Source organism: Paenibacillus sp. EPM92 (genome assembly GCF_016586185.1).
Taxonomy (GTDB): Bacteria; Bacillota; Bacilli; order Paenibacillales; family NBRC-103111; genus Paenibacillus_G; species Paenibacillus_G validus.
This window is the reverse complement of sequence record NZ_BCPS01000096.1, coordinates 1-114,739: the sequence shown is the minus strand read 5'-3', so window position 1 is coordinate 114,739 and position 114,739 is coordinate 1. Positions and strand designations below refer to the sequence as shown.

The 114,739-nt window shown below is 50.1% G+C and carries 117 protein-coding genes, 1 tRNA gene, 2 pseudogenes and 2 riboswitches (1 of these 122 cut by a window edge); of the genes and pseudogenes, 85 read left to right on the top strand and 35 right to left on the bottom strand.

All coding sequences use genetic code 11. From position 1 onward, the window contains the following. Together JMF85_RS28705 and JMF85_RS24085 are read left to right on the top strand one after the other, a co-directional pair. Window positions 1-150, top strand: the end of a protein-coding gene (locus JMF85_RS28705; RefSeq protein WP_201319043.1) for an IS5 family transposase. It extends 189 nt beyond the left edge of the window; only the last 150 of its 339 coding nucleotides appear in the window; its start codon lies off the left edge, out of view; its stop codon occupies window positions 148-150. Between the two features lie 81 nt (window positions 151-231). Continuing rightward, window positions 232-825 carry a YdeI/OmpD-associated family protein gene (locus tag JMF85_RS24085; protein WP_201319042.1) on the top strand — a complete coding sequence of 198 codons (594 nt, stop codon included), beginning with the start codon at window positions 232-234 and terminating at the stop codon, window positions 823-825. Between the two features lie 231 nt (window positions 826-1,056). Here JMF85_RS24085 and JMF85_RS28230 read toward each other — a convergent pair. Continuing rightward, window positions 1,057-1,360 (bottom strand): annotated as a pseudogene (locus JMF85_RS28230) (transposase); the annotation flags it as partial. Window positions 1,361-1,883: 523 nt separating this feature from the next. Beyond that, on the bottom strand, window positions 1,884-2,222 hold the full coding sequence (locus JMF85_RS24075) for a hypothetical protein (protein ID WP_201319041.1): 339 nt from the start codon (window positions 2,220-2,222) through the stop codon (window positions 1,884-1,886). 616 nt (window positions 2,223-2,838) lie between these two features. On the opposite strand from JMF85_RS24075, the gene JMF85_RS28465 reads away from it, so the two are divergent. Further along, a complete protein-coding gene (locus JMF85_RS28465; protein WP_127608752.1) occupies window positions 2,839-3,105 on the top strand; it encodes a DUF2642 domain-containing protein in 267 nt (88 codons plus the stop codon). A 246-nt stretch (window positions 3,106-3,351) separates the two neighbouring features. Here JMF85_RS28465 and JMF85_RS24065 read toward each other — a convergent pair whose 3' ends face one another. Further along, the gene (locus tag JMF85_RS24065; RefSeq protein WP_054796548.1) at window positions 3,352-4,035 is read right to left on the bottom strand and encodes a cupin domain-containing protein; all 684 of its coding nucleotides are present in this window, start codon (window positions 4,033-4,035) and stop codon (window positions 3,352-3,354) included. A gap of 227 nt (window positions 4,036-4,262) precedes the next feature. Here JMF85_RS24065 and JMF85_RS24060 point away from each other — a divergent pair, with 227 nt between their 5' ends. From JMF85_RS24060 to JMF85_RS24050, 3 genes are all read left to right on the top strand, one after another. Then, window positions 4,263-5,165 carry a LysR family transcriptional regulator gene (locus JMF85_RS24060; protein ID WP_155615674.1) on the top strand — a complete coding sequence of 301 codons (903 nt, stop codon included), beginning with the start codon at window positions 4,263-4,265 and terminating at the stop codon, window positions 5,163-5,165. 121 nt (window positions 5,166-5,286) lie between these two features. Next, window positions 5,287-6,423: a 5-methyltetrahydropteroyltriglutamate--homocysteine S-methyltransferase gene (locus tag JMF85_RS24055; RefSeq protein WP_155615657.1), complete on the top strand. Its 1,137-nt coding sequence runs from the start codon at window positions 5,287-5,289 to the stop codon at window positions 6,421-6,423. A gap of 89 nt (window positions 6,424-6,512) precedes the next feature. Continuing rightward, window positions 6,513-6,588: transfer RNA gene (locus JMF85_RS24050), tRNA-Ala, on the top strand. Window positions 6,589-6,842: 254 nt separating this feature from the next. Here the strand turns inward: JMF85_RS24050 and JMF85_RS24045 are convergent. Continuing rightward, on the bottom strand, window positions 6,843-7,205 hold the full coding sequence (locus tag JMF85_RS24045; RefSeq protein WP_230876339.1) for a tyrosine-type recombinase/integrase: 363 nt from the start codon (window positions 7,203-7,205) through the stop codon (window positions 6,843-6,845). A gap of 247 nt (window positions 7,206-7,452) precedes the next feature. Then, window positions 7,453-7,815, bottom strand: coding sequence for a helix-turn-helix domain-containing protein (locus JMF85_RS24040; protein WP_201319040.1), 363 nt, complete (start codon window positions 7,813-7,815; stop codon window positions 7,453-7,455). A gap of 240 nt (window positions 7,816-8,055) precedes the next feature. On the opposite strand from JMF85_RS24040, the gene JMF85_RS24035 reads away from it, so the two are divergent. The 3 genes from JMF85_RS24035 to JMF85_RS24025 all read left to right on the top strand — a co-directional run bounded on the left by JMF85_RS24035 (window position 8,056) and on the right by JMF85_RS24025 (window position 11,771). Then, entirely contained in the window at window positions 8,056-9,798 is a 1,743-nt protein-coding gene (locus JMF85_RS24035; RefSeq protein WP_201319039.1) for an S-layer homology domain-containing protein, read from the top strand. 77 nt (window positions 9,799-9,875) lie between these two features. Then, a complete protein-coding gene (locus JMF85_RS24030) occupies window positions 9,876-10,070 on the top strand; it encodes a hypothetical protein (RefSeq protein ID WP_155615656.1) in 195 nt (64 codons plus the stop codon). Window positions 10,071-11,132: 1,062 nt separating this feature from the next. After that, window positions 11,133-11,771 (top strand): hypothetical protein, encoded by a 639-nt coding sequence (locus JMF85_RS24025; protein WP_230876338.1) that lies wholly within the window; start codon window positions 11,133-11,135, stop codon window positions 11,769-11,771. A 28-nt stretch (window positions 11,772-11,799) separates the two neighbouring features. Here JMF85_RS24025 and JMF85_RS24020 read toward each other — a convergent pair. The 3 genes and pseudogenes from JMF85_RS24020 to JMF85_RS24010 all read right to left on the bottom strand — a co-directional run bounded on the left by JMF85_RS24020 (window position 11,800) and on the right by JMF85_RS24010 (window position 16,263). Further along, window positions 11,800-13,160, bottom strand: a protein-coding gene (locus JMF85_RS24020) for an IS3 family transposase (RefSeq protein ID WP_201319038.1) whose coding sequence is annotated in 2 segments (ribosomal slippage) — window positions 11,800-12,704 and window positions 12,704-13,160 — 1,362 coding nt in all. Because the reading frame shifts where the segments join, the coding sequence is not laid out codon by codon here. A gap of 613 nt (window positions 13,161-13,773) precedes the next feature. Beyond that, a pseudogene (locus JMF85_RS24015) lies at window positions 13,774-14,597 on the bottom strand (Rpn family recombination-promoting nuclease/putative transposase). A 451-nt stretch (window positions 14,598-15,048) separates the two neighbouring features. Continuing rightward, on the bottom strand, window positions 15,049-16,263 hold the full coding sequence (locus JMF85_RS24010; protein ID WP_201319037.1) for an MFS transporter: 1,215 nt from the start codon (window positions 16,261-16,263) through the stop codon (window positions 15,049-15,051). 242 nt (window positions 16,264-16,505) lie between these two features. Here JMF85_RS24010 and JMF85_RS24005 point away from each other — a divergent pair, with 242 nt between their 5' ends. From JMF85_RS24005 to JMF85_RS23990, 4 genes are all read left to right on the top strand, one after another. Further along, window positions 16,506-16,928: a MarR family winged helix-turn-helix transcriptional regulator gene (locus JMF85_RS24005; RefSeq protein WP_127608719.1), complete on the top strand. Its 423-nt coding sequence runs from the start codon at window positions 16,506-16,508 to the stop codon at window positions 16,926-16,928. A gap of 457 nt (window positions 16,929-17,385) precedes the next feature. Further along, window positions 17,386-17,799: a VOC family protein gene (locus tag JMF85_RS24000; RefSeq protein ID WP_127608718.1), complete on the top strand. Its 414-nt coding sequence runs from the start codon at window positions 17,386-17,388 to the stop codon at window positions 17,797-17,799. A 229-nt stretch (window positions 17,800-18,028) separates the two neighbouring features. Further along, window positions 18,029-18,823, top strand: coding sequence for a helix-turn-helix domain-containing protein (locus tag JMF85_RS23995; protein ID WP_054799627.1), 795 nt, complete (start codon window positions 18,029-18,031; stop codon window positions 18,821-18,823). Window positions 18,824-19,080: 257 nt separating this feature from the next. Continuing rightward, window positions 19,081-21,204: a PAS domain S-box protein gene (locus tag JMF85_RS23990; RefSeq protein WP_201319036.1), complete on the top strand. Its 2,124-nt coding sequence runs from the start codon at window positions 19,081-19,083 to the stop codon at window positions 21,202-21,204. Between the two features lie 218 nt (window positions 21,205-21,422). Here JMF85_RS23990 and JMF85_RS23985 read toward each other — a convergent pair whose 3' ends face one another. Continuing rightward, window positions 21,423-22,736 (bottom strand): hypothetical protein, encoded by a 1,314-nt coding sequence (locus JMF85_RS23985; protein WP_127608715.1) that lies wholly within the window; start codon window positions 22,734-22,736, stop codon window positions 21,423-21,425. A gap of 356 nt (window positions 22,737-23,092) precedes the next feature. Between JMF85_RS23985 and JMF85_RS23980 the strand changes: the two genes are divergently transcribed. From JMF85_RS23980 to JMF85_RS23895, 18 genes are all read left to right on the top strand, one after another. Further along, window positions 23,093-24,085, top strand: coding sequence for a P1 family peptidase (locus tag JMF85_RS23980; protein WP_201319035.1), 993 nt, complete (start codon window positions 23,093-23,095; stop codon window positions 24,083-24,085). Then, on the top strand, window positions 24,085-25,836 hold the full coding sequence (locus JMF85_RS23975; protein ID WP_201319034.1) for a CocE/NonD family hydrolase: 1,752 nt from the start codon (window positions 24,085-24,087) through the stop codon (window positions 25,834-25,836). The genes JMF85_RS23980 and JMF85_RS23975 overlap by 1 nt, the downstream gene beginning before the upstream one ends. 31 nt (window positions 25,837-25,867) lie before the next feature. Continuing rightward, window positions 25,868-26,581: an HAD family hydrolase gene (locus JMF85_RS23970; protein WP_054799623.1), complete on the top strand. Its 714-nt coding sequence runs from the start codon at window positions 25,868-25,870 to the stop codon at window positions 26,579-26,581. 39 nt (window positions 26,582-26,620) lie between these two features. Then, window positions 26,621-28,225 carry an ABC transporter substrate-binding protein gene (locus JMF85_RS23965; protein ID WP_155614779.1) on the top strand — a complete coding sequence of 535 codons (1,605 nt, stop codon included), beginning with the start codon at window positions 26,621-26,623 and terminating at the stop codon, window positions 28,223-28,225. A 30-nt stretch (window positions 28,226-28,255) separates the two neighbouring features. Continuing rightward, on the top strand, window positions 28,256-29,197 hold the full coding sequence (locus JMF85_RS23960) for an ABC transporter permease (RefSeq protein ID WP_127606305.1): 942 nt from the start codon (window positions 28,256-28,258) through the stop codon (window positions 29,195-29,197). 10 nt (window positions 29,198-29,207) lie between these two features. Beyond that, window positions 29,208-30,020, top strand: coding sequence for an ABC transporter permease (locus tag JMF85_RS23955; RefSeq protein WP_127606303.1), 813 nt, complete (start codon window positions 29,208-29,210; stop codon window positions 30,018-30,020). 11 nt (window positions 30,021-30,031) lie between these two features. After that, window positions 30,032-31,057 carry an ABC transporter ATP-binding protein gene (locus JMF85_RS23950; protein ID WP_236595973.1) on the top strand — a complete coding sequence of 342 codons (1,026 nt, stop codon included), beginning with the start codon at window positions 30,032-30,034 and terminating at the stop codon, window positions 31,055-31,057. After that, the gene (locus tag JMF85_RS23945; RefSeq protein WP_201319033.1) at window positions 31,044-32,012 is read left to right on the top strand and encodes an ABC transporter ATP-binding protein; all 969 of its coding nucleotides are present in this window, start codon (window positions 31,044-31,046) and stop codon (window positions 32,010-32,012) included. Before JMF85_RS23950 ends, JMF85_RS23945 begins: the two co-directional genes overlap by 14 nt. 17 nt (window positions 32,013-32,029) lie before the next feature. Continuing rightward, window positions 32,030-32,851, top strand: a complete 822-nt coding sequence (locus JMF85_RS23940) for a metallophosphoesterase (protein ID WP_201319032.1) — start codon at window positions 32,030-32,032, stop codon at window positions 32,849-32,851. Window positions 32,852-33,178: 327 nt separating this feature from the next. Continuing rightward, window positions 33,179-34,513: an LLM class flavin-dependent oxidoreductase gene (locus JMF85_RS23935; protein ID WP_201319031.1), complete on the top strand. Its 1,335-nt coding sequence runs from the start codon at window positions 33,179-33,181 to the stop codon at window positions 34,511-34,513. 13 nt (window positions 34,514-34,526) lie between these two features. Next, a complete protein-coding gene (locus tag JMF85_RS23930; RefSeq protein WP_127606347.1) occupies window positions 34,527-35,312 on the top strand; it encodes an ABC transporter ATP-binding protein in 786 nt (261 codons plus the stop codon). 18 nt (window positions 35,313-35,330) lie between these two features. Further along, window positions 35,331-36,329 (top strand): aliphatic sulfonate ABC transporter substrate-binding protein, encoded by a 999-nt coding sequence (locus tag JMF85_RS23925; protein ID WP_201319030.1) that lies wholly within the window; start codon window positions 35,331-35,333, stop codon window positions 36,327-36,329. Window positions 36,330-36,364: 35 nt separating this feature from the next. Beyond that, window positions 36,365-37,198, top strand: coding sequence for an ABC transporter permease (locus JMF85_RS23920; protein ID WP_127606345.1), 834 nt, complete (start codon window positions 36,365-36,367; stop codon window positions 37,196-37,198). Between the two features lie 216 nt (window positions 37,199-37,414). Continuing rightward, entirely contained in the window at window positions 37,415-39,697 is a 2,283-nt protein-coding gene (locus JMF85_RS23915) for a xanthine dehydrogenase family protein molybdopterin-binding subunit (RefSeq protein WP_127606343.1), read from the top strand. After that, window positions 39,684-40,517, top strand: coding sequence for an FAD binding domain-containing protein (locus JMF85_RS23910; protein WP_054796572.1), 834 nt, complete (start codon window positions 39,684-39,686; stop codon window positions 40,515-40,517). Before JMF85_RS23915 ends, JMF85_RS23910 begins: the two co-directional genes overlap by 14 nt. A 1-nt stretch (window position 40,518) precedes the next feature. Next, complete coding sequence (locus JMF85_RS23905) at window positions 40,519-41,016, top strand: (2Fe-2S)-binding protein (protein WP_230876129.1); 498 nt, start codon at window positions 40,519-40,521, stop codon at window positions 41,014-41,016. A 25-nt stretch (window positions 41,017-41,041) separates the two neighbouring features. Beyond that, the gene (locus JMF85_RS23900; RefSeq protein ID WP_201319029.1) at window positions 41,042-41,872 is read left to right on the top strand and encodes an ABC transporter ATP-binding protein; all 831 of its coding nucleotides are present in this window, start codon (window positions 41,042-41,044) and stop codon (window positions 41,870-41,872) included. After that, window positions 41,824-42,003 (top strand): hypothetical protein, encoded by a 180-nt coding sequence (locus JMF85_RS23895; protein WP_155614776.1) that lies wholly within the window; start codon window positions 41,824-41,826, stop codon window positions 42,001-42,003. The genes JMF85_RS23900 and JMF85_RS23895 overlap by 49 nt, the downstream gene beginning before the upstream one ends. Before the next feature lie 88 nt (window positions 42,004-42,091). Here the strand turns inward: JMF85_RS23895 and JMF85_RS23890 are convergent, their stop codons facing one another. Both JMF85_RS23890 and JMF85_RS23885 read right to left on the bottom strand, forming a co-directional pair. Further along, a complete protein-coding gene (locus tag JMF85_RS23890; RefSeq protein ID WP_201319028.1) occupies window positions 42,092-43,390 on the bottom strand; it encodes an NCS2 family permease in 1,299 nt (432 codons plus the stop codon). 145 nt (window positions 43,391-43,535) lie between these two features. After that, window positions 43,536-43,635: riboswitch (purine riboswitch) on the bottom strand. 183 nt (window positions 43,636-43,818) lie between these two features. Next, window positions 43,819-45,285 carry an aldehyde dehydrogenase family protein gene (locus tag JMF85_RS23885; RefSeq protein WP_127606291.1) on the bottom strand — a complete coding sequence of 489 codons (1,467 nt, stop codon included), beginning with the start codon at window positions 45,283-45,285 and terminating at the stop codon, window positions 43,819-43,821. A 1,222-nt stretch (window positions 45,286-46,507) separates the two neighbouring features. Beyond that, a riboswitch (cyclic di-GMP riboswitch) is annotated at window positions 46,508-46,597 on the top strand. Window positions 46,598-46,640: 43 nt separating this feature from the next. Between JMF85_RS23885 and JMF85_RS23880 the strand changes: the two genes are divergently transcribed. Then, window positions 46,641-46,823 carry a hypothetical protein gene (locus JMF85_RS23880; RefSeq protein ID WP_127606289.1) on the top strand — a complete coding sequence of 61 codons (183 nt, stop codon included), beginning with the start codon at window positions 46,641-46,643 and terminating at the stop codon, window positions 46,821-46,823. 18 nt (window positions 46,824-46,841) lie between these two features. Here the strand turns inward: JMF85_RS23880 and JMF85_RS23875 are convergent, their stop codons facing one another. Then, a complete protein-coding gene (locus JMF85_RS23875; RefSeq protein WP_155614774.1) occupies window positions 46,842-46,988 on the bottom strand; it encodes a hypothetical protein in 147 nt (48 codons plus the stop codon). 655 nt (window positions 46,989-47,643) lie between these two features. Between JMF85_RS23875 and JMF85_RS23870 the strand changes: the two genes are divergently transcribed. The 13 genes from JMF85_RS23870 (at window position 47,644) to JMF85_RS23810 (ending at window position 60,610) form a co-directional block, all read left to right on the top strand. Beyond that, the gene (locus JMF85_RS23870) at window positions 47,644-48,960 is read left to right on the top strand and encodes a hypothetical protein (protein WP_127606287.1); all 1,317 of its coding nucleotides are present in this window, start codon (window positions 47,644-47,646) and stop codon (window positions 48,958-48,960) included. 121 nt (window positions 48,961-49,081) lie between these two features. Then, the gene (locus JMF85_RS23865; RefSeq protein WP_230876127.1) at window positions 49,082-50,137 is read left to right on the top strand and encodes a zinc-dependent dehydrogenase; all 1,056 of its coding nucleotides are present in this window, start codon (window positions 49,082-49,084) and stop codon (window positions 50,135-50,137) included. Window positions 50,138-50,202: 65 nt separating this feature from the next. Beyond that, window positions 50,203-50,619, top strand: a complete 417-nt coding sequence (locus JMF85_RS23860) for a cupin domain-containing protein (protein ID WP_141333841.1) — start codon at window positions 50,203-50,205, stop codon at window positions 50,617-50,619. Window positions 50,620-50,702: 83 nt separating this feature from the next. Continuing rightward, window positions 50,703-51,863, top strand: a complete 1,161-nt coding sequence (locus tag JMF85_RS23855) for a Gfo/Idh/MocA family protein (protein WP_127606284.1) — start codon at window positions 50,703-50,705, stop codon at window positions 51,861-51,863. Between the two features lie 75 nt (window positions 51,864-51,938). After that, a complete protein-coding gene (locus JMF85_RS23850) occupies window positions 51,939-53,339 on the top strand; it encodes an ABC transporter substrate-binding protein (protein ID WP_236595978.1) in 1,401 nt (466 codons plus the stop codon). A 70-nt stretch (window positions 53,340-53,409) separates the two neighbouring features. Then, window positions 53,410-54,294, top strand: a complete 885-nt coding sequence (locus JMF85_RS23845; protein ID WP_127606280.1) for a carbohydrate ABC transporter permease — start codon at window positions 53,410-53,412, stop codon at window positions 54,292-54,294. After that, a complete protein-coding gene (locus JMF85_RS23840; RefSeq protein ID WP_201319026.1) occupies window positions 54,291-55,121 on the top strand; it encodes a carbohydrate ABC transporter permease in 831 nt (276 codons plus the stop codon). Before JMF85_RS23845 ends, JMF85_RS23840 begins: the two co-directional genes overlap by 4 nt. A 67-nt stretch (window positions 55,122-55,188) precedes the next feature. Continuing rightward, window positions 55,189-56,223 carry a zinc-dependent alcohol dehydrogenase family protein gene (locus tag JMF85_RS23835; RefSeq protein WP_236595971.1) on the top strand — a complete coding sequence of 345 codons (1,035 nt, stop codon included), beginning with the start codon at window positions 55,189-55,191 and terminating at the stop codon, window positions 56,221-56,223. A 104-nt stretch (window positions 56,224-56,327) separates the two neighbouring features. After that, window positions 56,328-57,449, top strand: a complete 1,122-nt coding sequence (locus JMF85_RS23830; protein WP_201319024.1) for a xylulokinase — start codon at window positions 56,328-56,330, stop codon at window positions 57,447-57,449. Then, window positions 57,446-57,931 carry an FGGY-family carbohydrate kinase gene (locus JMF85_RS23825; RefSeq protein ID WP_236595970.1) on the top strand — a complete coding sequence of 162 codons (486 nt, stop codon included), beginning with the start codon at window positions 57,446-57,448 and terminating at the stop codon, window positions 57,929-57,931. The genes JMF85_RS23830 and JMF85_RS23825 overlap by 4 nt, the downstream gene beginning before the upstream one ends. Next, a complete protein-coding gene (locus JMF85_RS23820; RefSeq protein WP_201319023.1) occupies window positions 57,879-58,847 on the top strand; it encodes a phosphotriesterase family protein in 969 nt (322 codons plus the stop codon). Before JMF85_RS23825 ends, JMF85_RS23820 begins: the two co-directional genes overlap by 53 nt. A 14-nt stretch (window positions 58,848-58,861) precedes the next feature. Continuing rightward, window positions 58,862-59,785 carry a phosphoglycerate dehydrogenase gene (locus JMF85_RS23815; RefSeq protein WP_127606272.1) on the top strand — a complete coding sequence of 308 codons (924 nt, stop codon included), beginning with the start codon at window positions 58,862-58,864 and terminating at the stop codon, window positions 59,783-59,785. A gap of 24 nt (window positions 59,786-59,809) precedes the next feature. Next, a complete protein-coding gene (locus JMF85_RS23810) occupies window positions 59,810-60,610 on the top strand; it encodes a DeoR/GlpR family DNA-binding transcription regulator (protein ID WP_164751758.1) in 801 nt (266 codons plus the stop codon). A gap of 16 nt (window positions 60,611-60,626) precedes the next feature. On the opposite strand, the gene JMF85_RS23805 is transcribed toward JMF85_RS23810, so the two are convergent. Continuing rightward, window positions 60,627-61,421, bottom strand: coding sequence for a DeoR/GlpR family DNA-binding transcription regulator (locus JMF85_RS23805; RefSeq protein WP_236595969.1), 795 nt, complete (start codon window positions 61,419-61,421; stop codon window positions 60,627-60,629). 159 nt (window positions 61,422-61,580) lie between these two features. Between JMF85_RS23805 and JMF85_RS23800 the strand changes: the two genes are divergently transcribed. The 10 genes from JMF85_RS23800 (at window position 61,581) to JMF85_RS23755 (ending at window position 71,722) form a co-directional block, all read left to right on the top strand. Then, window positions 61,581-62,246 (top strand): bifunctional 2-keto-4-hydroxyglutarate aldolase/2-keto-3-deoxy-6-phosphogluconate aldolase, encoded by a 666-nt coding sequence (locus JMF85_RS23800; protein WP_141333837.1) that lies wholly within the window; start codon window positions 61,581-61,583, stop codon window positions 62,244-62,246. A gap of 69 nt (window positions 62,247-62,315) precedes the next feature. Continuing rightward, the gene (locus JMF85_RS23795; RefSeq protein ID WP_141333836.1) at window positions 62,316-63,356 is read left to right on the top strand and encodes a Gfo/Idh/MocA family oxidoreductase; all 1,041 of its coding nucleotides are present in this window, start codon (window positions 62,316-62,318) and stop codon (window positions 63,354-63,356) included. A gap of 36 nt (window positions 63,357-63,392) precedes the next feature. Beyond that, on the top strand, window positions 63,393-64,343 hold the full coding sequence (locus tag JMF85_RS23790) for a shikimate dehydrogenase family protein (protein WP_127606262.1): 951 nt from the start codon (window positions 63,393-63,395) through the stop codon (window positions 64,341-64,343). Window positions 64,344-64,364: 21 nt separating this feature from the next. Beyond that, on the top strand, window positions 64,365-64,949 hold the full coding sequence (locus JMF85_RS23785; RefSeq protein WP_127606261.1) for a glucose-6-phosphate isomerase: 585 nt from the start codon (window positions 64,365-64,367) through the stop codon (window positions 64,947-64,949). Between the two features lie 150 nt (window positions 64,950-65,099). Beyond that, entirely contained in the window at window positions 65,100-65,945 is an 846-nt protein-coding gene (locus tag JMF85_RS23780; RefSeq protein WP_127606259.1) for a sugar phosphate isomerase/epimerase family protein, read from the top strand. 102 nt (window positions 65,946-66,047) lie between these two features. Continuing rightward, window positions 66,048-67,535, top strand: coding sequence for a sugar ABC transporter ATP-binding protein (locus JMF85_RS23775; protein WP_141333832.1), 1,488 nt, complete (start codon window positions 66,048-66,050; stop codon window positions 67,533-67,535). A gap of 1 nt (window position 67,536) precedes the next feature. Continuing rightward, window positions 67,537-68,586: an ABC transporter permease gene (locus JMF85_RS23770; protein ID WP_164751757.1), complete on the top strand. Its 1,050-nt coding sequence runs from the start codon at window positions 67,537-67,539 to the stop codon at window positions 68,584-68,586. Window positions 68,587-68,666: 80 nt separating this feature from the next. After that, a complete protein-coding gene (locus JMF85_RS23765) occupies window positions 68,667-69,728 on the top strand; it encodes a sugar ABC transporter substrate-binding protein (RefSeq protein ID WP_127606253.1) in 1,062 nt (353 codons plus the stop codon). A 48-nt stretch (window positions 69,729-69,776) separates the two neighbouring features. Beyond that, complete coding sequence (locus JMF85_RS23760) at window positions 69,777-70,850, top strand: Gfo/Idh/MocA family protein (protein ID WP_127606251.1); 1,074 nt, start codon at window positions 69,777-69,779, stop codon at window positions 70,848-70,850. After that, complete coding sequence (locus tag JMF85_RS23755) at window positions 70,847-71,722, top strand: sugar phosphate isomerase/epimerase family protein (RefSeq protein ID WP_201319022.1); 876 nt, start codon at window positions 70,847-70,849, stop codon at window positions 71,720-71,722. Before JMF85_RS23760 ends, JMF85_RS23755 begins: the two co-directional genes overlap by 4 nt. A 275-nt stretch (window positions 71,723-71,997) precedes the next feature. On the opposite strand, the gene JMF85_RS23750 is transcribed toward JMF85_RS23755, so the two are convergent. Then, window positions 71,998-72,666, bottom strand: a complete 669-nt coding sequence (locus tag JMF85_RS23750; protein WP_201319021.1) for a helix-turn-helix transcriptional regulator — start codon at window positions 72,664-72,666, stop codon at window positions 71,998-72,000. A 360-nt stretch (window positions 72,667-73,026) separates the two neighbouring features. On the opposite strand from JMF85_RS23750, the gene JMF85_RS23745 reads away from it, so the two are divergent. Next, a complete protein-coding gene (locus JMF85_RS23745) occupies window positions 73,027-73,644 on the top strand; it encodes a nitroreductase family protein (RefSeq protein ID WP_127606247.1) in 618 nt (205 codons plus the stop codon). A gap of 252 nt (window positions 73,645-73,896) precedes the next feature. On the opposite strand, the gene JMF85_RS23740 is transcribed toward JMF85_RS23745, so the two are convergent. Further along, the gene (locus tag JMF85_RS23740; protein ID WP_127606337.1) at window positions 73,897-74,394 is read right to left on the bottom strand and encodes a shikimate kinase; all 498 of its coding nucleotides are present in this window, start codon (window positions 74,392-74,394) and stop codon (window positions 73,897-73,899) included. A gap of 197 nt (window positions 74,395-74,591) precedes the next feature. On the opposite strand from JMF85_RS23740, the gene JMF85_RS23735 reads away from it, so the two are divergent. The 3 genes from JMF85_RS23735 (at window position 74,592) to JMF85_RS23725 (ending at window position 77,692) form a co-directional block, all read left to right on the top strand. Continuing rightward, window positions 74,592-75,668, top strand: a complete 1,077-nt coding sequence (locus JMF85_RS23735; protein WP_054797682.1) for a bifunctional 3-deoxy-7-phosphoheptulonate synthase/chorismate mutase — start codon at window positions 74,592-74,594, stop codon at window positions 75,666-75,668. Between the two features lie 172 nt (window positions 75,669-75,840). Next, entirely contained in the window at window positions 75,841-76,374 is a 534-nt protein-coding gene (locus JMF85_RS23730; RefSeq protein ID WP_201319020.1) for a sigma-70 family RNA polymerase sigma factor, read from the top strand. Next, window positions 76,361-77,692, top strand: coding sequence for a DUF4179 domain-containing protein (locus JMF85_RS23725; protein WP_201319019.1), 1,332 nt, complete (start codon window positions 76,361-76,363; stop codon window positions 77,690-77,692). The genes JMF85_RS23730 and JMF85_RS23725 overlap by 14 nt, the downstream gene beginning before the upstream one ends. Window positions 77,693-77,775: 83 nt before the next feature. Here the strand turns inward: JMF85_RS23725 and JMF85_RS23720 are convergent, their stop codons facing one another. Continuing rightward, window positions 77,776-78,948: a MalY/PatB family protein gene (locus JMF85_RS23720; protein WP_054797685.1), complete on the bottom strand. Its 1,173-nt coding sequence runs from the start codon at window positions 78,946-78,948 to the stop codon at window positions 77,776-77,778. 277 nt (window positions 78,949-79,225) lie between these two features. Here JMF85_RS23720 and pruA point away from each other — a divergent pair, with 277 nt between their 5' ends. Next, window positions 79,226-80,791 carry an L-glutamate gamma-semialdehyde dehydrogenase gene (pruA, locus tag JMF85_RS23715; RefSeq protein ID WP_127606243.1) on the top strand — a complete coding sequence of 522 codons (1,566 nt, stop codon included), beginning with the start codon at window positions 79,226-79,228 and terminating at the stop codon, window positions 80,789-80,791. An 88-nt stretch (window positions 80,792-80,879) separates the two neighbouring features. Here pruA and JMF85_RS23710 read toward each other — a convergent pair whose 3' ends face one another. Continuing rightward, window positions 80,880-81,023, bottom strand: a complete 144-nt coding sequence (locus tag JMF85_RS23710) for a hypothetical protein (protein WP_164751756.1) — start codon at window positions 81,021-81,023, stop codon at window positions 80,880-80,882. 275 nt (window positions 81,024-81,298) lie between these two features. Between JMF85_RS23710 and JMF85_RS23705 the strand changes: the two genes are divergently transcribed. The 3 genes from JMF85_RS23705 to JMF85_RS23695 all read left to right on the top strand — a co-directional run bounded on the left by JMF85_RS23705 (window position 81,299) and on the right by JMF85_RS23695 (window position 82,978). Then, entirely contained in the window at window positions 81,299-81,580 is a 282-nt protein-coding gene (locus JMF85_RS23705; protein WP_054797686.1) for a DUF1294 domain-containing protein, read from the top strand. A 95-nt stretch (window positions 81,581-81,675) separates the two neighbouring features. Beyond that, window positions 81,676-82,338: a CPBP family intramembrane glutamic endopeptidase gene (locus JMF85_RS23700; RefSeq protein ID WP_201319018.1), complete on the top strand. Its 663-nt coding sequence runs from the start codon at window positions 81,676-81,678 to the stop codon at window positions 82,336-82,338. Window positions 82,339-82,474: 136 nt separating this feature from the next. Next, the gene (locus tag JMF85_RS23695; RefSeq protein ID WP_127606239.1) at window positions 82,475-82,978 is read left to right on the top strand and encodes a hypothetical protein; all 504 of its coding nucleotides are present in this window, start codon (window positions 82,475-82,477) and stop codon (window positions 82,976-82,978) included. Window positions 82,979-83,063: 85 nt separating this feature from the next. Here JMF85_RS23695 and JMF85_RS23690 read toward each other — a convergent pair whose 3' ends face one another. Together JMF85_RS23690 and JMF85_RS23685 are read right to left on the bottom strand one after the other, a co-directional pair. Beyond that, a complete protein-coding gene (locus JMF85_RS23690) occupies window positions 83,064-83,783 on the bottom strand; it encodes an HNH endonuclease (RefSeq protein WP_236595968.1) in 720 nt (239 codons plus the stop codon). Window positions 83,784-83,826: 43 nt separating this feature from the next. Beyond that, a complete protein-coding gene (locus JMF85_RS23685; protein ID WP_201319017.1) occupies window positions 83,827-84,771 on the bottom strand; it encodes a helix-turn-helix transcriptional regulator in 945 nt (314 codons plus the stop codon). Between the two features lie 181 nt (window positions 84,772-84,952). Here JMF85_RS23685 and modA point away from each other — a divergent pair, with 181 nt between their 5' ends. Beyond that, the gene (modA, locus tag JMF85_RS23680; RefSeq protein ID WP_372813359.1) at window positions 84,953-85,741 is read left to right on the top strand and encodes a molybdate ABC transporter substrate-binding protein; all 789 of its coding nucleotides are present in this window, start codon (window positions 84,953-84,955) and stop codon (window positions 85,739-85,741) included. A 2-nt stretch (window positions 85,742-85,743) separates the two neighbouring features. Beyond that, complete coding sequence (gene modB / locus JMF85_RS23675) at window positions 85,744-86,421, top strand: molybdate ABC transporter permease subunit (RefSeq protein ID WP_372813360.1); 678 nt, start codon at window positions 85,744-85,746, stop codon at window positions 86,419-86,421. Window positions 86,422-86,744: 323 nt separating this feature from the next. On the opposite strand, the gene JMF85_RS23670 is transcribed toward modB, so the two are convergent. Continuing rightward, the gene (locus tag JMF85_RS23670) at window positions 86,745-86,933 is read right to left on the bottom strand and encodes a hypothetical protein (protein WP_127606235.1); all 189 of its coding nucleotides are present in this window, start codon (window positions 86,931-86,933) and stop codon (window positions 86,745-86,747) included. A gap of 22 nt (window positions 86,934-86,955) precedes the next feature. On the opposite strand from JMF85_RS23670, the gene JMF85_RS23665 reads away from it, so the two are divergent. From JMF85_RS23665 to JMF85_RS23655, 3 genes are all read left to right on the top strand, one after another. Then, entirely contained in the window at window positions 86,956-87,975 is a 1,020-nt protein-coding gene (locus JMF85_RS23665; RefSeq protein WP_127606233.1) for an FUSC family protein, read from the top strand. A 152-nt stretch (window positions 87,976-88,127) separates the two neighbouring features. Next, window positions 88,128-88,880: an ABC transporter ATP-binding protein gene (locus JMF85_RS23660; RefSeq protein WP_141333822.1), complete on the top strand. Its 753-nt coding sequence runs from the start codon at window positions 88,128-88,130 to the stop codon at window positions 88,878-88,880. Beyond that, window positions 88,873-89,637, top strand: a complete 765-nt coding sequence (locus JMF85_RS23655) for an ABC transporter permease (RefSeq protein ID WP_127606229.1) — start codon at window positions 88,873-88,875, stop codon at window positions 89,635-89,637. The genes JMF85_RS23660 and JMF85_RS23655 overlap by 8 nt, the downstream gene beginning before the upstream one ends. Here the strand turns inward: JMF85_RS23655 and JMF85_RS23650 are convergent. After that, complete coding sequence (locus JMF85_RS23650) at window positions 89,634-90,581, bottom strand: SPL family radical SAM protein (protein WP_141333885.1); 948 nt, start codon at window positions 90,579-90,581, stop codon at window positions 89,634-89,636. The two genes, JMF85_RS23655 and JMF85_RS23650, sit on opposite strands and share 4 nt — an antisense overlap. 112 nt (window positions 90,582-90,693) lie before the next feature. Here JMF85_RS23650 and JMF85_RS23645 point away from each other — a divergent pair, with 112 nt between their 5' ends. Continuing rightward, a complete protein-coding gene (locus JMF85_RS23645) occupies window positions 90,694-90,972 on the top strand; it encodes a small, acid-soluble spore protein, alpha/beta type (RefSeq protein ID WP_127606225.1) in 279 nt (92 codons plus the stop codon). A 117-nt stretch (window positions 90,973-91,089) separates the two neighbouring features. Here JMF85_RS23645 and JMF85_RS28220 read toward each other — a convergent pair whose 3' ends face one another. After that, entirely contained in the window at window positions 91,090-91,218 is a 129-nt protein-coding gene (locus JMF85_RS28220) for a DUF6254 family protein (protein ID WP_219996633.1), read from the bottom strand. 173 nt (window positions 91,219-91,391) lie between these two features. Between JMF85_RS28220 and JMF85_RS23640 the strand changes: the two genes are divergently transcribed. Beyond that, window positions 91,392-92,600, top strand: coding sequence for an MFS transporter (locus JMF85_RS23640; RefSeq protein ID WP_201319016.1), 1,209 nt, complete (start codon window positions 91,392-91,394; stop codon window positions 92,598-92,600). A gap of 415 nt (window positions 92,601-93,015) precedes the next feature. On the opposite strand, the gene JMF85_RS23635 is transcribed toward JMF85_RS23640, so the two are convergent. Then, entirely contained in the window at window positions 93,016-93,192 is a 177-nt protein-coding gene (locus JMF85_RS23635) for a hypothetical protein (protein ID WP_164751755.1), read from the bottom strand. 124 nt (window positions 93,193-93,316) lie between these two features. Beyond that, complete coding sequence (locus JMF85_RS23630) at window positions 93,317-93,748, bottom strand: MarR family winged helix-turn-helix transcriptional regulator (protein ID WP_054797696.1); 432 nt, start codon at window positions 93,746-93,748, stop codon at window positions 93,317-93,319. Window positions 93,749-93,953: 205 nt separating this feature from the next. Between JMF85_RS23630 and JMF85_RS23625 the strand changes: the two genes are divergently transcribed. From JMF85_RS23625 to JMF85_RS23590, 8 genes are all read left to right on the top strand, one after another. Further along, on the top strand, window positions 93,954-94,394 hold the full coding sequence (locus JMF85_RS23625) for a MarR family winged helix-turn-helix transcriptional regulator (protein ID WP_054797697.1): 441 nt from the start codon (window positions 93,954-93,956) through the stop codon (window positions 94,392-94,394). A gap of 22 nt (window positions 94,395-94,416) precedes the next feature. Then, window positions 94,417-95,070: an efflux RND transporter periplasmic adaptor subunit gene (locus tag JMF85_RS23620; RefSeq protein ID WP_127606217.1), complete on the top strand. Its 654-nt coding sequence runs from the start codon at window positions 94,417-94,419 to the stop codon at window positions 95,068-95,070. Window positions 95,071-95,105: 35 nt separating this feature from the next. After that, on the top strand, window positions 95,106-96,695 hold the full coding sequence (locus tag JMF85_RS23615; RefSeq protein ID WP_127606216.1) for a DHA2 family efflux MFS transporter permease subunit: 1,590 nt from the start codon (window positions 95,106-95,108) through the stop codon (window positions 96,693-96,695). 51 nt (window positions 96,696-96,746) lie between these two features. Continuing rightward, window positions 96,747-97,985, top strand: coding sequence for an efflux RND transporter periplasmic adaptor subunit (locus JMF85_RS23610; protein ID WP_054797699.1), 1,239 nt, complete (start codon window positions 96,747-96,749; stop codon window positions 97,983-97,985). Between the two features lie 123 nt (window positions 97,986-98,108). Next, on the top strand, window positions 98,109-98,324 hold the full coding sequence (locus tag JMF85_RS23605; RefSeq protein WP_201319015.1) for a hypothetical protein: 216 nt from the start codon (window positions 98,109-98,111) through the stop codon (window positions 98,322-98,324). After that, complete coding sequence (locus tag JMF85_RS23600) at window positions 98,267-98,491, top strand: ROK family protein (RefSeq protein WP_201319014.1); 225 nt, start codon at window positions 98,267-98,269, stop codon at window positions 98,489-98,491. The genes JMF85_RS23605 and JMF85_RS23600 overlap by 58 nt, the downstream gene beginning before the upstream one ends. Before the next feature lie 77 nt (window positions 98,492-98,568). Then, entirely contained in the window at window positions 98,569-98,937 is a 369-nt protein-coding gene (locus JMF85_RS23595; protein WP_230876126.1) for a hypothetical protein, read from the top strand. 241 nt (window positions 98,938-99,178) lie between these two features. Then, window positions 99,179-99,538, top strand: a complete 360-nt coding sequence (locus JMF85_RS23590) for a hypothetical protein (RefSeq protein ID WP_236595977.1) — start codon at window positions 99,179-99,181, stop codon at window positions 99,536-99,538. 66 nt (window positions 99,539-99,604) lie between these two features. Here JMF85_RS23590 and JMF85_RS23585 read toward each other — a convergent pair whose 3' ends face one another. Then, window positions 99,605-99,910: a hypothetical protein gene (locus JMF85_RS23585; protein WP_236595967.1), complete on the bottom strand. Its 306-nt coding sequence runs from the start codon at window positions 99,908-99,910 to the stop codon at window positions 99,605-99,607. A gap of 138 nt (window positions 99,911-100,048) precedes the next feature. Between JMF85_RS23585 and JMF85_RS23580 the strand changes: the two genes are divergently transcribed. Beyond that, window positions 100,049-100,714: a tetratricopeptide repeat protein gene (locus tag JMF85_RS23580; protein WP_127606212.1), complete on the top strand. Its 666-nt coding sequence runs from the start codon at window positions 100,049-100,051 to the stop codon at window positions 100,712-100,714. Here JMF85_RS23580 and thiO read toward each other — a convergent pair. Both thiO and JMF85_RS23570 read right to left on the bottom strand, forming a co-directional pair. After that, window positions 100,704-101,873, bottom strand: a complete 1,170-nt coding sequence (gene thiO / locus JMF85_RS23575; protein WP_201319013.1) for a glycine oxidase ThiO — start codon at window positions 101,871-101,873, stop codon at window positions 100,704-100,706. The two genes, JMF85_RS23580 and thiO, sit on opposite strands and share 11 nt — an antisense overlap. After that, window positions 101,870-102,526: a thiamine phosphate synthase gene (locus JMF85_RS23570; protein WP_054797702.1), complete on the bottom strand. Its 657-nt coding sequence runs from the start codon at window positions 102,524-102,526 to the stop codon at window positions 101,870-101,872. The genes thiO and JMF85_RS23570 overlap by 4 nt, the downstream gene beginning before the upstream one ends. Window positions 102,527-102,722: 196 nt before the next feature. Here JMF85_RS23570 and thiD point away from each other — a divergent pair, with 196 nt between their 5' ends. From thiD to JMF85_RS23555, 3 genes are all read left to right on the top strand, one after another. After that, window positions 102,723-103,535, top strand: coding sequence for a bifunctional hydroxymethylpyrimidine kinase/phosphomethylpyrimidine kinase (gene thiD / locus JMF85_RS23565; RefSeq protein WP_127606206.1), 813 nt, complete (start codon window positions 102,723-102,725; stop codon window positions 103,533-103,535). Window positions 103,536-103,663: 128 nt separating this feature from the next. Continuing rightward, on the top strand, window positions 103,664-104,104 hold the full coding sequence (locus JMF85_RS23560) for a DUF86 domain-containing protein (RefSeq protein ID WP_054797703.1): 441 nt from the start codon (window positions 103,664-103,666) through the stop codon (window positions 104,102-104,104). A 238-nt stretch (window positions 104,105-104,342) separates the two neighbouring features. After that, window positions 104,343-104,978 carry a helix-turn-helix transcriptional regulator gene (locus JMF85_RS23555; RefSeq protein ID WP_201319012.1) on the top strand — a complete coding sequence of 212 codons (636 nt, stop codon included), beginning with the start codon at window positions 104,343-104,345 and terminating at the stop codon, window positions 104,976-104,978. A 206-nt stretch (window positions 104,979-105,184) separates the two neighbouring features. Here the strand turns inward: JMF85_RS23555 and def are convergent, their stop codons facing one another. Continuing rightward, window positions 105,185-105,703, bottom strand: coding sequence for a peptide deformylase (gene def / locus JMF85_RS23550; RefSeq protein WP_054797705.1), 519 nt, complete (start codon window positions 105,701-105,703; stop codon window positions 105,185-105,187). A gap of 83 nt (window positions 105,704-105,786) precedes the next feature. After that, window positions 105,787-106,719 carry an LCP family protein gene (locus JMF85_RS23545; RefSeq protein WP_236595966.1) on the bottom strand — a complete coding sequence of 311 codons (933 nt, stop codon included), beginning with the start codon at window positions 106,717-106,719 and terminating at the stop codon, window positions 105,787-105,789. Window positions 106,720-107,181: 462 nt separating this feature from the next. On the opposite strand from JMF85_RS23545, the gene JMF85_RS23540 reads away from it, so the two are divergent. From JMF85_RS23540 to JMF85_RS23530, 3 genes are all read left to right on the top strand, one after another. Further along, window positions 107,182-107,748, top strand: a complete 567-nt coding sequence (locus JMF85_RS23540; protein ID WP_127606327.1) for an FAD-dependent oxidoreductase — start codon at window positions 107,182-107,184, stop codon at window positions 107,746-107,748. Between the two features lie 229 nt (window positions 107,749-107,977). Further along, on the top strand, window positions 107,978-108,421 hold the full coding sequence (locus tag JMF85_RS23535) for a DUF948 domain-containing protein (protein WP_054800206.1): 444 nt from the start codon (window positions 107,978-107,980) through the stop codon (window positions 108,419-108,421). A gap of 6 nt (window positions 108,422-108,427) precedes the next feature. After that, window positions 108,428-108,859 (top strand): YtxH domain-containing protein, encoded by a 432-nt coding sequence (locus JMF85_RS23530; RefSeq protein ID WP_127606202.1) that lies wholly within the window; start codon window positions 108,428-108,430, stop codon window positions 108,857-108,859. A 401-nt stretch (window positions 108,860-109,260) separates the two neighbouring features. Here JMF85_RS23530 and JMF85_RS23525 read toward each other — a convergent pair whose 3' ends face one another. The 6 genes from JMF85_RS23525 to JMF85_RS23500 form a co-directional block, all read right to left on the bottom strand. Next, window positions 109,261-110,400, bottom strand: coding sequence for a phosphodiester glycosidase family protein (locus tag JMF85_RS23525; RefSeq protein WP_155614760.1), 1,140 nt, complete (start codon window positions 110,398-110,400; stop codon window positions 109,261-109,263). Window positions 110,401-110,511: 111 nt separating this feature from the next. Beyond that, entirely contained in the window at window positions 110,512-112,320 is a 1,809-nt protein-coding gene (locus JMF85_RS23520; protein WP_054800207.1) for an EAL domain-containing protein, read from the bottom strand. A 71-nt stretch (window positions 112,321-112,391) separates the two neighbouring features. Further along, on the bottom strand, window positions 112,392-112,514 hold the full coding sequence (locus tag JMF85_RS23515; protein WP_127606198.1) for a cyclic lactone autoinducer peptide: 123 nt from the start codon (window positions 112,512-112,514) through the stop codon (window positions 112,392-112,394). Continuing rightward, a complete protein-coding gene (locus JMF85_RS23510) occupies window positions 112,511-113,068 on the bottom strand; it encodes an accessory gene regulator B family protein (protein WP_127606196.1) in 558 nt (185 codons plus the stop codon). Before JMF85_RS23510 ends, JMF85_RS23515 begins: the two co-directional genes overlap by 4 nt. Further along, the gene (locus tag JMF85_RS23505) at window positions 113,065-113,763 is read right to left on the bottom strand and encodes a hypothetical protein (RefSeq protein WP_201319011.1); all 699 of its coding nucleotides are present in this window, start codon (window positions 113,761-113,763) and stop codon (window positions 113,065-113,067) included. Before JMF85_RS23505 ends, JMF85_RS23510 begins: the two co-directional genes overlap by 4 nt. Window positions 113,764-113,970: 207 nt before the next feature. After that, on the bottom strand, window positions 113,971-114,564 hold the full coding sequence (locus JMF85_RS23500) for a CPBP family intramembrane glutamic endopeptidase (RefSeq protein WP_127606192.1): 594 nt from the start codon (window positions 114,562-114,564) through the stop codon (window positions 113,971-113,973). Window positions 114,565-114,739: the final 175 nt, after the last annotated feature.

Below are 114,739 nucleotides of genomic sequence, written 5' to 3'. Positions count from 1 at the left end.
GCCTACAGTTTTTTCTGGCGCTTACAAAAGGCGGGGATATGGGACATCATTTTGGATCATGTTTCGATAGAACCCGATTGGAGTCAGGTCATGATCGACACGACCGTAGTCCGTGTCCACCAGCATTGGGCGCAAAAGGGGGCAAGCTAAGCAAGCAATCAAGTAGATTTTGAAAATGAACTGCTTATTTTGAAAACACAATATTATTATGATGAAGAGGAGTGTTCCTTGATGACAAAGAGTAGAATGAATCCTAAGGTTGATGAATTTTTAAGTAAGGCTAAAAAGTGGAAGGAAGAATATGAGAAGTTGAGAAATATCGTTCTTGACTGTGAGCTGACCGAAGAATTTAAGTGGATGCATCCTTGTTACACGTTTCAGAATAAAAACATAGTTTTAATACATGGATTTAAAGAATACTGTGCGCTTCTGTTTCACAAAGGTGCCTTGTTAAAGGATGCCCATGGTATCCTAATCCAACAAACGGAGAATGTACAGGCGGCGCGCCAGATTCGGTTCACCAATGTTCGAGAAATAGTTGCAATGGAAACCATCTTGAAAGCCTATATTTATGAAGCCATTGAAGTTGAAAAAGCTGGTTTGGAAGTGAATTTTAAAAAGAATACAGAATTCATAATTCCTGAAGAATTTCAAAATAAATTCGATGAAATCCCTGCCTTGAAAACTGCTTTTGAAGCATTGACGCCCGGACGGCAAAGAGCATACATTCTTTATTTTTCTGAACCCAAACAATCCAAAACTCGAGAGTCAAGGGTTGAAAAATGTATGCAGCAAATTCTCAATGGAAAGGGATTAAATGATTAGGGCGTGTATGCAAACCTAAGCAAGCCAAACCATAATCGAAGCAAGCGTTAAAAAAGCTCGGAAGCTCTGCGCCAGTTTATCGAAGCGAGTCGCCAAGCGACGGTAGTTCTTCACTTTATTGAAAAAGCATTCAATTTAATGAAACTGCTCAGGCTGAGACTAATGCTTGAGCTTTTTATTTTCAGAGGAAAGGGTCTATGAATGAATCCCCCGAGGGGGGATTTTGTATGTTTATCGTAAGTGGTCGCCTACCCGATCGGGAAAGAAGAGGGAGAGTTGGAGCAGCATCTGGTCCCAGTTTTGGATGCGGCCTGTCCATTTTCAGATCACATCCATGGTCGCCAGATAGAACGGTGGGAAAAATGCTCTTGCTCTTCGTTACTTTGCGAAGCTGTCGGTGATAGCTCTCGATCATGTTCGTGGTCTAGATGAGTTTACGGATTTCCGGCGAGTACTTGATAAAGGTCGCAAGTTCCTCCCAGTTGTTCTGCCAAGAGCGTACAATGAGTGGGTATTTCCCTCCCCAGACTTCCTGGGTTTTGGGAGTTTACACACTTTATTTTACAGACTCGATTTTTCTATTTAACCAACGGCATGAATATTAACGTAAGAGAAATACATATTAAGGCTCTCTTTTTATTTGTGCATAATTACCATCCGTAAATCTTGAACAACTCCATAATTTTCTCTTTTTGTCCGGGCCCAAAGTCAATTGAAACACCTAAGATGTATCGGTCAGGATTTAATTTACGTACCTTGGGTAGTTCTAAACGTTGCAAGACAAGGAATTTGTTTCCTGATCAATCTGTGTTGGTTGAAGAATTGAAACCTCTTTTTAAAGCAAGGATCACAAAAGAGTAAATTATAACCGCCCATGTTTCGTTGGTTTTCTTATAATAGAGAGAAACGATAAGGCCAAGCCCTTACCGTTTCGCCTTTTTCTTACAATATTTGAGATTCGTATACTTTGCTTCAACCGGTTTGAAAAAGTCTGTGGGCTTAATGTTAAGCTCTGCGCAAAGCTTGAATCCCTCCTTTTCATGGGACACATTACAAGCTTACTGTTTCAAGAGTCGAATCATCGCACTTAAATCCTGTGCTTCTTTGAACACGAGCAAATACGGATGCTGACCTGAACCATTGTGGTATGTGTAAATACCGGTGTGTAAATACTCTAAATGAAGTACATATGCATCGTTGACCACATTCCACATCAGATCGCGAATGAACACAGCATCTAGGCCGGCTTCGAGCAGAACGTCTTTGCAGAGTTGAACATAGGAGGCTACATCATAGTTGAATGGTCTGCGAAGATTTTCTGCAATTGATTCGGTCAGTCGTTGTTGGATGTACATCTTGCTGAGTTCAATGTTGTAGACAAGACTGCTCTTAGCCATTAGCATCACCTCCTCTCTGGTACATAAATGAAGGGCCCCATACAAGGCATAACCCGAAAGTTACGCCTTGTATGGGGCCCTCCAATTACACAAAAGCAATTCCATGATGAGGATTCGGTTAGGCTTAACTGGGGATGCTTGCTTGATCATTTGGAAGAAAACACGCTATTTCTTTGATCTTTCGAAAAGTATTCTGGATTCGGATAGGGGATGGATACCAGGTAGTTATGTAGAAAAAAAAGTATGGATAACATATGTATCGAATCCTACTTTTCTTACCTAAAGAACTGGAATGTTCGAAACAAGACCTGCATAATGAGGAGTGGATTGAGAAATAAATAAAGCACATGGCCAAATGGGTCATGTGCTTTATTTCTGTAGCATTGTGGAGAGAGCCCGAGGTTTGCTCGCACAGACAATGACAGCTTTGTCCCGCGGTCGAACTCCCTACCTATTCAATGACAATGAATGGGTCATGAATAGATTTTGCCTCTTCAGCATAAATATTACGGATTCAGATGCCATAAAGGGGTGATGTACATTGAATTCAAACGGGGTTAGCCACAAGGTTCATACAGCTTAAATTCCTATTGATCAGCCGGGCTATGTGAATCAGATGCCGGCCGTACATTCTCAAATATATCCTATTGCGGGAGTTCCCCAGCCAAACGAATATATCACACATTTAGACCCTGTGTTTGTGCAACACTTAAGTCGCCATCAAGGCCAAAGAATGGCGTTAATGACGACTGTGGGGAGAATCGAAGGTATAAATGCAGGTGTGGCGGTGGATCACATCCAAATAAACTTAGAAGACCGCTCTCTTCATATTCGAATTTCACAAATCGTATATTTTGAAGGACCTTTGGCTTCTTATCGGTAAGAAATCGAGTGAGGCGCTTTGGCTTAAATCAGGCGTCTTTCTCAAAGTGAAGTCAGGTTATTATGGTCGTGGAGCTGTTGGTACGAAACTTGGCAGAAGCGATCTGGCAGCGTTTATGTACAAACAGTTTCGCGATTCGATGTTCATTGGCAAAGCTCCCGTAATAAGCAGTTGATAGAGATGGATAAATCAAACCACTTCATCCGAAGTGGTTTTTGTTGTGCGTCGTGTCCAGAAACTGCAAACTCAATTTCGCCCGTCATATTTCCAGCCATTACCGATGACGGGCTGTTGCTGCCGGTCATCCAAGTTTGGACGATGAGGGTGACCCTGTGCCTGGTTGTAGTCCCGGTTCGAATAGGCTGGATGAGCCGCTTTTCCTTGGACCTGATTTGGCTTGCAATCGCTAGGCGGTCCGATGACAACTGTTTTTGTAATGGGTGCCAGCGTATCCTTCACTTTTGCTTCATTGAGGCAATACGTATGGGCAAACACACTCGCTGGCGTTAATCGCAACAGGTCGGATCCGCCAATGAATTCCGGAACTGGCGCATCGAATATGGCCAATAAATGCGTGTTGTCGACCGAAGCAATTTCATAATGCCACCATCCCTGAGGCACATTAGCCACTTGGCCCGGCTGGATTGGAAAATTAAGAAGCTCTTTCGTAAACGGATTAATCAAGGAGACAACAGCCGCGCCTGAAATACAGTATACCAATTCTGAAGCATTTTGATGGATGTGGGGCTCGATTACGTTATCCTTGCTAAGATAAATGTCCAGCAGGGACACATTTCCTAATGTGTTTAGCTGGTTGATGGAAAGAAAATTAATATAATTCCGGCTATCCTTTTTGAAAAATGGGTTGTTGTTTAAATCATACGAAAACTGTACGGATGGTGAAGAAAAGTCCATATAAGAAACCGCCACTTTATTCCCCGCCCTTCATTTAATCATTAGGCTTTTGACTTATGGGTTATCTTATGTATCTTCCCGGATGAAAGTGCACCGTTTATTATATTTGAAGGTATTCGCCATGTTTAGGCCGTGCAGCTAAATGACGCCAGCTGTCCTTTGAATTTAGTATATAATGAGGAAAATACATAGCATTCACGCTTCACATTGAATTGACCGAAGCCAAGAGAGGATTAAGTCCATTGACGCTACAACAGTTGAAATATGTGATCGAGGTTGCCAATCGCGGATCAATGAATGAGGCAGCAAAGCGGTTGTTTATATCCCAGCCGAGTCTTTCCAACGCCATAAAGGATCTGGAGGAAGAAATTCATATTACGATTTTCGAACGCACCAATAAAGGCATCTCCCTTTCCAAGGAGGGGGCCGAATTTCTCGGCTACGCCCGACAGGTGATTGAGCAGGCGGAGCTGCTGGAAAGCCGGTATTTGAACGCCAAGCCTTCGCCTCAGCATTTTTCGGTATCTACGCAGCATTATGCTTTTGCGGTGAATGCTTTTGTACATTTGGTTCGTGAATATGGTCAGGATGAATATGAACTAGCATTGCGGGAGACCAAAACGCATGAAATTATCCAGGATGTCAAAACCCAGCGCAGTGAAATGGGGATACTGTATCTCAATGAGTTCAATGGCAAGGTCATTAACAGATTGCTGAAAGACGCTAACCTGAAATTTACCAGCTTGTTTACGGCAAAGCCGCATATTTTTATCAGCGTTCATAATCCCCTGGCTAAGCAGTCTATCGTAACCGTCGATCAGCTTCAGGACTATCCTTACCTGTCCTTCGAACAGGGGGAGTATAATTCGTTTCATTTTTCCGAGGAAATTCTAAGCACGCTATCGCATAGTAAGAGCATTCGCGTCAATGACAGGGCAACGCTCTTCAATTTATTGATTGGTTTGAACGGATATACGATTTCTACAGGAGTGCTCAGTGCCGACTTGAACGGCAATGAGATTATTCCTGTCCCCCTGGCGTGTGAGGAAACGATCAATGTCGGATGGATCAGCCATAAAGATGCTGCGCTCTCCAAGCTCGCCTTGGCTTATCTTGAAGCGCTACATCAGGCCATTATCGAGTAATGGGTTGGCTATAGCTTTAAGCTATAACCAGTTATAGTTAATTGGACTTACGGTATAACTAACCATATGTGCTATCTTTCTTATAGCAAATAGAATTATACAGCTAAAGGAGATTGACCGAATGAGCATAGTGATTGAAAGTGCCAAACAAAGAACCGCAACCCCTTTTAGACATGATATGGTCGGCAGCTTCCTGCGTCCGCATGCGCTCAAGGAGGCCAGAATCCAATTTCAGAACAACGAGATTTCCGCTGACGTGTTGAAAAAGATTGAAGATCAGGAAATCATCAAGCTGGTGAAGAAGCAAAAATCGGTAGGGCTTCAAGCGGTGACGGATGGCGAATTCAGACGCTCCTGGTGGCATCTTGATTTTATGTGGGGCCTGGATGGAGTGGAAAAGGCGAACCTAGAAAAAGGCTATCCATTTCAAGGCATGGAGACGAGAGCGGAAACTGCACGTCTGTACGGGAAAATCGGATTTTCCTACCATCCGTTCGTAGAGCATTTCAAATTCTTGAAGAATGTCGCCGGCTCTGATGTCATCGCTCGCCAGACCATTCCGGCTCCCGCACAATTCCTGGCGGAGCTTCAGCGTCCGGAGAACAAGGCGAGCACGGATGCTTTTTACAGCAGCACGGAAGATTTGGCAGCTGATATTGCGAAGACCTATAAAGCTGCGATTCTGGCCTTTTATGAGGCCGGCTGCCGCAGCCTGCAATTAGATGATTGCACGTGGGGGATGCTCTGTGACAAGAACTATTGGGAATCCAGACAGCAGGAAGGAGTTAACGTTTCGGAAATTGCGCAGTTGTACGCCCGTGTCAATGAAGAAGCGATTGCCGGCCTGCCTGACGATCTGATCATTACCACCCACGTCTGCCGGGGCAATTATCACTCCACCTGGGCATCCTCGGGCGGTTATGAGCCTGTCGCGGAAACTCTGTTTGGAATCGATAACATAGACGCCTACTACCTGGAATTTGATACGGATCGCGCGGGGGACTTTGCGCCGCTGCGATATTTGAAAAACCAGCAGGTTGTGCTGGGACTCCATTCCTCCAAAGTTGGAGAGCTTGAGGATCGGGAGGTCATCATCAGTCGTATCAGGGAAGCTGCGCAATATGTAGATATCAATCACATTTGCCTTAGCCCTCAATGCGGATTTGCTTCCACAGAAGAAGGAAATCTTCTGACGGAAGAGCAGCAGTGGAACAAGCTTGCCTTGATCAAGGAGATTGCGGATGAAATTTGGAAGTAATCCACGAATTATATTCCATTTAGTAGGTGAGTTTGACTAACCGTCTTGAGGAGCGCATCGCTGGCAGCGATGAGGTCACAACAGAATAAGGGGCATTAGCTCAGTTGGGAGAGCGTTGCACTGGCAGTGCAAAGGTCAGCGGTTCGAACCCGCTATGCTCCACCAAAATGCCGATAAACCCTTGATACATAAGGGTTTTTCTTTTTGTCTGTCAGGCTTCTGAGGCTATCGACGTGTGAGGAGATGACTTTCCGATTCTTGATGGCCGCTTTAGAGTTCACTAATAAAGTGGCCGTGGTCACATCTGTGGTCACAAAACAATTTTATTGGTTGATGTGGTCACAATGGTCACAAACCCGTGAAAACGACAAAAAGTTTCGTTCCGCATGACGCTCGCCATACAGTACAAAACTTTTTGGTTAAAGCATATTTTCTTTTCCGAACAGCATGTCGCCGTACTTCTGAGCGGTTTCTTTGTGGATGCTTGGCAATACATGACTGTAAGTATCGAGGGTAATTCTGATATCGGAGTGTCCTAGAATTTCCTTTACGATCTTGGGGTTTATCCCTTCCTTTAACATCAGCGTTGCAACCGTATGCCGGAGGTCATGAAATCTGATCTTCGGAACTTCGGCTTTTTTGATGATTGAATAAAAGCTTCTCAGCAAATTTCTTGGAATGACTGGCGTTCCATTGCTCGTACATACTACAAGGTTAAAATCTTTGTACAACGGCCCGCAGGCCAGTTTTTCTTTTGCAATGATCCGCTTATGTTTTTTCAACTCATTCCCTCCCGTCATCGTGGAAGCCTCTCACCTTCCATGCTAGTGTCCTCGCTGTCATGCACAATGCCGCAAAAAAAGAAAAAGGACTGCCGTCCGCAGTATAACAGCAGAAAGCAGTCCATATGCAACCGGGTGGGGCATGAAACGGCAGACCCCCCTTATTAAAAAAGCAGGGTGGTGCCTCCGAAAACTGTATGCAATTTTTCCCCTATATGGCCGATTAAACCAACCTCTAATGTAACCGTCAACGTTTCTTGCGGTCAATTGTGTTCAGGAATTCCCGGGCCACATTAATCACAAAGTCTACTTCATCAACTTGACGCCCACTCAGTAGAGCGTTCAAATACTCGATCTTGGTGCGGATTTCATCACTGCCAAAATGCATCGGTAGCTCTTCTATATCCTCAAACAGTTGAGCGGGTTTTACACCCAATGCACTGATGATTTTGCCCAACGATTCCAGCGATATATTACTAGTGCCTCGTTCCACGTCACTTATATAGCTGAAGCTAAGACCGAATCGCTCCGCCAGCCGCTCTTGCGTCATGCCTTTGAGCTTCCGTATCTTGCGGATTTGCTCACCTACTATATGGATAAACTCTGCCATGCCATCACCTCTACATCAGATTAGTAGAGTGAAAGCAAGACTTTTATCCTATCATAGTGACACTTAATATCTTAACTTATAAGTGTAATTCGTTGTATAATAGGCCTATCTGGCTATTGCCAAGATTCTACAATTTTCATCAGAGAGAGGGAGGGCATCACCAATAGAAAAATAGAGAAAATCCTGATTTCATCAAAAGTCACTATTTTCAAAGACAATCAAAGGAGGAGAAAGAGCCCTATGTCAGTGAAGAAAATTACATCTTTACTCGTCACAGCAATATTAGTGTTCAGCTTGTTCGGAACGGCATCGGCGGCACTGCCTGGGTATGGTGAGGAATTGCAGAATGCACCGTCCAATACGCCGACCATCACCTTTACAGACGTGCCGACTACGCATTGGGCAAGCAAATACATAAGTGAAATGGCGTCCTGTAAAGTTCTCGAAGGCTACCCGGACGGTAAGTTCAGGCCGGAAAATCAGGTATCCCGAGCCGAATTCGCAACAATCATTGTCAAAGCATCGGGTCTACAGGCGAAGAAAGTAAACTATTCTTCATTTTCGGATGTCAAAACGACGGACTGGTACTCTCCATTCATTGAGGCTGTTAAAGATTACATGACGGGCTATCGCACCGCCGACGGTAGCTACATCTTTAACCCGACTGCACCTGCATTACGCGAAGATATCACGGTTGCACTTGTGAAGCTCAAAGGATATGAAGTTTCCCGCCTTGCGAACCAGAGTATCATTGAGGCCATGTTCCAAGACTACGCAGGTATCTCGGAAGCCGCAAAGGATTACGTCGCTGTCGCTGTCGAAAATGGGCTGGTATCCGGCTATCAGGACGAAACATTCCGTCCGCAGGCTTCGATTACCCGAGCTGAGGCGGCAACGCTTCTCTGGCGGGCTTATCAGTACGGTAATGATAACAAAGGCGTAGGTGGCGGAAACCAAACGACCCCAGCAACGCCTACGCCACCGGCAACAAATCCGACAACACCAAGCCAGCCGCAACAACCATCTCAAGCGGCAAAATTTAGCGTGGATACCTTGGTTGGCGGGATTGGCCAAGGGGATACGGACGGGCCTGTAAGCATAGCTAAAATCAATGCTGTTAATAGCATGGTTGTTGATAAGAACAACAATATTTACTTCTTGGACAAAGATAAGAAAAAAGTGCGTAAATTCAACAATTCTAACGGCACCGTAGAGACTTTTAAGGCCATAGACAGCACCTTTAACTGGGGAAATTCTTCCGACGGAAAGACTGTTACGAACTATCTGTTTAACTATATGACCCCAATGAAGCTCGCCTACAATGTGGCGAATGACAGTGTTTACTTGGGGATTAAATATGCATCAAGTCCAAATTACGCTTCGCTTCTTTATCAACTTACACCTAACGTTCAAGTATCGGTTTATGGCATACCAAAAAGGGTTGCAACAGGCACCTTCGACTTCATCAGCTTTAGTAATCAAGGAGTAATTTTCAGCGGCTCCAATCGGAACTATAACGACCATTATGACGCTGTTATTTATAGCGGACAATTGGGGGGGCAAGCGGACGAAATTGCATCAACAACTGACAATACGTGGGTTCGCTATATAGGCGGTCGATATAAATACTCACCCTTAGTAGATGCTATCGCCCTCGATAATCAAGTTTATGTATTCGATGGTAACGAAGGTACTCTTTCAAAAATCCAGTTGTTCCCGAGAAAACTAGATACAATTGTTACGCAAGACAGTATTTCCTTTGATGCAGTAGCGGCTTACAATGGCAAGTTTTACGCATCCAGCGGTGCAACGATCTATGAAGTCAGTCTTGATGGCAGATTGACCACCTTCATTGACGGCAAAGACCTGACTTATAAAGATGGCAATCCGATCAAGAAAATCAGTCAATTGAGTTTCGACAGTAAGGGGAACGTCATCGTCTACGACGACGACAACAAAGCAATCCGCCGAATCAATCTGTAAACTTCATAATCAATTCAGGGGAGCCGCCGTGCTCCCTCTATTTACATCGACACTCCAAGCGAAAGAAGGTGTATTCCTTGGCATTCTTGGCATTATTGTTAAAAATCATCGGTGCTGTTTCCCAAGTCTCCAGCATTGTATATATCATTACCGCGATCATCAAGAAGAAAAAAGGGCATGTTCGAATCGGATTTATCATTTTGGTTGTAGCTTGCATTTTGCTTATTATTGCGACTCGCATGGAAGATAGCCTTCGAGCAGGGTACCGCTAAGCAGAAGGTGGAACAAAGAGAGCATGGAAGCAATCGCGGCTCCGCAATTGCCCGTCTGCTTGAATACCATAGTTATCATCACAAGGTTGCCTGTCCAACAGCTTCGACTGAGCGATGAAGGTGGATATGCGTTCGGCGGAGGGGATAAGTCTCTCCGCATTTTTTATTGTAAAAACAACATGGCCGAAAGGCGGGATTTGGGTGGATAAATTCTTCGAAATATTTTTAGGTGAAGCCTTTAAGTATGGGTTGAAGAAGCTGTTTGGAGTCAAGGAGGAACGGAGTTCAGATACCGCTGGCAGTCTCGGATGTTTGATGATAATGTTGATGGCTGTGCTATATCCTATCGGCATTTACTGGCTGAAGCCGCGGCTAACAACAGGCTCGTTTTGGTACGAGCATATCTATACTTGGCCGCTGTATATCATCGGGTTATGGCTTTCATTGTACATTCTTCGGTTTATTTTTTACTGTCTAAGGGTAGCTCCGTTCTATACTTTGCTGTTAGCCGGAATCATCTGGTTTGGGTGGTACGCCCATAAAAGAGGATGGATGTAGACGCTACTACAAGCTCACCGTTAATACTGAATATAACTTCACGATCCGATTCAAAACGAATTCGGCTTTTATTATGCCATTGCTACGTTACAAATCTTCAATATTTACGATATATAGAATATTGATTTACCGACATCAACCCATCATCGGCTGAAACGTGAGCTATGGATTGATTTCATCGGGATTTATGCCCGCGTTAAGAGGTACCGGCCCGGAAATTTATCAATCTGCCGATTCTATTCCCAATTCACGTTACATAACCCGGTTCAGATAGATATATTGAAGAAAACAGGAACAAAGACCTAAATTCTGGTAAAATCAAACATATCGAATGCGAGATGCTCATCATGGTCAGAAGGTACGAATAAAGGTAATTTCCAACTTTCCTTCGTGGATTAAAGAGATTGACCAACTGTGCATCTGCCCACAAGCATTCTCCTCTTATAAAATAAAAGGCACGCAAAGCATATAAAATTGGAGAACACGAATGCTGAAGGCGTAAAGATGCTGCGATCATATATTGAATTCGCAATGAATGGGCCCGATGCAATACTTAATGAACTGACATATTCCGATACGGTTAACGTTGACTCCCCTTTTGAAGAGTCTGTGTATGATTTCTTAGTAAAAAATGGATTTATGGTCGCTACTCAAGTTGGTTGCTCCGGATATAGAATCGATCTTGCCGTCAAACACCCTACGTTAAGCGGCAGATTCGTCCTTGGGATAGAATGTGATGGAGCTACCTACCACTCAGCTAGAACTGCTAGAGAACGCGATAGGCTGCGTCAAACGATCGTAGAGGATATCGGTTGGAAAATATATCGCATATGGTCCACTGACTGGATTAAAGATCCTTTAACAGAAGGTCGGAAATTACTAGATGCTGTCAACAAAGCCATAAGCGAGTACACGGAAAGCAACGTTAATTCTGGAGCGATGCATAAGCTTCAAGATGCACTACTACAGCAAACGATTGATATCGAGGTTATAGAGTCTCCCGCGGCTCTTGATGAGTCCTCTTACGATAACCCCTATTCGTTTGATTATTACGAAGAAGCGAATATCTATGAGGTTAAACGGCCAGCAAATGATGCGACATACTTAAAAAATGTAATAAATTATGTTGTACAAATGAAGTGACCCCAAAAAGTTAGACAAGGTTATGTTATTAGGCAGCTTGTAAGGCATGCGTACGGTATTGAACTGGACTCATGCCTTTTAATTTTGCCTTCATTCGTTTGTGGTTATAGTAATCGATATATTTCGCTAATTCTTGTTTAAAGTGTTCCACACTTTCAAATTCCTTTAGATAGAGGAATTCGGATTTCAATATACCAAAGAAATTCTCAATTACCGCATTGTCGTAACAATTGCCTTTACGGGACATACTTTGCGTGATCTCCCTTTCTTGTAAGGCTTGACGGTATTGCTTCATCTGATAATGCCAGCCTTGATCGGAATGCAGGAGGAGTACATCGTTCTCTGACAGTCGTTCAAATGACTTCTCCAGCATCTTCGAGACGAGGGAATAGGTTGGTCTTGAAGCGATTGTATACGCAATAATTTCTCCGTTAAATAAGTCTAAAACAGGTGACAGGTAAAGTTTTCCGCCAAATAATTTGAACTCTGTGATGTCCGTTACCCACTTCTTATTTGGTTTTTCCGCTGTAAATTGACGGTCTAAGAGATTGGGGGCAATCTTACCTATTGTCCCTTTGTAAGAACGATATTTTTTCATATGGACAACGCACTTCAAGCTCAATTTTTTCATGATTCGCTGTACTTTTTTATGATTCACTATATAACCACGGTTCACCAATTCATCCCGAATACGACGATAACCATAACGCCCTTCATGTTCGTCAAAGATGGATTGGATCTGTTTTTTTAACTCGACATCTTGATCCGATTTCCCAAAGTTTTTCACCCAGTAATAATATGTACTACGTGGAATCCCTGCTAGCTTGAGTACTGATTTCACCGGAAATTCATGCCTTAATTCAAAGACTACTTGCGCTTTGTCTTGTTTGGTGATTTTTCCTTGCTTTGAACTAAGGCATTCAACTTTTTTAAATAAGCATTCTCCATACGTAAACGCTCTAATTCTGCTTGCAAAGCCTCTGCTGAACCTTCTGCTGGTGCAGTTTTGTTTGTTGGTTTCTGACTATCTTTTTTCATCGTTGGACGCCCCTTTTTCTTTGATTCCAGGGCCGCCCAGCCTAGTGTGTCTAAGGTATTTTGCCAATTCCAAAGAATCGATTCGGAAGACAAGTTAAATCTCGCTGCCGTTTCAATAATGGACGTCCCGTGTTCGTTCATATAGTTAATTACGTCTAGTTTATATTGGGCAGTGTATTTTGTATAGGTTTTTATAAAGGCCCCTTCTCCATGATATTGATACTTTTTCACCCAATACTGCAGTTTACTAACATGTACACCGATTTCCTGTGCGATTGTTTGATAACCTGTATGTCCTTCTAAATATCGTTTGACCGCTTTTATTTTTTCTGCTGCTGTAAATTTAGCCAAAAGAAAAGCACCTCCAATTGTTAGATGTGTGTCTAACAATTGGGGTGCAGTTCAATATTGCCTCTCCTTTGTTTTTTTCACTAGAATTCATTGTGGTTGATTGCGAAATTTCTTTACAGTGTCAACTTGGCGATAGATGATTAGGATAATATGTCTCTGTCGCGGAATCAGAAGAAAAAAATCAAGTTGTCTTTCCCGTTGATTTAAGTTCTATAATTCTTCGATAGTATTGCTTAAAAAACCTCCAATCCTTACCATTTGAAAATCGTTTTCTGTGGTCAATACTTTGGTCATAAAAATACCTAAAAACAGCCGGAAACATGGGGATACATAAGAACAGGAAGACACCCGAAAAACCTTATGGGAGTAGGCTTCCGGGCATCTTAAGAAACATACGATAGTACATCCGAAGACAAGGGGATATATTTTTAGTTTACCATATCAAGTGATACGGTGAGTCTTATCATTAGTTTACAACCGTTATTACGAATAACCTTCCGAACTCCTGGGATATGAATCACTGTTCAGTCGAACAAAGTCCCGTCCGTTAAAACAATAAATGCCGAAAACCATGTAGCGTATAGCGGCTTTCGACAATTGTGATTGCTTGTCATTACTGAAGGGTTATCAGTTTTTCAATTTCGTCCTTGGTAAGCCCGGTGGACGAAGCAATAACCGCTACATCGACGCCCGAATCAAGCAAGTTTTTGGCGATTTCTATGGCCTTCTTACGTTCCCCCTCGGCCTTGGCTCCCTCGATCATCGATGCCTCGTCATGAAGATATTTCTGCCGGGCTTCATACAATCGACGAGCCTCTGCATCTTGGCTCAGAAACTCTAAGGTCGTCATCGCTTTCTTCAACATCGGCTCATTCATCATCAGCACCTCCCAAGTCGTAGAAACAATAGCCAGTTGATCAAACCGCCTTCAACCGGAACGCTTGAAGCATCAAGCTTAGGCAATTCCAAGAAATGAATCTCGAGATCATCAGTAAGCGGGATGGAAGATCGTTGCTCGCGTAAATGAAAGACGTTATGGTATTGTTCATTCGGCAGATAAGTAAAATCGAGAATATTGATTGTAACGCACTTCTTCAATTCCCGATAAGGCTGGCCTTCTACAAGCTGATCCGAGTACATCTTGCTCCAGTAGTATAGAGTGCGTTTGTCAATGTCGTAGCGGTTAAATAGCTGGATTTCGATGTTAATGAGCTTGCCGTCAATTGTCCGGGCTTTAATATCAAGGATGGATTGTTTAGCTTGCGGAGCGTCTTTTTCCGTGTATGGGTTCATTAAAATGATGTCCGTTAACGGTGGCTCATTGCTTTCCATAAACGTCCGGTTCAGGAAAGCCAGCAAAATATCCTTGTTCTCTTCGCTACCGAAGATGCGTTTGAATACAAAGTCATTACGCGGATCAAGCAGACGGTCACCCATTTTGAAATCATCTCCAATCGTTATCATTATTATACCACGAACGCGAATGTTCAGTAATGAGTAATAGCTGTCGGCCTTGAATTCGCACTTCAAGTGTGGTCACAGCCTTGGTCACAAAACCCTCGAAAACAGTCGGAAACACGAGGGTACACGAAAACAGGGCGATGCCCGAAAACCCTTATAGGAGTAGGCTTCCGGGCATCTTGAGATACGCGAGGACAGTACATCTCCACGCTAGCAGCGATGAGGTCAGGGGTTCGAACCCAAGGGACGAACCCAAGGGACGAACCCCTGGGGCGTCCGCGAGCGCGGAGCAGTGAACCTGAGGTCCCCGCAAAGCAGTTGGCGTATACACCGAAGCGTGGTCATCACTTTGTGGGGCTAAACCAGGATCACGGCATTGAAAATACGCTGCTGTAATCGTCCGTATGCCCGCTACCCTATAGCTGCATCAATGAGCGGCTCCAGCATGGTCGACATGCTTCAGATGCTTCCGATTAAGCGTAATGAACAGTACGGAAATCATGACAAATCCTGCACCAACAATGAACGGTACATGCGGATTGAAGACCTCAGCCAGTTTACCCGCCAAATACGGGGCCGCAGCTCCTCCAAGGAAGCGCAGAAAGCTGTAAGCAGCCGACGCCGTGGAGCGTTCGACAGGGGCCGCATTCATCACGGCTGTCGTAATCAAAGTATTGTTATTACCTAATAACGCACCGGCAAAAATAACAGAGGCAATGATGACCCATTGCGTCGATGTCCAAATGCCCATCGTCAACAGGACCAGACCAAACAAGAACAGCATCGCGCACATGGATGGAACGGTTCCGAACCTTTGCTGCAGCTTTGGTGCCATGAAAACAGAGGTGATAGCCAGCAACAAGCCCCATCCTAAAAATACGTAGCCAAGACCATGCTCATCCAAGCCCATGACAAAAGGCGCGTAAGCTAATAAGGTGAAGAACCCGAAGTTGTACAGGCAAGCCGCTATGCCGAATACGACAAGGGAACGGTGCTTCAATGCTCGGAAAGGATCGAGCAAAGAAGTTTTGTGTTTGGTAGTATTAGTCATTTTGGATTTCGGCATCATAATAAGAAGACTGAAAAAGGCAACCAACATCAGCGTGGCGACTCCCAAGAACGGTCCTCGCCATGAAATGGCGCCCAGTTCTCCGCCCAGCAGGGGTCCAACCGAAATTCCAAGTCCTATCGCCGCTTCATACAGTATGATAGCTTTTGCAGTACCGGAATTTGAAAGGGACACAATAGCCGTTAAAGCAGTTGCGACAAAAAGCGCATTACCAAGTCCCCAGCCCCCTCGAAGCCCGATAAGATTCCAAATCCCGTTGGATAACCCTCCGAGCGCTGAAAATAAGGCAATAATAACAATGCCGGTAATCAGCGTCCACTTGATCCCGAGCCTTGACGAAATAGCACCGGTAATTAACATCGCAACCGCCATGACGGCATTGTAGCTGGTGAATAGCAAGGTGACTTCGCTCTGCGAGGCGTGCAATTGTTTGGCGATTGCGGGTAAAATCGGATCAACAAGCCCAAGCCCCATGAAAGCGATGATACAAGCGAAAAATACGGCCCACACCGAACGAGGCTGTTTAAGAAGACTTGTCTCTGCAATGGTTGCTTCTTGGGATATGGTCGACATTTATGGTCACTCCTAACCTCATTTATTTTTCCTAAAGGAAATGGTTTTCTCCTAAATGCAGCTATCTAATTCTAGAATTTCGATCCGTTAACAAGTTGTATGATGAAACTTTATAATTGTATTATGCAACTATATAGGATGTCAATACGACCTTTAAGTCGGGTGTCGTCATTTCAAAAATAATTGGTGTTATGTTACTATGGTTTCAATTGAAATGATGTTCGCAGTGAGGGGGTACAGAAATGAAGGAACAGTCGCTGGAAACGATTGAATTTGAATTGGCGGTCTTGGTTCGTCATATCACATCAATAGCATCCAATAAAAAAAACTGGACTCTCGACCGGTCTGCGTATCTTTTACTGCACCAAATTTTCGCCCATGGTTCCGCTGGAGTTAAAGCTCTGGCTGATGAATTCCGTTTGGATATTTCAACGGTCAGCAGGCAGGCTGCAGCTTTGGAGCAGAAAGGATATGTGTGCAGAATTCCCGATCCGCTGGATGGCAGGGCTTTCTCCTTTCAGATTACGGATTTGGGAAAAAAGGAATTAGTCGAAAACAAACAGGAACGGTTGGCTAGGGTAACGGATAAGCTGCAGGACTGGTCGGATGAAGAATGTCAAAGGTTTGGACAATTGTTAAGAAAGTTTAATCGTACGTTCAAGTAGGCCATAATCCGGCCATCCGGATTAAACAATGGTGGTGGGATCATTTGGAGTAGTGTAAGTGACTATAGCGGGAGAGCGCATCGCTAGCAGCGATGAGGTCAGGGGTTCGATCCCCCTGGGCTCCATCTTAAACGGAAAGCGCCGGGGAGTTAGGGCGTTTTTTTGTTTTTTGCATACGACAGATTTATATAAATTAGCAATCGATAAGAAATCGTTTCATTTGTTTCATGCTAGTATTATTTGGAACAGGTTTTTGTTTATATGTCGATGTCACTAGATGGCAGATGTGCTGGACACGCAAAAATTAATGTTAAGGAGGGGATCATAGAGAAAAGTAGTCGCGGGTGGTAAGCGGCGATATTGCGGAGGAGATTTCCCTCCTGAAGCAAGCCTGGCAATGCCTCAAGCGATGAATCTGAAGCTTCGTGCATGAAATTTAACTTAGAGGTGATAGATTATGGGAGTTCAAGCAGATCAAGTTTTTGTTAATTTACCGGTCAAAGATCTGAATACATCCATCGACTTTTTTACTAAAATAGGTTTTGAATTTAACGCCCAATATACCGATGAAAATGCAACGTGTATGGTTATCAATGAAAATACATTTGTCATGTTGCTGGTTGAAGATTTTTTTAAGACGTTTACCAAAAAAGAAATTCCGGATGCAGCAAAACATACAGAAGTGATTGTGGCATTGTCTGTTGAAAGCAGGGGGAAAGTTGATGAGATTGTAAATAAGGCTCTGGCAGCGGGCGGTAAGCCTAATGATCCGATTGACCATGGCTTTATGTATGTATGGAGCTTTCAGGATATAGACGGTCATCTATGGGAATTGTTTTATATGGAAGCAAGCGCAGCAGATAAAGCTTAAGATTGAAAAATCACAGCTTGTCATGGATGATTATCCATAAGTAGGAGATGCCCGGAAAAAGGGCATCTTTTATTTTTTTGATGGTGTAGTTGTTTCAAATACTTCAAATATATGGTATCATTGTTGCGAACGTTTGTTCTCTGGAATTTGGAGAATCGAACGGAATAATTGTTCGAACCAGTGTGCGCAAGCACAAAGTATATGGACGGAAAGAAGGTTGAGCACGAAGGTGACGGACCGGTATTCAGAAATAGATGAAGTGATCGCCTATATTCATCAACATATCTATGATCCGCTTCCGCTTTCCCGATTGGCCCAATACGCAGGTTATAGTCCATATCATTTCACGCGCATTTTTAAAGAAAGAATCGGCCTTTCCCCCCTATATTATGTTTCATCCCTCCGATTGCAAAAGGCAAAAGATTTGTTGTTGCGCACGAATCTGACTGTTCGCGATATCGCATTGGAGATCGGGCAGCAGAGTCTGGGAACCTTCACCACCCGATTTACTGAACGGGTGGGGGTGACGCCATCCGAATTTCGGAACTCGACGCTGCAAGCGGGCAACCACTTGTGTTCATTGCAGATGCTTAGCGATTGGCGTATGTCGAGCCCTGCTGTAACTGCACACAACCAAATTAGAGGGACGGTTCAAGCGGAAATTCCTTTTGAGGGAGTTATTCTTATTGGTTTGTTTGCCAAACCGATTCCTGAAGGGCTGCCTTTATACGGAACGCTGCTTTCTTCTTTAGGAGATTTTTGCTTTATGAACGTCACACCGGGCACTTATTATTTGATGGCTACATCAGTCTCTTGGGGAATGTGCGCCATGGATATTCTGCTTCCGCACACCACCTTACGCACCAGATCGAAAGAGCCGCTCCTGGTCAATCCTTTTTCATCCGTCCCGCATCAGCAAGTGACACTCCACGTTCCCCGGCTGGACGACCCTCCCATCCTGATATCTCTACCGATTTTGATGAATCGTTTCCTGAGCAGGGTTTTGCAAAATAGCCATCGCTAAGAGCCGCCTGTTGCTTCTGTCCCAAGTTCCTCACTTGCCGAATGAGGCCGAACAGGTTGAAGTTTCAGCAGTGATTACATAGAGGGCAGGATGTAGCCGAAGAGGTGGTATTTGAGTTCAGTGAACGTTGCAATAGCAGCGGTGTCTAGATATTGAAGGTGATAGACAAATAGTCATTTCGAGGATTAGCAGGAATTTCTTGATAATGAATCGAAATCTGTTACATCTAATCACATCGTTATTGCGGGGGCGGCTACATGAGACATTCAAGTTCTTTTGATAGACCAGGCGCTATAAATGAGAGATGGAAGCAAATTTGCTACGCTAGTCCTACTGGTATCGGCGTATGCCATCTCGAAGGCCGCTTTGTTAGCGTTAACCCTGCCTTTTGTCGGATGACCGGCCATCACGAAGAAGAACTGTTGACTATGGGCTGGCATCAGCTTGCGTGGTCGCCGGATGTTTCCGTCCTCCAGATGGATGTAGGGCGGTTATTAGAAGGAAGCATCACTACTTGCGCTTCGGAACAACGCTTAACCGATCCGCAAGGACATGAACACTGGTATGGGCTGCAGATGGAGTTCATGTACGATGCATCCAACCAACCCGAGTTTCTCCTTATTCATATGCAGGACATTTCGTTGTACAAAAGCATGGAGCAGCGCTATCATTCGCTGCTTTACTATAATCCGGCGGCGATGATCAGGATCAACACATCCTGTGAGATCGAGGATGCCAATCCGGCTGCCGAACAAGTAAGCGGGTACACCTTAGGAGAAGCGTTAGGACGCAGCTTGGACGATTTCGTGCTTGCCAAGAATGAAACTATCGTCACGATCCAGCACAAAGGCGGCCACGCGGTGAACCTGGAGGTCAAAGTCGTACCCATTATGACGGATGAGCGGACCACCGGCTATCATGTTATAGGCAGAGAACTGACGAGTTTGGAACAGGTAGAGGAATCGTTACGCTCGAAGGAACAGGAGCTTCAGGAGATTATTACGAAGCAGCAGGGAATGACGTTTAAATGCAAGGAAATCGACGGCCGGTTTATCCACACGATGTGCGCGGGGGAATTGGTGTATCGTGCGGGGCATACGCCGGAGCAAATTATCGGTCATGAGCTGCGAGATTTCTTACCTGCCGAAACGGCTCTTCGTAAAGAACAGTATTACCGGCGAGCCTGGCAAGGGGAAGAACATGTGCTGTATGAAGGCTATGCAGGAAACGGAGTCACTTATCTGGCTTCCCTGAAGCCGATCAAACGGAACGGCCAAGTAGTCGAGGTGATCGCTTCATGCGTCGATATATCGGAGAAGAAGAAGGCGGAAGAAGAGCTTCGCAGGACGAAGGAACTGCTGGAGTCATTTGTTCAGCACACGTCGGATGCTATTGATCTGGTTGATTTGGACGGGAAGGTCCTCTGGGTGAACCCGGCGTTCGAAACCGTATATGGTTGGACGCTGGAAGAGCTTCGGGATCGGAAATTACCCGTCTTTCCGGAGAATACGGCCAGCGAAGAGGAGAATTCTCTGAAGAAGATTACTTTATTCGGGCAATCTGCGACAGGGCTCGGGACCGTACGGAAACGGAAGGACGGACGCTTGATCGATATCGATCTTACTGTTTCTCCATTAAGGGATAACGACGGGGAAATTATTGCTTATTCCGCTATTTCCCGGGATATTACGGAGCGGAAGAAGACGGAAGAGCTGTTAAGAAAGTCCGATAAACTCGGCGTCGTCGGCCAGCTTGCTGCGGGACTCGCCCACGAAATACGCAACCCGCTCACCGCTTTACGAGGGTTTCTGCAGGTGATGAGAAGCGGGCAAGGAGGTAAAAGCGAATATTACGGCATCATGATGGAAGAGCTCGATCGGATCAATTTTATCGTGAGCGAGCTGCTGCTCATTGCGAAGCCGGAGAAGCATAATCCGAAGCAGGCACAAGTGAACGTCATTCTTCAAGGTGTCGCCACACTGCTTGAGTCACAGGCGTTAATGAACAACGTAACCATAGTCACCCGGATTGCGGAGGGGCTTCCGCCGATTGTATGCTCTCCTGTCCAAATCAAGCAGGTCTTCATTAACCTAGTTAAAAATGCGATCGAGTCCATGCCCGACGGCGGTGAAATTACGATTCGTGCCGATCTCGTAGAGGGGAATCGGATCGTAACGACCGTCGAGGATCAGGGGTGCGGCATTCCCGCGGAGCGGATTCCTTCCTTAGGTGAACCGTTCTACTCGACGAAAGTCAAGGGAACAGGTCTGGGACTCATGATGTGCTATAAAATTATCGAATCCCACGGTGGACAAATCTGTTTCTACAGTAAGTTAAATCAAGGTACTCAAGTGGAGGTTGTTTTGCCGCTGATTCAATAAGGGACGTTCAAACCGTTCTCACATTCGAATGATTGCTGATTGAATTTTACTACACGGGATGCTTTCAGATAAAAACTAGGCGACCGCTCACCGGTTGAATTCCGGAAAGCGGTCGCCGCTTAATCAAGTACAGTCTCTGTTACATGGTCTGCTTGAAGGGGCTATGACCACCACTCGGCAGCATGCTTTTTGGTAGAAGTGTATTCGTTATTTCTTTGTTATTTGGTTATGCTATGCCAACGTTCCAAGTGTTTCGCATGGGTGTGAAGATACGAATGCGGACCGAAAAATTGATCATAGAAATCCAAATCCAGATGATGGGTCTGCAAGTACATCAAGGAATAGACTGACGGAACGGTCGCCGGGAATTTGCCGAACGTGTCGTAAATATATTGCGCTTGGTGGGCGACCGCGCTGCGAAACTGCTCGTCATGGACTTGGGCGCTGCCGCGCACCTTTTGGCTGTCCTTCCAAGGTCCGGGCGTATCCGGATGGAACGGGCCGTTGACACCGAATTTCCTGTCGCAGAAAGCGTCGACGGCAGCACGCATATCCTTAAAGTGCGGCGGAGTGTAAGAAACGAACACGCCTTCCAGCCCGGTAGGATTCGGAAGAGCCCAGCGCTCATCCGCATCATAACGGAAGCCTAAACCAGGAACCGCAGGGTCTGCGCTGGCTCCGAGAACGGTCAGGCGGTCTATGCCGTCGAACATCCAGCCGCCGAGTCCCAGAGCCTGCTGCATAAGCACGCCGGCATAAGTGGAAGTGGCGAGCTCGGCGGATAGTTCCGCAAGCGAATATTGATCGAGAAACGTTAACGGCAGAGGATTCTCGGTACCGATGATGTCCTGGAATTGTTCGATACCTGGAATGTTCCGTCCATTGATATCGTCATAGATGCTGAGCCCGTTCTGCACATAGAAACATAGATTGGCTATCGTATGTTGTGCCAGATCCCCTACAGGGAAAGCCAGAAAAGTTCCCGGTTTGTTGGCAACCCATGAGTTATGGCCTTCCATGTAGGGCTCGTAGTTCGGGATGTGCAGTCTTTGTTCCGAAATGCGATGAATATGTTTTTTGTAAGTTAGAATCAATTGCTCGACGTCGTGCTTGCCGTCTTCCCCTTTCTTGACTTCGGGAACGGCATCTCTGGTTTTGAAAATGTAGGTGCCGGTATCATCGGTGAAGAAAATTTCCGACGTATGGAAGCCTGCGGCCGAAGGGAAGGTTCTGCCTGTAGCCGAGCCGGAATAGTTGGACAGGTGCGGCTTGTACCGGTCATGCCTAGTGATGGAATGATGCCAACCGGTGACACCGCCGACCGCGAGCAGAATCAAAATTTTCTCAAGGTCGTCCAGTGGCTCAGGTTCATACTTCGATTTGTAGGCGAGCGGTCCGTCCGGGATTTCCGCTCCGCGGAAGAAACGGCGGGATCGCCGGCCGAACAGCGCTTCGACGAGCGGAAATTGAAGCAGTTCCTGCAAGCGCTCGGAGTCAATCGAGAGGCGGGCGTCTTGAAGCGGTTTCGTCATAGGAGATCCTCCAATGTGGTTGGAATAAAAAAAGACATTCTCTTCGCTAAGAAGAAAATGTCTCCAGTTGGACTGGTCGAACGGAGTATTAGGTTATGTTTGCAGAGCTGATTTGTATTTCAGATGATTGCTATGGTAATGACAAATATGGGGATTGTCAACTACATTTTTTGGAAAAAGATGTATTGACTTCTCAAAAATAGGTGTGATAGTATTATTCCAACCGAACGAGTCGGAATTTCAGCATTGACCAGATTACTGGAAATGTCAGCTACTAATCGAATGATTAGAGCGGCATTTTTTTTATTTCCACAAAGAAATGATTCCGAAGATACTGAGCAACCGGAGGGGGAGACATGGGGTCCGCTGGATCGATTACAGATGTTCCCGGCACGAAAGTGGGACACGCGGAAAACACCAAAGCATTTACAGGCTGCACCGTTATCATTTGGGAGGAAGGTGCGGTGTGCAGCGTTGACGTTCGGGGTTCCGCCCCCGGTACCAGGGAAACCGATTTGCTCGACCCGACCGGGTTGGTGGATCGAGTCCATGCGGTTTGTTTAAGCGGCGGCACCAGCTTCGGATTGGATGCAGCCGGCGGGGTTGTCGCATGGCTGGAGGAAAAAGGGATCGGGGTCGATGTCGGAGTTGGCGTCGTTCCTATCGTTCCGTCAGCCGTATTGTTCGATCTGTCCATCGGAGATCCGAAAGTAAGGCCTGACCGAGATATGGGATACCGGGCGGCAGCGCTGGCCTCCCCTACGGAAGACAGGGAAGGTAACGTTGGTGCAGGCTGCGGCGCTTCCGTCGGGAAATTGGGCGGATTCGAGGGCGCGATGAAAGCGGGAATCGGCACGGCATCCGTCCGTTATCCGAATGGGCTCGTGATCGGCGCCATTGTGGCCTTGAATGCGATGGGAGAAGTTCGCGATCCCCGAACGGGCGAATTGCTGGCCGGTTCGCTAGACCGCGAAGGCCATCCGGTGGACAGCCGCAGCTGGTTGTACGATAAGCCGTTTGCGTTTACTAACATTCCGCAAGGGACGAATACGACGCTTGCCGTTGTGGCGAGCAACGCAAAACTGACCAAAGCCCAGGCGAAGAAAGTGGCCGAAATGGCGCATGACGGATTAGCCCGCACCATTTACCCCGTACATACGATGTTCGACGGAGATACCGTATTTGCCGCCGCTACGGGAGAGGTCGAGGCCTCGGTGGATTTGGTCGGAGCGGTGTCGGCCGAAGTGCTGGCAACGGCAATCGTAAGAGCCGTCATGACAGCGGATGGAGCGGGCGGACTCCCGGCCTACCGCGACTTGCGGAAGCGCCGGTTGGAAGGTGACGCCTGATGACCGATAGCACGATAACGTCCATCGGATCGGTAACGGTGGAGAAGAACGTACCGGTTCCGATGCGTGACGGCGTGACGCTGTATGCCGATATTTATCGTCCTGCTGCAGGAGACAAGAGCGAGAAGTACCCGGTACTGCTGATGAGAACGCCTTACAACAAAGAAGACGCGCAAACGATGAATTATGCCCATCCTGCTTGGTATGCCCGCCACGGTTATGTTGTCGTCGTCCAGGATGTGCGGGGACGATGGACATCGGAAGGGGATTTTCATCCTTACGTGAAGGAAGCCGAAGACGGTTACGACACAGTTGAATGGGCTGCATCTCTCCCGGGTGTCATCCCGAATGTCGGGATGTACGGTTTCTCCTATGTGGGAGCCGCGCAATGGCTTGCTGCGGTAAGCCGCCCGCCGCATTTGGTCTGTATCGCGCCCGGCATGATCGGTTCCGATTCGTATCAAGGGAAAGCTTACCGGAACGGCGCCTTTGCGCTGGCTTGTACGCTATCCTGGATATTGTTCGTGGCCCAAGATACGGCATTAAGGAATAACCGGCCGGAGCGGGCGGAAGAGCTGTCTTCTCTATATGCCGGTATCCACGGTTATTACAAAGCGCTTCCGCTGAACAGCCCTCTGGAGGCGGTCAAGGAAACCGCACCTTATTATCTGGAGTGGCTGGAGCACCCGGCCCGCGACGACTACTGGCGCCAGATTTCCTTGAGGGAGAATTATAAAGCCATTGAGGTGCCCGCCCTGCACATCGGCGGGTGGTATGACATTTTTATTGACGGGACTATCGAGAACTACTTGGGCGTAAGCCAGCACGGCGCAACCGAAAGGGCGCGGAAAAATCAATACTTGTTTATCGAGCCTTGGTACCACATGCCGTGGTCGAGATACGTCGGCGAAGTGGATTTCGGACCGGAGGCCGCGAATGAAATCGATTCCGTTCAGCTTCAGTGGTTTGACCGATGGTTGAAAAGTGTGGAGCCGGCTGCTCCCCAGCCGTCCCCCGTTCGTCTGTTCGTCATGGGGGCAGACAAATGGTTGGAAGCGGAAAGCTGGCCTGTGCAGGGGAGCCAAGCAGCAGCCTATTACTTGCACAGCTTGTACAAAGCTAATTCCGTGAACGGCGACGGAAAGCTGAGCCTGACCGAACCGCTGGATGAACCGCCAGATGTATATGTCTATCATCCTTCGATTCCCGTTCCCGCATTGGGCGGCAGGTCGGGCGCGGTTCCCGATCTCACTCCGATGGGACCGAAAAACCAGCTTCCGGTTGAAATCAGAAACGATGTGCTGGTCTATACGTCCGACGTTCTGAAGGAGGATTTGACGGTAATCGGGGAAGTGTCCGTCGAGCTGTATGCATCCACGACAGCGGAGGATACCGATTTCGTAGCCAAACTAGTGGATGTCTATCCGGACGGAAGAGCGATCAACATTGCCGAAGGGATCGTGCGGGCCAGCTATAGAGGAGGTCTTGAGAAACCGGAGCCGGTTCCGCCGGGCGAGGTGATCCAATACGTCGTTTCACTCGGGCCGACCGCCAATGTGTTCAAGAAAGGCCACTCCGTCAGGCTGGATATCACGAGCTCACTGTTCCCGACCTTCGACCGTAATCCCAACCGGATGATGAATCCCGGTCAGGTGACCGCTGCGGATTTTGTAACGGCTACGCAAACAATTTATCACGACCGCCGCTTTGCGTCGAAGCTGACGCTGCCGGTCGTCAACAGCAAGCAGTAATTTGTTCAATTATACGTCAGCGGAGGCACACATGCAGACATCGTATATATGGTTCGATCTTGGCTATACGTTAGTGTATCAAGAGAGAGAGAAGGAGTATCAGCAATTCTGGCTGGAGCAGGGCATCGAACTCAGCTTGGAAGACATTGAAGAAGCTTATCATTTGACCGACAAGCTTTTTATGCGGGAATACCCGGGGGCGTTAGGCAAACAAATCCATACGTATATGCCCTGGTATGTGGGCGTGCTCAATTATACGCTGGGCGTCCGGTTCGACCTGCACGATCAATGCCGTCGGCTGCGGGATATCCAGATAGCTCAGTCTCCCAGGTGGAAGCCGTTTCCGTTCTCCCACCCTGTGCTGGCCCTTCTAAAGAAAGCTTCGGTCGGCATCGGCTTGATTTCGAATTGGGATGCCAGCGCTAGAACCGTCTTGGAGGAAACAGGACTGCTGCCTTATTTGGACCACATTATCGTATCGTCCGAAGTTCAAGTGGAGAAGCCGGATGTCAGAATTTTTCTCAAGGCGGCGGAACTCGCCGGAGTCGACCCCAAGCAATGTTTATATGTGGGAGATAATTATTACGACGACGTAGTGGGCAGCGCGAAAGCAGGGATGAAGCCGATCTTGATTAATCGGTTCGGCACTCTCGGCATCGAGGAGATCACATTCGAACGCACGTTATTGTCTGTCGAAGAGCTGCCGGAGCTGCTGTTCAGGCAGGACAACAAAATCATTTCGTAACCCAACTACTAATCTACAAAAAAAAGGAATGGGAAGCCTATGAAAGCAAAGCGGAATGCTCGATCTTTATTTACAGTACCCTTCATCTTGTTGATCTTGGCCTTAGCGGCCTGCAGCAGCGCCGGAGGGACTAACGGTGAAGGCTCGTCCAATGCGGTGAAGCCGGAGTCGTCCGATTCGCAGGATGCGTCCAAGGCAGGTGCACAAAATACAAGCGGAGGGAAGAAAGAGGGAGGCAACGTTGTAGTCCTTATCCCTCAAGATCTCGACTACCTGGACCCTCATCTTGCGGTTGCTGCGGGCACGTCCGAAGTACTGTTCAATGTTTTTGAAGGACTGCTGAAGCCTAACGAGAAAGGGGAGCTTCTCCCGGCCGTCGCCGAGTCTTATCAAGTATCGCCGGACGGTCTGACTTATACGTTCAAGCTTCGCAGCGGCGTCAAATTCCATAACGGCAATCCCGTTACTTCGCAGGATGTTAAATTTTCCTACGATCGTTTGGCCGGCACCGCTACCGGCAAGCCGCTAAATCCGGCATTCCAGGATGTGCAAGCGATCGAGGCGTCTGATGCAGGCACCGTCGTCATTACATTGAAAAAGAACAATTCTTCATTCTTGACGGCACTTACGGCAACCGTCATTCCTAAAGATTATCAAGACAGCAACAAGCTTCCAATCGGCACCGGGCCCTTTAAATTCAAAGAATACGTCCCGGGACAGCGTCTTGTCGTGGAGAAGTTTGCCGATTACTACGTGAAAGGCGTTCCCTCATTGGACAAAGTCGAGTTCCGGATCATCACGGATGCCAACGCTTCTCTGGCGGCTCTTAAATCAGGCGAAGCCGACATTTATCCGCGGATCGGAAACGACCCGATTTCAACCCTGGGGGATAGCTACACCAAGCTTAGCGCACCGCAAAACCTGGTCCAGCTGATGACCTTCAACATTTCGCGGAAACCGTTCAACGATATTAAAGTCCGTCAGGCAATCAATTACGCCATCGACAAGGATGAGATCATCAAAGGGGTGGCGCTCGGCAACGGAACGAAGCTCGGCTCCAATCTCAGCCCCGTCTTGTCCAAGTACTATCAGGCCGGTCTGGAAGACACCTATAAGACGAATCTCGACAAAGCCAAGAGTCTGCTTGCTGAAGCCGGCTACAAAGACGGCTTTGAAACGACGCTCTCGGTTCCGTCCAACTATCCATTTCATGTCGATACGGCCCAAGTGATCGTGCAGCAGCTGGCGAAAGTCGGCATTAAAGTGAAGATTGAACCGGTGGAATGGGCGGTATGGCTGGACCGGATTTACAAAAACCGCAATTACGATTTGACCATCATCGGACTGGACGGGAAGCTGGATCCTTACCAAATCTTGAACAAATATTTGTCCGATTCCGCGAATAACTTCTTTAACTACAAGAGCGACGAGTTCGATAAAACGCTGAAAGCGGCGGTGACGGAAGTCGACGACGCCAAACGAGTGGCGCTGTATAAACAAGTCCAAACGATTTTGTCGAATGACGCTGCCGCTGTTTATATCATGGATCCGAACCTCAATGTGGCATTGAACAAAAAGCTGGACGGATACAAGCAATATCCGCTTTACGTCCAGGATTTGTCGACGGTTTACTTGAAGGAGTAAGGACCTACGAATCAAGGAGGAGAACTTGCCTTGCCCTATCTAGTACGCAGAATCCTGACCCTCCTTTTGACCGTGTTATTCGTCGTACTTCTTACTTTTTCCGTATTTCGGATCATTCCAGGCAATCCGGCGCTGACGATTTTGGGTCCTGAAGCTTCCGACGAGCAAATTGCTTTGCTGGAAGCCAAGCTGGGGACGGACCGACCGCTGCCCGAACAGTTTGCAAGCTGGATGAGAGGTGTGGCCGGGCTCGATTTCGGCGATTCGCTTCGCTTCTCGGAGCCGGTGCTGCATCTGATCGGCAGCCGCTTTCCAGTCACCTTGTCGTTAGCGCTGCTTGCGCTGCTCCTTACGACGGTGACGGCTATCCCACTCGGGATCGCAGCCGCAAGGTCAAAGGGTAAAGCCGTGGATATCATCATTTCAATCGGTTCGCAGATCGGGCTCGCTATCCCGTCCTTCTGGATGGGCATCATCCTCATTCTCCTGTTCGCGCTCACGCTCAAATGGTTTTCGGTCAGCGCCTATGTGCCCTGGTCGGAAAACCCGCTGCTGGCATTTAAATCATTGCTGCTACCTTCCGTTGCCCTGGCGCTTCCGCAAATTGCGATCGTCGTACGCTACTTGCGTACGACGATGCTGGAGCAGCTTCATCTGGATTACGTTCGCACGGCCAGAAGCAAGGGATTGAAGGAATCCACGGTGTATTACAAGCACGTGCTGAAGAACGCACTGTTGCCCGTCGTGACGATTGTCGGCATCAATTTCGGAGAATTACTGGCGGGAAGCCTTGTGGTCGAACAAGTTTTCACATTGCCGGGGCTTGGCGGCCTGCTTATCACCGGTATTGGCAACCGCGATTATCCGCTAGTGCAGGGCATGGTCCTTATGATCGCATTTATCGTCATCACGACCAATTTTATCGTTGACTTGTCCTATCGCTGGCTGGATCCGAAAATCCGCTTAAAGTAGAGGTTTGCATATGAGGATGACAAAATTAAGCTTCAGTCTCGTTGTGGGAGCCGTCTGTATAGCGGTTCTCTTTCTCCTTATGCTGGTCAGTCTGATTTACGTGCCGTACGGGGTCAATGACATGAGCATCGCAGACCGGCTGCAAGCGCCCAGCGCCGCTCACCTGCTCGGAACCGACAATTTCGGCCGGGATATTCTAAGCCGCGTTATGGAAGGAACGCAAACGGCTTTTAAGGTGGGTACGGTATCCGTCGCGATCGGGCTTACGGGCGGCCTGCTCATCGGCACGATCGCCGGTTATGTGGGCAAATGGGCCGACGAACTGTTGATGCGGTTCATCGACGCGCTTCTGGCCTTTCCGGGTGTGCTGCTTGCGCTGCTGCTCGTGTCCCTCTTTAAGCCGAGCCTGTTCCAGACGATGATCGCGATCGGGATTTTGTCCGTTCCGGCTTTTTCAAGGGTCGTGCGCAGCGGATTTCTGCACATGAAGGAAGCCGAGTTCGTGAAGGCGGCAAGAGGTATCGGAGCAGGCCATGCCAACATTATTTTCAAACAAATATTACCTAACATCCTGTCTCCGGTTGTTACGACGGCGGCATTAAGCTTCTCCACCGCGATATTGGTAGAAGCCGCGCTCAGCTACCTGGGGCTTGGAGTCCAACCGCCGGACCCAAGCTGGGGCCGGATGTTGAACGAATCGCAAAGCTATATCGGCAAAGCGCCCTGGTATGCGCTCGCCCCAGGTCTATTCATTACCGTCACCGTACTCGGCTTTAACCTGCTCGGCGACGGCATCCGAGACCTGCGTGACAAACGACAATAGAAGGTGATGAGATGGTTTCTGCAAACTCCATGCATCGGGCAGAGTTTCTTCTCGACATACGCGATCTAGAGCTGCAATTAACAACGTCCTCCCGCGAAACGCTGTCCGTCCTTGGCGGAGTTTCGCTTTCGGTGGCTAAAGGGGAGACTGTAGGTATCGTCGGGGAATCCGGCAGCGGAAAAAGCGTTCTTTCGCTCTCCATTCTCGGACTGCAGCCGAAAGCGATGCAGATCAGCGGCGGCGAAATATGGTTTCAGTCGAAGCATCCGCTGCACCGTCTCGGCCAAAAGGAGCTTCGCCGCATACGGGGGAAAGAAATTTCCATGGTGTTTCAAGACCCGATGAGCTCGCTCAATACGGCCTTTACTATTGGCAGTCAAATTACGGAGTCATTGCGGCTTCATTTCGGATGCTCGCGTAAAGAAGCGAGGGAGCGCGCTCACGAGCTGCTCCGGGTTGTCGGACTGCCTCGTCCGGAATCGCTTCTGGATGAATACCCGCACCAGCTGTCCGGCGGCATGCGTCAGCGGGTCATGATCGCCATAGCGATTTCCGGCGAACCGCATCTGCTCATTGCCGATGAACCTACGACGGCGCTGGACGTCACGATTCAAGCGCAAATTTTGGACTTGATGCGGCAAATTCGCGAAGAGAAGGGCATGTCGATTTTGCTCATTTCTCACGATTTGGGTGTTATCGCGGATATGTGCGACCGGATTGCAGTCATGTATGCGGGACAAATCGTAGAGGAAGGCACAGCGGAAGCGGTGTTGGAAAATCCAAAGCATCCCTATACGATCGGATTGAAGCAATCCGTACCGACGCCGCAAAAGAAATATGAAAGGCTGTTTTCCATTCAAGGTACGGTTCCCGGTCTGCGGGAAAGAGGCCCGGGCTGCACATTTAACTCGCGGTGCGCACATGCGACGGATCGGTGTTTTGCGGAAACGCCGGCTTTGTACAGCATGAACGGTCAGCAATCCGTACGGTGCTTTTTGGTGCAGGAGGAAGGAGTTGCGGTTTATGGCACCGGCTGAAGACATTGTACAGTTACAAAACATCAAGAAACATTATGCCGGCGGTTTCTGGGGAGGACAGCGGCAAACGCTGCGGGCCGTTGACGGCGTGTCCTTATCCATTCGGGCAGGTGAAACGTTAGGTCTGGTAGGTGAAAGCGGCTGCGGCAAGTCCACGGTCGGGCAATTGGCATCGCTGCTGCTTCCGGCTACAGACGGCACGCTGGTGTATAACGGAAAAGACATCACCGGCCTGAGCGGCCCGAGGGCCCGGTCCATGCGCAGACACATGCAATATGTGTTTCAAGATCCTTATACCTCTTTGAATCCGAGACTCCGGATTGGAGAACTGCTCGAGGAGCCATTGAAAATAAACCGGCTTGGAGATAGCCGGGAACGGAAACGGCAGGTCGATGACATGCTGTTGCGAATCGGACTGGACCCCTCCTACGCCCGTCACTATACACATCAATTGAGCGGCGGACAGAGACAGCGGATCGGCATAGCCAGGTCGCTGATGCTGAAGCCGGAGTTTCTCGTATTGGATGAGCCGGTTTCCGCATTGGACGTATCCGTACAGTCGCAAATCCTGAACCTGCTGAAAGATTTGCAGCGGGAGCTGAACTTGACGTATTTGTTCATATCGCATGATCTGAATGTCGTACATTATATGAGCGACAGGGTAGCCGTCATGTATCTGGGCAAAATTGTGGAAATCGCGGAGGTCGAAGACTTGTACGCCAATCCGCTTCATCCTTATACCAAAGCGTTAGTATCGGCCATACCGTCCGAAAATCGCAGAGAAAAAAGGGAACGGATCATCCTGAAAGGGGATATACCAAGCCCGCTCGATATCCCGAAAGGATGCGCGTTTCAAACCCGCTGCGTCCATGCGCATGAACGATGCAGTACGGAAGCTCCGGTGCTCACCGGTATTCGCGAAGGCCACTTCGTCAGCTGCCACCTATACACCTGACATAGAGGAGAACAAAAATGAGGATAGGCATATTGTCCGACCTTCATGTGGACAAAAACAATGACGACGAATTCGGAACTGTTCAAGAAGCGTTGTGTAGTGCCGCATCGGCAACGAATACGGACCTGCTCATTGTGGCTGGAGATATTTCAAACAATTACGTGCAAACATTAAACGTGTTAGAGGAAATCGAGGAACGGGCGGGCATTCCATGTTTGTTTGTGCCGGGAAATCATGACATTTGGAATCTGGAACACCCGGAGTTAAGCTCCGCCTATATTTATGAAGAGCTTCAACGCCATGAGCGGAATTTGTCCAAAGGAGCGTATGCGATCAACGATGAATGGATCGTGCTCGGGGACACCGGCTGGTATGACTTTTCTTACGGCAGCGAGCGTTTCGAGCCGGAGCAGTTTCGTGCGATGACGTACGGGAATCGAACATGGAAGGACAAATTATACGTGAATTGGGGCAGTACACCCGAGCAGATAACCGACCATTTCTATGACAAGCTCCAAAAGCAGCTTGAAGCCTGCGGCGGCAAAAAGGTCATTCTCGTGACGCACGTGGTGAATCACGATCAATTTACAGTACCGATGCCGCACAAGGACTGGGACTATTTCAACGCATTTTTGGGAAGCGAGCGCTATCAAGAATTGATCCGGAGTTATAGCCGCTCTGTCAAATATGCCGTTTGCGGACATGTTCATTACCGAAAAAAGATATCCATCGGCTCCACGCAGTTCATTTGCAATTGTCTGGGCGATAAGAAGGAATGGCTGCATTCCAAGCGGGCGTATGAGGAAGTATCAAAGTCTTACGTTACTATCGACATTTAAACCTGTAGCATCGGCCAGCTTTATAAATGAGGCTGAAGTCGACCAGGCCAGGAAAAAAAGGCGAACGTTCCCCGTCCGAGCGGGTGGAGCGATCGCCTTTTTCCGTTGCTTTTAGAAGGGAATTATCCTATAAGAAAGCAAAAAGCGCCTTGACAGCAAAATAGAAAGATGTTAAGTTTTATACACTATAATTCCAATAGGAATTGAAGGTTCGACCAGACAGCTGGAGACCAACACGTTTTGATGTTGTGTTTCCTGCTGTCTTTTTTTGTGAAAAAATGTGAGCTGCATGTCATCAAGAATACGGTATGGAAAGAGGAGAAAGCTATGCATTCAGAAGCCAGACAGATGCATCTAGGAGCCTTCTTATATTATGTCGGGCATCACCTCGCTGCCTGGAGACACCCGGGTGCGAAATCTAATGGAATCATGGACCTGAAATTTTATAAGGAATTGGCCCAAACGGCGGAACGGGGAAAGTTCGATATGATTTTTCTCGCCGATAATGTCGTAGTCCCCAACGATACGGCCGTATCTTATACCGCTTCCGTGAAGCCGGAGCCGATTACTTTATTATCCGCACTCTCGGCGGTGACGGAGTATATCGGTTTAGCGGCAACGGTAACAACAACCTATACAGAACCTTATCATATAGCCCGGATGTTCGCGTCTTTAGATCATCTGAGTGGCGGACGCGCAGCTTGGAATGTGGTCACATCGGCTTATTCTACAGAGGCCTACAATTTTAGCAAGGAGAAACACCCGGATCACGGATTGCGGTACCAGCGGGCCAAGGAATACATTGATGTCGTCAAGAGCTTATGGGACAGCTGGGAAGACGATGCCTTGGTCATCGATAAAGAATCTGGAATTTTTGCGGACTCCAGCAAAATTCACGCGATTGATTACGAAGGTGAATTCTTTTCGGTGCGCGGTCCCCTTAATGTTTCCCGTACGCCGCAAGGGAGACCCGTTATCATTCAGGCAGGCTCCTCCGGAGCGGGAAAAGAACTCGCCGCACAAACGGCGGAAGTTATTTTTACTGCGCAGCAAACACGCGAAGAAGCAGAGGCGTTTTATTCCAGCGTGAAAAAACAATTAATTCAATACGGCAGATCCGCAGATGAAGTGAAAATTATGCCGGGTGTCTTCCCTATTATCGGCTCCACGCTTAAAGAGGCGAAGGAGAAGGAAGCCTATCTTCAGGAACTCGTTCATCCGATGGCCGGCGTGGGTCTTTTATCAGACCTTATGGATCACGATTTGTCGGTATATCCGCTGGACGGCCCGCTGCCTGAATTTGCCGAAACAAACGGCGGTAAAAGCAGGTTCGATCTTTTAGTCAATTTGGCCAAAAAAGAAAACTTAACGATAAGGGAACTGAGCTTGCGCATAGCCGGAGCCCGCGGTCATCGGACCCTTGTGGGTACGCCCGAAATGATAGCGGATCAACTGGAAGAATGGTACGTAAACGGAGCAGCCGACGGTTTCAATATCATGCCTCCGTATTTACCGGGGGGCTTGGATGAGTTTGTAAATACGGTCATTCCCGTCCTTCAACAAAGAGGATTGTTCAGAACGGAATACGCAGGACGAATGTTAAGGGATCACCTGGGACTTGCTAAACCGCAAAATAAATTTAGTAAAAGTGCAGTCCTATAAGAAGCGGAAAGGAATGCTTGCTTTGTCAGAAAAATCCCTCCGAGTTGAAAAGGTCAGTAAAACTTTCCAAACCGAAAAAGGTCCACTGTCCGTATTGAAAGATATTAACCTGGAAATCGGTCAGGAGCAATTTATAGCGATTATCGGACCGAGCGGCTGCGGAAAGAGCACACTTCTTAAAATTATAGCCGGTCTGGATAACGATTATGAGGGCGCCGTATATTTGGGAGAAGAAAAAGTGAACAGCGCCAGTATCGAGAAGGGGTTCATTTTTCAAGAGCACCGGCTTTTTCCGTGGCTGACGGTGGAGCAAAATATTGCTGCGAATTATTCCTTAAAATCGGCCGATATCCGCAGAAAAGTTGACGAACTGCTGGAATTGACACATCTCAAAGGATTTGAAAAATCGTATCCTAGAGCACTTTCCGGAGGGATGTCCCAGCGTGTTTCCATTGCTCGCGCTCTACTGAGAGAGCCTCAGGTGCTGCTGCTGGATGAGCCTTTCGGCGCGTTGGACGCTTTTACAAGAACCCATATGCAGGAAGCCATTCTGGAAATTTGGGAAAACAAAAAGACAACGATGGTTTTAGTGACTCATGATATCGATGAGGCGGTATTTGTGGCCAATAAAATTGTCATTATGGGAGCCAAACCGGGTGTCATCCGTGACGTCATCCCAAACCATCTTCCTTATCCTCGGAAAAAAGCAAGCGAAGCTTTTCAAAATTTCCGCCTGAAGGTATTGAAGGAATTCGAGAGATGGGAAAGCTTTGCTTTGGTCGAAGGAGCAGGAATTTAAATAACGGGGGAAAGAGAAATGAAACCAAACAAATGGATTGTACTCTTGCTATCTTTACTTGTCATGGCTTCTCTCGCAGGTTGCGGAACCAAAACGAGTAACACAGACGGACAAAACCTAACGGTTAATATTGGCTATATTAAAAATGTAGCTCCTTCCTATTTGGCAAAAGAAAAGGGGTTCGTCGAGAAGCAGTTTGCTGCAAAGGGGGCAAAAGTCAACTGGGTTGAGTTTCAGACAGGGCCCGAAGAATTCGAAGCTCTGTCCGCCAATCACATTGATTTTCTGGCATGCGGCAATACGCCGGTCATTGTGGCTCAAGCAGCAGGGATAGACTTTAAAATCATTTCCTTATATAGTAGCGGTTTGAAAAACAATGTGCTGCTTCTGCCTAAAGATAGCCCCATCAAAAGCATTCAGGAATTAAAAGACAAAAAAATAGCGGTTGCCAAAGGCAGCACCTCTTACAATCTGATTTACCGGGCCCTGGATCAAGCCGGGCTGCAGCCGTCCGATGTGAAATTAATTCAATTGGCCCCTTCCGAAGCGAAGCCTGCCTTCGAGAACGGTACGGTAGATGCATGGGGAATTTGGGAGCCGTTCATCAGTACGGAGCAAGCTACCGTCGGAGCGAAAATATTGGTATCGGGCGAAGATCTCAAGATGCCGAGTCCGAACTTTACCGTAGCCAGCACCAAATTTGCGAAAGACCATCCGGAATTCGTAGAGCTGTATTTAAAAGCGCTGGACGAAGCCGTTGCCTGGCAGACCCAAAACCAAAACGAGGCCGTAGATCTGTATGCCCAAGTGCTCAAATTGGATAAAGCCATTGTGGCCAATATCGTGAAAAATACGGATTTCCGAAATGATCCGGTGTCGGATGATTATATCAAAGAACATCAAAAAACGGCGGACACTCTTTACGATCTTGGTGGAGTCAAAAACAAGGTCGAGGTCGCAAAAGTTATTGACAATACGTTTATTACGAGGGCAAAGCAGGAAACTAAAACAAATTAGTGGGTGGGAAAATGAAGCCATTTCTTTCAGTCTTGATGGCAGGAACAAAATCCAGACCCGAAAAGATCAATCCTGAATCGGGTTCCAGCGGGACAGTCAGAAATAAATCTCTAAGCGCAAGTATAATCAGAGGGCTCTCGTTGCCGGTTTTAGTAATTATCATTTGGCAATTAGCCGCTTATTTCGAAGTCGTCTCCAGTACGATTCTACCTTCTCCCATTCAGATTGCTAAAGCGTTTTGGGAATTGATTGTTTCCGGAGAATTGATCAGCCATTTGAATGTCAGTTTATATCGCGCTTTCTTGGGTTTTCTGCTTGGCGGCTCGCTCGGACTCCTATCCGGCATATTAGCGGGATTGTTTCGGAAGTTCGAAGAAACGATTGATCCGTCCGTGCAAATGTTAAGAACGATTCCGCATCTCGCCATAACCCCGCTTTTTATTCTTTGGTTTGGTATCGGAGAAACATCGAAGGTTCTGCTTATTGCGCTGGGAGCTTATTTCCCGCTATACATCAATACCTTTACCGGGATACGCGGGGTGGATTCAAAGTTGTTCGAAGTCACCAAAGTGCTGGAATTCAGTAAATGGAAGCTCGTTTCAAAACTGATTGTCCCTGCGGCCTTGCCTAATATTTTATTGGGTTTACGGCTATCGATCGGTGTTTCCTGGCTAGGCTTGGTCGTGGCGGAATTAATGGGATCCAGTGAAGGCGTAGGCTACATGATTAATGACGCCAGACAATTCTCCCAAACGGCCGTCGTCATCGTAGGCATCCTCATATTTGCGATTGTCGGTAAACTATCCGACTCGTTCGTTCGCTTTTTGGAGAAAAAATTGTTGAAGTGGCGGGATAGTTATTCCGGATAAACAGGTTGATGAAACGCATGAATCACCGTGACCGGCACCTCTCTTTCAGAGGTGCTTTTCCTTTATTCGGACTGTCATAAGCATCCTTCGGGATTCGTATAATTAAACAATTGGAGGTAAACGGTTAGTACTAAAATTTGACAGGCGAGAAGGGAGCGGAAATCTTTGGGAACGATAGGCAGAAGCATTCCAAAAAAAGAGTCGTTCGACAAGGTGATGGGTACGGCTCTATATACCGGGGATCATCTCGATAACCGAATGCTGTACGCGCGCATGGCGATAAGTCCCTTTGCACATGCCCTAATTTTGGGCATAGACACGAGCGCGGCTTGGCAGGTTCAAGGGATTCGTGCTATTTTGACCGGGGAATGCAGCGAAGTACTGACCGGAGAAGAGATTCGAGACCGTCCGATAATAGCGAAAGATCGGGTTCGTTTTTTCGGAGAAACCGTTGCTGTCGTAGTAGCCGATACCGAAGTGCAGGCGAAGCGTGCCGCGGATTTAATCCGGGTACGGTACGAGCCGCTGCCGGTTGTCAACTCTCCCATGGAAGCTCTGCGGAAGGACGCTCCGCTCGTTCACGAAAGGCTGGGTGAGTATACAAAGGCAGAGGGGGTGGTCTCCATTCCCGGCACCAATATCGCCAGCCTCATTAAAATCCGCAAAGGAGACATGAACAAGGGGTGGAGGGAAAGCGAAGTCATCCTCGAGAACACCATTTCGTTTATGCCCTCGGATCATGCAGCGATGGAAACACGAAGTGCCATTGCTGAGATCAGGCCGGACGGCTACATTCACATCGAGTCGTCAACGCAGGCCCCTTTTGCCGTCAAAAAATTTATGGGCCTATATTTCGGCTTCGATCCCGGCTGGATCGTGGTCAAAACACCGCTGGTCGGAGGCGCTTACGGCGGTAAAGCGGCGATTCAGTTGGAGCTTGTTGCCTATTTGGCTTCCCGGGCGGTCGGAGGCCGAAAAGTCAAAATTATCAATACCCGAGAGGAAGACATGGTTACCTCCCCGGTTCATATAGGGCTTGATGCCACCGTCCGGCTGGGCAGCAATCTGGCAGGGAAAATTACCGCGGCGGAAATTGTCTACCGGTTCGATGGTGGCGCCTACGACGACAAATCCAGTGACGTTGCGAGAGCGGCTGCGCAGGACTGCTCGGGGCCTTATGCGATCGAACATCTCTATTGTGACTGTCTGACTATCTATACCAATCATCCATATGCTTCGGCCTTTCGAGGTTACGGACATGCTGAGCTTACTTTCGCGATGGAAAGAGCGCTGGACGCGCTGGCCGACAAACTCCAAATGGATCCGTGGGAGCTTCGCATGCGGAATATAGCCGTGCCGGGCGATTCTGCTCCGACGCGGGATGTACTTACGTCCAGCAATCTGGGGGATCTTACGACTTGTATGCACCGGCTTCGCACGCTAGCAGGCTGGGATGATTGGAAGGTGATGCAGGTGAACGCGAATACAATCCGGGCCAAGGGCATCAGTTGCTTTTGGAAAAACTCATCGATGGATCCCAATGCAAGCTCGGGCGCTATTATCTCTTTCAATTCCGACGGCAGCTTGAATCTGGAGACCGGGGTCGTGGAGATCGGAACTGGCACGAAAACGGTGCTGGCCCAGATGCTCGCGGAGCGGATGAAAATGAATCCAGAGAGGATTCACGTCAAGTTCGAGGTGAATACGGAAATAACACCGGAGCATTGGAAGACGGTTGCGAGCCGCGGAACTTTCCTGGCCGGCCGTGCGGTTCTTAAGGCGGCAGACGACGCGATCCGTCAACTGCTCGAGATCGCGGCTTGTGTGCTGCGGGCCGATCCGGATGACCTTGAGCTCGGATGGGGTAAAGTGATGGCCAAGGCTGATCCCTCCATCCAAATCGAGGTCAAAGACATCTGTTACGGTTACACGTATCCGAATGGAAATTCCATTGGCGGCCAAATTATAGGGCGAGGTCACTACATCCAACGGCGGATGAACAACCTTGACCCACAAACCGGGGAGGGAACGCCCGGACCAGAATGGAACGTTGGGGCCCAAGCGGTGGAGATCGAGCTCGACACGAGGGATTATTCATACAAGCTGCTGAAGGCGATTTCCGTCAATGACGCCGGCAAAGTGTTGAATCCAAAAGCGGCTTTAGGCCAGATCATGGGTGCGATTTCCATGGGGCTCAGCTTTGCGAACCGTGAAACGTTTGTATTCAGTGATCAGGGAACCGTCGATAATCCTACGCTCCGTGATTACAATCTGATCCGTTACGGCGAAAACCCCGAATATATCGTGGAGTTCATCGAGAATCCGTGTCTGGATGGACCGTTCGGTGCCCGAGGGCTCGGTGAGCACGGACTCATCGGGATGCCAGCCGCGCTCGCTAGTGCGCTTTCCCGGGCCGCCGGGGTCCAGCTAAATCGGTTGCCCCTTTTCCCGGAACGGATTTGGAGAACAAAAATGGGGGAGCCGCATGATACCTTATAATTTCGAATATTATCGGCCTGCCACTCTCCACGAAGCCGTCAGTCTTTTTCAGCAGTTGGATGCTCATGATAAGAGCCCCCTATATTATTCCGGCGGAACTGAAATCATCACACTGGGAAGAATCAACCAGGTTTACACAGGGGCAGTTATTGATCTGAAGCAAATCCCGGAATGCCGCATGCTTGCGGTCCTTGAGCAAAAGATGGTTCTCGGATCTGCTTTGACTCTATCCGAGCTTCACGATTCCCGAGTGTTTCCTCTACTTGGGGAAACGGGGGCCGGCGTTGCCGACCGAACCTCAAGAAACAAAATTACATTTGGCGGGAATATTTGCGGACGATTCATTTACAAGGAAGCGGTGCTGCCTCTGCTGTTGACGGACAGTGAAGTGAGGATCGCTGGTCCCACCGGATTTAGGCAAGTACCAATCGGTCAAGTGTTTGACCGTACCCTGAAGCTGAGTAGGGGAGAGTTTCTCGTTCAAGCGCTCACCGAAGTCAGCTATATAGGTATGCCTTATGTGACGGTGAAAAAGCGCAAAGTGGCTTCTATTGATTATCCGCTGGTGACTGTCACCGCTCTCCGGTCAGATTCGGGGATTCGTGTTGCTTTTAGTGGCGTCTGTTCCTTCCCATTCCGGTCCGCTGCCGTCGAAGAAATATTAAACCGGCGCGAGATTCCTTTGGAGGACCGAATCAATCAGGCGGCGGATCAATTGCCCGCGCCGATCCTCAGTGATATAAAAGGCTCGGCGGCTTACCGCAAGCTAGTTTTGAAAAATACGCTGCACGATACAATAAGGACATTGGGAGGGGGATGACATGTCAAGTAATGACTTTTATGCGGTAATGCTTAACCTGAATGTGAACGGGGAGCTGCGGACCGCAACCGTCCGACCGGCGGATCTTCTTTTGGACGTTCTGCGGGAATCGTTCGGTCTGACCGGTGCAAAGCCTGGCTGCCGGAATGGGGATTGCGGTACTTGTACGGTGCTCCTAGACGGTTCGCCGATGAAATCGTGTCTGATGCTTGCGGTGGAAACGGCGGGAAAAAAGGTTACGACTGTTGAAGGTCTAAAAGACACTGCCGTCCAAAGAGCCTTTGTCGAAAAATTTGCTTTTCAGTGTGGATACTGCACCCCAGGATTTATCATGAATATTTATGCGCTGACCCAAACTTATCCCGAAGCCGACGAGGAAACGATCAAAGATTGGCTGCAATCTAACATTTGCCGTTGCACAGGTTATGAGGAAATTCGGGAGGCCGTCCAATCCGTCTTGAACCGGAGACTTTTGTCGATGGACCAGAACCATCTGTAGAATAGAGTGCCGACTCAGCGGTGAAATGCTTTCTCTCCTCGGACCGAGCGGCTGCGGGAAAACGACGACTCTTCGTATGATCGCCGGCCTGCAAGTTCCTTCATCCGGATCGATCTTGTTGGACAATCGGGATTTGACGTTTGTGCCGCCTCATCAACGATATGTCGGTCACGTTTATGATAATGTCGCGTTCGGATTGCGCCGTCACGGCGTGCCGAAAACCGAAATAAAGGATCGGGTACATAGCGCCCTGGAATCGGTTCAGCTGAGCGGCTATATGGACCGATTTCCCGCCCAATTATCCGGAGGGCAGCAGCAGCGCGTCGCTTTGGTCAGAACGCTCGTCCTGAAGCCGCCGCTCGTGCTGTTCGATGAGCCGCTTAGCAATCTGGACGCCAAGCTGCGGCAAGCTCTAGGCATAGAAATCCGCTCGTTACAGAAGGAGTACGGATTTACCGGCATTTTCGTAACGCACGATCAGGAAGAAGCCATGGTCTTGTCGGATCGTATCGCCGTCATGAACCAAGGACGGATTGTACAAATCGGAACGCCGCAGCAAATTTATACGCAGCCGGCCGATCCGTTTGTGGCTAATTTCGTGGGCGAAACCAATCCGGTGCAAGTATCCGGGGCGGAGGAGGAGCACGGGCGATGGCGGATGAAATTGGCGGGGGACCAGACCATTGCGGCGGAGAGGACTGCCGGACAGCAGACGCCGACCTACGCAATGGTTCGTCCGGAAGCCGTCGAAGTGCTGCCCGGGGGAGTGGAAGCCCGGCCTGCGGGGGCTCGGATGGTTACAATTCGTTGTCCGGCACGGTTTCGTTCATCCATTATACCTGCGCTTCCTACTTGATCGGCGTTGTCATTGAAAAGCTGGACAAGCATTTTACGGCCAGGATGCAGTACGCAACGAAAGAGACCGGCCTGCGGGTTGGCGGGCAGGCGATCGTACGCTGGCCGGTAGAGGCGACTCTGTTATTTTAAATGTACGATCCTTGAGTGGCTGCCGCTGGGCAGCCTTTTTGCATTCCTGCGTTTCGGATACCGGGAACCCCATGAATGACTTCCTGTCTCAATGACTGAAAAACACAATTTGAATAAAAAACAACACGGCGAACGCATAAAAAATCGGATGAACGTCTTTCCTTTTACCACGAACAAGCTTTAAGATCGGATAGACGATGAACCCGATGCCGATTCCCGTAGCAATGCTGTAGGTTAGCGGCATCAGTACAACAATAAGAAAAGCAGGGAAGGCTTCCTCCAGATCGTGCCAATCAATTTTCCGCAAGACATTCATCATGAGAAAACCGACAATAATTAATGCCGGAGCTGTTATCGCAGGAATATTGGCAAGCACGGCAACCGTCGGCGAGAAGAATAGCGTAAGCGCAAGCAGCACGCTGACAGTTACAGCGGTGAGACCCGTTCGCCCGCCTACGGCAACTCCGGAGCTGGACTCAATATAAGCGGATGTCGGACTTGTTCCGAGGAGAGCGCCGGCGGTTGTGCCTATGGCGTCTGCAACGAGCGCCCCCCGTGAACGCGGGAATTTATTATCCTTCAGCAGTCCGGCTTGCTCCGCAACCCCCAGCATCGTTCCCGTCGTATCGAACAGCGTAATCAGCAAAAAGGTAAACACAACCGCATATAGACCGTTTGTAAACACCCCGGCGATATCTAACTGGAAGGCCGTTGCCGCAAGTCCGGTCGGCCAGGATACCCAAGCATCCGGAAAATGAAGCAGCCCCAGGAACCAAGCCAGAATTGCGGTGATCAGCATGCCCACAAAAAGAAATCCTTTAACCTGATAAGCCATGAGGATAAGGGAAACAGCCAGTCCGATAATCGTTAACATCGTCATGGGTTCCTTCAAATTCCCAAGGGTGATTAAGGTGGCCGGAGAATCGACAATAATTTTAGCGTTTTGCAGCCCGATAAACGTGATAAATAAGCCGATGCCCGCCGTAATGGCATGTTTCAGGCTTGAAGGAATCGCATCCAGCAGCATATAGCGGAACGAGGTCAGCGATAACAGCACAAACAAGATCCCCGCCACAAATACGGCGCCAAGCGCAACTTGCCATGAAACGCCGCTGCCCCCCACAACACTAAAGGCAAAGTAAGCGTTCAACCCCATGCCTGGCGCTATCACGATCGGGTAGTTGGCAAATACCCCGATAATCAGCGTTGCGACAATGCTCGCAAGCACTGTCGCAATGAACACACCATGGAAATCCATCCCCGCCTTGCTCAGAATGCCGGGATTCACAATAACGATGTATACCATCGTTAAAAATGTAGTGACACCGGCCATCAGCTCGGTCGAAATCGATGTGCCTCGTTCTTCCAACTTAAACAAGCTCTTCATTCATCTCGCCTCCAATTTAAATAGGACAGGGTTGCTCCAGCCTCATCACAGACAATCGAGCATTGCCTTATCCATTCTCTCCTTACTTGGGATCGCTTAGTAATGTGGAAAAAATAAAATCCTGACTGCGAATATAGGATAGCAGATACACGTATCCCATATTCGTAGTCAGGATTCTTTGGCTCCTTGTAGAAACCCTCAAACCATATTATTGAGGATATACGAACTTGTCTGTCATTTCATTCAATTGATCCTTCCATAGATTAAATGACGGATATACCCGGTGTCAATGTTTTTCTCATATTTTTTCGTAAATTTCCGAACACTTCACAACAATTAGACTAATACGTTCGGTTTTTACGATGTTTGTTGAAATGAGAGAAACCCATGCCTTAACAAGGCACAGGTTTCTCGATTCGGCTTTCGTTCTAGAACGGGAAATCCCGATATTCCCGCTGGACCGATACCCACTTCCGGGTTGTAAATTCCTCAAAGATCCATTCTCCGTTAAATCGGCCGAGACCGGACGCTTTTTCACCGCCGAAAGGAGCGTTAGGATCGTCATTGATGGTCTGATCATTCACGTGGGCCATGCCGCTTTCAATGTGACGGGCAAACTCGATGCCTCGTTCCAAATCGCTGGTGAAAACGGAGGCCGATAGTCCGTACGGCGTATCATTCGCTAGGGCGAGCGCTTCTTCTTCGGTATCAAACGGAATAATCGTGGCTACGGGGCCGAAAATTTCGGTTTGAGCCAGGGTACTGTCATTTTTCGCATCAGCGAATACAAACGGCGTCAGCACATTCCCAATTCGTTGTCCTTCCAGCACCAAACGCGCTTCTGTTTTCCCTGCTTCAATGACGTTCAGCACCTTTTGCATCTGTTTTTCATTAATAATCGGCCCGATAAAGACGTTGGGATCGACGCTAGGATCGCCGTACGGAATTTTTTGCGCCCTTTCTACAAAACTGCTGACGAATTGATCGTAAAGGGAGCGATGCACGAAGATCCGATTCGTAATCATACAAATTTGTCCTTGGTGAAAAAACTTGCCGAAGAGCGCTGCGCTTAACGCTTTCTCCAAGTCGGCGTCTTCCAGCACCACGAAGGGGCTGTTGCCGCCAAGCTCGAGTGACACGCGTTTTAAGTTTCGGCTTGCCACTTCTCCGACGTGGCGGCCGACTGCAGTCGAACCGGTGAAGGATATGACTTTCGGAACAGGGTGCGCGATAAAGTAATCGCCAATATCGGCAATATCCACGGTGAGGACATTCAGCACGCCTTTAGGGAGACCGGCTTCTTCAAAAATTTCGGCAATGACGAGACCGCCGGAAACGGCAGTTTGAATATCGGGCTTCAATACGACGGCATTTCCCGTCGCGATAGCCGGAGCTACGCTGCGCATGGACAGCACGAGCGGAAAATTAAACGGTGAAATGACGCCAATGACGCCAACCGGAACGTGGTAGATCAAATTTTCCTTACCCGGAATGACGGACGGATTGACTCGCGGATTCGTCATCAGTTCGGGATATTGCGCTGCGGCCCGAATGATGCCTGCGCTATTTTTAATTTCAATTTGGGCTTTGGCCATAGAACTTCCTGTTTCCTTGATCATGATGGCCGCTACTTCATCTTTTCTTTGTTCAAGCAGTTCCGCAGCACGCATCAGCACTTGTTTTTTCGCCTCAACAGAGGTTTCTTTCCATGCCTTCTGCGCTTCTTTGGCCGCGGAGTAAGCTTCGTCCACATCCGTTTCATTTCCAAGAATGAAGGTGGCGACGACTTCATTGTTGTATGGATTCAGATCCTGATACGTTTTACCGCTCGACCCGTCCTTCCAAACCCCCGCGATAAACTGTTTGCCGTATGATTTCGAAATAGCCAGACTCATAGACTTGTCCTCCTTCATAAGGTTTGAGCGTTTTTCGTTCCAGTTATTCGTTCAATATGTATGCAGCGATATGTCTTTTATGAATCGACATTCATTTATTGCCAGCGATAAGTTCATTCGTTGAAGACGCCTGACAAGGGGAATGACAGAAGAAGGCAGGATAATACTCAAATATGTAATCGCTTACAAACTGATTTGCATATGTCGGGTAAACGGTTCTTTGATCCACTTATCCTCGTCTCATCCTCCTTATTGAAATTTTGGTATTTGACTCCCGTTTCAAACTATTCGACATGGTGTTAATGAAACAACTTGATAGGACTATGTTACCATGGGAGTATATTCCAATTCAATACCAATATTCCAAATGCTGTCCACATCCGTAACGTATAAAATCATTCGCCGCTGTTCCCGGCTCGCGGATCGGTTACGCCCGCTCCTTACAGCCTCAAGCTCCTCGATATTCGCCGCAACCGATGGGAGCACGTTGATCGGGTTGGCCAGCAGCTATGCGGACGCATTCGAGGCATTACGGGGCAGGACTTGTTCCGTTGCAAACTTCGTTGCTGCTGAGCAAGATTATTTCCTGATATCCTGTTTCAAGGACCGGACCTGCGGGTTATATAGAATGAAGGGGAGGTATGCTATGCCTGCAAGTTATGATCAGGCCATTATGATTTAAGGATATCGTTTTCTCAAGTAAAACAAGTGCCATCTTAAATAAATCATACCGAACAGGTAGAAGGGGACGGAATACCATAGCTTCCACCCTTTATATATCAGGTAACCGGTTAAAATCGACAAATATTCAAAAAGAATGGAAATGAGCACGACTCCTATCAGATAAACAAAGAAGTGCTGCACTTTTTTGGGCATAAAATTGAGGAAAATAAGGCCTATAGAAGGAGGCAGTAACGCTTGAAGGGGGAGATCGGCAAAATTCACCGTAGGCTCAAAAAAATCATACAGATCCAAAATGAAACCGAATGAGAGATCGGTGTAAATGGTTAAGGCAGCCATCCAACCCCATGTGATATAAGCTGGTCAATAACATTTTAAACAACAAATACCGGTTATAAACGGCAGTCGGACAAAAAATTTGACAGGACCCTCATGATTGCTGTGAAAAAGTATAAATAATTGATTAAGCGCTGGATAAAATATGATTCGTTATATTGTAGGGTATGGAAATATTAGGTATAGTAGAAGTACAGATGAAGTCAACGACAAACGGCAAAATCATCGAAAGATGATGACGCAAAGCTATAGGGGCTAATTTGGACGAAGTCCAGAACGCTTGCCAGCTGCCGAAATGACGCCCGTTGACCATTGTGGATTAACGGAGGAGGAAATCGATGTTGGGAAAAGTAGACATGGAAGTTCAGCAGCTGGTTGATATGCTGCATCTCAATGTAGAGGAAATACTTCGTCAATTTCATTTTACCTTCGAAGGCAAGCGATTAACGGAAGCAGAGTCTATTCGCTTTATTATGTATCTGAGAGAGGAACTGGAAAAAAAGAACGACCCGCAAAGGTGACCGGAAACGGTCGCCTTGTTATTTGAAATGATCCTTTATTTCTTCGGAGTCTTTGTCTGTCATAACGGCTGCAAGCAGCTGTTCGATATCAAGCCCGAGTTTAATCCCGACTTTAATGATGTCTAATTCAGCGGCTACTAATTGGAAGTTTGAGCTATGCGGCACGATGATCATGACCTCCTGTAAACCTGTTTATAGTACTATTATAATGGAATAACGGGAAAAAGCTGTCGAAGAATGGCTGTACAAATCTAAAAAAATTCTGATCTTTATTTGACGCAAGTCTTCGCCTCTCGAAGTCCGCTCCCTGATCCTTTCAGTATGCTCCGTATGGAAGCCCAGCCTGAGCCGCTCCCAAGCAAACCATTGCGATAGAAAAGCTCGCCCCGTAGTCCGTCTGCATTTTAATGTCGGCACGTCTTTATCTATCAATCAAGGCGCCCGTCACAGCTCCCATTGGAGGGCGCTTCCGGCCGTTCTTCGGTATCTTTGCTTAATCCCCATGCTCCTGGATACGGTGCCGCGCAATGGAGTTAGCGGATCTGGAGGTTACAAGGTCTAAGGACTTTGTAGCCTTCTTTTTATTTCGCAGGCAAATCAACACAATATAGTATAATTTAAACTCAATTTCGATGAATTGTTTAATAATGGGAAAGAACCTATGATTAGACTACAGGTGTTGGATTGAAGAATGAAAGCGCTGTATGGGTTTGGCGGAAATAAACGTTATTCATTTAAACATTGACAGAATAAAATGTAATAAAATAAAATAATATTAGATACAAAACAACAATAAATGAAAGGTTAGAGGTGATATGATATGAAAGCGCAATTAGTTCCCATGTACTTCAAGTCCGAAAGAAATAAAGAATTTGATGACCAGGTAAACAGGTTAAGAGAGATGCTGGCCGAGGAAGCCGAAATTTTAGAGCCAGTCGCGCTCGGCTCACCAATTCCCGAAGCGGATGCCGTTATTTTTCCGCAATTGGTGGGAGAAGCTTATCGAGAAATCGAACAGCTGAAAAAAATCAATAAGCCATTTCTGATTGTAACGTCGGAATTTGGAACGGTTGCGATGTGGGACTGGGAAATTATCACATTTTTTAAAGCGGAAGGTATCGAGACATTTGCTCCATATAGTCTTGATCTAACGAAAACCATTTGCCGGACTTTGGCTGTCAAAAGCCAGATGAGAGAGACGAAGTTTCTTATTTTTCAAGACAATCCGGGTGACGGGATGCAGGCTAGTATTTTCAAGCGTTTCTTTTGGTGGGAAGAAGAGTGTATCCGGCGAATTAAAGATAAATTCGGGATTACCGTCGTGAAAAAAAGCTTTAAGAAGCTTGCCCAGGATGCCAAAGATATTCCGGACACGGAAGCGGAACAGGTTCTTAAGGCATGGAATCATCATACGGAAGGCGTTGCACCCAGGGCGCTAAAAAACGCTGTGAAAATGTATATCGCTGTCAAGCAGGAAATTGAACTCGATGAAACGATCCGGGGTGTAGGCATGAACTGTCTGAACGAATCGTTCTATTCGGATACGACGCCTTGCATGACATGGAGCATGCTGTATGAAGAAAAAGGAGTCATGTGGGCTTGTGAAGGCGATATCATGTCGCTGCTTAACAAATTTATTCTACATAAGTCCTTGAAGGCGCCTGTCGTGATGAGTAATCTATACCCTTTCCTGGCTGGAATGGCAGCTATCAAGCATGAAAAGATAGACCAATTTCCTGATGTCGAAGAGCCTGAAAATCATATTCTGGTCGGCCATTGCGGCTATTTTGCTTGTATGCCCAGATCGTTTGCGTCAGAGTGGACATTAAGGCCGAAGGTGCTGGGTATCGTGGATGAACAGGCAACGGCCATCGACGCGCGTTACCCGATCGGTGAAATTACGATTGCGGAACTGCATCCAACACTTGGAAAAATGCTGGTCGTCGAAGGCGCCCTGAAGGAATACGTCGGATATCCCGGTTCGGACTGCAGGAATGGCGCATTGATTCAAATTAACGACGGTCACAAGCTGATGAATGCGCTTTATTCGCACCACGGCATATTGATTCCGGGACATAAAAAGGTAGAGATGGATATGGTGCTTCGCGTGTTGGATATGCAGATCGAAGAAATCTAATTTTTATAAAAAATAGTGATTGACTAACAAATGACAATAAAATATAATAAAAACAAGAAAACAATAAGTAAAAATAAGATATAACGATAAAAGAGAACAGAGACGAACGCATTCGGAAAGGATGAATGAGAAGATGCTAGCAGCTATGTTGTATGGCCCCAAAGATTTGCGGCTGGAGGAAATTGCAGATCCGGTAATAACCGAGAATGAAGTGTTACTGGAGGTAAAGAAGGCTGCCATTTGCGGTACGGATGTCCGAATGTTTAATAACGGCTATGCCGGCATCAGCAGTGCTACGCCAAGAATTTTAGGACATGAGATGGCAGGTGTTATTAAACAGGTTGGAAAAAACGTAAAGAAGTATGAACCTGGCATGAGAGTGACCGTGGCTCCTAATATGGGCTGCGGGATGTGCAGGCAGTGTGTAAGCGGCAATACTCATTTATGCAAGGAATATCAAGCCCTTGGCATCAATATTCATGGAGGCTTTACCCAATACGTGAAAATTCCCGAATCAGCGGTAAGGCAGGGGAACATTTGCGCGTTGGCGGATCATGTATCTTTCGAAGAAGCGGCTCTCGTTGAGCCTTTGGCATGTGTGTACAACGGGTTCCTGAAGGTGGATATTAAACCCGGGGATCACGTGCTGATCATCGGTGCCGGTCCCATCGGATTAATGCATGCCAAGCTGGCCAAGATGGCCGGAGCTTCTAAAGTCATTATGAATGATATTTCCGAAGAGCGGATGGCAATGTGCCGTCAGATTGACGATTTTATTATAACCGTGTCTTCTGACGACTTGAGGAATTACGTAGCTGACATCACGAATGGCGAAGGCGTAGAAGTCGTAATTACGGCCTGCCCGGTACCTCAAGTTCAAGCAAGCTCGCTTGAATTGGTGGCCATGAACGGAAGAATCAATTTCTTCGGCGGTCTTCCCAAAGAAAAGGAAATTGTTCCGTTGAACACCAACCTGATTCACTACAAACAAGTCATTGTAACAGGAAGTACAAGGTCGAGCATTTTGCAATATGTTCAAGCGCTTGATTTTGTTAAACACGGTTTGGTTGATGTAAAATCGCTGATTTCGGCTAATTTCAGCCTGGATCAAATCAATAACGCCTTCGATCACGCAACAAGAGGTATAGGCTTGAAAAATGTCATTTCCATCGGTTGATGGGCGTGTTACCCCTATCGGCAGTACTTTCATTTATATAAATTATACTGAGGAGTTGATTCGAAATGGCTTATGTAGTGAGAGGAAGAAACGATGTAGTGAATTTTCCGGTGGATGAGTGCCATGATGGTCAAGGGACGATTCTCGTCAGACAACTGCTGGGCTATGAACCGCTGCTCCCTGTTCCCGGAAATCCGGAAGATTTTGACTCGCTCATCAATTTTATGCATGAAACGACGCTGCCTGTAGGCACAACAATCGGTTTGCACCCTCATGTGGGTAATGAAGAGATTTACTACGTTGTGGAAGGCAAAGGGGAAATGACGGTTGACGGAGACACGTTTGTTATGGATCCCGGCACCGCGTGTCTGACCAAAAGCGGAAGCAAGCATACCTTCCGGAACATTGGCGACTCCGATTTAAGAATTATTGTTATTGAAGCGGTATTTGACAAGAAAGATAAGAAGAGCAAACAGCATTAATACCGATTGATGAAGAAAGGGCTTAACGCCCTTTCTTTCATAACGCATGCGATGGATTGAAATTTCACAGGAGGTGTCCATTTGTGCAAGAGATCAATGTTGCGTTAATTGGTTATAACTTTATGGGGAAGGCCCATAGCCATGCATTTGAGAATGTGCCGTTCTTCTTCGATCATGGCGTGAAGCCCGTCAAAAAAGTAATTGTCGGCAGAACGGAGCATTTGGTCAAGCAGGCGGCGGAAAGGTTCGGCTGGGAAGAATTTGCTACCGACTGGAGAGATGTAATTCATCGGGAAGACATCCACGTGATCGATATTGCAACGCCGACGTCTTCCCATATCGAAATCGCTCTTGAAGCGGCGAAAGCAGGGAAGCATATTTTTTGCGAGAAACCGTTAGCGATGGACGCTCATGAAGCGCACCGTATGTTTGAAGCTGCGGAACAAGCCGGAATTGTCCATATGCTGGGCCACAATTACCGGAGAGTACCGGCGATCGGGCTTGCCAAAAAGCTTATTCAGGATGGACGGCTGGGGGACATTCACCACTTCAGAGGCGTATATTTGCAGGATTGGCTGCTTGATCCTAACTTCCCTGCGAGCTGGAAGCTGAATAAGAAGGTTGCAGGGTCTGGGCCGCACGGGGATTTAAATGCGCACATCGTCGATTTGGCGAGATATTTGGTCGGAGAGATCGATAAAGTGGTCGGCATGGAGAAAACGTTTGTGGACAAACGCCCCAAGGTGAAAGTCGATGATCAATTAAGCTCCAAGCTAACGGCAAAAGGCGAAATGACGGAATATGAAGCGGTTACGGTTGACGATACGACAGCCTTCCTGGCTAAATTTAAAAACGGGGCGGTCGGAACTTTCGAAGCAACGAGATTTGCCGGCGGACGAAAAAATCATCAACGCATTGAAATTAACGGAAGCAAGGGATCGCTCGTCTTCGACTTTGAACGCATGAACGAATTGGAATTCTGGTCTAACGAAGATGATCTGGAAGTGCAAGGCTTTAGACGCATTATGGTGACGGAAGATGTTCATCCGTATATCAATGCCTGGTGGCCGCCGGGACATATCATCGGCTACCAAAACACATTTGTGAATGAATTTGCAGACTTCTTCAAAGCGATCAAGGATAAGCAGCAGGTGTATCCAAACTTTTACGATGGCGTGATGAACAATAAAGTGCTCGATGCGGTTACGAAATCGATTCAATCTCTAACATGGGAAAATGTTTAAGGGCGGGCTGTTCAAAGATTTGATTGTAAGCGATTTCATTTCAATTCGAAATGTCTGGAGGGTACGAATTTGAGAGTGAAAAAAAATTTTTCATTCATGATTTTATTAAGCAGTCTGCTCCTGCTTAGCGCATGCTCCTCTGAACCCGGGAGCAGTCCCGCGAATCATGCCGGCGCCTCGGCTTCGGAATCCGGCGGGACTGCAAAAAACGGCGAACCCGTGACCTTGAACAGCGTTTTCCTTGCTTCCACTTGGGGAACCAGCGTACAAGAATTAGCCAAGCAATATGAGAAAGAAACGGGAGTCAAAGTGAACGTCGAGCTGGTCGGACGCGATGTCATTTATCAGAAAATCGCCACGTCAATCGCCGGTAAAGCAAACTATGACCTTTTCAGCGTCGATTACAACTGGATCCCCGAGTTCGCGTCGCAAAACAGCCTCGTGCCCTTGGACGATATGATCAAAACGTATCATTTTGATACTTCCAAATTATTGCCGAAAGCTTTGGCCGCAGGACAATGGAACGGGAAAAACGGTTCTTTCGGCGAAGGCGGCACGATTTACGGTTTACCGCAAACGGTACATCCTCATTTGCTCTGGTACCGTTCGGATTTATTCAATAATGAGACCTTTAAGCAAGAATTTAAAGCCAAGTACGGATATGATTTGGCTCCTCCGAAAACGATGAAGGAATTCCGTGATGCGTCCGAATTTTTCAACGGCAAAGTCGTGGACGGGCAAAAAATATACGGTTGGGCGGCCCAGGCCAGCAAAGGGTTCGGGAATGTACATACGTGGCTGACCTTCCTTTATTCGAATGAGGGCGATGTATTTGACTGGAATACGATGAAATCGTCCTTGTCCACACCGGAGTCCATCGAAGCGACGAAAACCTGGGTCGATCTGCTGCAGTTTTCGCCTCCGGGCATTAATGATTATACGTTCGTCGAAGTGGCTTCCGACGCAGCACAAGGCAGATTGGCTATGGCGATTCACTGGTCCTGGTCAGCATTTGAAGTCGATGATCCCACCAAGTCCAAAACGCTTGGGAAATGGGATTTCGCGCAAACGCCCGCTATGAAGAAATCCGTCGCCGATTATTCGTCCTGGCCTATGGTCATTCCGAAATCGTCGAAGAACTCCGATGAAGCCTTTAAATTTATGGCTTGGCTGGAGTCGAAAGAAAACGACGTGAACCAGGCCCTGCTGGGCGCAGGGGACCCGGTGCGTGAAGAATCGTACTCCGATCCCGCTTTAACCAACAAGCTAATCGACGGAACGAATGTCAAGCAATTCCGCCGTTACGATGCGCTTAAAGAGACGATGAAAACAACAAAAGCCCGTCCTTGGTTCCCTCAGGATGAGAAGTGGGAGACGACGGTATCCGAATACTTGAGCGCCGCTCAGCACAAACGCATGTCAGTCGAAGAGGCGTTGAAAAAAGCGGATGAAGCGGTTAATAAAATGATGAAATGATAAGTCCATGTTGGAAATCGATTGGAGGGGGACCCCCCTCCCCCTCCATTAGGAATCGGGAGAATAAATCATGAAAAAATTTGGATTGCGATACAGCGGGCCGTATTTGGCCATGGTCCCGGGCATGCTGCTGCTTCTTCTCTTTTCCGTCTACCCGACTGTTTTTCTATTCAAAATCAGTTTTCAGCAATACAGCCCCATCAGTGCGGTGAATCCGTTCATTGGATTGGATAACTATATCGATGTATTCCAGGATCACAATTTTTGGAATGCGCTCAAGGTGACATTTATTTTCGTAGTCAGCACGGTCATCCTGGAATTTGCCATCGGACTGGTATTGGCCGTTATATTGAATAGACTTACTTCGGGAGAACGATTTTATCAGTCCGTCGTGCTGCTTCCGATTGCCATGGCGCCTACGGTCGTCGGGCTGATGTTTCGGTTTATGATGAATGATCAATATGGAATTTTCAATTATTTTATAGAGCTGCTGGGCATGTCCAGAACCGCTTGGCTATCCGAACCGCATCTGGCGCTGCCTGCTTTAATTGTTACCGACATTTGGCAGTGGACGCCGTTTATGATGATTATTTTATTGGCAGGACTTAAAGGACTTCCGGATGAGCCTTATGAGGCGGCCATGATCGACGGCGCGTCCTCCTGGCAATCGTTCCGCTATATCACAATTCCGCAGTTGTCCAGAATTATTTATATCGCTTTATTGTTAAGGACGATTGATGCGATTCGAATTTACGACTCGATTTATATGATGACCAAGGGAGGCCCCATTAACGTTACTTCGACGATGAGCTGGATCGTGTATGACCGGGGGTTCAAATTTCTCGATTTCGGTTATGGTGCCGCCATATGTATCGTTCTCCTCGTGATTGTCGTCACCCTGCTGACGCTGGTTTTGAAAAAGTTTGATTTATTCGAAGTGGAGGGCAGATCATGAGGTCATCTCCGAGCAAGCCGGTCACCGTCCTGAATTACGCGGTCATTATAATCGCGATGCTCGTTTTTATTTTCCCTATAGTATGGATGGTTCTGACATCGCTGAAGCAGCAGGTCGACGCCTACGCCTCGGTGCCCAAATGGTTGTTTAAGGCTACCTTTTCCAACTATCAAACAGTGCTGTTTGAGCGGGACTTTATGAAATATTTGCTGAACAGCTTGTATATCTCTTTCCTCTCCACGGTGCTGGCTCTCTTGTTCGGAAGCGGTATCGCGTATCCGTACGCCAGATATCGTTTAAAAGGCGCGAAAAATGTCCTGTCCTGGATTTTGACGCTGCGTATCGTTCCGCCCATCGTAGCCATCCTGCCGATCTATCTCGTTTTCTCTAAATTAGGGCTGCTCGACACCTATACTTCGCTTATTTTAGTGTATACCTTCATGAATCTGCCGCTGGCCGTTTGGCTGTTATACGGCTTTTATAAAGATGTGCCCGGGGAAATCGAGGAGTCCGCGCTGGTGGACGGATGCAACCGTTTTTCGGCATTTGTTCGCGTTATTTTCCCGATTATCGGACCTGGTCTCGTGTCTACGGGCTTGTTATCGTTTATTTTCTCATGGAATGAATTTTTGTTCGCCAATTTGTTGTCCGGTTCCACGGTAAGGACTGCACCTGTCGGACTTAATGAATATGCGACGCCCGTCAGCGTGCTGTGGGGACAAATCGGAGCGGCAGGAACGATGATCGTCTTGCCGGTCGCGATCATCACGATCATCCTGCAGCGCAAAATGGTGCGGGGACTTACGATGGGGGCTGTCAAAGGTTAGCACCAAGCAACGCCGTTATTGCGGCTTGCTTGCTAAAATAATGCTCATGCTGAAGGAGACGTTGAAAATGAGAGCCGTAATTTTACCTGGAAAAAAAGAAGTTCAAGTCGTCGACCGTCCGAAACCAGTGCCGGGGGACGGCCAAGTCTTGGTCCGCATGCGTGCATCGGCGATTTGCCGGAGCGATATGAGTCTGTACTACGGCGGGAAGCCGCTCGTAGGCGGGGAAGCGGCCAAGACAGGCACCATCATTCCCGGCCATGAGCCTGCGGGCGATGTCGTCGAGATCGGTCCGGGGGTTAGAGGGCTGCAGCCCGGAGACCGCGTCGCCGTCTATCTGGCCATTGGCTGCGGGCATTGCACGTACTGCCTGAGCGGTTATTTATCCTTGTGTTCGCAGTGGAAATGTGTCGGTTTTGACGTGGACGGCGGAGATGCCGATTATATGGTCGTCCCGGCGCAAAATTGCCTGAAGCTTCCCGATCCGATGTCTTATGAAACGGGCGCTCTTCTGCTGGACAATATGGGGACTCAATATCACGCGCAAAAAACGTTGGGCGTATCCGGCAACGATACGTTAGCGATTTTCGGTCTGGGACCGATGGGCAGCGCCGGGGTATTGATTGCAAAAGCGCGTGGAGCCCGAGTCATTGCCGTCGACGTACTCGATTCCAGGCTTGAAATGGCCAAAGAATTGGGAGCGGATGTCGTCATTAACAGTACGAAAGAAGATGCGGTAGAAGTTTTGCGCGAATTGACGCATGGCGAAGGGGTAGATAAGGCGATTGACAGCTCGGGGAACCCTGCCGCCCAGAACGCCGCTCTGGATAGCGTGCGTAAGATGGGGTCCGTTGCTTTGATCGGCGAGACGAGTGCGACTACGATAAATCCAAGCGAACAAATGATCCGGAAATTATTGAAAGTGTACGGTATTTGGATTCACCCGATTTGGATGTTCGAGGAAATCGCCAAATTTGTTATCGACCATAACATTCCGGTGGACCGGTATATTACCCATAGATTTAATATTGAACAGGCTGCCGAAGCCTTCCGCCTGTTTGATGAACGAGTCACGGATAAAGCCGTCTTTGTCTGGGATTGACCTGCCCGGAAAGGAAAGGCATTTTCCTTGAAGACGCATGCGCTGCCCCCGGAAGTCGTGAATTTGATAGGACCCGGCTCATCGTTTGATATCGGGGGCAGCCCGTGTACGCTAAACCATATTGGAAGGGACTGCTTGTCTACATGACCCAAACCCAATTTTTTATCGGGATCGACATCGGTACTCAGGGAACCAAGGTCTCTTTAGTTAATGATGGAGGCAGCATCGTAACGAATTCATTTGTGCCCTCGAATCTGATACGCCTGGACCACGGGATTGTCGAACAAATGCCTGAAGAAATGTTCGCTTCTGTCGTAGACGGGATGACCGAAGTGATGAAACGCTCGGGTGTCGAGCCCGGCCAAGTCGCTGCCATCGGCCTGGATGGACAGATGGCCGGCATTATGGGGATCGATCGCGATTGGAATGCGGTAACACCGTATGATTCATGGCTGGATACCCGATGCGAGAAATATATGCCCCTGATTAAAGAATGGGGGGAAGAGCCGTTTATCCGGATTACGGGCTGCCCGGTTACGTATGCTCACGGCCCCAAGGTGTTATGGTGGAAGCACGAAAGGCCGGAAACTTATCGTAAAATTGAAAAATTTGTCCTTCCGACAGCTTATGTTGCGGGGCGTTTGGCGGGGCTTAAAGCGGATAACGCTTTTATAGACTATACCCATCTGCATTTTTCCGGCTTCAGTGACGTCTCGAATCATTCGTGGTCGGACGATTTGCTCGATGCTTTCCAGGTCAGCAAAGACAAGATGCCCCGCATTGTCAATCCGTGGGACATCATTGGATATTTATCCAAATGTTATGCCGACAAGTGCGGTTTACTGGAGGGCACTCCGATCGTGGCCGGTTGCGGGGATACCGCTGCTACCATTCTCGGAGCCGGCATTACGACCAAAGGCGCCATTCTGGATGTGGCGGGAACCGCGTCCGTGTTAAGCTGCTGCGTAGATGAATATAAGCCGGATGTGAATACGAAAACATTAATTTACGCGCGCTCCGTCATTCCCGGGCTATGGAATCCGCTAGCTTATATCAACGGGGGAGGGCAATGTTTGGCGTGGTTTAGAGACCTCCTTGCAGCGCAGGAAGGGAGCCTCCCGTTCGATGAATTAAATGCGCAGGCGGCTCATGTAAGGGTGGGAAGCGACGGGATTTTTTTATTCCTCATTTTGCCGGAAGAGCTTGTCCCAACAATCCCTTCTTGAGAGGCAGCTGGCTTGGACTCAATTGGTCGCATCGTAACGGCCACATGTACCGGTCGATTCTCGAATCGATTGCTTACGAATATCAAGGTTATTTGGCTACGCTGAAACAGTTGATTCCAGGTCTTCACTTCACCCATGTCAATGTCGTCGGAGGCGGGGCCAAGAGCGAGCTGTTCAACTCGATCAAAGCCGATGTAATGAACGTGCCCTATACGACGCTAAACAACAGCGACACGGCTACAGTTGCGACTGCCGTCATTGCGGGGTATGGCGTCGGGTTCTATCCGGATATCGCGGATACGATGAACCGCATGGTTTATCCCCATAGCACGGTGGCGCCTAACCCTCACCATATAACGAATTACCAAAGCTATGCAGATTGTTATCACATGCTTGTTGAAAAATTAACGCCCATTTATAAGGCCATGGATGAAGGACGTGGTACGTTTGGCCATTCACACCGTGTTAGGTCCGATTCATAACGAGCAATTAGGTTTTTGCCATAGCCATGAACATTTATTTATTGCGGACGGGCAGCCGGCCCGTGTCAATGCGGCTCTGCGAATTGACGATATCGCCTTAACGATTCAAGAGCTGCTGCTGTTTAAGGAGGTTGGGGGACGCAGCCTTGTAGATGCTCAGCCTCTGGGATGCGGCAGGATGGAGAAGTCCCTGGTCTTGGCAGCCCAGGAGACGGACACCCATATCGTGGCCTCCACGGGATTTCACAAGATGATATTTTACCCGTCGGAGCATTGGATTCACACCTATGATGAAGCTGCGCTATACGAGGTGTTTGTGCACGAATTAACCGTCGGCATGTACACGGGAACCGATCGCGGAGAGCCGAATGATTTCATTGATGCGCAAGCCGGGGTCATTAAGACGGCGATCGATGAGGAACGGATACAAGATCCCGAGAAGAAATGGTTTCGTGCCGCCGCCAGGGCCGCGGTTGAAACAGGCGCCCCTCTGATATGCCATACCGAATCCTGTGTCCAAGCCGTTCAGTTGGTCGACTTGTACCGGACGGAGGGCGTGCCGGCGAATCAAATCATCGTCTGTCATTTAGACCGCAATCTGGGCCAGCTTGAAATTCATAAACAGCTGGCTGATCTTGGCGTATATCTGGAATACGATACGATCGGCAGATACAAGTATCATAGCGACGAAGAGGAAGCGGATTTAATCAGGCATATGGTGGAAAGCGGATATGAGGATCTTATTTTATTAGGACTGGATACGACCCGTCATCGGTTGCGAAGTTACGGCGGGACGATCGGGTTAGATCATCTTTCGCGCCGGTTTTTGCCGTTATTACAGCAATATGGAGTACCGGAAGCGGCCGTTCGTAAAATGATGGTACATAATCCGGCTCAAGCGTTTGATATCAAATGAGGATGTGAATGGACATGAACCGGAAGGTTCTGATCACCCCCCGTTCCTTCGGGAAGAGCAGCTCCGAGCCGTTGGACAGGTTGAAGGATCAAGGCTATGAAATTGTGATGAACCCATATGGAAGAATCATGAGCAAATCGGAAATGATCCCGCTTATGCATGATATTGACGGCATCATCCTTGGGGTCGATCCTTTGGACAAAGAGGTGCTGCAGCACGCCCCCAACCTTAAAGTGATTTCGAAGTATGGGGTAGGAACGGACAATATTGATTTGGACTATGCCAGGGAGCGGGGAATTCCGGTTACGGTTACTGCCGGAGCCAATAAGGAAGCGGTTGCCGACTATGCCATGGCTTTAATGCTGGGCGTCGCCAGAAGAGTGCCGATGATTGACAAGGCATGCAAGAAATCGAATTGGGGCAAAACGACGACAATTGACATGTGGGGAAAGACACTGGGTTTAATCGGCCTTGGCCATATCGGTAAAGGAGTTGCGATCAGAGCGAACGGCTTTCATATGAAGGTGCTGGCCTATGATGCTATTAAAGATGAAGCCTATGCGAAGCAGCATCAGATTCAATATGTATCCCTGGAAACGCTGATCAGGGAGTCGGATTTTATCAGCATGCATTTGCCGTTAAACGAGAACACCCGCCATATCATCAGCTATCCACAGTTTGAAATGATGAAAAAAACGGCGGTGCTTGTAAACACGGCGCGTGGCGGTTTAATCGATGAAGAAGCGTTGGTTCACGCCTTGCAAGAAAATAAAATTTGGGGCGCGGGCATTGACGTATTCGAACAAGAGCCTCCAAGCCATAAATCGTTTTTCGAACTGGACAATATCATCATCGGCTCACATTGTGCCGCATCTACTTATGAGGCGATCCATGAAATGGGAATGATGGCTACAGCCAACCTCATCCATTATCTGTAGAAAAAACTAGAGGTGATGGCAATTGTGCTAAGCGATAATAACGGACATTTGTTTGCCGACGAAAGAAAAGACCGGATTCTGCAGCTGATTGAAACCCGGGACAAAATATCCGTACCGGAATTGGTGCGGCAATTTAACGTATCTCCGGCCACGATTCGAAATGATTTAAGGGAATTGGAGCAGTTAGGCTTATTAAGAAGAATACACGGCGGAGCTCTTTCGATGGATGTGCCTACGGTCGGTTTTGAAAAAGGAAATGAAATGAAGAACCAGAAATTTCTGAATCAAAAGCACTCCATTGCCAAAAAAGCAATGGAGTTTATTGAAGACGGGGATGTCATTGTGTTAGATGCAGGGACGACGTCCATAGAACTGGCCAGGCTGATTCATAAACGAAGCAATATTACGGTAGTCGTCAACGATCTGGATATTGCGGAATGTTTCGAAGGGGTTGACGGCATTCAAGTTCTGGTCATCGGCGGCATCGTAAGGAAAAAATTTCATTGCACGGTCGGCCCCTTCGCCACAAAAATATTGAACGAGTTAATTGTCGACAAAGTATTCCTGTCCACGAATAGCTTCAGCCTCGAGAAAGGGTGTACGACACCGGATGTCAGCCAAGCGGAAATTAAACATACGATGGCGAAAATCGCCTCGAAAGTGATCGTGCTTTGCGACAGCAGTAAAATCGGCGCCAATTCCTTTGTGCAGTTTGTTCCGATCACGGAGATCGATGTGCTGATCACCGACCACCACATCGAGGAACACATTTTGCAGAAACTCGAAGAATCCGGAATTGAGATTATCGTGGCAAAGGGGAGTTAGGTGCAGCGGTTCCGTGCTAAGTGACAATAACCTTAATCCCCAGGCTTGTTGCTTGCTCCAAGTCGCTTTGCGCGATCCCTTGATCGGTGACGAGCGTTGTAATTTCGGACGCAGAAGCAAAATGGACAAATGAGGTTTTGCCTATTTTGCTGCTGTCGCATAATAAGATGGCTTCATTGGAAATTTCCACGAATTTCTTTTTGATTTCGGCCTGGTTAATATCCGGTGTGGTGCATCCGCGATTGAAGCTGAATCCGTTGGCAGCCAGAAAGACTTTATCCACATTGATTTCAGACAACATTTTTAAAGCGAAAGGACCGACGGTTGACCTGAATTTTTTCCGTAAATTTCCGCCAATGAGAACGACCTGGATATTCGGATAGTCTTCCAGGCATCTGGCAATATCGATGTCGTTGACGATGACGGTTATATTCATGTTTGTTAACATTTTGGCCAATTCCAACGTCGTTGTCCCCGTATCCAGGATGATGATATCGCCTTCTTCAATAAAGTCTAAAGCCGCCTTGGCTATTAATCTTTTTTGTTCGATATGTTCTACCATTTTTTGTTGATAAAACGGTTCAAAGCCTACTTTAGGCGTCTCGATGGAAATGGCCCCGCCGTGCGTTCTTTTAATGAGCTTCAGCGTCTCCAAATCGCGAAGATCATTACGTATCGTGGCAGGAGAAACTTTAAAATGCTGAACCAGCTCGGGAACGAGGACTTTTCCCTTTGTATTGATGAGCTTAACAATTTCATTTTTTCTTTCTTCTGAAAAAAGACTGTTGGAATCGTTATCGAGTTCTTTCACATTCATCATCCTTTATTGTTGATATGTACATTTATTTTACCATTATAACAGCCAATAAAAAAGAATCTTTTAATTATTTTCATTTCTATTCTCTTATTTAGTATAAACACTCTCGGCACAGCGTATTCCATTTATAGAATAGATAAGGAGAAAAATCCTATGAATCCTAAGCAGAACGTGATTAATAAAATTCATCAAACCGGTATTGTTAGCGTCGTCAGGTCCGAAACTAAAGAACAAGCTTACCGAACGATTGAGGCATGCCTGGCAGGCGGCATCTCGGCCATCGAAGTCACGTTTACGGTTCCGAATGCACATCACATCGTTGAAGATTTGGCGGGTAAGTATTCGCACGATGAAATGATACTGGGAGCAGGCACCGTATTAGATGCGGAAACCGCAAGAATTGCCATTCTGTCGGGAGCCCGATATATCGTCATGCCTTACTTCAACCAAGACGTTGTCCGCATGTGCAACCGGTATGCCATTCCTTGCATGCCCGGGGTCATGACCATCAAAGAAGTAGTCGAGGCTATGGAATCCGGGGTGGAGATCATGAAGCTGTTCCCCGGCGAACTGTTCGGTCCAAGCATGATTAAGTCGATTAAGGGGCCTCTTCCCCAGGCTCAACTGATGCCTACCGGCGGAGTGGATCTGGATAACGTCGGCGAATGGCTGGAGGCCGGGGCGATCGCGGTTGGAATCGGGAGTCATTTGACGCGCGGAGCGCTGCGCGGGGATTACGCTTCGGTAACCGAGATCGGGAAAAAGTTTGTTGAAAAAGTAAGGGAAACGAGAAACAAAATGAAAACAAAAAATCGTTGACATGATACATAACAATAAAATATAATAATATACGAGAACAAAAGATAGAAATAAAAAGGAGTGGAGAGCTTGAGAAATACAGAAATTGGAGTATGCGTGATCGGTTCCGGCAGAGCCGGGATGATACACGCCGCCAACTTTAGAAGAAATGTACCTCACGCATCTTTAGTCGCCGTGGTTGATCCGAATGAAGCCGTGGCGAAGCAGGCTGCCGAAAGTCTGGGCATTGATACTTATTATACCGATTATAAAGAAGCGCTAAAAAGCGATAATATCGATGCGGTTATCGTCGTAACGCCAACTATTTTTCATAGAGATATCGTCGTAGCGGCAGCCGAAGCGGGTAAACATGTTTTTTGCGAAAAGCCGATGGCCATGAACGCTAACGAATGCGAGGATATGATAGCCGCAGCGAAGAGGAATAAGGTGAAACTTCAGATCGGGTTTATGCGCAGATTTAACGATAGCTTTATTCAAGCCAAAGAGGAAATAGACAGCGGGGCAATCGGAGACGTCGTGCTGGTTCGTTCCTTGACCCGGGGACCCAGCATTCCGCAGCCGTGGATGTACGATCTTTCAAAAAGCAACGGCCCGCTGGCCGAGGTTAACAGCCATGATATCGATACGCTGAACTGGTTTGTCGACGCCGATATAGAAAGCGTATTTGCCCTTGCCGGCAATTTCAGATGCCCGCAAGCACAGGCGGAATTTCCCGATTTCTATGATAACGTGGTGCTAACCGCCAGATTTGCGAATCAGAAGCAGGGGATGATCGATGGAGCGGTATCCGTCAAATATGGCTATGATTCCCGTGTGGAGATTCTTGGAACGGAAGGCGTCATATTCATTGGTCAAGTGCATGAGAAGACCATCGTAACGGCCAATCGGAACGGGTTGACCCGTCCTGTGATGAACAGCTGGAGAACGTTGTTCAGCGATGCGTATTTGGCGGAGGATGTGCATTTTATCGAATGCATACTCGAAGATAAGGAACCTAAAGTATCCGGGAATGACGGGAAAAAGGCAGTCATGGTCGTCAATGCGGGCAATCAGTCCATTAAGGAAAGAAAAGAAATCCTGTTATCTTCCGTATTAGCGGTAAAAGCGTAATTCCATTTATCTTCCCATGAAAAGGAGATTAACAAGATGATCCTGCCTGCAAAAGCGACCCAGCCTACGATGTATTTTATCGGCGTGACCACGACGCAATCTTCAATTATGAAGCTGTTCCCCTTATGGGCGAGAGAGCTTGGACTGAAAGATGCGGTCATTAAAGGGATTGATATCGACATTCATGCCGACCCAGAGCAGTACCGCGAGTGTGTCCGATTCATTAAAGAGGACCCCCTGTCGTTAGGCGCGCTGGTCACTACACATAAGATCGATTTATATCACGCCGCCCGGGATTTGTTTGATTACCTGGATCCTTACGCGACGATGTTCGATGAAATTTCATCGATTTCCAAACAAGACGGCAGGTTGGAGGGGTATGCCAAAGACCCGATCTCCAGCGGACTGTCTATGGAAGCCTTCATTCCGGTTAACTACTGGAAGCGTCACGGCGGCGAAGCGCTGATTATGGGAGCCGGCGGAAGCGCACTGGCCATCAGCTCTTATTTAACCAGAGCGGATCACGGCGACGATGTTCCTTCCAAGATCATCATCAGCAACCGGAGCGAAGCGAGGCTGTTATCGGCTGAGAAATTGCTAAGCAACATCGATACGAAAGTAAAGTTTGAATATGTGTTATGTCCAAATCCGGCGGATAACGACAGGCTGCTGAAAGCTCTGAAGCCCCGGTCCCTCGTCATTAATGCGACGGGATTGGGCAAAGACCGGCCCGGATCGCCGTTAACCGACCCATGCGAGTTTCCGGAGCACAGCCTGGTTTGGGAATTGAATTACCGCGGAGAATTGGATTTCATGCATCAGGCGCTGAAGCAAAAGGAACAGAAGCAGCTTCATGTCGAAGACGGCTGGATTTATTTTATTCATGGATGGACGCAAGTCATTGCGGAAGTGTTTCATATGGACATCAAGGGCGATACGTTCGACAAGCTGGAAAGCATTGCGATGGACTTGAGAACGGTAAAATAAATCGGGAGGGTGAGCAGGTACATGGAGAATCTCGAGCAATACTTACAACCATTTTCCGTTTATTTCAGCTTAAACAACGGGTTATCCGATACCAAAGCTTCGATAAAAAGAAATTTGTCCAAAATGAAGGGGATGTACGCGAACGAGCACGCTTATGAAGCGATGACGGTAAACGCCGACCCTCTCATTTACGAGTTTCATGAGTTGGGTGTGCCGGAGAAACCGGGCAATCTTGCCTTTGGAACGAGTATCGTCTATCCGGGTAAAGTGGGCGATGAATATTATATGACCAAGGGACATTTTCATACGATTTTGGATACGGCCGAGGTGTATTACTGCCTGGGCGGTAAAGGTTATATGCTGATGGAGAGCCCGGAAGGCGATTGGGCTGCCGAGCCATTCACGCCGGGGAAAGCGGTGTACGTACCTGGAAGGTACGCGCATCGAAGCATCAATACCGGGACCGAACCCCTGATCACGTTTTATGTGTTTCGGGCGGATGCCGGGCATGATTATGGAACGATTGAAAGCAAAGGGTTCAGGAAGATCGTGATCGAGCAAGCAGGGGAAGCCGCAATTGTAGATAATCCGAAGTGGAATAACTAACCCTGCTGCGTGTTGAATTTCTATTTATTATTATTTATTCCACAATATATTATAATTTGTTCTCAATTTTAGTGAATTGTTTTCATTTGTAGAGATGTTATGATGGATTTAAAGATATCGACAACAAATTTACGGTTTGGGGAGGTTCTCATGAAATTCGGTGCCAGCACGTTCATTTGGGCATCACCCTTTTCACCTGAAACGTTCCATTTGGTTGATAAAGTGAAGGCGTTTGGCTTCGACATTTTAGAAATTTGCATCGAGGACCCACGGACGATTCCGGCAGCGGAAACCCGTGCGTACATGGAGGCGCGGGGCATCCAAGCACTCGTATGCGGGGCTTTCGGCCCGAATCGGGACATCAGCTCCGAGGATAGCCATGTCCGGGAAGAAGGGCTGGCCTACATCAGAACATGTGTGGACTTCGCCGTACAGCTGGGCTCGCCCTTAGTTTCAGGCCCGATGTACGCCGCTACCGGAAAAACAAGGCTGCTCACACCGGCGGAAAAAAAGCAGCAGCTGGAGTGGACGGTTGAGAACTTAAAGGCGGCGGCTGATTATGCCGGAGAGAAGGGCGTCAAGCTTGCGATCGAACCTTTAAACCGTTTCGAGACCGATCTGATCAATACCGTGGAGCAGGGTGTGAATTTGCTTGAAAGGGTGAATCATAGCAACGTCGGCTTTCTGCTGGATACGTTCCACATGAATCTTGAAGAGAAGAGCATTGGCGATGCGATCCGCGCAGCGGGAAAGCACATCTTGAATTTCCATTCTTGCGAGAATGACAGGGGGATTCCGGGAACAGGCCATATTCCCTGGGAAGAAGTTTCGAAGGCCTTGCAAGATATTCAATATGACGGCTATGTCGTCATTGAGGCATTCACGACGGACATCAAAGAAATTGCCAGAGCGGTTTCCCAATGGAGACCGCTGGCAAGCTCGCAGGATGCAATAGCAGCGGAAGGGATTACATTCTTGAAGAGCGTATTGCGATAACCTGCCAAAGTCAAAGAAAACTGAAAGCGTTCACAGCAAGCGGCAAGCGTCTAATGATAAGGAGCGTAATGAGCACAAAGAAAGGTATCGGGAGGTGACAGCATGACTTTATTGCAAGCGAATAACGTACATAAAAGATTTCATGGAGCAGTCGCTCTGGATGGTGTCCATTTTGAGCTAAAGGCAGGCGAAGTTCACGCGCTTCTTGGCGCCAACGGCGCTGGAAAGTCTACCTTAATCAAAATCATTTCCGGATATCATGCTCCTGACAGCGGAGAGATCCTGATCAATGGAACCGGCATCCGCACGAATGATCCGGCTGCCTCTCACGCTGCCGGCATTGCCACCATCCACCAAGAGCATAATCTGGTGCCGCATATGAGCGTGATTGATAACGTCATGTTAGGACGGTGGCCCGGGCGTTATGGAGTCGTTTCTGACGAAGCATGCAGGAAGAAAGTGGAGGAAGCGGTTTCGCGCGTTGTGCCCGGTCTCGATCTGGATTTGTTAGGACATCAGCTAACACCCGCCGAAGGGCAATTAATCGAAATTGCCAGGGCTCTCTCGGAAGATGCGCGCGTCTTAATTATGGATGAACCGACGACCTCCTTGTCGCCAAGGGAAGTGGACCGCCTGTTTCAGGTCATGCGCGAGCTCAAGAATCAGGGGATCGGCATCATCTTTGTCTCGCACTGGCTGGAAGAAATTTTTGAAATTTGCGATCGGGTCACGGTATTTAGAGACGGCCGTTATGTCGGAACGGAACAAATCAAAGAGATTAACGAAAACATCCTGGTCCGAATGATGGTCAATACAGACGTTCCTGAAGTGCCGCCCGTCAAACGAATGCCGGGCAAAGAAATATTGACGGTTAACAACTTGTCAAAGCAAGGGGTTCTGCAGAACGTTTCATTCAGCTTGCGTGAAGGCGAAATTTTAACGCTTGCCGGACTGGTGGGCGCAGGGCGTACAGAGCTCGTCCGGTGTATATTCGGCATTGATCCTTATGACTCGGGCGAGGTCATGATTAACCGCAAGCGAATTAAACGAAACTCGCCCGCTGCTGCTGTCAAGGCCGGTGTCGGTTTTGTACCGGAAGACCGCAAAGGGCAGGGTCTTGTCGGATTGCTTACGGTACGCGAGAATTTTACGCTAAGTCTTCTGGATTTGGTCGCGCCTGCCGGTATGATTCATAAGAATCATGAAATCGATATATCGAACGAACAAAGCGCCGCCTTGAAAGTGAAAGCCGCTTCGATCGAATCGAATATAATGACGCTATCCGGAGGCAATCAACAAAAAGTGATTATTGGGCGCTGGCTTGCGCGCAAACCGAGCATCTTAATTTTAGATGAACCGACCAAGGGGGTCGATGTCGGGGCCAAGGCGGAAATTCACCGCTTGATCGGAGAATTGGCGGAATCCGGGGTGGCCGTCCTGCTGGTGACTTCCGAAATGCCTGAGGTGCTGCTGCTAAGCGATCGGGTATTGGTGATGCGGGAAGGGAAATTGACAGGACACTTGAAACGGTCGGAGCTTTCGCCGGAACGAATCATCAAATATGCGACGACAGAGGAGGTTACGATTTAAGATGAACATTATTCGGTCATTAGGAGATGCTCTCCGGCGGATGCAGGTGCAGGGGCTATTGTTCGCCATTCTCCTGCTGGGCATTATATTAAGCTTCGCATCCAGCTCCTTTCTTACGGGGACCAACATCATTAACATTTTATACCAATCCACCATTTTAGCCGTTGTCGCGATTGGCCAAACCTTCGTTATTCTGGTTGGCGGGATTGACCTGTCGGTAGGGTCTCTGATTGCGCTGTCTTCCGTGCTTTCAGTTGGTTTAGCAGTCAAATTGGGGCTGCCGGTTTGGCTTAGTATTCTTATTGCCTTACTCGTCGGAGTCGCTTTCGGGATATTCCACGGTTTGGCTGTAACCAAGCTGAAGATGCCTCCGCTCATTGTAACCCTGGCAAGCTTAAGCCTCGCAAGCGGTTTAGCGTATGTGTTCTCCGGAGGTAAAAATATTATCCCGGTGCCGGATATATTCGAGACGGTCGGCAATGCCCAACTATTCGGCGACAAGATTCCGGTATTTATTCCTTTTGCACTCGCGGTCGCGCTCATCAGTTATTTTGTGCTCTCGAAGACGAGCTTCGGAAGAATGATTTATGCGGTAGGCGGAAACAAAACGGCTTCCCGTCTCGCCGGTATCCCCGCTGACCGAATTATTATCATTGCCTTTGTGATTTCGGGGCTTTCCGCCGTTATCGGCGGCCTCATGATGACGGCTCGTCTGCAATCCGGCAGTCCGATTATCGGTGTGGGCATGGAGCTTACGGTAATCGCAGCAGCCGTCATCGGCGGTACGAGTTTGTTTGGCGGCCAAGGCAATGTGATCGGCACCTTATTGGGAGTCATTTTGTTGACGCTTGCTTCAAACGCCATTGTCCTGCTGGCTATCCCTCCGAATTATGACAAGGTTTTCACCGGCGTCGTGATTGCCCTGGCGGCAGCGCTTGATATATACCGGCAGCGTAAAAGCACGAGAAATATGACCCGATTGCATAAACACGCTTCCAATCGTTCCGTTCTGCCCGATAAAAAGCAAGCAACCAAGGAGCAAGGCGCTTAATGAAATGGTGCTTAAGCGATGGTCACCGGCTTATAGCATCATTATTAAGATAAAACTCTTTTGAAAGGAAGGACGTACTCATGAAAAAAACAGTAGGGAGTCTGGCGGCCATGATTCTAATGGCGACAACGGTTCTTTCCGGATGCGGTTCGGGCAGCGATCAGAAACAGCAGTCTGCGGCTGCGACATCGGCCGTGGATTCTTCGAAAGGAGAATCCGGCACTGCCGGAGAAAAATCCCCGAAGGGGAAGAAGGTTGCCTTTCCGTTAATGGGCCTAGGGTTTGAATTCATGGTCATGCTGAACGACTCGGCGAAAGAGGTTGCAGACAAATACGGGATGGATGTTAAAGTATTCGACGCGAATGTTGACGCCAACAAACAAGCGGAGCAAATGCAAAGCATTATCGCGACCCAGCCGGACGCCATTTTGTTGAGTTCCGTGGACGGCGAATTGATCGTACCTTCGATCGATGCGGCGAGGAAGAAAAACATACCGGTTTTCGGCGTGGAATCCAAAATTCTTGGCGGAGACTACTTGACTTGGGTGGGGTATGACAATTACAAAGCCGGCGTCATGGCAGCCGATTATATCGCCAAAGCGGTAGGGGACGCGAGAGGAACCGTGCTCGAACAACGCGGTCTGGTAGGTGCGACGGGGGCGGACCTCAGAAGCTCCGGCTTTAATGACCAAATGGAGAAATATCCGAATTTGAAAGTGGTCACTTTAAATAACGAATGGGTTGCCGATAAAGCATTCTCCAATACGCTTGATGCCTTCACCGCCCATAAGGACATTGTCGCTACTTTCTCAGCCAACGACGAGATGCTGCGGGGTGTCGTTTCCGCTCTTAAGAAATTAGGCAGGGATAAGAAGGTCGGAGAAAACGGACATATTGTCATGATCGGAGTCGACGGTACGCCTACGGGACTACAGCGCATTCGGGAAGGCGTTCAAGACGCTTCTTTGAATCAAGACGCGAAGGCCATGGGGTCGGAAGGCATGGAAAGGGTAGCCAAGTATTTCAGCGGTGAAACCAAGTTCGAACGCGATACGATGATTCCTCCTTCTATTATAGATAAGAACAATGTCGATGATCCTAATCTGTGGGGCAACATCATGGCTCAGAAGTCGAAGAAATAACATCCAACAAGAAATAATATTCAACCAACAGAAAGGAGCAAGAATGGAATGCGTGTCATTCAAATTGGTTTAGGCTTTTGGGGTAACGGATGGTCAGGCGTCATTGCCAATTCCCCATGGACGGAGCTTGTCGCGCTGGTTGATCTGAATGAACAGACATTGAACACGGTAGGCGACTCGGTGGGTCTCCCGCATGATCGAAGATTCACCTCGTTAGCGGAAGCTCTGAGCAATGTCGAGGCTGATGCCGCGCTTATCGTTGTCCCGCCCGAAGCCCATGAAGCTGTCGCCCTTGAAGCTCTTGAAGCAGGTCTGCATTGTATGATTGAAAAGCCGTTTGCGCCAACGCTGTCGTCCTCGAACAGGATCGTGGAAAAAGCGGAGCAAGCAGGCCGTTATATCATGGTGACGCAAAGCTTTCGTTTCAGAAGAGGCCCCCGGACGGTAAAGCGCCTTATCGAAGAGGGTGCGGTAGGGAAAATTGAGACCATTTACGGGCGTTTCCGAAAAGCCCCCCCATTTACAGGCTTCCGCACTGAAATGGAGGAACCGTTGATTGTGGATATGGCCATTCACCATTTTGATTACATTCGCGGTATTTTTGGAGTAGAACCCGATTGGGTGCGTGCGCGAAGCTATAACCCGAGCTGGACCTGGTACAAAGGCAACGCCTCCGCTTTCGTCGAGTTTGAAACAAACGACGGCACGATGATTTCGTATACGGGATCTTGGGTTTCGCGCCGTCCGCACACGACTTGGGACGGAGCCTGGGAAATTCACGGCACACACGCTTCTATTCTATGGGATGAAAATCGTGTGCTGCTTTACCCGCATGGCAATATCATTGGAGAAACCGTCTTCAAGGCGAGAACGCTTGAAATGTCCGACGATATTCTGGAAGTGACGCTCGACCCTGTTGAAGAAGAGGAGCGACTAGGCACGGTCAAGGAATTTGTTACAGCCGTCAAGGCGAATAAGCTTCCGGAAACCCACGGAAAAGACAATCTGCGCAGCTTGGGACTCGTATTAGCCGCCGTCGAATCGACAAAACGCGGTGGAGAAAAAATCGATTTTAACCAATTTTACAATACCCATATTCTTAAAGGAGGAGTTTTACAATGAAATTATCTTTTAACAGTTGGTTGTACGGATCTGCTTTCGGTTGGCTGCCATGCCGTTCGCTCGAGGATACGGTCGATACGCTTGCAGAAATGGGATATGACGGCATTGAAATCGGCGCCGCAGCCCCGCACGGTTTCCCGGCGCATACGAATTCCGCCCGCAGAAAAGAAATGCTGAAGCATGTAAAGAGTCGCGGGATGGAAGTATCGGCATTATGCCCGGCATTGGGCGGCGGTCCCGGTTATAATCCGGCTTCGCCCGATCAAGAGGAGCGCGATGCCAACTTCCAATATATTTCCGAGTGTCTTCAGCTGGCGCATGATCTTGAATGTGAGCGGGTGATTTGGCTGCCGGGTTGGAAGCGCTACAAACAACCTCGTCAGGAAGCTTGGAATTATGCGGTTGAAGCTCTTCACAAATGTGCGGAGGTTGCGCGTCCGCTAGGCGTTAAGCTGGCGATTGAACCTACTTCGGAAGTGTCGGATGTCATCGAGCATGCGGGCGATTCCCTGAAATTAATGAAAGAGGCGGGAGCTGGCGCCGATGTTGCCGGTGTTATGCTGGATACGATTCACGTCTTCTATAGAGGGGATGATGTAAGGGAACAATTTAACGAAGCGGGCGACCGTCTGATCTATGTTCATATTTCCGATGTGAACCGTGACGCGCCCGGCACACATACCGACTTCAGAGGCGCCGTCGATGAACTTGCATTGATTGGTTATGACGGATGGTTGTCCATGGAGATCGGCTTCCCCCGGCGGGATCGCAATCCTGACGGCATCACCCGGCAAGCTATCGAGTATATGCGGCCGGTCATTGAGGGAACGAAGGATCGTCTTGCCGCTTGGAGAAACTTGCCTAATCGATAAGGATCCACCGTATAACCGCTTCCTCATAGGGAGCGGTTATATGCTTTCAACGAACCCATGAGGGAAGAAGGGGCAGGTTTTCCGATGAATATTTTCACGTTCAAATCCAATCAGGAATTAGACGAGGCGGGAGCCCCCGATGTCACCGTTTTACTGGACAGCGGAGCCGGAACCTGTCTTTCATCCTAAACTTCGGTCAGTGACCTGCTTCGTTCTGGATGAGAGCTGCAGGTCACGGGCCTGCGAATCTGGAAGGCATTCATTAAGGCCATTCCTTATTCGCTAAATATTTTTCTGAATTTGCCCGGAGGTATACCGGTCAATTTTTTAAACAGCAAATTAAAGTATATCCCATTAGGGTATCCTACTTTGAGAGCGATTTCACGAATGGTTAAATTGGTGTACTTCAGGAGTCGTTTCGCTTCGTCGATCCTGCATTGAATTAAATATTGGATAGGAGGGGTGCCCATTTCTTCTTTATAAATATGCGCCAAATGGTAAGGGCTTACATAAACGATTGCGGCCAGATCACTCAAGGTCAGGTCTTGATAATAGTATTCTTCGATGTATTTCTTGACTTCATGAGTGATAGAAGGGGAAATCTTCGGTTTAACCAGATAAAGCTTTCGAATCGTTACAATAAGGATGGTTCTCGTTAAAGATTCGATCATTTCGTTTGAGCCGTACGTGGGATGCTGATATTCGCTATAAATTTCGGAAAAATATCGACTGGTTGAGCTGTAGTCTTTATCCGTTGGAATGACAGGGCACTGGTCCGGGGAGGTTAAATAACCTTTGGGCATTCCTGATATTTGCACATTCGAGATGGAAATTACGATTCCTGAGATCGGTGTCTGGACGGATGAAATAATTTCATAGGAACTTAAAGTTGGAAAAATAACGATATCTCCTCTCGCAACAGTGAAAATCATTTCGCCTATCACACACTGCCCACTGCCGTCTTGTACGAAAAAAATATCGGTACTCTGTTTTTTTCATTCAACGTTTTACTCCATGAAGGCTCCCCCTTGATCTCATACGCTGCAATAAATTTCGGGTCTTCTAGAATTTCGGGAACTCCTATCATTAGGTTTTATCCCCCTAGGTTTACCTTTTAACTATCACAATTATAGTAGAATCAAGAGTGAATTCAAGAATCATCCAGCAATACAACAATAAATTATAACTTTCGAACAATTTAGATGTATTTACCATAAATACGCCTTTTTTTGAGGCGTTTGTATAGCAGGCGACGACTAAGATCAAAATAACGGAGTACGACATCACATCCGGAGGACAGATACATGGCAGAAGCGGTAGGAACAGGAAAAGATTTTTTAACAGCAGTACGGGAAAGACGCACGATTTATGGGATTAGCCAGGAATCGCCGATTTCGGATGAGCGCATTGTTGAAATCATTCGGGAAGCGGTGAAATATACGCCGTCCGCCTTTAACTCGCAAAGCGCGAGAGTGCTTGTATTGCTGGGAGAACAGCATCATAAGTTATGGGATTTGACGAAGGAAATTTTGCGCGGTATTGTGCAAGCGGATCAATTCGCATCGACCGAACAACGCATAAACGGCTTTAGAAGCGGGCACGGCACCGTACTCTACTTCGAAGATATGACTGTGATTGAAGGGCTGCAGGCGAGCTTTCCAAGCTATTCGGAACATTTCCCCAGTTGGTCGCAGCAATCGAACGGCATGCTTCAATTTGTCATATGGACTGCGCTTGAGAACGAAGGACTGGGTGCTAGTGTACAGCACTACAATCCTCTGATCGATGAAAAAGTGAAGACGTCCTGGATCATTCCGCAATCCTGGAAGCTCATCGCCCAGATGCCATTCGGGAAACCGACGGCCCCGGCCGGAGAGAAGGAATTCAAGCCTTTGGAAGAACGGATTAAAGTATCGAAATAATTCTTGTCTTTGAGGAAGCGAAAAACAAGCCTCCGAGCCCGCTTAAATCGTGGAATTTGGAGGCTTGTTTTATTTCGTATTGACGCCGCTTGCTTGCAAAGGATATAATTTTTCTAGTTATTTTTATCGATTTAATTTGTTTATGTAACCGTTTGCTATCAATTGTTTTCATCATCAGGATGACGAAAGAATACGATGCGGTCTGCCCCGGGCAGGCCGCATGGTGCATGGCGAGGCAGCTTTACGACGTAACTACGAGTAAATCTCCCAACCCAGCTTCAGCGTGTTAATAATGTAATCGGCGGCCTCTTCCGGGTCCAGGTGGTCGGTGTTAACGCTTGAATGATTTAATGCGTATAGGTTTTGCCGGGTGTAAAATAAATTTTCAATCTCTTCCAAAGATTTGTTCTGTAAGACAGGTCGGCTGTCTACAATGAGCTGCAGCCTGTCTTTCCAGGTCTCCCAGGTAAGATCAAGGAAAAAGACGATGGACGTGGACAAGCAGATGTTTCTGATTTCTTCCTGCATAAATGCGCCTCCCCCAAGAGAAATAATTTTCAACCGGGAATTTGTGCATAAATTGGTAATATATTCCTTTTCCATTTGGCGGAATTTCGTTTCGCCGAAAGATTTGAAAATTTGCGTGATAGGCATCTTGTACTGCTGCTCAATTTCATAATCGACATCGATAAAATCTCTATACAGTTTTTTGGCGAGAAGATGACCTATGGTCGTCTTGCCCACACCCATAAAACCGATTAAGATTATATTTTTTTCCCGTAAAGGGATATCGGGGTTGTTGTACACGCTCAACACTCTCTTCTGCTTTTAAGTTTTAAAGTGCGGAAGCACGGGTTACTTTCCATTATAAAGGTGTTTTATAATAGGATCAATCGATATATGAACCAGATACTTGGGAGTTTCAGTCAAAAAAGGAGCTGTATAGCATGAGTACTTCAGATTTGGAAGCCCTTAGAAATAAGTTGGACGAAATCAACGTTCAAATTCTCGAATTGATATCCAACCGGGCTGAAATTGTCGAGAAAATAGGCATTGAAAAGCAAAAGCAAGGCATCCCCCGATTCGATCCGGTTCGCGAAAGCAGGATGCTGGAAAATTTAGTCCAGAAAAATAAAGGCCCCTTCGACGATGCAACAGTCAGGCATTTATTTAAACAAATTTTCAAAGCATCCCTGGAGCTGTTGGAAGAGGAGCATAAGAAGCATCTGCTCGTGACCCGAAAGCGAAAACACGAGGATACGGTCATTCACATTAAAGGGGTTGGAATTGGCGGACCCGACAAAGTCCTTGTAGCCGGCCCCTGCACGGTGGAAAGCTATGGTCAAATGTACGAAGTGGCGGCCTCACTTAAAGCGCAAGGCGTTACGATATTGCGGGGCGGGGCTTACAAGTCGAGAACTTCTCCTTACGATTTTCAAGGGCTCGGCAAGGAAGGTCTCGAGATTTTACATAAAGTCGGCGGGCAATTCGGGATGATTACAGTCAGCGAAATCATGGATTCGTCAGAGCTGGAGCTGGCTGGACAATATATCGATATGGTAGAAATTGGCGCGAAAAATATGCAGAACTTTTCTTTATTAAAGGCCGTTGGCGACTCGGGCATCCCGGTGCTGCTGAAAAGAGGTAATTCGGCAACGCTGGAGGAGCTTCTTCTGTCCGCGGAATATATCGTCTCCCGCGGCAACGCTCAGGTCATACTTATGGAGCGGGGCATACGAACGTATGAGAAATGGACCCGGAACACGCTGGACATTTCGGCGGTACCTATACTCAAGAAGGAAAGCCACTTGCCGGTCCTGGTTGATTTAAGTCATTCGACCGGCCGTAAAGATATTGTATTGCCGTGCGCCAAAGCCGCGCTTGCTGCCGGTGCGGATGGCCTCTTGGTCGAAGTGCATCCCGATCCGTCCATTAGCCTTTCAGACGGTCAGCAGCAATTAGACCTTAAGCAATTTGCTGAATTTTATCGGGATTTGAATGCGTTTCAACCGTTCGGATCTTAAGGAGATCGCCCATCGGCTTGCCTTCAAGGCAAGCCGATGGGCGATTTTTTGCGGAAAGCGCCGCACCGGTGCAGGTAAAATGAATGTGGGGCGTAATCAAAAAATGGGCTGCGTGAACCGTTCGAAGAGCTGGGGCATCTAATGCTTAGACAACAAAAGGAGGCAGTTCCATGTGATAACAGAAATAGACGTCCTACTGGCCCAAAAAGGGGACAAGGAAGCATTCTCCCGGTTGGTGAAGGCTTTGGAGCTTCCTATGTATCGAGTCGCCCGATCCATTGTGCGAAGCGATGAAGACTGCGCGGATGCCATTCAGGAAACCATTTTGAAGGCCTATAAATCAATAGCCCAGCTAAAAAAACCGCATTTTTTCAAAACCTGGTTTATGAGAATCTTGATTAACGAGTGCAACCAATTCCTGCGCCAGCGCAAAAGAACGATACCGGTTGCCGTTCTGCCTGAAGAGCATGCCGAATCTGCGGAATATGGCAAGGTGGATTTGTGGGAGGCGGTAAACCGTCTGGAGGATACACTGCGGCTCATCGTGAAGCTGCATTATTTGGAGGATATGTCGGTCGGCGTCATCTCGGAGTTGTTGGACATGCCGGAAGGTACGGTAAAATCCCGCTTGCACCGCGCTCGCTTGCTTTTAGCCGAATGGCTCGACAGTCCAAATGAAAGGAAAATCGGATATGAAACTTGCTAATCTGGAACATGAGCTTGAGCAGGGGAGAGGGCACATGCCTTGTGAGTTACCATCCGTTGTACGTCAGCGAATTGACCAGACACTGGCTTCTCTGCCGGAGCACCATCGGCGTCGTAAGATGAAGGTTTCCTCTGCCTTCGGATTATCGGCAGCCGTTCTGTGCGCGATTATGGTTGGATCGGGCTTTGTTTTTCCCCAAGCGGCTGCAGCCTTGCGTCAGCTTCCGGGAATCGTATCCGTCTTCAAGTTCGCGGGTGATTACGGTTTGAAAGCAGCGGATGAAAAAGGATTGGTCACTGCAGTTGAGCAAAGCATCACAGATCAGGGCATTACCGTTCAAATCAAAGAAGTGATGTATGATGGCTCGAGAATTTCGATTGGATATATTCAGCAGTCGGACGATCCTACCCAGGAAATGACAAGGGGGCTGGATTTCCAAATTAATGGTAAAAGGTATAAGCCCGCCCTTAGCGGTACCGGAAGTCCGGTCGATGAGCATACTTATGCAGGGGTCATCGACTTGATGCCGGCAGAGGATTTGCCCAATCACTTTAAACTGCAGATGGATATCAGCCAAATAGGAAGCACGAAAGGGCGGTGGAGCTTTTCGATACCTGTAACAAAGATGGCCTCGACCAATAAAGTGGTCCTGCCAATGATCACTAAATCGTATGGGGATATCACACTAACGGTGAAGAAGGTTCTCTTCACACCTGGCTCAACAGAGCTTGACGTAGAGGTGAAGCAACCTGCTGATGCCGGCCGGTTTATCCAGTACGATCTGTTCGACGATAAAGGCACGCAATTGCAAAGGCGCAGTGGAAGCGGCAGGGGACAAACGGACGGCCCAATATCCATATCAACCTTCTCACAGCGTTACGGGCCCGTCAGCCCATTGCCCAAAACCATTACGATCCGCCCTTTCGTTGATCTTCCATTCCAAGGACCTTTAACAGAATCGAAGGCGCCTTTAGACCAGATGCCCACAGAAGAAAAGCCGATATCGTTATCGCAGGGAGAAGCCGGTCATCTATTGATCACCCAGGTGGAACGCTTACCCGATAAAACGCTTGTTCACTATAGAACGGAAGGGCTTATTCCTCAGGAGCAGGCAAATCCATTATGGATCGAAGACAGCGGCGGGAACAAGTACCTTCAGCTGCAAAAGCCTTCCATCACCGTGGATCCGGTACATTATAGGTTTGTCAAGGAATTCCCGGCATTCACTGAAAAAGAACAGCTGACCTTCGTCACCCGTGAACTGACCCCGCCAGGATACTTGAAGGAGCTGGAAATCACGGTTCCGCTCGAACCCTAAAATCAGCAGGAGCTTGCCGGGATACGACTACTGCAGCCTAAACAGAAAAAAGACCGTGCGGGGACGGTCTTTTTTCTGTTTCCTTAACGGTTTCGAGCCGCTTGGACGAACTGACGCAGCGCCTGCTCCACGATGGAACGGGGACAAGCCAGGTTGATGCGAAGCCAGCCTTCGCCTTCCGTTCCGAACACCGAACCTTCGCTAAAGGCTACTTTGGCTTGTTTAAACATTAGGGCTTTCAGCTCGCTGACGGTTAAGCCCAAATCGCGGCAGTCGATCCACAGCAAGTAGGTGCCGTCCGGCCGCAGCGGCTTCGCTTCCGGCAAATGCTCCTTGAAATAGGCGAGCGTATAGGATAAATTCCCCTCTACATAAGCAAGCATTTCATCCAGCCAAGCTTCCCCTTCGTTATAAGCAGCTTCCACCGCGTCCTGGGCAAAATGATGGGCCATATGCAGACTGAGCGTTTTGATCCGATGATCGAACTTTCGCTTCATGGACGGGTTGGAAGCCACGATATAGGACGTTTGAAGCCCCGGCAAATTAAACGTTTTGGTCGCGGCCAAGCCGGTAAGCGTGATGTCCGCGAGCTCGGGTGACAGGGAAGCGAACGGGATGTGCTTGTGACCGGACAATGCCAAATCGCAGTGAATCTCGTCGGAAATGACGGTGACTCCATGCTTCAGGCATAAGTCGCCGAGCCGGAGCAGCTCCTCGCGCTCCCATACGCGGCCTCCCGGATTATGCGGGCTGCATAAGAGCAGCAGCTTCGCGCCCCCCTGGAACAACGATTCCAAATGATCGTAATCCATCTCGTAACGGCCGTTGCGGAGCACGAGCGGGTTTTTGGCTACGATGCGGCCGTTGCCTTGGATAACGTCATAGAACGGATAATAGACCGGCGACTGCAGGACGACCTGGCTGCCCGGCTCGCTGAACAGCTCGACCGCTAAGCTTAGCGTCGTGACGATGCTGGGGGAATCCGAGATCCATTTCGGATCGATCGACCAGCCGTGACGCCGCTCGAACCAATTTACGATGGCATCGAAGTAGCTGTTGCTCCGAATGGCATAGCCGTATACGCCCAGGGCGGCCCGTTTCTCCAAGACCGCCTGAACGGCGGGAGGGCTTAAGAAATCCATATCGGCAACCCATAGGGAAAGAACGTCGGAATCCCCGAAGAGTTTATCGTTTTGATCCCATTTGTAAGAGCGCGTATGCCGCCGATCGATACGGCGGTCAAAATCGTAAGTCACTTAAGATCACCTCAGCTTCGTATAATGATCGATTATATCATCAAATGACCGTACGTTCGAATCCGGCGTTTCGCCGCTGCTTCATACGGAGCTTGAAGAGCAGGAACTGCCGCCCGATCCGGTTTATCGTATGCAGCATGGTCTCCCATTCATGGAGTGGGGGTTTGTTGAATATAGCTGTATCATGGAGCCCGATTCGTCGATCGTGGCGGTCGAAGCTTCGAAATTCTGCGTCTGGACCTAGCGGCCAAACCTGAACCATAAAGGAGACTGCCCGATGACCGAATATACCGTAACCCCCTTTCAAAACGAACCGTTTACCGATTTCTCGCGGCCTGAAAACAAACAGGCGATGGAAGCGGCGCTTCTTAAAGTGAAAGCGGAGCTTGGGCGGGATTATCCGCTCCGGATCGGATCGGAGAAGGTAATGACGGAGCAGAAGATCGTTTCCGTTAATCCCGGGAATGTGGATCAAGTGATCGGACACGTGAGCAAGGCGACTCAAGACTTGGCGGAGAAAGCGATGAACGCGGCCTTGAACACGTTCGAAACGTGGAAAAAAACAACGGCGGTCGACCGGGCCTGTTATTTATTCCGGGCGGCGAAGCTGATGCGCGAGCGCAAGCATGAGTTTTCCGCGCTGATGGTGTACGAAGCCGGGAAAAACTGGGCCGAAGCCGATGCGGATACGGCCGAGGCGATCGATTTTATGGAATATTACGGCAGGGAGATGATCCGTCTCAGCGAGACGCATACACACCGGCCTTTAACGAAGCTCCCAGGGGAAGAAAACCGCTTGACCTACATCCCGCTTGGCGTCGGGATCGTCATTCCGCCTTGGAACTTCCCGCTGGCGATCTGCGTAGGCATTACCGCCGCCGCGGTTGTCAGCGGCAATACGGTGCTGTTGAAGCCGGCATCCGTCACGCCGGTCATCGCCCACAAGTTTGTGGAGCTGATGGAAGAGGTCGGGCTGCCGGACGGCGTCATCAACTTTATTCCCGGAAGCGGGGCGGAAGTCGGCGATTACTTGACGTCGCATCCGAAGACGCGGTTTATCAGCTTCACGGGCTCCAAGGAAATCGGACTTCGGATCAACCGATTGGCCGCCCAGACGAACGAAGGACAAATTTGGATGAAGCGCGTGATCGCGGAAATGGGCGGTAAAGACGGCATCGTCGTCGATGAAACGGCGGATCTGGAAGAAGCCGCCAAGGCCATCGTAGCTTCGGCCTTCGGATTCCAAGGGCAGAAGTGTTCGGCCGGCTCACGGGTTATTGCCGTGGCGTCGGTGTACGACCGTATCGTGCAGCTGGTCAAGGAGCAAACGGAGAAACTGACGGTCGGCTTGCCGGAGCTGAACTATCCGTTGGGACCGGTATCCGATCAACAGGCTTACGATAAAATTTTGGCGTACATTGAAATCGGAAAGACGGAAGGACGGCTGCTCGTTGGCGGAGGGAAAGCGCAAGGCAACGGGTATTACATTGAACCTACCGTTTTTACCGATGTGGACGGTAGAGCGCGCATTATGCAGGAGGAAATTTTCGGGCCGGTGCTGGCCATCGCCAAAGCTAAAGATTACAAAGAAGCGATTGCGCTGTACAACGATACGGAATTCGGCTTGACCGGGTCGTATTTCTCGCAGGATGAAGCTCGAATCGCGTATGCGCTCGAAGAGATGCATTGCGGCAATATGTATGTGAACCGGAAGTGTACCGGAGCGTTGGTCGGCGTTCACCCGTTCGGAGGCTTTAATATGTCCGGCACCGATTCGAAGGCGGGAGGGCACGATTACCTCTTGTTATATACGCAAGCGAAACTGACTTCCCGGAAGCTGTAACGGCGAAGGCGCCGGGTAAACCGGCGCAAGGCCATTCTCAGGGCGGAGATTCCGCTCTGGGAATGGCCTTGCGCGAGTTGCGGCTGGTTCATAGCTTATTCGACTTCTGTAAGTTTTCCATGCTTTTGAAGAGCTTATCGATGTCCTTTTCCAGCTTGCTCATATCGTTGAACATCTTCTTCATGTCTTTATCGTCGGCAAGCACTTTCAGGATGTGCTCCAGCTTGATCATGATCCCTCACCCCCGCTTACTAAAATTAAGGCCCGATCCGGCCGATCCAACAAGACGGTCACATGGCGGATTTCTTCTTTCTGCATGGACTTGCTCTATCGTATGCTCGCTTGCGGCGTACCGCTTAGGCTTTGCAAACGAAATGCGAAAGCAGGAATTTGGCGGAAAAATGTCGAATGTTGGATTCGGAACGCAGCCGGGATTAACCGATCCGGCCGGGCGGAACAGATAAACGCTGTCAGAGCAGGCGGCAGCGGAAACAGGCGGTGGAGCTAATGTACGTGGTCCTGATCTATGGGCTGATCGTGAATGTGATCGGGTTTATCGTCATGGGAGCCGATAAAATGAAAGCGAAGAGGAAGAGCCGGAGGGTGCCGGAAAAACGGCTGTTTCTATGGGCCTTCCTTGGCGGGGCGGCGGGCGTCTGGATCGCTATGCAGGTGTGGCGCCACAAAACGAAGCATGAATCGTTTACCGTAGGCATTCCCTTCATTTTTATTCTCAACGTGCTGTGCATGTATTTGCTTCTCAAGTGGTTGTTTTATCCGCGGCTCTAAATGGGTCGGGGAGATGCCGGCCGAAGTTCGTCCTGTTGGATCTGGCTGGAATTGGTTACAATAAGCGCAAAAGGACGACGGGATGGAGTTGAAGGATGATGCGTCTCTTTGTGCTGATGATCGGGCCGACGGCGATGATTTTGTTAGGGCTGCAAGGACTGAACAGCATGCTTTACACGTTTGCCTTATTTTACGGGTGGCTGCTGCTGATTCCGCTGGCGGACGGCCTGCTTCAGAAAAAGAGTACGTTATCCGAAAACTTGAAGCAGCTCGGATTCCGGGTCCATAAGAAGAATCTGAAATACGGGCTTATCTTGGGCATCGTCTTACTGGTTGTCATCCCGATGACGGTGGCCTTGATGCGGCCTCTTCTCTTTGATGTGACGGAACTGAAACCGCTGCTGCAGGCATGGGGCTTCTCCAGGCACGCGGTCTGGTACATCGTCATTCTGGTCGTCGTCAATCCGCTCCTGGAAGAAATCTACTGGAGATGCTACATGTACCGGAAGCTGGAAAAACAGCTGCATGCCGGATTGGCGATCGGTCTCACCTCGATTTTCTACAGCCTGTACCATTTGCTGTGGTTAGTCCCGATGTTCGAATGGCCTTGCGATGTGCTGGCCGTTCTTCTGGTGTTCATGGCCGGTCTATTATGGGGCTGGATGTATCGAAAGCAGCGGTCGCTGCTCGGAGGCTTCATCAGTCACGCTTTGGCGGACGGCGGTATCGTAGCGGTTTATTTGATCTATTTGCAGTAATATACGCACGACAAAGAAGACGGCAAATACTGGACTAAAGTCCAGTCGGCTTCCTTACCCAAGCAGGGGGACGCCAAGTTCCGGGATATGGTAAGTTGGTTGTAATGAACTTGGAGCGATAAAGGAGTGTCTACTCATGAACAAACGGACGATCATCGGAGCCGTTTTCATTCTGCTGGGAGCCAGCTTGTTTCTAAACCGCGGGGCAACGTTCGGAGCAGGCGACATTTTCGGTTATTTCTGGCCGAGCTTATTCGTCATTCCGCTAGGATTGTTTTTCCACTGGCTGTATTTCTCGATGACGGCGCCGCGGGGAGCGGGCCTCTTGATTCCCGGGGGCATTTTGTTTACGGCGGGGATCGTGTGCCAAATCTCCATGCTGTTCGATAGCTGGGGGACGATGTGGCCCGGGTTTATTTTAGCGGTTGCGATCGGGCTGTTCGAGTTTTATTGGCTCGGCGGCCGAAACAAGTGGCTGCTGATTCCGATCAACATTTTGATGGTGCTGTCGGTCCTGTTTTTTGCCGTATTCGCCGTCGGTTCTCTCCTCGGTCAATGGATGGTCAATGGACCGATCGTTGGCATCGTGTTGATCGTCGCGGGGGCTTGGACCCTGATGAAGAGAAAGAGCGGGGCGTAAGCTGGTCGGCAACCGGCGAGCGGCGCCGCTAGCAAGCAGAAAAGACCGTCCGGGATGGAAGGAATCCGGGCGGTCTTTGGCATGGCTAATCTTCGGATACGATAAACTCATCCAGGCTGCGATCCGCCTTCTCCTGATTGCAGATGTGACAGGCGCAGACGCAGTTGACGGGCGTCGTGTGGCCGCCTTTGGCACGGGGGAGCAGATGATCGATCGTATCGCCGTATTCGCCGCAGAAGTGGCAGGTGTAGTGGTCGCGCGTCAAAATGTAAAGGCGGAACATTCTATTGGTATACACGCGACGAATCGTGTGCCGGTTGACGACGACGGCTGCAAACTCCCGCACAAGCGTTACCGCCGTTTCAAGATCCGTTTCCTGCTGCCAGCGGCGGCCTTTATCCGTGCGGCCCCGCATCCAGACGAAGCCTTCGCGGTTGACCCGCAGCACAGACACGTCCGGTCCTTTGGGCCTTGGCGGCGGGATAGGCAGCGGCCGGCTGATCCGCCGCTTCGGCGTAAGAACAAGCGCCTCCTCAGCCGCTGGCCGGGCGGCGGCCCGCTTGCGTGAGCGGGGCCGCTTTCGGGCCCTCGCTTCTTGGCCCGGCGTTTCGCCGCTTTGCGGCTTGCGTTCCATCCGGCAAGCGCGGCATGCGCCGCGGCGGGACGATTTGCCGGAACGTCTGCCGGTTCGCCGCAAAAAGTCGGTAAGCGGCTTCATTTCCTGACAGTGCGCGCATCGTTTATGAGACGGGAGCTCCGCATATGTATACGGTTCCGTTGGCTCTTGGTTCAGCTCTTGATCCACGTGTTCACCTCGACTTGATGTTCGTTTCGACATATTGCAGCGGTCAACACTCATACATGACCGTCCCCGTATGCGTAAGATCGTACCCCTGGATCGAACGAAGCTCTTTCTTGAAAGCATCCGAACGGACAATTTCCGTGATCAGTCCGATCCATTCCTCATTGTGCGGATGTTTCAGCATGACCAGATCATACCGCTCCTGAATAAGCGGAATGAAATCGACGCCCACCATCGACGCTGCCCGCTCGATGCCGACACCGGCGTCAGCTTCCCCGCTCGCCACTTTGCCGGCCACGCCCAGATGGTTCGACTCCTCGTCGTCGTAACCGTTCACATCACGGGAAGAGAGGGCATGCAGCCGCAGCTGCTCGTCGAGCAGCACGCGCGCTCCCGCACCCTTTTCCCGGTTCACGATCCGGATGTCGTCTCTTGCGAGATCGGCCCAACCCAAGATCCGCTTCGGATTACCGCGGCGCACATATAAACCTGCCCCCCGCACGACAAGGTTGAGGACGACGTAGGCATGGCCGATCAGCAGCTTGCGGACATAAGGGACGTTGTACGTGCCCGTATCTCCATCCAGCAGGTGGGTGCTGACGATGTCGGCTTGGCCTTGATACATCGCGATGAGACTGTCCAGGCTTCCGACATGGGAACGCAGCGGCCGATACGATTTCGTCCGCTTCTCGATATGCTTCGTCAAGATGTCGAGGCTCACGTCTTGTCCGGTAATGACAAGCGGCCTGACGCCCGCCGTCTCGCGGATCGTGTCCAGACGCACGGTCTCGGGCTGAGGGACGGCCGGACGCAGGTTCCCGCCCTTCGCTCTGGCCTTATATCGTTCCAAGTCGTCGGCGTCGACGCGCATTTGGCGGCCTACCCGGTACGCGGGCAATTCGCCTTTTTTGATCAGATCGTACACCGTGAGCTTGGATATTTTTAAAATTTTTGCAATGTCTTCGGTTGTATACGAAAGTTCGTGGGACAACAGCTTCACCGCCTTAAGGCTATTATACCGAAAATAAGAACATCCCTCCAGCGATGGCCGAAGGGATGTTCGCGTTGATTATAATTAAACATAACTAATTATAACTAAATATATTTAAATAGAACTTAGGTTGTGCTACAATTCGAGACATGAAAGTAAAAAGAATGGGGGCGCGAAGGGGATGACTGGGTTAATGCGAAGGATATTCATTTGTTTGATTCTGTTTGGGGTTGCGACGATGACGGGGTGTACGGCCGGGAAGCCTGCTCCTCAGGTAGAGCTGGTCGTATCGGCGGCTGCGAGCTTAACGGACAGCTTGAAGGAGGTTCAAGCCGACTTTGAGCTCCATAATCCCGACATCAAGCTGACTTTTAATTTGGGAGCGTCGGGCACGCTGCAGCAGCAAATCGAGCAGGGGGCGCCGAGCGACGTGTTTATTTCCGCCGGGAATAAGCAAATGGCAGCTCTTCTCGAGAAGGGGCTTATCGATGGCAAGTGGCAATCGAATCTGCTGACCAATGAGCTCGTCGTCGTCGTTCCGGCGGACGGCGGCGTATCGCTCGCCTCGCTCGAACAGCTGGCCGAGCCTGCAGTGAAAAAGCTTGCGGTCGGTCAACCGGAATCGGTACCGGCCGGCGCCTACGCAAAGGAAGCACTTACATATCAGAAGCTGTGGGATGCGGTTCAGGCGAAGATCGTATATGCCAAAGATGTCCGGCAAGTGCTGAGTTACGTGGAGACGGGCAACACGGAGGCCGGAATCGTTTATAAAACCGATGCGCTGGCGTCCACGAAGGCGAAGGTGGCGTTCACGATCGACCCGAAAAGCTATAGCGCGATCGAATATCCGATCGGTTTGGTGAAAGCGTCGAAGCATCCGGAGGAAGCGAAGCGGCTGTACACGTATTTGCAGTCTGAAGCGGCTTCGGCTGTCTTCGTCAAATACGGCTTCCGCCTGCCCGGACGATAACGATGAGCAGGATGAATGGGGCTGCCTTCCTTGAGCCGGTGGCCTTGTCGCTGAAGGTTTCGCTAATCGCCAGCGCCGTCGTTTTCGTCGCGGCCGCTTGGGTCGCATGGCGCATGAGTCTGGCGAAATTCCGGGGCAGGACGATCGTGGAGACGTTCATCATGCTGCCGCTGGTGCTCCCCCCGACCGTCGTAGGGTTCGTACTGCTCGTCGTGTTCGGTCGGCAGAGTCCGGTCGGTCGGCTGTTCGAGAACGTCTTCGGACAGTCCATCGTGTTCAGCTGGGGAGCGGCCGTCATCGCCGCCGTCGTCGTCGCCTTCCCGCTCGTGTACCAGACGTTGAAGGTCGGTTTTCAGTCGGCCGACGCCGATCTGCAGGATGCCGCCCGTTCGATGGGGGCGAGCGAGCGGCAGGTGCTGCGGTTTATTACGCTTCCTTTAGCGTGGCGTTCACTCGTGTCCGGTTATGTGCTCGGCTTTGCGCGCGGGCTCGGGGAGTTCGGCGCGACGCTCATGCTGGCGGGCAATATCCCGGGCCGCACGCAAACCGTACCGACCGCCATTTACTTCGCGGTCGATGCCGGCAACCTGGGCTTGGCCTGGCTCTGGTGTTTCGCCATGATCGCGATCAGCTTTGCGATGCTGTACGCGGCGGGCAGGCCGGGTTTCAGCCGACGTTAATGGCGGCCCGCCGGGCAAGCCTTTAATGGCTTCAGCGCGGCGTCGGCATGTGCCCGAAGCGCATCTGGAGAACCTCCTTTTCGATATAGATTGGGATAGGATCCGGATAGGGCGGATACAGGCCGCTGCCGCCGATTTGACGGTTGCTAGAGCGGCTTAAGCCCGGTATAATCGCTAGAGACAGATGTAGTTTCGAGCGCAGCCGCAACCGAGAGCCGCCCCGCTTGCCGCACGTATCGAATACGATTCGCTGCTGACCGGGTCCGGCCAAAGGGGAACAGTCCGCGTTCTCCCGCGGGCACGCTGGAGTCGTCGGCCGGCCATCAAGTCAGGCCGCAGCTGCTCTCGACTACGACCTCATACATCGTCGTGTCTGGCGGCGGAACGTTCCGCTGCAGCGCCTGCGATTGCGCGCTTGAAGCCGGGATAATAGCCTCGTCACTTGGGGAAGAGCTGGTCCGGTACGCCGCAGATGAGGCGACGATCGCTTCCGGATTCGACTGACGGTTCATTAGCTCACAAGGAGGGATCATCGTGACGTTCGGCGCGCGTATGCTGAAAACCGGGATTGCAGTAACCGTTTCCTTATACATCAGTTCGTTTTTGCACATCTCTTCGCCGGTTATTGCCGCGGTGGCAGCCATTTTTGCGATGCAGCCGACGATTTATCGTTCCTGGCGCCACTTTCTTGAGCAGCTGCAGACGAATACGCTGGGCGCGGTGCTCGCGCTTGGGGCAGGTATGTATTTATCGAAAGACCCGTTCGCAATCGGGCTTATGTGCGTGCTGGTCATCATGATTTGCTTAAAGCTGAAAATGGAGGAGACCGTCGGGCTGACGCTTGTCACGGTCATTGCGGTCATGGAAGCATCCGGCCAATGGCAGTTTGCGTTGAACCGCTTTTTGCAAATATTGATCGGGATCGGAACGGCATCGCTGATCAACATTTTCTTCATTCCCCCGAATCCTCGGGAACAGTTCGTGGCGCAGATCGAAAGCGTGTTCGCGAAGCTTTCGCTGCTGCTCCGGACGGCCGTGTCCGACGAGCTGAAGGAGAGCGTGTTTCGCGACGAGAAGCGGAAGCTGGAGGACGCGCTCGGCGGAATCGAGGCCAAATTCAAGCTGCTCGAAGAGGAGTACAAGAAGCTGAAGGGCGCCAAATTCAGCAAAATCCGCGATCTCGTCGTGTACCAGCAGATGCATGCGACGCTGCGCAAGGGGCTTGATGTGCTCGAGGCAGTGGAGCAGCATTATTTTCAGGCCGACCGGAGCGAGGAGATTGATAAGGCCTTCGACCGGCATCTGGAGAAGCTCATTAAGTTTCACGAGCATGTGCTGCTGAAATTTGATGAAAAGCTGAAGGAAACCGAGCCGCCGGAAATCGAGCGCGTGGAAGCCGACAGCAACCGGTTTATGCGCGAAATGATGGCGGAGAACCGGGAGCGCCCGGACGAGGATTTGCGCTTGGCGATCGTGGCTACGTCGCTCTTCGATTACGGCTACCAGATCGGCAGGCTCGACAAGCTGGTGGAACAATACCACCGGGGCTCGTAACAGTGAAGGGGCAAGAGGAAAGTTCCCGGATTTCTCTCTTGGCGGATTTATTCTAAACTGGTGCATTCCCGCAGATAAGCGCCAATAATGATCTGTATGTATCACGAATCGATGTTATCGTGACGGTCCATTTAATCGGGAGGTCCTTTTCTTTGACTGTTTTCTTATCGATCGATCAATTATCCAAACGCCGGCACGAAGCCCCCGACCGTTATTTGTTTCAAGGGATTACCGCAGAGGTCCATCGCGGTCAGCGGGTAGCCTTGCTCGGCGTGTCCGGGCAAGGCAAAACGACGCTGCTGCGTATCATCGCCCGGCTGGACGCCATGGACGAAGGCGGTCTATCGCTGCACGGTCAGCCAGCCGACAATTGGAAGCCGCAGGAATGGAGAGCTAAGGTGAGCTACGTTGCGCAGCAGGCCGTGATGTTGACCGGAAGCGTCGAGGACAACCTGCGGACGGTCAGCCGCTTGCACGGCACCCCGTTTGACCGGGAGCTTGCCCGCACGTGCATGGAGGCATTAGGCCTCGGAGCTCTCGCCTGGAGCAAGCCGGCGTCCGAGCTGTCCGGCGGAGAGAAGCAGCGCACTGCCCTGGTTCGTACGCTGCTTGCCCGTCCCGACGTGCTGCTGCTGGACGAAGTGACGGCATCCCTGGATCCCGGCAGCAAACGCGCCGTCGAACAGTGGCTGAACGCGTGGTCGGAGCGGGAGGGCACCGCCTGCGTCTGGATCACGCACGATTTGGAGCAAGCGAAGCAAGTCAGCGATCGCGTCTGGTTTATGGCCGATGGACAGCTGCTGGAACAGGGCGATACGGCGTCGTTCTTCCGGCAACCGGAAACGGAACCGGCTCGTCGCTTCATCGAGTGGCCTGCGGCCGGAAAGGATGAAGCGAATGTCTAACGCCGCGCTTGCCTGCACCTTGATCTTCGTGGCGGTGACAATGGTTCTATCCATTCGCCAGAAGCTCGGATTGGAGAAAGAAATTGCGATCGGCACGATTCGTTCCGCCGTTCAACTGCTTGCCATCGGTTATGTGCTGCACTTCGTATTCGATTCGCGGCATCCCGCGCTCATCGTGCTGCTCGTGCTGATGATGATCGGCGTAGCCTCATGGAATGCCGGCGGACGGGCCAAACGGCTGAAGGGCTTACGCCTTCGGATCGCGGCGGCGATCGGCTGCACTGAAGCGGTTACGATCGGATTGCTGCTCGTGCTGCGCATGATTGAACCGACTGCCCAATACATAATCCCGATCAGCGGCATCACGATCGGCACCGCGATGATCGTATCGGGCTTGTTCTTGAGTCAAATGAAGCGCGAGATGGAGACGTCGCGCGGTGAGATGGAGACGCTGCTCGCCTTGGGAGCTACGGCCCGGCAGGCGGTTCAAGGCTCGCTGAAGCGTGCGGTTCGCGCCAGCATGATTCCGACGGTGGACGGGATGAAAACCGTCGGACTGGTACAGCTCCCGGGGATGATGACCGGCATGATCGTAGCCGGGGCGGACCCGATCGAAGCGGTGCGCTACCAGGTGCTGATCATGTTCATTCTGGCTTCTTCGGCCGCATTGACAGCGATGCTGCTCAGCCTGATCAGCTATAAGTTATGGTTTACCGCCGACTCCCGGCTTAGGGTCACGGAGGATGCGAATCGTTAAATATCGAAAGCCAGCTGCACCGGACGTTGTTCGGTGTTTTTTGCGTTGTCAGGGCTCGGACTAGTATGCTGACCCGACAGCGGTTTATAGGCCGTTAGCCCGTTCGATTGCAGCAGGCGGTCCAGCCGTTCCATAACCTGCTCGCGGTATGGCTTCGGCGCCGACGGCGAGCCTGCATACAGCTGCGCATACCGGCTTACTAGCGGAGCGTAATGCAGGCGAAGCGAATGAAAAAACCATGATTTCACCGCGGCGGTGTTCAAGCGGAGGACGGAGCCCATTACGAAGGTGGCGCCGCTTTGCGCGATGCGCCCGACGAGCGGCTCCAATTGCTCGGCCCCGTCCGTGATCCAAGGCAGCATCGGCGCCAGAAACACGCCGGCGTCCACGCCATGCTCCCGCAAGCGGCGCACCGTGTCCAGTCGCGGTTCGGGCGCGGGCGACATCGGCTCGAAGCTGCGCCATACCGATTTGTCCAGCGTGTTCACGCTTACGTTCACGGTGCAGCCGGGAATTTTCCGCAGCAGGTCCACATCCCGTAAAACAAGGGGGGAACGGGTTGTAATGCTGGCCGGAATATGATAGGCGGCCAACACTTCAAGGCATTGGCGCGTAAGCTGCTCGTTCTTCTCGAGCGGCTGATAAGGATCGGTGGCGGTCCCGATCGCCACTTTGCCGATGCGGCTTCGTCCGTTCTTCTGGCGAAGCATGCGTTCCAGCTGCGATTCCAGCGCCGCGGCCGCATTTTGCTTGAACAAGATATGGCGTTGGAAGGTATCGTCCGTATCCAATCCCAGGAATGTATGAGTTGACCTGGCATAACAGAAACTACAACCGTGCTGGCATCCGCGGTACGGGTTAATCGACCAGTCGAACGGCATCGAGGGACTTTTGACGGGATTCAAAACCTGCTTCGCGTTTATCGGCTCATAGTTCGCTCTCATATCGTACACCTCGAAAGGAAGGATTGACAAGAACATATGTTCTTATTTTTATCATATCGCAGCTTTACTTCCTTTGCAACAAGAACTGCAAAACGGTAAGGAGGATGGCAGAATGGCCAGAAGAAGAAGCAGAAGAACCGTTGTGCCCGGGGCCGGTTACGCCCTGGACCAATTCAAGGCCGAAGTGATGCGCAGGGAGGGATACAGCACGAATTCCGCGCAACCGGACAACGTCAAGTACGAGGTGGCCCGATCTCTCGGCATACCGCTCCAACCGAACGGCAACGGCCATTTGTCTACGGAGCAGGCCGGGCAAATCGGCGGGCAAATCGGGGGCGCGATGGTGCGCGAGATGATCCGGATGGCGCAGGAGCGGCTGGCAGGAAAATAAACGGTTAGCGCCGCGATGATCAAGAAGCACACCTCCCGGGCGGGAAGGTGTGCTTTGGTGCGAAACACCTGTTCGTTACAATTACGCAGGGCACGAGCAGCTTGCATTTACGACCGCTTACTGCTGCGAATGCCGGGCATCGTATTCGTCCGAATATTCGGCAAGCGACTTGATCTTACCGTGGGGATGCGGGGACTGCTTGCGGATTTTCCACTCGTTTTCCTGGCGGCGTTTGGAATGGCTCATCTTCTTTCACGTCCCTTCTCGGATATAGAAGCAAGGTGCTGCCTTTTTAGGATGGCGGGAGGGCCGGTCCTTTATTCTTCATAAACTCCGCAAACGTTGTTGTAATCTATGCTTTGATCCGTTAAAGTGAAGATTCAGGGGGTAGAAGGAGCAACGGGGACGGAGGCTGGAAAGTGAGAACGTTTTTTTGGACAGGATGCATATCGTATTTGCTCATCGGCTTGGCGCATGTCATTATCGGCGCTTTAATGCCCGAGCTGCTTGCCCATTACGGGAAAGATTACAGCGCGGGGGGACAACTCGTCGCCCTGCAATTTTTCGGATTTTTAATCGGCGTGTTAGCCGGTCCGTGGTTTAGTCAGAAGCTGGGCAAGCGGGGCGCTCTGCTGGTTAGCCTGTTCTGCATGGCCTTGGGCGAAATGGTCTTCTTTACGCTGCCCCCATGGGGAATCGTACTCGCCATCGCTCCGCTCGCCGGCTTCGGATTCGGCATGGTGGAGACGATCATCGGCGCCGTCGTGATCGGGCACTTCGAAGAATCGCGCAAGACGGTCGCCATGGCCCGCATCGAAGTGTTCTTCGGCGTCGGCGCCCTGGTCATGCCTCTGCTGGTGTCGTTGTTCATCGCCGCAGGCTGGTGGCGGGGGTCATTTCTCGCCTTAAGCCTGCTGTCGCTGCTCGTCTTCGTGTTATGGGCCGTGCTGCCGCTCGGGCGAATGTCTGCTGTGATGGCGAAATCGGCGTCGAACGCCGTGCAGGCGGGCGCCGTGCCTTCGTTCAAAGGTCTTCCCGGCGGTTTGATCGGGCTGTTGACTTTGTTTATCGTCATCTTTGCTTTATATGTCGGCGCGGAGATGAGCGTCGCGAATTTCCTGCCGTCCATTATGATTGAAAATGTCGGTGTGAAGCCGGAGATCGGCGCGCTTTCCGTCACCTGCTTCTGGGGAGCGATGGCGGTCGGACGGCTGTTCGCCGCCCAATTGGCCGGCCGCTGGGGAAAAGCCCGTTACCTGCTGGTCAGCTGCGCCAGCGGGGCCGCCGTCTTAAGCTTATTCGCCATGGCCGATACGGTGTTCTCGAGCTATGCGCTGGTGCTGCTGCTGGGGCTATTGATGTCGGGCATGTTTGCGGTTGCGCTCGTGTACGCGAATGGATTTTTCCCGGGCATGGAAGAACGGATAACCAGCATACTGATCGCCTCCGGCGGCGTGGGCGGGGCGCTCATCCCGCTGCTGACCGGGTGGTGTATGGACCAACTGTCCGTATCGGTTGCGTTATGGGTGCTCGTGACGCTCTATGTGCTGCTGCTGGCCCTGGTGTACGGCGCATCCCGGATGCGGTTCCGTGCGAAGGCGGCGAACGTTTCGAGTCCCCGCGTGTAAGCGGCCGGGACTTGAATTTTACCCGTGTAACGGAATGGACACAGCGAAATACCCTTTCAACCGGAGCCGCAGGTTGAAAGGGTTTCTTGTTGTTGACACCATAAGGGAAGCGGGTGTAAGCTGCGGCCGAAGCTGTCCGTCGAGACGGCGGCGAAGAACTTCGCAGACACAGCGGCACGCAGTTCGACGCCCAGGTCTCCGAAGCGCTGAAGAACGTGCTTGTCCGCACCAGGAAGCTTCCGTCCGCGGAGCACGCACCGTCCGGCTCGCGCGGCGCAGCGTTACCCCAATAACCAGGAAAGCCCGGATTCGCGCATCTGCGCGTGCTCCGGGCTTTTTATTGTGCGGTTTTGCCGACCGGCGGAGCGCAGAACAAGAACGGCCGAACGAAATCGGGCGCCAACGTTCCGCTATCCTATGAATCCTTGCGGTCGAGATGTAAATCTTGCAGCGTATATTGATGGTTCCAAAGAAATTCCATATCGTATTCCGTCGTATCGCGCAGAATGAATTCAAGCAGCATCATCGCAAACGCGAGCGTAATGGAGGCGAACAACATGAGCCACATCAAAAATTCGATAAGCTGGGCCATTGCAAGCAGCTCCTTCCCTTTCCCGGATGCTATCATTCTATGAACGCATCACACAAAAGATGATAAGGAAGGACGCTAAATTTAAGCGCTTTATCGAGTGGTTTCGCCCCGGCTTCGAGACGCTCTATAACGTTTCCGTGTCGCTTAGTATGTTCTTGAAAATTCGCGTCAAATACTTCACGTCCTCATCCGATAGCTTGCCGAAGTAACCTTCCACCACTTGCTTGCGGTGCTTCTTCAGCGATTCGGTAATCGTCCGCCCTTGTTCCGTTATTTCCAGATAGACGACGCGGCGGTCTTCCTCCGAACGGGTCCGTTTGGCGAAACCGCCGGAGATGAGCTTGTCCGACAACGAGGTGACGGCGCCTGCCGTAATCCAAAGCGCGTCAGCGATTTGCGAAACCTTCAGCGGTCCTTCGTTCTCCAATTTTTCTAGTATGATGCCTTGTGAAGCGGAGACCCCTTGAATTTCAAAGCGGTTCCAGCTTCCTCGAATTCTGCGCATTAATTGGCGAAACGTTACTTCCAGTTCGTACAAATCTTGACGGTTTGGCATGGGAACCCCCTGTATAAACATAAGAAATCAACGGGTAAAAAAGCCCGCTGCAGGATAATACGCAAGAACTGGCGGCAGGTTTCAAAAAAGTTGCTGCCGATCATGAATATTTTAATTGACGGTACAAATTTCCTATGATATTTTACAGCTAAATGATTTCATTAATAAACTATTTTATCCTAAATATTTTAGAGGAGGGAACTGTTTGGCTGAAGCGGATCATCGCATCAAACAATTCGAGGAGCTTCTGCATGTCGTACTCCGGCAAACCCGGAAGTGGGCGGTCCCGCCCGAACTGTCCAGACAGCAGGTCGTTCTGCTGCAAACTTTGTACCGTAAGCGGCGTGCCGCGGTGAACGAGCTGGCAGACGATTTGCAGATTTCGGCGAGCGCGACGACGCTGGCTGTGAATCGGCTCGAGCAGACCGGTCATATCGGTCGAACCCGTGACGAAGCCGACCGCAGGGTCGTCTGGCTGGAACTGACGGAGATGGCGGAACGGCAGGTCGAGAAAGTTTGGCAATGTAAACGGCAATTGCTGACACAGTTGCTCAGCAGCTTGCCGGAGGAGGAACAAGAGCAGTTCATGTATCTTCTTCATAAAATGACATCTTCATTACAAGATACGCGACAAGATATGCGATAAGGGTTGAAGGGAGCTCGACAAGATGAAGAAAAAAGCGGTGCTTCTTACCGTGTTGGCCGTGCTGCTCATCGGCGGCGGTGCTGGCGGTTATTACTATTACCGGGAATCGAGCAAATACATAAGCACGGAAGATGCGAAGGTACAGGGCGATCTGCGGGCGATCGGTTCACTGTCTGCGGGCAAATTGCTGGAGTGGCGTTATCAGGAGGGCGAGGCGTTCGCTAAGGGCGACGTGCTCGGGATCGTGGAAACGTCCCCGTCGCGCGGAAATTCACCGGCCACTACAACGGAAATCGTCGCTTCCGAGCAAGGGACGCTCATTCAATCGAACGCCGTCCAGAACCAAACGGTGGCCCCTGGCGCAACGCTGGCGATGAGTGCGGATTTGAACCGCTTGTACATCACGGCCAATCTGCAGGAAACCGAGATTACGGAAGTGCAGGTCGGCAATCGGGTAACCTTTACGATCGATGCGTTCAAGGATGTAACCTTCACCGGGCGCGTAGAGAAAATCGGGCTGGGGACGAACTCCTCCTTCTCGCTGCTGCCGTCCTCGAATACATCAGGCAATTATACGAAAGTCATTCAACGCATTCCGGTTAAAATCAGCATCGACGATTATCAAGGCAAGCGGCTTATTCCCGGTTTGAACGCGACGGTGAAAATCGAGAAATAGCAACAGACACGTGAGCGGTAAGGGGGAAGCAGACGATGAGCGCTCAGAATGAACAGGAGAATAAAGGGGATAAGGCGCCCCAAGCCGCCGCCAAATTACCTGGATTCGCGATGGTGGCGCTAATTCTCGGGGTGTTTATGGCCATCCTCGATACAAGTATCGTCAACGTCGCCATTCCGAAGATGATGTCCGTCTTCGGCGTGAACCAGTCGCAAATCGAGTGGGTGGTTACCGCCTATGCGTTGGTGAGCGGGGCTTTGGTACCGGCAACCGGGTTTTTGGGCGATCGTTTCGGCTATAAGAAAATGTACGTGATTTCGCTCGCTATTTTTACCATCGGTTCGGGGCTTTGCGGCATCGCCTGGAGCAACAACGCGATGATCGTATTCCGGATCGTGCAAGCCGTTGGCGGCGGCGCGATGATGCCGATCAGCATGGCGATGATTTTACGTATGATTCCGGTGGAGCGCCGCGGTATCGCGATGGGCATGTTCGGGATCGCGATTATGTTCGCTCCGGCTACCGGTCCGACGTTGTCCGGTTACATCGTCGAATATTTGGATTGGCGGCTCATTTTTACGATCAATGTGCCGATTGGCATTTTGGACTTATTTTTATCGGCAGCTTTCTTAAGGGAGTTCAAATCGGAAGTGAAACGGCGTTTCGACCTTGCCGGCTTTCTGACCTCCAGCCTCGGACTCGCTTCGCTGCTCTACGGGGTCGGGCTCGTGTCAGAGAAAGGCTGGACGGATCACGAGGTGCTCGCCTTCGTCTTGACAGGCCTTGTCTCCTTGATCGCATTCATCACGATTGAACTCCATGTGAAGGACCCGCTGCTTGACTTGAGCTTGATGAAAAACTGGACGTTCACGCTCACCGTGTCGATCTCGAGCCTCGTCACCGTCATCATGATGGGCGTGTTATTTTTGCTGCCGATTTTCCTGCAAAGCGTCTCCGGCCTATCTGCCGTCCAAACCGGCTTGCTGCTGCTGCCGCAGGCGCTCATGTCGGGGTTCATGATGCCGATAGCGGGAGCGTTATACGATAAAATCGGGGCCAAAGCGATTGCGGTTATCGGCATGCTGATCACGGCTTATGCGTTGTATTTGACCTCGCAGCTCAGCATGGAAACGTCGCACGGCACGATCGTCTTCTGGATGTGCCTGCGGGCCGCCGGAATGGGCTTGATGATGATGCCGATGCAAACGGCGGGGATGAGCACGGTGCCGATGGACAAAGTCGGGCAAGGAACCGCGCTGTCCAATACGATCCGTCAGGTCAGCGGTGCGTTCGGCATCGCCTGGTTGTCGATGCTGTTCACGGACCGCCGGAATTTCCACAGCGCGAGCTATGCGGAGCAGCTTAATATGTTCTCTACTTCGGTGACGGATCAAATCAACCGGCTGCAGAACTCGTTCGTGGCGCTCGGGCAATCGGCGTCGCAGGCCAGGGCCAGCGCGCTCAGCTACGTGGCCGGGCAGGTGCAAATCGAAGCGACGATCACGGCGCTGGACGACGTGTTTATTTTAACGGCGGCTCTATCGCTGGTGGCGCTGGCGCTGTCGCTGTTGATCAAGGAAAAGAAGCGCAAAGGCGAACCCGGCATGCCGATGATGGGCGAATAACGGGAAGGCCGACAGGAACGGAACAGGCGAAGCAAAGGAGCGAATCTGGAGATGGCACAATCAACGAATCATAAACAAGCCGCGTCGCGAGCTATGCTGGCGGTACTCATGGTCTTGCTGACCGGAGCTGCCGCAGCGGGCTGCTCGAACGCTTCCGCCGGATCGGACGGAGCGAAGATCGTCACGGTAGCGCGGGCGGCGACGGCTGAGATCGACGGCAAGCTGGAGCAGGAGGCCGACATCGTCGCATCCTCGCAGCTCAACATCATCTCCAAGCTAGGCGGGGACGTCGTCGAGGTATTGAAGAAGAAAGGCGATAACGTCAACCGCGGAGACGTGTTGTTCAGACTCGATGCCTCCGATATGGAGCGCAATCTGGAGAAGACGAGGCTATCCGGCGAAAATTTACAAGCGCAGCTCGATAAGAACGCAGCCGAGTTATCGACGAACAAGCAGGTGCTGCGCAATACGGTCGAGAAGCTGAGCCTGCAAATTGCCGATATCGAGAAGTCGTACAACAGTGTGAGGAACGATTACGACGCGGGAACGGCGACGAAGGCGCAGGTCGACAAAATCGAGACGCAATGGAAGGCGGCCCGACTTGACCTCGATACGGCGCAGAAGCAGCTTGCGGGGCTCGAATCGACCGACCCGCTTGCGCCGCTGCGGATTCAACTCCAGAGCGCTGAGCTGTCGATGAAAGATATCGAGGATACGTTAGCCGATGTGGAAGTGAAGGCGCCGATCGGCGGCATATTGACCGAATTGACGCCCGAGCCGGGAATGACGGTGCCGCAAGGGTTTGCCGCCGGTGTGGTGCAGCAGCTGGACCCGATCAAGATCCATGCCGACGTGACCGATCAAGCGGTCAAGCAATTAGCCGGCCGGAAGGAAGTGACGTTCACGCTTCAAGGCTCGGCCGACAGCTTCACCGGCACCGTAACCTACTTGGCCGATGTCATGAGTCCGTCTAGCAAGACGTACGTGCTGGAGCTGAGCGCTCCGAATCCCGACCGCAAGCTGAAGCCGGGGATGCGCGTGAAGCTGCAGCTTGGCGACGACGGGAACCGGCAAGCGCTCACGGTCCCGTCCGCAGGCATAGTGAAGGAAGGCGTCGACAACTACGTGTTCGTGTTGGTCGGCGATCATGTCGAGAAGCGGAGCGTTACGCTCGGGCGCAGTTCGGATAACGGCCGCGAGGTGTTGAGCGGCTTGAAGGAAGGCGAGCAGGTGGTCGTATCCGGTCAGCAGGGTCTGAAGGATCAAGATAAAGCGGTTATACGCAATTGAGAAAGAGATTGAAGTATTGGATTGAAAACATCAATAAAATGAACTGAAATTTGATAAAAACCGAGCGAAGGGAGCGCCGGTCGGAAGAAGAAGACTTCAAGATCAGAGCAGAGGGAGAAGCCGGTGAAGCATTACGGAACGAACATGGTCATCGGCGTTGCGAACGAGACGGGGGCCACGGTCAGCCTGGTGAAAATCGCAACGGACGCGCAGCGTGGGGGCGCGGATGGGGTCGTGCTGTGCAGGCGGAAGCGATCGTCCGCCTGCAGCAGGAGACGGGCTTGGCGCCTGAAGGCGTCGGCATCGGCATCGGCGTACCGGGCTTCGTTGACCATGTGACGGGGACGAGCGTCTTTGCCGCCAACCTCGGCTGGCGCGGCTTTCCGCTGGCGGCGCGTTTGAGCCGGGTGCTCGGCGGGCTGCCGGTATTCGTCAACAACGACGTGCGCATGTACGTAGATGGGAGAAGCGACTGGCGGCGTCCCCGCCTTGCAGCAAGCTTTTGACAACTTTTAGACAGATTCGGCAAACGGTTGTCCCGCTTTCGCTTTCATGTTAACCTTGGGAAGGCGAGATGTTTGGAATGAGTCGGATTTGGGAGCGTGAACGACCCTTGACGTACGATACGATATTTTGGGTAGTGATAGGAGCCGGCTTCGTGTTGACGGGGCTTGTCGGCATTTTATTGATGTGGAAAACAGGCCTTCTCCTGCTGTCCTTCCTGGCAGGCTCGGCCGTCAATATAGCGATTACCGCTTCAGCCGTCTGGTGGTGGGCGTCGGTATTCCCGGGAACGGAGCAGCACTTCGCCCGCATGTTCGGCATTTTCGGCTTAGGGGTATCCTTTGTCAACAACGAAGTGCTCTTGTTTTTTGCACAGCTGGCGATGAAGAAGAAAATAGGCGGCGATCCGCCCCGGGAGGAATATGTCGATTTCGACGATGAGGATTAAGAACAGGCCCGTCTCCGGCCCTTGTAATGATACCTTGTAACGAAACTGTAATCTGTTTATAACAGGTCGTTAATGTAACCCGGCTATACTAAGGAAGACCCCCTTTTTAAAATATATATTCCTTTGACGCCCGCCATCCTCGGATTGCGGGTTTTTTGTTTGCTGTGCATAAGGGGCGGCCGGCAGTGGGACACTGTTGAGGACGAAGGCTCTCATAAGGGAGGTATGGCCGTTGCACGACGTGAAGAATGCCGAATGCAAACGCGTGCTGGAGCGAAGCGATCGGCTTTGCGCCGATGTGGAGGTATCCGTAGAAGGCGAAAAGTCAACCTATGTGGCGCTTTTCTCAGACTCGAAGGATAACGATTTTGATATGGTGATGCTGTTGAAGAAGGACGCTGACAGCGATATCGATTGGTATGATAACGATCTGCATGCGGCTTACGTAGATGTGACCGAATCGCTGTTTCAGGATAAGCACGGCGAAACGCACTGGGGCGCCCGGGAAACGTTCAAGGAGCAGGTGCTCAGCTTCGGCACCGTACGGGCAGATGTACGCCGCATGCTGGAAGAAGCGAAGAAGCTCAAAGTCGAAGCGTGAACGAACAGGAAGGAGCACCGGTCTTGGCGACGGGTGCTCCTTTTTTTGCCGGGCTTTATATGGCGTTTATTTGCGCTTCGGTTTGTTCGGCGACTTGGTCCCGGGCTTGCCTTGTTGGTGGTTCGTCCGGGCCAAGTAAGCTCGTTCCTGACCGTCCCAGCGGACATTGGCGATGAGAAATCCGATAATCCCGAATACGATCAGGCGAACGGTCAGCCAAGACGTAAGCATCGTATGCTGTGTCATCCATTCTATCGCCGTGAACAGCACGGTCAGGGAAACGCCCCACAACAAGACGCCTCGAAACATCACATATTTGGCCTTGCCCATTTGTCTTGTTTTACTCCATTTGACTGCGGCGCTTTCATTCATATCGCGTCGTCCCCCTGCTTCGTTCGTATGGTAACAATCATTGACAACTTATGGTACAATCGGCTATAAGCGACTCGGCCGCCATCCTTTTTTCCGGAATGCGGCGCGGTCACGATAGACGAAAGGAAGGCATGCCTCTTGAGCAAAGTTCTGATTTTTTCCTTACTATGGTGGTTAACAGGAAATCCGTTCGTAGCGCTCCTTGTGCTCCTGATCGTTCTATACGTCTTGGAGCGGCGCTTTATCGGGCTGACGCCCAGCTTGTTCAAGCCGCTGCAGCGAATCCGCCGGCTCAGCCGATTGCGCGACGAGCTGCGCATGAGTCCCCATCACACGTCGACGAAGCTGGAAATCGCCCGTATTTATATGGAGCAGAAGAAGTACGACGCTGCCTTCGAGCTGCTGGAAGATGTACGGCGCATCATGGACGATTCGGCGGATGTGCTCAGCGAATCGGGCATCTGCCAATTAAAGCGCGGCCACCGGGAAGACGGCGAAGCTTTAATCCGGCGGGCGCTGGACATCAATCCACGCGTGAAGTACGGCGAGCCGTATTTGCGGCTTGGCGAGGCTTACGCCGCAACCGATCCCGAGAAAGCAGTCGGGTACCTGGAAAAATTCCGCGAAGTGAATTCCTCTTCTTGCGAAGCCTACTACAGGCTCGGGCTGCTGTATAAGGAGCTCGGGCGCGAAGAAGAAGCCCGCCGTGCGTTCCGGGAGACGGTGGAACTGTACCGGGGGCTTCCCAAATACAAACGTCGCTTCGAGCGGCGCTGGGCGCTGCTCGCCAGGTTCAAATCGTAATGGCGCCCGCAGCGGCCCGAGGCGCGGCGACTCTTGCCGGCGAGTAAGGCGTGAGATCGACTTCGGTCGGACGGTCTTGCACGAGCTGGGCGATCAGCTTGCCGGTGACCGGAGCGAGCAGAATGCCGTTCCGGTAATGGCCGGTCGCGAGCAGCAGACCCGGGGCGCCGTCCCAGGCGCCGAGGAACGGCAGCTCATCTTCCGTGCCCGGACGCAGTCCGGCCCAGGTGCTCACGAATTCGGCTTCGGCTATCCGCGGCAGCAGCGCCGCCGCTTTGTCGTACAGATCGGCAATGACGCGGGTTGTGGCACGTTTATCGAAGCCGACCTGTTCTTGCGTGGCGCCGATGATGTAGCTGCCGTCGTTCTTCGGCACGATATAACAGCCTTTGGTAAAGACGGTCGAGCGGATAAGCGGCGCTTCGGTGCGCACGGACAGGCATTGGCCTTTGACCGGGAACATCGGCAGCGTTAAGCCGAGCGGTTCGGTCAACGACGAGCTCCAGGCGCCGGCGGCCAGGACGACGAAGTCGGCCGTCAGCCCGCCTTCCGGCGTATGGACGCCGTTCACGCGTCCGCTGCCGGAGTCGGTCAGCAGACGGGTGACCGGGGTCCACTCGCGGATGCGGCAGCCTTGGCGTACGAGCGCGGCGCGCAGCGTCCGGGCCAGCCAGACCGGATGGACTTGATGGTCGGCATGCAGAAGCAACCCGCCGCGGACGGCAGGCGTCAGCTCGGATTCGAGCTGCAGCATCTCCTCCGGGCTCATCCATCGTGCATCGGACATCCACGTCAGCCGGCTGCGCAGTTCCGTTTCATCCTCTTCGGTTAATGCGGCTCTGACGATGCCTTCCGGTATATATTGCGGGGTGATGCCCGTCAACGCTTCCAGTTCTTCGGCCCAGGGGCGGTACAGCTGCTGGCTGGCGCGGCACAGCTCGTAGAATGGTCCCGGCTGATGGATTTCCACCTGCGCGCCCAGCATGCCGGCCGCGGCGGTAGAAGCTTCCTGGCTCCAGCCTCCTTTATCAAGCAGCGTGCAGGCGAAGCCCGCTTTGCCCAGCTCGTAGGCGATGGCGGCTCCGATGACGCCGCATCCGACGATAATCGCCGAAGGGGCGTCCGGGCTAACAGGGGTACAATTTGAGACGGTGGTCATAGGAATCCTCTCCTTGGCAATTGCAATGGCTTCGTCCGATCGATCGCTTGCCGGAACAGCTCGATTTGCGCGCCGGGCTTCTCATGCAGGAACACGCCCGACAAAACCGCAACTCCGGCTGCGCCCGTCGCCAGCACCTCTTCGGCGCGCTCCGGCCGGATGCCGCCGATGGCGATCACAGGGATCGGCGACGCTTGTACGGCGCGCGTCAGCGCTTCAAGGCCGCGTCCCGCCAATCCCGGCTTCGAGCCGCTCTCGTAGACATGGCCGTAGAGGACGAAGTCCGCCCCTCCCCGGGCGGCTTCGACCGCCTCTTCCGGTGTGTGGACCGAGCGGCCGATCCGCATGCCCTGCGGCGCAAGCGCTCTCGCTTCGTCCGGCGACAAGCTGCCTCCGCCGAGCTGGACGCCGTCGGCTTGCACAGCCAGTGCCGCGTCCAAGCGGTCGTTCAGCAGGACGGCCGTATGCGGCAGCAGCGGCTTGAGGGTCCGGTACCAGCGAATGAGCTCGCGCGCGGAGCGGTGTTTCTCACGGATGTGCAGCACGTCGATCATCGCAACCGGACAGTCCCGCAGGATCGCGGCAACGTCTTCCAGCTCTTGGCGGCCGGTGGTGACCAAATGAAGTTCGTGCGTGCAGGGGTACGTCGGCATAGGGCAATCGAACCTTTCCGAATTTTCATCGTAGTTTCATCATAACGCTGGGGCTTTACGGCGTCAAAGCGTTTGTTCCACTTGTCAAAAAATGATCACGAAAACTTTGCTTTTCGGCTCGGATGACAGCCTTGACGAGGGAAGGCCCGGAGGTCTAAACTAATAGGAAGGATTGGGCGGAGAGGATTGAAGAGTCATGAAGGTACATAAAGCGTTAACGATAGCCGGTTCGGACAGCGGCGGCGGCGCAGGGATTCAAGCGGACTTGAAGACGTTCCAAATGCTCGACGTGTTCGGCATGTCTGCGGTCACGGCGATCACCGCGCAAAACACGCTCGGGGTTCACGGCATATACGATGTTCCGCTAGAAGGGATCGAGAAGCAGATCGACGCCGTCTTATCCGATATCGGAGCGGATGCGGCCAAGACCGGCATGCTGTCGCAGCCGGAAGTGATCGAGGTGGTCGCTTCGTGCATCCGCAAAGCCGGTTTAACGAAGCTGGTAGTCGACCCGGTCATGGTGGCCAAAGGCGGAGCCAGCCTGCTCGCTTCGAACGCGCAGAACGCGCTGCGGGACAAGCTGCTGCCGCTCGCGGCCGTCGTCACCCCGAACATTCCGGAAGCCGAAGTGCTGACCGGATTGACGATCGGTTCACTGGACGATATGAAGGAAGCGGCGCGGCAGCTGGTCCGGCAGCACGGGGCCGGCGCGGCGATCGTGAAGGGCGGGCACCGAAGCGGCGAGCCGACCGATGTGCTGTTCGACGGCGAGACGTTTCATCTGCTCGTTGCGCAGCGGTATGAGACGCGTCATACGCATGGAACGGGCTGTACGTTCTCGGCGGCGATCTGTGCGGAACTGGCGAAGGGACGCAGCTTGCTGGAAGCGGCGCATACGGCCAAACGGTTCATTACGCTGGCCATTCGCGATGAGTTGGGGATCGGCGGTGGACACGGGCCGACCAATCATTGGGCCTATTCCCGCGAGAACGCCTCCGGCCGGGCCTAGCACAGAAGGAGACCGATATGAGCTACGAATACTTGATGCAGGCAGTATTGTTAATCGTTCTTTTGATCGTCTCGTTCCCGGCCATCTTGTTATGGTCGAAATGGAAAAAGAAAAAGCGGGGATAAGCCATGTACTATGTCAATCAAGAACAAATCGACCTTCGGTTGTCGTTCATCCCGACGTTAATTCAAGCTTGCCGCGAACTGCAGGAGGCTCATTCGACTGCAGGCCCGGCTTCTGCAACGCTCTTGTTTCATTTGGCGCAGGAGCGTACGCTTCACTTGGCGATCGAAACGGTGACGGATATCGGCAGCTTGCTGATCGATGCTTTTATGATGCGCGATGCGAGCAGTTATGAAGACATCGTGGACATTTTGGAAGGAGAAGGCGTTGTTGAAGCTCCAACGGCCGGGACATTGAAGGCGCTCGTACAACTTCGCCGGCTGCTGGCTCAAGACTATGCGGACATCGTGCGGGATGGCTTACATCCGCTAGTCGAAGCGTTGCCTGAGGCGCTGGAAACGTTCGCAGAAGCCGTACCGGCTTTCATTCGCAAAGAAGTGCTGTAATCCGCAGGAGAAGGTAAGCGATTATCCGTGGTGAATAAGTGCGAAGCCGACGCGTCGGCTTCGCTTCTTTGTGTAAAGCGGGAACGCTTTCCTCCATTAGGATTTTATATACATAGTAGTATATTAATTTACTTATCGTGTAATTTCGTATACAATGAGGGTATTCATTGGCGTGTGGAATTTTATTTGTCGAATTGTCGAATAATGGCGACCTGCGTACGAAGGATGGTGAGACCGGATGAACCAAGAACCTGATGTTTCCACTAGAAAAGTCATCATCACCTTATTGAAAACCAAGGGTTCTATGAGTGTCGGCGATTTGTCGAAACGGCTCGGAATAACGGAGATGGCGGTCCGTCGTCATCTGAACACGTTGGAGCGGGACAGCTTGATCGAATCGAGGCTGGTTCGGCAAGCGATGGGCAGACCGACCCATTTATATTCGTTATCGGCAGCGGCCGACGAATTATTTCCTAAGAAATATCAGTTTCTCACCCTGGATTTGTTGGAGGAGCTGGAAGCCGTTTCCGGTCAGGAGCAGGTGAACTTGCTATTCGAGCGCCGCAAGGATCGGCTGATCGGTCGTTACGAGGAGCGGATGGCGGGCAAGCCTTTGACCGAGCGGGTGCTGGAGCTGGCGGATATTCAGAATGCGAACGGGTATATGGTTGAGTTGGAGGAGCAAGAGGACGGTACTTATTTGCTCCAGGAATACAACTGTCCGATTGCCCAGGTAGCTAACCATTACAATCATGCTTGCAGCTGCGAATTGGCGATGTTTCGCAATTTGCTGGGCGGAGAAGCGCACGTGGAACGAACCGAGTGCTTGGCCAAGAGCGGCAACAAGTGCACGTATATCATTAAACCGAACTAATCATCATGAAACCCAAACCGCCCTATCCTGTTCGCGCAGGATGGGACGGTTTTTTTGCCATATACATCAAATCATTCGCGGCTTGGGAAAAAAAGAAGGCAGCCGCGTGACCGCCGCTGCAAATGGACCGCGGCATTCATCGGCGTTGGGGGAAAATACGAAGGGAAGCGAGGTCGACACCCGACCCCGCTTCCCTTCATCGATTGCTACTGGCCCTGCTTGGACAGGCGAATCAAATCGTACACGTTCATCGGCTTATCCGTCGACTCGTCGTACAAATCGCCCTGCTTCACATGGTCGATATACAATACCCCGTCCAAATGATCGATTTCGTGCTGCATACACACCGCGAGATGTCCTTCGGCTTCGAGGATAGCCTCCTCGCCGCTGCGGGTCAACGTCTTTACTTTGATGGAAGCGGCCCGTGTGACAAACCCATATACGTTCGGGATGGATAAGCAGCCCTCGGCGCCTTCCTGGCTGCCTTTGCGTTCGATGATCTCGGGATTGATCAGCTCGATCAATCCGGTTCCGCAGTCCAGCACGGCTGCGCGCTTCGGTATACCTATTTGCGGGGCTGCCAAGCCTGCGCGGCCGGGTACGGCGTATAAGGTTTCACGCAGATCGTCGAGCAGCTTAATAGCGTTGGAATTGACTTGGACGATCGGCTTGCATTTCTCCCGCAAGACCGGGTCTCCGATATTGCGGATCATTTTCTCTGCCATGACTTCACCTTGTTTCCATTGTTGGTAAGCCCAGTATACACGATATTTGTGTCTTGGGAAAAGAGCGTAAGCACCGGATGCAGTTACCGAGCTTTATTCACTTCCCGGGTGTTCGATCCGCCCGTGCGTTGCGTCGTCGCAGCCGATTTGGTGACAGCGGGATCGATGCCGAATTTCGTACGCCATGCATTGTAAGTGGAACCGGTAACGGTGGCGAATGACGGATCTTGAGCCGGCAGCCCCAGCTGCGTACGGAGCGCGGCGACGGCTGCGGTAAGATCTTCTTCCTTCGGCACAATATACGGACTGTCCCAACGCCCGTCTAAATGAATAAATTCAAGCTGCTCCGGCTTCAGCTTCTGGAACGATAAGATGAACTTTCGCAGCGTGTCCACGGGGATATCGGTCTTGACGTTGCGGCCGGCAATCTCAAGAATACCGCCCCATTGGGTGATGCCGCCTAGCGAAGTCATCTGGGAGAGCAGCTTGTCGAGCACGAGCTGCTGTCTTTCGTTGCGGGCCGTATCAGACGATTCATCGGTGCCGCGATTCGATTTGCGGTAACGAAGGAAGTCCAGCGTTTCTTTGCCGCTCAGCGTTTGCAAGCCCTTCTTCAGGTTAATGTCGGTTCCGTCTTCCGTATCTACGTATCGCATATCCATATCGACGTTAACTTCAATGCCGTTCAATTCGTCAACGACTTCGCGAAACCCGTCAAAATCGATGACCGCCATGTAATCGATTGGAACGTTGAACATGTTGCTGTACAGCTGTTTGGTCTTCGACAGTGCGGTGTCTTTGTCCTGATTGTTATAGTACGCGTAATAATAATTGGCTTTATGACTCGGCAAGCCATACGCCTTCGGGTTCATCTGCAGATCGCGCGGTATGGACACGATAGTGGCGGCACGTCGCTCAGGGTTTAGACTGACTAACATCAGCACGTCGGTGTTCATCGACCCGCCGCTGCCGTCGCGGCTGTCCACGCCCGCAAGCAGGAAGCTCATGGGCTTCATGAGTTGAGCGTCGACTATCGGGGCGGAGGCTTGCGCTGTTGAATTTCCGCTCGGCAGAGACATGTTCTCAAGGGCTGTGTCGGCTTTATATAGGAGGTAACCGGCGTATGTCAAAGCTCCGGCTCCGATGATAGCCAAGGAGATTAGCGTATTGCGGACCGTTTTGCGTTTAGTTGTTTTTTTATTTTTTGGCGGGGCAGCATTCCATTTCCTCCCGGACAAGTTGTCGAATACAGTCAAAGATTAGACGCGCGTGCGGCTGAAAAAGTTTTAAAAAAGTATAATTTTCTACATTTGTTACCCGTTCTCATTCACATTCACACAAGTTGACAAGTGGTAAATGTAGGGGGATAATGGAAATATGCCTATCTTACTAAACTAAAGTATATTGAGTTTGGTAAGAATGAATAGTGTGCAGCCTGCGACTGCGGGTAGATCCCATGAAAGAGGAGTAGATGGATGATGTCTTATGAAGTAGCGATTATCGGAGCAGGACCGGCAGGAGCAAGCGCAGCGTTATTTACCGCGAAAGCTGGGAAGAAGACGGTACTGGTGGATAACGATCAGAGCATCACCAAACGCGCTTGGATCGAGAATCATTATGGTGTAGCGGAAATTGCGGGACCGGATTTGGTGGACACCGGCAAAAAGCAAGCTGCCAAGTTCGGCGCAGAGCTCGTCCAAGCCAAAGCCGTACGGCTCGAGCAAGCCGGCGACGGTTTCCGTGTCGAGACGGAAAGCGGCAGCTTCGAGGCCAAACACGTTATTCTGGCAACCGGCCTGTCCGTTGAATTAGCGGAGAGCGTGGGCGTCCGGACGAAGCCGGGTACCGAGCCGCGCATCAAGACGGTCATCGATACACAGGCCGACGGTCGAACAAGCGTGGCGGGCATCTGGGCGGCAGGCACGGTTGCGGGCGTCAGCGTGCATACGATCGTAACGGCCGGGGACGGCGCAAAAGTAGCGATCAATGTCATCAGCGAGCTGAACGGCGAACGTTATGTCGACCATGACGTGCTTAAAGCTTAAGCAATAAACGATTGGAGAAAGCGGCCGAAAGGCCGTTTTTTTTTTGCCCCAAAGTCCTTTTTTATTATACCTGATCATGGGTAGATCGAACAAACTTTCCATGCATGAGGAGCACCCGGACCTGGACTTTTTTCGCGGAAAGAGTGTCAAAACGAAAGTCGCCTACTTATACTGTAGTATCTCATAGGCATTCGTCTAGGAGCGGAAACGAACGGCGGAGGTGGGGCCCATGTGGTGGCAATGGGGGTTAGCGTTTTGTATGGTCGCGTTCTTGGCGGTTTCGGTAACGTTCATTCGCTTCTTGCTCTATACCCATGCGCTGCTGCGGCTGGGGGAATCGTCGATCGATCGTCTGCAGAAGCAAGCGCTGCATACGGTGCAAGAGTCGGAAAGGGTCATCGAAGCTTCTGTGACGCTCATTGACGATCTCCAGCATAAGCTGGATACGGTCGATGCCTGGTTTCAGGCGGCGAACGAAACCGGTGAAGCCGTGCGGCGGGTAACACGGTCCATTGGAGTCATTTCACAAACGGTGGAGGACACGGTATTGGAAGCTAAGCGGGCGGTACATAGCCGGCAAGACACCGTAAACGAACTGATCGAGTGGACGATGGCAGGTCTCGCTATCGCGTCGCGTTTCCAGGCTTCCAGACAATCCAAATCGAAGGAGTGACTTCTCATGGCAAGCGAAAACAAAGGCAAAAATTTCTTGGTAGGCGCGGTTGTCGGCAGTGTGTTAGGCGCGGTTACGGCATTATTGTTTGCACCGAAATCGGGGCGGGAGCTGCGTACCGACTTGGCGGAAGGGTATCAGCAAGTAAGTGAAAAATCACAGCAGGTGGCCGGAGAAGTAGGGGAGAGAACGAAACAGCTGGCGATTACCGTATCTGACAAAACGAGCGCTACGGCGAAAACGATCGGACGCCAAACGTCTGAATGGGCCGGCCGGGCGAAAAATCTCGCGGTTGTGGCCGGTAACGAAGTCAAATCGTGGAGGAAGGACAGCGACGCCAGCGAAGCGGTTCATGCTCCGGTCGCGGCTACGACAACGGAGCTGGAAGCCGAAGCCGATAGTCTGGAAGAAGCTGTATCGGACAAAATGACGGTGTAACCGCTATTGGAACGCGACAAAGGACTCGTGCTTTAGGCACGAGTCCTTCTCATGGTTCTTCTGGAAGATTAGTAGGCCCATATTGTACAGAGTACAATAACTAATAGAATAAATAGAATGAAGAAAAGCAAGATTGTACCCATTCTTGCCATCAGATCACCTATAGCGGACGATCCCGCCTATTCCTTTCATCAGAAGGTGGTCATAAAACCTAATGAAGTGACTAAGGGACGAGAGACGAATCCCCATCACCTCCCCCAAGATGTATACCTTACGCAGTCGCCATCCGCTGTCCGCAGCGTACGTCCGGAATACGGACTGGTAAAACTAATGTATGAATAGCTCGCTGCATCGGATTGGACAGTGTAAAGAATGTGTACTTGTAACGGGGACATGAAGATCTACCATTTAGAAGGATCGATCTTGCTAGGATCGAGACCTTGCCAAATGTTCTTGATGTTGACATTCTCCGCCTCGCCGTCAAATACAAGCCAGGCTGTAGGCAAGTACCGTTCGCCATACTCGCTTGACGGCTTGTTCACGATTTTATTATCAACAACGAGTACAGTGGAAGAGCCGCCGTCCAAGTTAGCCGCCGTGACTGCATCATGATCCAAAAATATGTTCTGAATGTCGTATAACGTGGCACCTATGCTGTGGGCAGGCTGTCTACCGTCAATGATGGCGAACATGATGGTGCCGTCCGCTTTCTGGGCCATCGCCGTTCGCGGGGCGATCCCCCAGCCGTCGGCTTGATTCTTGATCAAGCCGACGCCGTTCACGATAAACTTCGGAGCGAAGGTGACCGCTTCCTGAACCCCCATCTTGATGAGCTCGTTCGGCGAATATTTGCCCGCCACCATACGTCCATCCTTATCGATGCCGACGATGTGGTTCGGCGTGTTCATATTGCCGTCGTTGTAGTAAATTTTCCCCCCGGACATGACAAGACCTGTCGGTTGAAAGCCGTTGCCCTTCCACTCGGGATCAACAAAACCGCCGGCATTCACACCGGCTTTAGCTCCGAGGCGTTTCACCATACTGGAAACTTTCTCCCCTTTGCCGGACGTTCCGGGGACTGCGATTCGCAGCGCTTTCGGATCGCTGACGATCAGCAGCTTGCCTTTAAAGTTCGTGCCTTGAATATCTTCAACTTCTATGATCGGTTTCTCGGGAGTTAGTACGTCATCTGACGCTTTGGGTCCGACGTTGACCAAGCCTTCATCCTTGACGCCGGAATAAATATCAAACTGCGCCCAATAACGGTTTACCCGTCTATCCAGCTCCTCGCTGCCGATCAAATATTTCGCCCAGTGGCGATGCTGGGTCGTAATTAACGTATCAGCCATCATAAACCGAAGATTCGAGCCGGACTTCGTCAAGAAAAACCAGCAGCTGAACAGCATGCCAAACAATAGCAGCACAAACACCGTGTAAAAAAACAACGTTAGCGGAAAAGAAGATGCGCGCTTTCGGGATTTTTTCAGGGCGGGGGCAGGCGCGGCCTGTGCACGGGGACTGCTCGGTATACGCGCGGACATGGCTCCAATCCTTTCCTTCCAATCTTGGACCGTTCTGTAGCTTGTAAACGATTTCCTTTACATTACGACGAAAAAAAAGAGAAAAAGTTGCAATAAATTGCTACTTTTTTCTCAGTTTATATATAATTGTTTATTTTCTTTAATCATATATTCAAATTCGCTTGCCGGCATCGGCTTGCTGAAGACATAGCCTTGAATTTCATCGCAGCCCTGCGAGATGAGGAACTCCAGCTGATCCTGCGTCTCGACGCCTTCGGCGAGCGACTTGATCTTGAGCCGATGACTCATGGCGATCAAGGCGGTAACGATAGCGGCATTGTCTTCGTCCGAAGTGACGTCCCGGATAAAGGATTGGTCGATCTTCAACGTATGGACGCGGAATCGCTTCAAGTAGCTTAGCGATGAATAGCCGGTACCGAAATCGTCAATGGAAATACGGACGCCGAGCAATTTGAGCTTCTGCATCGTGTCAAGAATATAAGGGACGTTGTTCATCGCGATATTCTCGGTAATCTCAAGGCAGAGCAGGTCAGGAGAGAGGCCCGATTCGTCCAAGGCATCCATGACGATTTGGACGAAGTTCAGCTGATGAAACTGAATCGCGGAGATATTCACAGAGACGACCAGCGGCGCATAGCCTTGACGCTGCCATTCTTTGTTCTGCATGCATGCTTGTTTGAGCACCCAATTGCCGATCGGCACGATCAAACCGGTTTCCTCGGCCAGCGGAATGAACTCGCCGGGTGAAATCATGCCCCATTCCGGATGAATCCAACGAACGAGCGACTCCATCCCGAACACCGTACCGTTCTTAAGATTAACGATAGGCTGATAGAACACGCGAAATTCTCCGCGCTCCAGCGCTTTGCGCAGATTGATTTCCATATTCAACCTGTGCAGCGAACGCTTGTTCATATCGGGATGGTAATAGTTGTATGAATTCCCACCTTTCTCTTTGGAGCGATACATGGCGATGTCCGCATTTTTGAGCAGGGTTTCCACTTCCGTGCCATCGTGCGGATACAAGCTGATCCCGATGCTGGCCGTTACGAATAATTCTTGATCCTCAATAACGAACGGTTCTTTCAACAAATCGGGAATGCCTTTGGCAAACTGGGCGGCTTCGTCGATATGAACGACATTGGTTAGCAGTATGATGAATTCATCTCCACCGAAACGGGCGACGACATCTTTATCTTTAACATAAACCTGAAGCTTGTGCGCCAAGCTTTGGAGGAGCTGGTCTCCTACATGATGACCGAGCGTATCGTTAATGACTTTAAACCGGTCAAGATCGAAAAAGATGACGGCCATCATACTGCCTGTTCGTTCCGCTTCCGCAAAGCAAGCTTTCAGTTTTTCGTCAAACATAAGGCGGTTAGGCAAATTGGTTAAGGCGTCGTGGTAAGCCATATGCAGGATTTTCTCTTCCGCACGTTTGCGCTCGTTCACGGAGCGAATCGTTGCATAAGAGCGAAGCAGCTGGTAATCGTTCGTTTCACTGACAATTTTCGTGAACAGCTCTTCGTAGAGTTGTTGATTTTGCCCAGCTTTCGAGCTCTCTGCCGTTTGGATAAGTCTCATAGCATTCTCAACATGCTCTTTATGGATCCTGGCCGCGGATGCAGTCTTGGCGTTCTTGCTTTGGTCTGAGCTGAAATAAACCTGTCCGCGCTTGTAATCATAGGCGTGGACGTGGTTCATATTTACGATATTGGCGCTGTCCAGCTGCCGAAATCCGTCCTCGAATAGCCATTCTTCTAAGTTGTCAAAAGAGAAATCAAGGTAATATTGTTCGTCTTTGGTGTGGATGATGATCTCACGGTCGCGCACACGGTCAATTTTGATGACATCGCCGGCATCGACCACGAAAACCTCGGACCCTCTCTTACCGTCGCGAGTAACGGGAATCTTCTGCATACAAGTTCAGCTCCGTAGGGGAAGGATGAGGCTGACAAGTCTTATACTTGTCAGCCCTGAAAGGACAGCCATTACTTTTTAAGTAGTTCTGTAGGAGTAGCTGGGCGATGAGACCAGAAAGAATTTGTGCCCATCAGAGTAGCTGCAATAAATACAAGCACTCCGTTTGCCAAAAATGCGATCATTTTTTTCATCGACGTAACCTCCCTTCTATAGAGTCAACTGCTCTTTTTGCCAGATTTGAAGTCAGAAACGCTTGTATAAAAAAAGCAGTTGATAACATAGGGAGGTGGAAATAAAAGTTAGTACTAATGATCATGGCTGAAATTAATTTAAGTAAAGGATAGTACTTCGGGCTAATCGTGCTAACGTCCCGAATGCCGGAAGGGGCGTAGTTGACGACAAGCAAGATGGCTGCCGCATCCAGCAGCATGCCCAGGTAGACATAATCATATTGGGAATGGGATGATATTAAAAACACCATCGCCGAAAATAAGCAGCATACTAAAGAGGATTGAAAATGAATCCCTCCGCTGGCGATCCGAAGCAAGGTGTAACCGCAAATGACGATAAGGGATTCGGTGACTTTCCCGGTGAAGGCCGAGACAAGCAACACGATTAGAACCGATAAAGAAGAGTTGATTATGAGACTAAGAGAATAGGTCAACAACGTCTGGGATGCTGCGCTTGGATAGTTTGATCGAATTTTGCCGGCTAGAGAGTGGGCAGAACGATCAATAAAATTCATCTGTTCTTCATCCTCTCATACTTTTCATTAATTAATTTTTTGTTATGCTTGTATGAAATGTAAAGGGCTACAAAAAATGAAATAGCCAGGCCAATCAGTACATAAGAGTGAATATTCAGTTTGTTGTAGGACAAAGAAGTGACTTGCAGAAGACACATGGCCATCACTAAAATGGCAGAGATCGCAAAATTATATCTTTTTATGCCTTCGCGCATCGTCATCTTGTTGAGCAAAAACATAAACCCGAACTTTCGATAGCGGATATAAATGGTAATCATGATTGTAATGATGGATGTAATCATGTAAATCAAGCTCGAGTGCACAACATTGGTGGCAATCAATTCAGGATTCGTTAATCCAAGCAAATCGCCTGCGATTATAACGGCGTACTCCATAAGTGCACCCGCCATGAAGCCGATAACGGAAATAAATAACGAATAATAAACGGGAAGGTTAAACAGAACGGTAATGAGAATCATTTCGGAAATTAACATACTTGGAATCGCATAATTGCTTAATAACAGAACATCTCTCAGGTAAAAAGAAATGGATGTCATAACAAGAGAAATAATGATGAATTTATAATAGTTGTATTTCAGAGGAAAGCGGAATAAAGACATGGTGAGAATCGTTGCTACGCCTAGCTCTACAAAAGAAAGAAAAACTTTACTGCCGAGTAAACCAACATTGGACAACCCTCATCTATAAATAAAATATAAACCATTAGTAACAAATTGAAATAGATATTAAGTCACAAGTTTCCGAGCTGAAATCGACAATTATTTTGTATGTATCGAAAGTTAGCCGTTTACTATTATTTAAGTTTAATATAGTAAGTCCTTGTGCACAAGCGGAAATATGTCGAATTATGCGGTTTTTGACAATTCCCATATATTGATCCGTTAAGCATTCATGGTTGTGACCATTACGCTGATGAAGTTCAATGCGATATGAGTGACCATGCAGGGAAAAAGATTGCCGGATTTTTTGTACACATAGCATTGAATGAGCCCGACCCCGAGATAGGCAATAAACCTGTCCACACTAAAGTGAGCCAGCGAGAACAAACACGAAGACAAGATCGCAGCCATCCAAAAGTTGTTTGTTTTCCTGGATAAATATCCGAATACAAGGTGTCTGTAGATGATTTCTTCAATGACAGGCCCGATGAATACGACATTAATCGACATTATCGGATAGTTTTTCAGAAGGTGATCCGTTATGCTGCTGCCCGTATGTCTAAACAGGATGGCGCTTAGGGCGTGCGCGTAAATGCCCCATTGTACCGCTTTTAGGATGAGACGATATTGTCCGTTATTGCGCAGGATTTGATTAAAATCCAGGCCGGCCAACTCTTTCCTATACAAAAACAGCGTAACGACCAGCATGAATAAGGGGAAAAAGGTAACGGTAAATTTATTCAGCATGAATAGAGCAGGTCCGGGACCGGTTGTGAGAAAAAACAAAACAAGGAGCAGCGCTTCCCGATATTTCACGGCTTTGTCGTCCAATAAACGTAAAGTAGAAATGTTAATGACCTTCCTTTTCAATAAGGATCCATTATCCGATAACACCGACTAGCCTAATCATAACAAACTAGGATCAACTAGACTAATTTAATAATTAGAGGAACAGAGGGTCTGTGTCAATGAGTGCAAGCATAAAAAACCG

Excerpts from the sequence above, each read along its gene's own strand:
- JMF85_RS23980 (WP_201319035.1), top strand. The coding sequence starts at position 23,093 with ATGGGGTCCGCTGGATCGATTACAGATGTTCCCGGCACGAAAGTGGGA.
- JMF85_RS23955 (WP_127606303.1), top strand. The coding sequence starts at position 29,208 with ATGAGGATGACAAAATTAAGCTTCAGTCTCGTTGTGGGAGCCGTCTGT.
- JMF85_RS23990 (WP_201319036.1), top strand. The coding sequence starts at position 19,081 with ATGAGACATTCAAGTTCTTTTGATAGACCAGGCGCTATAAATGAGAGA.
- JMF85_RS23945 (WP_201319033.1), top strand. The coding sequence starts at position 31,044 with ATGGCACCGGCTGAAGACATTGTACAGTTACAAAACATCAAGAAACAT.
- JMF85_RS24005 (WP_127608719.1), top strand. The coding sequence starts at position 16,506 with ATGAAGGAACAGTCGCTGGAAACGATTGAATTTGAATTGGCGGTCTTG.
- JMF85_RS24035 (WP_201319039.1), top strand. The coding sequence starts at position 8,056 with ATGTCAGTGAAGAAAATTACATCTTTACTCGTCACAGCAATATTAGTG.
- JMF85_RS23840 (WP_201319026.1), top strand. The coding sequence starts at position 54,291 with ATGAGGTCATCTCCGAGCAAGCCGGTCACCGTCCTGAATTACGCGGTC.
- JMF85_RS23745 (WP_127606247.1), top strand. The coding sequence starts at position 73,027 with ATGGCAGAAGCGGTAGGAACAGGAAAAGATTTTTTAACAGCAGTACGG.
- JMF85_RS23510 (WP_127606196.1), bottom strand. The coding sequence starts at position 113,068 with ATGAATTTTATTGATCGTTCTGCCCACTCTCTAGCCGGCAAAATTCGA.
- JMF85_RS24025 (WP_230876338.1), top strand. The coding sequence starts at position 11,133 with ATGCTGCGATCATATATTGAATTCGCAATGAATGGGCCCGATGCAATA.
- JMF85_RS23940 (WP_201319032.1), top strand. The coding sequence starts at position 32,030 with ATGAGGATAGGCATATTGTCCGACCTTCATGTGGACAAAAACAATGAC.
- JMF85_RS23555 (WP_201319012.1), top strand. The coding sequence starts at position 104,343 with ATGAACCAAGAACCTGATGTTTCCACTAGAAAAGTCATCATCACCTTA.
- JMF85_RS28465 (WP_127608752.1), top strand. The coding sequence starts at position 2,839 with ATGCCGGCCGTACATTCTCAAATATATCCTATTGCGGGAGTTCCCCAG.
- modB (WP_372813360.1), top strand. The coding sequence starts at position 85,744 with ATGAGCAGGATGAATGGGGCTGCCTTCCTTGAGCCGGTGGCCTTGTCG.
- thiD (WP_127606206.1), top strand. The coding sequence starts at position 102,723 with ATGAAGGTACATAAAGCGTTAACGATAGCCGGTTCGGACAGCGGCGGC.
- JMF85_RS23670 (WP_127606235.1), bottom strand. The coding sequence starts at position 86,933 with ATGAACCGTCAGTCGAATCCGGAAGCGATCGTCGCCTCATCTGCGGCG.
- JMF85_RS23905 (WP_230876129.1), top strand. The coding sequence starts at position 40,519 with ATGTCAAGTAATGACTTTTATGCGGTAATGCTTAACCTGAATGTGAAC.
- JMF85_RS23760 (WP_127606251.1), top strand. The coding sequence starts at position 69,777 with ATGCGTGTCATTCAAATTGGTTTAGGCTTTTGGGGTAACGGATGGTCA.
- JMF85_RS23525 (WP_155614760.1), bottom strand. The coding sequence starts at position 110,400 with ATGTCCGCGCGTATACCGAGCAGTCCCCGTGCACAGGCCGCGCCTGCC.
- JMF85_RS23610 (WP_054797699.1), top strand. The coding sequence starts at position 96,747 with ATGGCACAATCAACGAATCATAAACAAGCCGCGTCGCGAGCTATGCTG.
- JMF85_RS23975 (WP_201319034.1), top strand. The coding sequence starts at position 24,085 with ATGACCGATAGCACGATAACGTCCATCGGATCGGTAACGGTGGAGAAG.
- JMF85_RS23985 (WP_127608715.1), bottom strand. The coding sequence starts at position 22,736 with ATGACGAAACCGCTTCAAGACGCCCGCCTCTCGATTGACTCCGAGCGC.
- JMF85_RS23870 (WP_127606287.1), top strand. The coding sequence starts at position 47,644 with ATGAAAGCGCAATTAGTTCCCATGTACTTCAAGTCCGAAAGAAATAAA.
- JMF85_RS23705 (WP_054797686.1), top strand. The coding sequence starts at position 81,299 with ATGTACGTGGTCCTGATCTATGGGCTGATCGTGAATGTGATCGGGTTT.
- JMF85_RS23965 (WP_155614779.1), top strand. The coding sequence starts at position 26,621 with ATGAAAGCAAAGCGGAATGCTCGATCTTTATTTACAGTACCCTTCATC.
- JMF85_RS23780 (WP_127606259.1), top strand. The coding sequence starts at position 65,100 with ATGAAATTCGGTGCCAGCACGTTCATTTGGGCATCACCCTTTTCACCT.
- JMF85_RS23890 (WP_201319028.1), bottom strand. The coding sequence starts at position 43,390 with ATGAAGAGCTTGTTTAAGTTGGAAGAACGAGGCACATCGATTTCGACC.
- JMF85_RS23785 (WP_127606261.1), top strand. The coding sequence starts at position 64,365 with ATGGAGAATCTCGAGCAATACTTACAACCATTTTCCGTTTATTTCAGC.
- JMF85_RS23740 (WP_127606337.1), bottom strand. The coding sequence starts at position 74,394 with ATGGGTGTGGGCAAGACGACCATAGGTCATCTTCTCGCCAAAAAACTG.
- JMF85_RS24085 (WP_201319042.1), top strand. The coding sequence starts at position 232 with ATGACAAAGAGTAGAATGAATCCTAAGGTTGATGAATTTTTAAGTAAG.
- JMF85_RS23585 (WP_236595967.1), bottom strand. The coding sequence starts at position 99,910 with ATGAATGAAAGCGCCGCAGTCAAATGGAGTAAAACAAGACAAATGGGC.
- JMF85_RS23695 (WP_127606239.1), top strand. The coding sequence starts at position 82,475 with ATGAACAAACGGACGATCATCGGAGCCGTTTTCATTCTGCTGGGAGCC.
- JMF85_RS23515 (WP_127606198.1), bottom strand. The coding sequence starts at position 112,514 with ATGAAAAAAATGATCGCATTTTTGGCAAACGGAGTGCTTGTATTTATT.
- JMF85_RS23860 (WP_141333841.1), top strand. The coding sequence starts at position 50,203 with ATGGCTTATGTAGTGAGAGGAAGAAACGATGTAGTGAATTTTCCGGTG.
- JMF85_RS23910 (WP_054796572.1), top strand. The coding sequence starts at position 39,684 with ATGATACCTTATAATTTCGAATATTATCGGCCTGCCACTCTCCACGAA.
- JMF85_RS23925 (WP_201319030.1), top strand. The coding sequence starts at position 35,331 with ATGAAACCAAACAAATGGATTGTACTCTTGCTATCTTTACTTGTCATG.
- JMF85_RS23935 (WP_201319031.1), top strand. The coding sequence starts at position 33,179 with ATGCATTCAGAAGCCAGACAGATGCATCTAGGAGCCTTCTTATATTAT.
- JMF85_RS23865 (WP_230876127.1), top strand. The coding sequence starts at position 49,082 with ATGAATGAGAAGATGCTAGCAGCTATGTTGTATGGCCCCAAAGATTTG.
- JMF85_RS23540 (WP_127606327.1), top strand. The coding sequence starts at position 107,182 with ATGTCTTATGAAGTAGCGATTATCGGAGCAGGACCGGCAGGAGCAAGC.
- def (WP_054797705.1), bottom strand. The coding sequence starts at position 105,703 with ATGGCAGAGAAAATGATCCGCAATATCGGAGACCCGGTCTTGCGGGAG.
- JMF85_RS23800 (WP_141333837.1), top strand. The coding sequence starts at position 61,581 with ATGAATCCTAAGCAGAACGTGATTAATAAAATTCATCAAACCGGTATT.
- JMF85_RS23655 (WP_127606229.1), top strand. The coding sequence starts at position 88,873 with ATGTCTAACGCCGCGCTTGCCTGCACCTTGATCTTCGTGGCGGTGACA.
- JMF85_RS23530 (WP_127606202.1), top strand. The coding sequence starts at position 108,428 with ATGGCAAGCGAAAACAAAGGCAAAAATTTCTTGGTAGGCGCGGTTGTC.
- JMF85_RS23735 (WP_054797682.1), top strand. The coding sequence starts at position 74,592 with ATGAGTACTTCAGATTTGGAAGCCCTTAGAAATAAGTTGGACGAAATC.
- JMF85_RS23700 (WP_201319018.1), top strand. The coding sequence starts at position 81,676 with ATGATGCGTCTCTTTGTGCTGATGATCGGGCCGACGGCGATGATTTTG.
- JMF85_RS23950 (WP_236595973.1), top strand. The coding sequence starts at position 30,032 with ATGGTTTCTGCAAACTCCATGCATCGGGCAGAGTTTCTTCTCGACATA.
- JMF85_RS23535 (WP_054800206.1), top strand. The coding sequence starts at position 107,978 with ATGTGGTGGCAATGGGGGTTAGCGTTTTGTATGGTCGCGTTCTTGGCG.
- JMF85_RS23820 (WP_201319023.1), top strand. The coding sequence starts at position 57,879 with ATGAAGGACGTGGTACGTTTGGCCATTCACACCGTGTTAGGTCCGATT.
- JMF85_RS28220 (WP_219996633.1), bottom strand. The coding sequence starts at position 91,218 with ATGAGCCATTCCAAACGCCGCCAGGAAAACGAGTGGAAAATCCGCAAG.
- JMF85_RS23915 (WP_127606343.1), top strand. The coding sequence starts at position 37,415 with ATGGGTACGGCTCTATATACCGGGGATCATCTCGATAACCGAATGCTG.
- JMF85_RS23570 (WP_054797702.1), bottom strand. The coding sequence starts at position 102,526 with ATGCCGACGTACCCCTGCACGCACGAACTTCATTTGGTCACCACCGGC.
- JMF85_RS23520 (WP_054800207.1), bottom strand. The coding sequence starts at position 112,320 with ATGCAGAAGATTCCCGTTACTCGCGACGGTAAGAGAGGGTCCGAGGTT.
- JMF85_RS23900 (WP_201319029.1), top strand. The coding sequence starts at position 41,042 with ATGCTTTCTCTCCTCGGACCGAGCGGCTGCGGGAAAACGACGACTCTT.
- JMF85_RS24000 (WP_127608718.1), top strand. The coding sequence starts at position 17,386 with ATGGGAGTTCAAGCAGATCAAGTTTTTGTTAATTTACCGGTCAAAGAT.
- JMF85_RS23725 (WP_201319019.1), top strand. The coding sequence starts at position 76,361 with ATGAAACTTGCTAATCTGGAACATGAGCTTGAGCAGGGGAGAGGGCAC.
- JMF85_RS23710 (WP_164751756.1), bottom strand. The coding sequence starts at position 81,023 with ATGATCAAGCTGGAGCACATCCTGAAAGTGCTTGCCGACGATAAAGAC.
- JMF85_RS23970 (WP_054799623.1), top strand. The coding sequence starts at position 25,868 with ATGCAGACATCGTATATATGGTTCGATCTTGGCTATACGTTAGTGTAT.
- pruA (WP_127606243.1), top strand. The coding sequence starts at position 79,226 with ATGACCGAATATACCGTAACCCCCTTTCAAAACGAACCGTTTACCGAT.
- JMF85_RS23630 (WP_054797696.1), bottom strand. The coding sequence starts at position 93,748 with ATGCCAAACCGTCAAGATTTGTACGAACTGGAAGTAACGTTTCGCCAA.
- thiO (WP_201319013.1), bottom strand. The coding sequence starts at position 101,873 with ATGACCACCGTCTCAAATTGTACCCCTGTTAGCCCGGACGCCCCTTCG.
- JMF85_RS23620 (WP_127606217.1), top strand. The coding sequence starts at position 94,417 with ATGAAGAAAAAAGCGGTGCTTCTTACCGTGTTGGCCGTGCTGCTCATC.
- JMF85_RS23885 (WP_127606291.1), bottom strand. The coding sequence starts at position 45,285 with ATGAGTCTGGCTATTTCGAAATCATACGGCAAACAGTTTATCGCGGGG.
- JMF85_RS24075 (WP_201319041.1), bottom strand. The coding sequence starts at position 2,222 with ATGGCTAAGAGCAGTCTTGTCTACAACATTGAACTCAGCAAGATGTAC.
- JMF85_RS23835 (WP_236595971.1), top strand. The coding sequence starts at position 55,189 with ATGAGAGCCGTAATTTTACCTGGAAAAAAAGAAGTTCAAGTCGTCGAC.
- JMF85_RS23635 (WP_164751755.1), bottom strand. The coding sequence starts at position 93,192 with ATGGCCCAGCTTATCGAATTTTTGATGTGGCTCATGTTGTTCGCCTCC.
- modA (WP_372813359.1), top strand. The coding sequence starts at position 84,953 with ATGACTGGGTTAATGCGAAGGATATTCATTTGTTTGATTCTGTTTGGG.
- JMF85_RS23650 (WP_141333885.1), bottom strand. The coding sequence starts at position 90,581 with ATGAGAGCGAACTATGAGCCGATAAACGCGAAGCAGGTTTTGAATCCC.
- JMF85_RS23755 (WP_201319022.1), top strand. The coding sequence starts at position 70,847 with ATGAAATTATCTTTTAACAGTTGGTTGTACGGATCTGCTTTCGGTTGG.
- JMF85_RS23930 (WP_127606347.1), top strand. The coding sequence starts at position 34,527 with ATGCTTGCTTTGTCAGAAAAATCCCTCCGAGTTGAAAAGGTCAGTAAA.
- JMF85_RS23880 (WP_127606289.1), top strand. The coding sequence starts at position 46,641 with ATGTTGGGAAAAGTAGACATGGAAGTTCAGCAGCTGGTTGATATGCTG.
- JMF85_RS23770 (WP_164751757.1), top strand. The coding sequence starts at position 67,537 with ATGAACATTATTCGGTCATTAGGAGATGCTCTCCGGCGGATGCAGGTG.
- JMF85_RS24040 (WP_201319040.1), bottom strand. The coding sequence starts at position 7,815 with ATGGCAGAGTTTATCCATATAGTAGGTGAGCAAATCCGCAAGATACGG.
- JMF85_RS23595 (WP_230876126.1), top strand. The coding sequence starts at position 98,569 with ATGAGTCGGATTTGGGAGCGTGAACGACCCTTGACGTACGATACGATA.
- JMF85_RS23920 (WP_127606345.1), top strand. The coding sequence starts at position 36,365 with ATGGCAGGAACAAAATCCAGACCCGAAAAGATCAATCCTGAATCGGGT.
- JMF85_RS23790 (WP_127606262.1), top strand. The coding sequence starts at position 63,393 with ATGATCCTGCCTGCAAAAGCGACCCAGCCTACGATGTATTTTATCGGC.
- JMF85_RS23615 (WP_127606216.1), top strand. The coding sequence starts at position 95,106 with ATGAGCGCTCAGAATGAACAGGAGAATAAAGGGGATAAGGCGCCCCAA.
- JMF85_RS23845 (WP_127606280.1), top strand. The coding sequence starts at position 53,410 with ATGAAAAAATTTGGATTGCGATACAGCGGGCCGTATTTGGCCATGGTC.
- JMF85_RS23645 (WP_127606225.1), top strand. The coding sequence starts at position 90,694 with ATGGCCAGAAGAAGAAGCAGAAGAACCGTTGTGCCCGGGGCCGGTTAC.
- JMF85_RS24010 (WP_201319037.1), bottom strand. The coding sequence starts at position 16,263 with ATGTCGACCATATCCCAAGAAGCAACCATTGCAGAGACAAGTCTTCTT.
- JMF85_RS24055 (WP_155615657.1), top strand. The coding sequence starts at position 5,287 with ATGAGCATAGTGATTGAAAGTGCCAAACAAAGAACCGCAACCCCTTTT.
- JMF85_RS23775 (WP_141333832.1), top strand. The coding sequence starts at position 66,048 with ATGACTTTATTGCAAGCGAATAACGTACATAAAAGATTTCATGGAGCA.
- JMF85_RS23560 (WP_054797703.1), top strand. The coding sequence starts at position 103,664 with ATGTACTATGTCAATCAAGAACAAATCGACCTTCGGTTGTCGTTCATC.
- JMF85_RS23545 (WP_236595966.1), bottom strand. The coding sequence starts at position 106,719 with ATGAAGCCCATGAGCTTCCTGCTTGCGGGCGTGGACAGCCGCGACGGC.
- JMF85_RS23765 (WP_127606253.1), top strand. The coding sequence starts at position 68,667 with ATGAAAAAAACAGTAGGGAGTCTGGCGGCCATGATTCTAATGGCGACA.
- JMF85_RS23815 (WP_127606272.1), top strand. The coding sequence starts at position 58,862 with ATGAACCGGAAGGTTCTGATCACCCCCCGTTCCTTCGGGAAGAGCAGC.